The sequence below is a fragment of the Roseivivax sp. THAF197b genome (genome assembly GCF_009363255.1).
Classification (GTDB): domain Bacteria; phylum Pseudomonadota; class Alphaproteobacteria; order Rhodobacterales; family Rhodobacteraceae; genus Roseivivax.
The window spans coordinates 2495632-2610974 of record NZ_CP045318.1 but is presented as its reverse complement, the minus strand read 5'-3'; the positions used below and the strand labels follow the sequence as shown (position 1 = coordinate 2610974).

Below are 115343 nucleotides of genomic sequence, written 5' to 3'. Positions count from 1 at the left end.
TGAAGGACGCCGTCGATACGCTGAAGGCAGAAGGCCTCGAATGTGACATCGTCGGCGGTGGCGGCACCGGCTCCTACTACTTCGAGTCCAACTCGGGCGTCTATAACGAGCTGCAATGCGGCTCCTACGCCTTCATGGATGCCGATTACGGGCGCATCCTCGACAAGGACGGCAAGCGGATCGACCAGGGCGAATGGGAAAACGCGCTCTTCATCCTGACCTCGGTCATGAGCCATGCCAAGGCCGAGAAAGCCATCGTCGATGCGGGCCTCAAGGCGCAATCCGTGGATAGCGGTCTGCCCTTCATCTACGGGCGCGACGACGTGGAATACGTCAAATGCTCGGACGAGCATGGCGTCGTGTCGGACCCCAAAGGCAATCTCAAGGTCAACGAGAAGCTGAAACTCGTACCCGGCCATTGCGACCCGACCTGCAACGTCCACGATTGGTATGTGGGCATCCGGAACGGCAAGGTCGAAACGCTCTGGCCCGTGTCGGCCCGCGGCAAGGCGTACTGAGCTTTGATGCACTGATCTGCGCGCGTCCCCTCATCCGGGGCGCGCGTTTTTGCGAGACCCAAGAACAAAAGCAGCGGGACGAGAAGGACACAACATGAGCAACGCAAAAGACGGCAGCGTCGTCATCGTCACCGAGGAAATCTGCCAGAAGATCGTCGACCGCGCCTCGGCCTTCACGGCGGTCGAACAGGTCTTCGGCGCCATGGCCAAGGGTGATGCCTACAACTTCCCCGTCATCCGCGAAGCCATCGGCTATGCGGACGCGCTTTACGGGTTCAAGTCGGGCTTTGATAAGGTGGGCGGATCGCTAGGACTCAAATCGGGCGGCTACTGGCCCGGCAATGCCGAAAAGGGCCTGACGAACCACCAATCGACCGTGTTCCTCTTCGATCCCGATACCGGGCGGCTCGATGCACTTGTGGGCGGCAATTACCTGACCGCCGTGCGCACGGCGGCCTCGTCCTCGGTCTCCATCGCGCATCTGGCGCGCAAGGATGCCAAGGTGCTGGGCATGGTGGGGGCTGGCCATCAATCCGCGTTCCAGCTGCGCGCGGCCGCCGAACAGCGCGGCTTCGAGAAGGTCGTGGCCTGGAACCCGCATCCCGACATGCTGCCGAAACTGGGTGAGGTCGCGAAGGAGATCGGGCTCGATTTCGAGGCGGTCAGCCAGGAGGAGTTGGGGGCACAGGCGGATGTCATCATCACCATCACCTCGGCCTTTGAGCCCCTGCTGATGGCCGACTGGATCAAGCCCGGCACGCATATCGCCTGCATGGGTACTGACACGAAGGGCAAGCAGGAGGTCGACGCGGCGCTTCTGGCCCGCGCCACAGTCTTCACCGACGAGATCGCGCAATCGATCAGCATCGGCGAGGCGCAGCACGCCGTGGGGCAGGGCCTAATCAAGGAGGCTGATATCACCCCCATCGGCGCAGTCATCAATGGCGATCACAAAGGCCGGACCTCAGATGACGAGATCACGCTCTTCGACGGGACGGGCGTGGGCCTTCAGGACCTTGCAGTGGCGTCGGTCGCGGCGAAACTCGCGCGCGAGCAGGGAATGGCGCAGGTCGTGACGCTCTGATCAGGGTCTTTCTTGCACAGAATGAAGCCCGCACCGGACCGGTGCGGGCTTTTTCTATTCTGGTTGTTTGGGGTGGCGGGCTGACGCCCTCTGCGCGCCTCCCTCAGTGCCCCCAACGCAGGATGGAGAGCGGGTTGGCGTAATCGTCCGTCCAGAACGGACCCTTTCCGGCCTCGAGCGGCTCCCAGATCTCCGATGCGGTCAGTGCGCCGAAATCCTCGGCCTTGCGGGCGATGAACACGGCCTCGGTCGCCGTATCTCCGGGCGCGCCGCTGCTGCGGTGATCCATGATCGCGGCGGTGAGCCCAAGCCGCGCAGCACTTTCAACCAGCGGCAGGTCGATGTCGAAATACCGGTTGGAGATATGGAAGACGAGAACACCGTCCGGGCTCAGGTGGCTCATGTAGAGCTCCATCGCTTCGACCGTGGTCAGATGCACCGGCACCGCGTCGGAGGAATAGGCATCGATCACCAGCACGTCGAAGCCCATCTTGTCCTGATCGGTCAGCACGCGCCGTGCATCTCCGAGATAGGTCGGCGCCGACGGGGTGCAGCTCGACACGAAGGTGAAGAGATCGTGATTGCGGGCGACCTGATCGACCACGGGATCAATCTCGTAATAGTGCCAGTCCTGGCCCCCTTCGGCATAGCACGCCAGCGCGCCCACGCCGAGGCCGACGATGCCGATCCGGTCGGTGGCAGAGACCGGCCCGTCGAGGAAGATCGCGGCAAGCGGCCCGTTCTCGTGGTAATAAGCCAGCGGTCGGGGCTGTGCCGCGTCCAGATCGGCCACGAATTGCGTGCCGTGGATCGTCGTGCCGTTCACGTATTTCCGGGTTTCGCCCGCATCGGTCACCCGGTGCACGCCGAAGAAGCTGCGATCCTGGAACAGATGCTCGCCGGGCAGGAAGGTCTTGCCGGTGACCACGATCAGCAGGATCGCGATGGCAATCGCGGGGATCTTGCCGCGCAGGCAGATGAGCGAGCCTGCGGCAAGGCCCAGCATGACGACGGTCAGCGTGGACGTGTCGTCGATCCCGGCAAGGCGCGGCAGGCTCCACAGGACGAGCCCCGCGAAACCCGCATAGAGAACGCCTGCAATGGCCTGTTTCGGCGTCGGCAGGAAGCGCGCCGACAAGAGCAGGGCCGCTCCCACCAGGGTCGTGACGCCGCCTTCGACCAGGGTGTCGAACAGCGCCGGGGCGATGATCGAGTTGAACAATCCGCCGAAGGCGCCGCCGACGGACATGACCAAGTAGAATGCCGTCAGCTGGCTGCCGGCGGGGCGCGCCTCGTAGAGGCGGCGATGCGCGTAAAGCGCCAGCCCGAAGAACGCCAGAACGAGGCAAACCGCTTCCGGAAGGCTCAGATGAGACCCGGCAGAGCCCGAAAACACGAAACCCAGCCAGGCGACGGAGGCAAGGCCCACCCATTTCAGCCGTGCGGCATTGAGCGCCGAGTCCCGGAACGCCAGCACGAAGGTCAGCAGGAACAGCGCCAGCGGCACGACCCAAATCAACGGAAGCGAGCCCACATCGGTGCTGATCTTCGAGGTCACCGCCAGCATCATCGAGGACGGCACGAAGGCCAGAACCAGCCAGAAGGCAATCTGGCGCAATGTGATCGGCGTGGCCGCGTCGCTGTCCTTGCGCAAGGTCGCGGGCGTCCCGAGCCCCAGCGTGCCCGACAGCATCAGACCCGCGCCCAGCACGACAAAGCCAATCGCAAAGCCCTGACCGATGGCCTTCGCGCCGAACAGGGGCTCGGCCACCAGCGGGAAGGCCAGAAGGGCGATCAGCGAGCCGAGATTGGAGGCGCCGTAAAGAAAATAGGGATCTTCCGCCGAAGGTCCGCCCGAGCGGGCATACCAGGCCTGCAGCAGCGGGGCATTCGCCGACAGAACGGCAAACGGCACCCCGACACCCACGGCGAAGACGCCGAGCGTCTGAAGGGCCGTGTTCGCATCGGGATCGGGCCGCCAATCGGCAGGCAGGGCCAGCGGCAGGAAGAACAGCGCAATGGCCCACAGGCTCATATGCACGATCAGCTGGATGCGCGGCGGCACGTAGCGGATCATCAGATGCGCGTAGAGATAGCCCGCGATCAGAACGGTCTGGAAGAACAGCATGGCCGTGGTCCAGACAGCGGGCGCGCCGCCCAGAACCGGCAGGACCAGCTTGGCGTAAAGCGGCTGGACGAAAAACAACAGCGCCGCACTCAGGAAGATCGTCCCGGTGAACACGAGGACGGGCGAGGCGCGCAGTTTTCGCGCTGGGATGTTCGTGACTTCGGACATGATCGTTCCTGTTCTGCTCAGGTTTTGCGGTCTGCTCTGCCGATCATGTTGCGTGCGAATTGGGTGTAAGTGGGGCAGCACGGTGACCTTCGCTCGAAAATCGGCGCGCAGGATGGGCTGGTACGTGCAGGAGCGGGGCGCTGCGCGGTGCGGCCACAAATTTGCGCGCGGAGAAACCGAACAGTAACCGCGCTGCCACCATGGGGGCAGGCATTCGGGATCAGGCCAACAGCTCAGGCGTGGGATGCGCTGTCAGAGTGGATCGCGCTGGCGAAAGGGCGTTAATTGCTCGCCGCGCGGTACCAATCGACGATCTGGGCACGCGCCGCGTCATCCATCTGGAACGCGTTTGGCGGCGGCATGGCGTGGCTCACGCCTGCCTGCAGGAAGACCTGTTCAGCATGGCGCGCGACGTCGGCCTCGGTCTCCAGCAAGACGCCTTTCGGCGCGCGGTGGATGCCCTCCCAGCCCGGTGTCCGGCCGTGGCACATCGCGCAATTGCCGACGATTGTCAGATAGGCATCCTCGAACCCGTCCGCGGCGGCGAATTGCGCCTCCGCTTCGGTCATCTCGCGGGACGCGGCCTCTTCGTAATCGTCGTAGATCGGGGCGGTCGACAGCCAGGCGATTGCCACGAACAGCCCCGCCGTCACTGCCCATGTCCAGTAGGGCCGTCCCTGGCCTGCATGCATCGAGTTGAAGAAATGCCGGATCGTGACGCCCATCAGGAAGACGAGCGCCGCGATGATCCAGGCGGCCTCCGTCCCGAAGGCCAGCGGGTAATGGTTCGACAGCATCAGGAAGATGACGGGCAGCGTCAGGTAGTTGTTGTGGGTCGAGCGCAGCTTGGCGATCTTGCCGTATTTCGCATCCGGCGTCCGGCCCGCCTTGAGGTCGGCCACGACGATGCGCTGGTTCGGCATGATGATGAAGAACACATTTCCGGTCATGATCGTCGCGGTGAAGGCGCCCAGATGCAGGAGCGCCGCGCGGCCCGTGAAGACCTGGTTCAGCCCCCAGGACATCGCCACGATGATCGCGAAGAGCACCAGCATCATCGCAGTGGGCCGATCGCCCAGAGGCGACTTGCACAGCCCGTCATAAAGGATCCAGCCCACCCCGATCGTGGCTGCCGAGATCGCGATGCCCTGCCACAGCGCCAGATCGGCCTTGGTCGGGTCGAGAAGGTAGAGCTCCCCGCCGACCCAGTAGACGATCATCAGAAGCGCGGCCCCCGAGAGCCACGTCCAGTAGCTTTGCCATTTGTGCCAGGTCAGATGCTCGGGCAGGCGTTCGGGCGCCACGAGGTACTTGGTGGTGTGGTAAAAGCCACCGCCATGAACCTCCCATTCCTCGCCCGAGGCGCCGTCGGGCATGCCCGGCGCGCGGCGCAGGCCGAGATCGAGCGCGATGAAATAGAAACTCGCCCCGATCCACGCCATCGCGGTGATGACATGCAGCCAGCGGACCGCGAAACCGGCCCAGTCCCAGAGAATGGCAAAATCGTACATGTCGGGTCTTTCAGCGTGTCAGAACGGGTCAGGCGGGCTCAGCTGCCGCGATAGGTCGAATAGCCGTAAGGCGAAAGCAGCAGCGGGACGTGGTAATGCGCGTCGGGATCGTCCATCCCGAAGCGGATCGGTATCTGATCGAGAAACAGCGTCTCGCCCGAGGCAAGGCCCGCCGCGCGCAGATAGTCGCCCGCAAAGAAGATCAGCTCGTAGGTGCCCGTCTGGTAGGCATCCTGCGGCAAGATCGGGCTGTCGGTGCGGCCATCGTCATTGGTTACGGTCTCGGCGATCTTGCGATGGGAATTGCCCGAGACGCGGTAAAGCGCGATCTTCACGCCTGCCGCCGGACAGCCCCGCGCGGTATCGAGGATATGGGTCGTGAGGTAGCCTGCCATGATCGCGCTCCATGTGTCGTTTCCCCCTCTATACGCAGCCTCGCGATCCCACTGCAAAGCCTTCGGTGCCGCAGGACGGGCAGAAAGCGTTTGAGAATTGCCGCATTTGTGTGGATCAACGGGAAAACAAACACCGACAAGGACGCCCCGCATGCACCGTTATCCCCGCGACATGACCGGCTACGGCCCCAACGCGCCCGATCCCCAATGGCCGGGCGGCGCGAAGATCGCGGTGCAGATCGTGCTGAACTACGAAGAAGGTGGCGAGAACAACATCCTGCACGGTGATGCGGCCTCGGAGGCCTTCCTGTCCGAAATTGTCGGTGCCGCGGCCTGGCCGGGGCAGCGCCACTGGAACATGGAATCGATCTACGAATACGGCGCGCGGGCGGGATTCTGGCGCCTCTACCGGATGCTGAGCGATCTGCCGATCACGGTCTACGGCGTGGCCACCGCTCTTGCGCGCGCGCCCGAACAGGTCGCGGCGATGCAGGATGCGGGCTGGGAAATCGCAAGCCACGGTCTGAAATGGATCGAGCACAAGGACATGAGCGAGGCGGAGGAGCGCGCCCAGATCCGCGAGGCGATACGGCTTCATAGCGAAGTGACGGGCGCGCCCCCGCGTGGGTGGTATACCGGGCGGACGTCGATGAATACCGTGGCGCTCGCCGCTGAAGAGGGCGATTTTGCATATATTGCTGATAGTTACGCCGATGACTTGCCATACTGGATGAAGTGCGCAGGCAAGGATCAGCTGATCGTGCCCTACACGCTCGATTGCAATGACATGCGCTTTGCCACGCCGCAGGGCTTCAATGCGGGCGAGCAGTTCGAAAGCTACCTGCGCGACAGTTTCGACGTGCTCTATGCCGAGGGACAGGCGGGCGCGCCGAAGATGCTCTCCATCGGGCTGCATTGCCGCCTGATCGGACGTCCGGGACGGGCCGCCGCATTGAAGCGCGCGCTGGATTACATGCGCGGTCATGACGGCGTGTGGTTCGCGACCCGCGCAGAGATTGCCGATCACTGGGCGGCGACGCATCCGCCCCAATCGCGGACGCGGCCCTCAGAGATGGACAGTGCGGCCTTCGTCGCGGCCTTCGGCGGAATGTTCGAACACAGCCCCTGGATCGCGGAGCGCGCCTTCGATCTGGAGCTTGGCCCCACGCATGACACCGCGCGCGGCGTGCATTCAGCGCTCGCGCGCATCTTCCGCTCTGCCACCGAGGCGGAACGCTTGGGGGTTCTGCAGGCGCATCCCGATCTCGCCGGAAAGCTCGCCGCAGCCAAGCGGCTGACGGCCGCGTCGACGGCGGAGCAGGCCTCTGCCGGGCTCGATGCGCTGACCGACGGGGAGCGCGCGACCTTCACGCGCCTCAACGAGGCCTATACCGCGCGCTTCGGATTTCCGTTCATCATCGCCGTGCGCGACCATGACAAGGCGGGCATTCTCGCCGCGTTCAAGCGGCGCGTGGCGCAGGATCGGGAGGCCGAGTTTGCCGAGGCCTGCCGACAGGTCGAACGCATCGCCGAGCTGCGCCTGATCGAGGCGCTGGGATGAGTTCCACGATCCGGATCCAGCCGCTGGAGCGCGCGGCCTTTGCGCCCTTCGGCGACGTGCTCGATACGGACGGCGCGCCCGACAAGATCATCAATCAGGGGCTCTGCGGGCGCTATCACGACCGCGCGCGCCTCGATTTCGCGGAGGGTCGGGCAGGGATCAGCCTGTTTCAGGCGGAACCGCGCGCGCTGCCCCTGACACTCGACATGATGGAGCGGCATCCGGATGGCAGCCAGGCCTTCCTGCCGATGTCATGGGATCCGTTTCTGGTGATCGTGGCGCCCGATGCAGGAGGGGTGCCGGGCACGCCGCTGGCCTTTCGGACCGCGCCCGGACAGGGTGTGAACTACCACCGCGGGACGTGGCACGGGGTCCTGACCCCGCTTCACGCGCCGGGACTGTTTGCCGTCGTGGACCGGATCGGCGGGGGCGCGAACCTTGAAGAGCATTGGTTCGACACGCCCTTCCAGGTGATAAAGGGCTGAAATGCGGTCGTCGCGTAGATCCCCGATTTCCGTAGGGTGGGTGAAAACCCACCCCCCCCCGGACAGGCCCCGCGCAACGCGAGTCGAATGACCAAGCGACCCTGCGCTCGCCGTTCAGGGGCGCCGCCGCTAGCCCAGCCGCAACGGCATATGCCGGTTCACATCCTTGTAGAGCAGGTAGCGAAACGCCCCCGGCCCCCCGGCATAGCAGGCCTGCGGGCAGAAGGCGCGCAGCCACATGAAATCCCCTTCCTCGACCTCCACCCAATCGGTGTTGAGCCGGTAGACGGCCTTGCCCTCCAGCACGAACAGACCGTGCTCCATCACATGGGTCTCGGCGAAGGGGATCACGGCGCCGGGTTGAAAGGTGACGATGGTCACGGCCATGTCGTGGCGCATGTCGGCCGGATCGACAAAGCGCGTCGTCGCCCATTTGCCGTCCGTGCCGGGCATGGGCGTGGGGGCGACATCGTCATCGTGGGAGACCACCGGATCGGGCGCGGGCAGGCCTTCAACTGCCATGTAGGCCTTCCGGATCCAGTGAAAGACGCAAGGAACATCGCCGGTGGCGCGGAAGCTCCAGGCGAGGCCGGGCGGCAGGTAGACATAGCTGCCCGGGCGGAGATCATGGGGTGTGCCTGCAATGTCGATCCGCGCGGAACCCGCGGTCACGAACAGTACGGCCTCGGCCATCGCATCGTCTTCGGGCCGGTCGGAGCCACCACCGGGAGCGACTTCCATGATGTATTGCGAGAAGGTCTCCGCAAAGCCGGAGAGCGGCCGCGCGAGCACCCAGAGCCGCGTCGCCTCCCAGAAGGGCAGGGCGCTCGTGACGATGTCCCGCATCGTGCCCCGCGGGATCACCGCGTAGGCGTCGGTGAACATGGCCCGATCGGTGGTCAGCTGGTCCTGGGGCGGGTGGCCGCCCAGAGGCGAGAAATAGCGTCGGGTCACAGGCTGCATCTCCGGTGGTGATCGTCGAGGGCTCTGATCCGCGTCTTGGCAGCGGCGTCAGGCCCCCGCTTCCATGGCATACCTTCACGCCCGATGGGAGGGATCACGGCAATTCGAGGCGGATTTTGAAGCGACAGCCGCGTCACCGCTTGAAGCCGCGGACATGATCGGTACGATCCGCCCATTCGTTCGGGCACTCAAGCCCGACTTTCCATCAGGGAGATATCTCATGAAAACCACCGGCATCCTTGCCGCGGCACTTCTGGCCAGCACGTCGATCGGTGCATCCGCCGAAACCCTGCGCTGGGCACGCGCGGGCGACTCGCTCACGCTCGATCCGCATGCGCAGAACGAAGGCCCGACCCACACGCTCGCGCACCAGATCTACGAGCCGCTGATCATCCGCGACATGTCGGGTGAGTTCCAGGCCGCGCTGGCGACCGACTGGGCGCCCTCCGAAGAGGACCCCAATGTCTGGGTGTTCAACCTGCGCGAAGGCGTCACCTACCATGACGGCGCCGATTTCACCGCCGAGGATGTGGTCTTCTCGATCAACCGCGCGAAGTCCGAAAACTCCAACATGAAGGAGCTTCTCAACTCCATCGTCGAGGTCCGCGCGGTCGATGATTACACGGTCGAGTTCGTCACCGATGGCCCGAACCCGATCCTGCCGTCGAACCTCACCAACCTGTTCATGATGGACAAGGGCTGGACCGAGGAGAACGACTCCGTCGCCGTGCAGGATGTCGAGGGCGGAGAGTCGACCTTCGCCTCGCAGAACGCCAACGGCACCGGCGCCTTCACGCTCGTAAGCCGCGAGCCCGACGTGCGCACGGTTCTGGAGCAGAACGAGAATTACTGGGGCATGGACGAGTTCCCGATGGACGTGACCCGCATCGAGTACACGCCCATTCAGAACGCCGCGACCCGCGTCGCTGCTCTTCTGTCCGGTGAGGTCGACTTCATCCAGGACGTGCCCGTGCAGGATCTGGGCCGCGTGGGCGAGACCGAGGGCCTTGTCGTGAAGACCGCGCCGCAGAACCGCGTGATCTTCTTCGGCATGAACATGGGCGCCGAGGATCTGGCCAATGACGATGTCGAAGGAGCCAACCCGCTGGCCGATGTGCGCGTGCGCAAGGCCATGTCCATGGCGATCAACCGCGATGCGATCCAGCAGGTCGTGATGCGCGGCCAGTCCGAGCCCGCAGGCATGATCGCACCGCCCTTCGTGAACGGCTGGACCGAAGAGATGGACGCCTCGGCGCAGACCGATGTCGACGCAGCCAAGGCGCTGATGGAAGAGGCAGGCTATGCCGACGGCTTCTCCATCCAGCTCGATTGCCCGAACGATCGCTACATCAACGACGAAGCGATCTGCCAGGCTGCCGTGGGCATGCTCGCCCAGATCGGCGTGACGGTGAACCTCGACGCCAAGCCCAAGGCACAGCACTTTCCGCTCATCACCAATGGCGAGACGGATTTCTACATGCTGGGCTGGGGCGTTCCGACCTACGATTCGGAGTATGTCTTCAACTTCCTGACCCATACCCGCGGCGAAGAGCGCGGCTCGTGGAACAACACCGGCTACTCGAACGAGGAAATGGACGCGCAGATCGTCAGCCTCGCCTCCGAGACGGATCTCGAGGCGCGCAACGCGACCATCGCGGATATCTGGCAGACGGTGCAGGATGAGCAGCTCTACATCCCGATCCACCACCAGGTTCTGAACTGGGGCATGACCGACGCGATCGGCATCGAGGTCTCCCCCGAGGACGATCCCAAGTTCAAGTTCATGGAGATCAACTGATCCATCGCTCCCCCGGGGGAATTCCCCCGGGACCGTGCTACACTGATCCGGGCGCGACGCATCGCGCCCGGATTATCCCTTTCATAAGGACCGCTGCCATGAAGACCCTCTGGACCGCCGCGGCGCTCTGCGCGTTTGCCTTGCCTGCCACGGCCGAAACCTTCCGCTGGGCCGGGACGACCGATCCGAACACGATGGACCCGCATGCGGGCAATTCCGCGCCGGTTCTCGGGTTCCTGAACAACGTCTACGAGGGCCTTGTGCGGCGGGACCGCGACATGCAGATCGAGCCTGCGCTCGCCACGGCGTGGGAGCCTATCGGCGAGGGCGAAGGCTGGCGCTTTACCCTGCGCGAAGGCGTGACCTTCCACGATGGCGCCGAATTCACCGCCGAAGACGTGGTCTTTTCCTACGAACGGGCCTCGTCCCCGGAATCCGACACAGCAAGCTGGTTCTCCGGCGTGACCGAGGTCACAGCCCCCGACGATTATACCGTCGAGATCCGCACCTCCGCCCCGAACCCGATCTTCCCCGACAGCATCGCCAACTGGATGATCATGGACAAGGGCTGGGCCGAGGCGAACGACGTCACCCGGCCCAATATCGAGCGCGGCAACTTCGCCACGCTCAACACAAACGGCACCGGCGCCTACCGCATCACCGAACGCGATCCGGGCCTGAAGACCACGCTCGCGCCGTTTGAGAACTGGTGGGGCGAGGACCGTGGCAATGTCACAGAGGGCATCTTCACCCCGATCGACAATTCCGCCACCGCGGTTGCCGCACTTCTCTCGGGCGAGGTCGACATGATCAATCCGGTGCCGGTGCAGGATGCCGACCGGCTCGATCAGGCCGATGGCGTGGAGCTGAAGCGCGGCGTCGAGGCGCGGGTGATGATGTTCGGGTTCAGCCAGGACAAGGACACGCTTGTCGGCGGTGATGGCTCGGTCGAGGGCAATCCGTTCCAGGACCCGCTGGTGCGCCGGGCTGTCGCGCAGGCGATCAACGTGCCCGCCATCCTGCAGACCATCATGCGCGGCTCCGCCGAGCCTGCCGCGCAACTCGTGAGCCCGGCCATGTCGGGCTATTCCGAGGGGCTTTCCGAACGGCCCGAGCTCGATATCGAAGCGGCCAAGGCTCTGCTGGCCGAGGCAGGCTATCCCGACGGCTTCCGCTTCCTTCTGAAGTGTCCCAATGACCGCTATATCAACGACGAGTCGGTCTGCCAGGCCACCGTCGCGATGCTGGCGCAGATCGGGCTCGAGGCGCAGCTCGACGCGATCCCGGTGCGCAATTACTGGACTGAGCTCAGGGCGGACGAATACGACATGTACCTTCTGGGCTGGTCGCCCGGCACCTTCGATGCCGAGCATCCCTTCCGGTTCCTCGTGCACACGCCGCAGGAAAATATCGGCACCTGGAACTTCGGCGGCTATTCGAACACGCGCGTCGACGAACTTATACCAGCCGTGCAATCCGAGATCGATCCGGAGGCCCGTCAGGCCATGCTCGACGAGATCGCTGGCATCGTGCAGGACGACATGGTTTACGTGCCGCTTTACGTGCAGCCGCTGCTTTGGGGCGCGGCCGAGAATATCGACCTGACCCAGCGCGAGGACAACTTCTTCATCCTGCGCTGGACCAACGTGAACTGAGGGCCCATGCTCGCCTATATCATCCGCCGTGTCGGCCAATCGATCCTCGTGCTCCTGTTCACGGGGCTCGTGGCCTTTTCCATGTTCAGCTTCGTGGGCGATCCCATCGACAACATGCTGGGGCAGGAACGCACCCAGGCCGACGTGGAGCGCCTGCGCACCGAGCTGGGCCTCGATCAGCCCTTCGTGGTGCAATACTACAAGTTCCTCGAACAGGCTGTTCAGGGCAATTTCGGCCTGAGCTACAGGCAGGGGCGGCCCGTGGGCGAGATCCTTCTCGAACGCGCGCCCGCCACGCTGGAGCTTGCCTTCGTCTCGGGCCTCATGGCGCTGGCGGGCGGGATCGGCTTCGGCATCTTCACCGCGATCCGAAGGCGAGGCTTACCGGCCAACGCCATCATGACCGTGTCGCTGATCGGGGTGTCGCTGCCCACCTTCCTGATCGGGATCCTGCTGATCTACGTCTTCTCGGTTGAGCTGGGCTGGCTGCCTTCCTTCGGACGCGGGGAGGTGACGCAGATCGGCGGCTGGTCCACGGGATTTCTGACCGCAAGCGGGCTCAAGGCGCTCATTCTGCCCGCGATCACGCTCGGGCTTTACCAGATGACGCTGATCATGCGGCTCGTGCGCACCGAGATGCTGGAGGTGCTGCGCATGGATTACATCCGCTTCGCACGCGCCCGCGGCATCCGGGAACGCGCGATCAACTTCCGCCATGCGCTGAAGAATACGCTGGTGCCGGTCATCACCATCACTGGTCTGCAGCTGGGCTCCATCATCGCCTTCGCCATCATCACCGAGACGGTGTTCCAGTGGCCGGGGGTGGGGCTTCTCTTCATCAACGCGATCCAGTTCGTCGATATCCCCGTGATGGCCGCGTATCTCATGATGATCTCGGTGATGTTCGTGGGCATCAACCTGATCGTCGACATGCTTTACTTCGCGATCGACCCGCGCCTGCGCGCCGACCGCACAGCCGGAGGTCACTGATATGGCCGAAACCGATATCCAACCCGAACCCAAGGTAGATCGCGCGCCCTCGCGGCTGGCCCGTGCCTGGGACAGCGATCTCGCATGGTCCTTCCGTCACGCGCCCGTGGCGATGGTCTCTGCCTTCGTCGTGGTGCTTCTCGTGCTCGCGGCGCTTCTGGCGCCACTGATTGCGCCGCATAACCCGTTCGATCCCGCAACGCTGAACCTGATGAACGGCTTCACCCCGCCCGGAGAGGCGAACGCCTTTACCGGCGATGCCTTCCTGATGGGCACGGACGACCAGGGCCGCGATGTCTTCTCGACGATCCTGTACGGGATGCGCATTTCGCTCTTCGTGGGCTTCTCGGCGGTTCTGCTGGCGCTGGTGATCGGGGTCGTTCTGGGCCTCCTTGCGGGCTATCTCGGCGGCTGGACCGAGACGATCATCATGCGCGTCGCCGACGTGCAGCTGACCTTCCCGGCGATCCTTGTGGCCATGCTGATCTTCGGCATCGCCAAGGGCATCACGCCGCCCGAATACCGCGACCAGATGGCGATCTGGGTGCTGATCCTTGCCATTGGCCTCTCGGACTGGGTGCAGTTCGCGCGCGTCGTGCGCGGCGCCACGCTGGTCGAAAAAAGCCGCGAATACGTGCAGGCCGCGCGCCTCATCGGTCGCTCGCCGTTCTCCATCATGATCCGCCACATCCTGCCCAACGTGCTGAACCCGGTTCTGGTGATCGCGACCATTTCGCTGGCGCTCGCGATCATCGCCGAGGCGACGCTCTCGTTCCTCGGCGTGGGCGCACCGCCCACCAAACCGTCGCTCGGTACGCTCATCCGCATCGGGCAGGAATTCATGTTCTCCGGCGAATGGTGGATCCTGTTCTTCCCCGCCCTGACGCTCCTGGCGCTGGCCCTGTCGATCAACCTTCTGGGCGACTGGCTGCGCGATGCGCTCAACCCGAAACTGAGGTGATTGCGGTGGCGAAAAGGAAAGCCATTTCCGCGACCGTGAAGCGCCAAGTTATCACGGAAGCTGGAGACCGTTGTGCCATCCCAACGTGCAGGGCATTTCCCGTGGAGTTGGCGCATATCGTTCCTCATTCAGAAACACAGGACGATACAGCCGAGAACTTGATTGCGCTCTGTCCGAATTGCCATACGCGATATGATCGCGGCGACATTCCTCGTGACAGAATACGCGTCTACAAGGCAAACACGCAAAAGAATCTCCTGCGTTTCAATGGCTTTGAGATGGCCATCATCGAGGCTTTCACTCGTCAGCCGCAGCGGCCACTTCCGGTTGCTGAGAATATGTTGTTTCTGCTCGAACGTTTGGTCGAAGATGGCATGCTTCAGATTCAAAGATCGCAAGGTGGCGTGAGGATGATGGGCGTGGATGTCACCCCAGTCCACGTCTCTCTAACACCGCGCGGCACGCAATATGTAAATGATCTATCGCAAGGGGACCGCGTAATCCCATGACCACCCCCGTCCTGTCCGTCCGCGGTCTGACCGTGGAAATTCCCACGCGCCGCGGCGTGTTAAAACCCGTCGATAACGTCAGCTTCGACATTGCCGAGGGCGAAATCCTCGGCGTTGTCGGCGAATCCGGCGCCGGCAAGTCCATGACCGGAAATGCCGTGATCGGCCTTCTCGACCCGCCCGCGCGGATCGTGTCGGGTGAGGTGCTTCTGAAGGGCGAGGCCGTGCACACCGCCAAGGGCGAGGCGCTCCGCCGGTTGCGCGGCAAGCGCATGGGCATGATCTTTCAGGATCCGCTCACCTCGCTCAACCCGCTCTTGACCGTGGGCGAGCAACTGACCGAGACCATCCTCGAGCATCTTCCCGTCAGCCAGTCCGAGGCGGAAAAGCGCGCCATTGCCGCACTCGACGAGGTCGGCATTCCGGCCGCCGCCCAGCGGATCGGCAGCTACCCGCATGAGTTTTCGGGCGGTATGCGGCAACGCGTGGTGATCGCGTTGGCACTCTGCGCCGAGCCCGATCTGGTGATCGCGGACGAGCCCACCACAGCACTCGACGTATCTGTGCAGGCGCAGATCATCGCGCTTCTGAAGCGGCTTTGCCGGGACAAGGGCGTGGCGGTGATGTTGGTCACGCACGACATGGGCGTGATCGCCGAGGCCGCCGATCGCGTCGCGGTCATGTATGCCGGACGCATGGCCGAGCTGGGCCCTGTGCGCGAGGTGCTGACCCGCGCGCGTCACCCCTATACGGCGGGGCTCATGGGCTCCACACCGCTGGCCTCCCAGGGTCAGAAGCGCCTGCGCCAGATCCCCGGCTCCATGCCGCGGCTCGAACATCTGCCCGACGGCTGCGCCTTCCATCCCCGCTGCGACCGGGCCGAGGCCAAGTGCCGCCAGAACCCCGCACCGGACCTCACGGCCTGCGAAGGACGCGCCGCCTGCTGGTTCCCGCTGCCTGCCACATCCGAGAAAGAAGAGGTCTCAGCATGAGCGCGCTCATCGAGGTCGAGAACCTGACCCGCGTCTTCGACGTCTCCAAACCCTGGCTCAACCGCGTGATCGAACGGCTGCCGCGCGCGCTGCTGACGGCTGTTTCGGACGTTTCCTTCGGGATCGAGGAGAACTCCGTCTATGCGCTCGTGGGCGAGAGCGGATCGGGCAAGTCCACCATCGGCAAGATCGTCGTGGGCCTCGTGCCGCCGTCGTCAGGCAAGGTGGAGATTGATGGCGTGGACCTCGCGACCGAACCCGAGGGCGAGCGCCGCGCGAAGGTGCGCGAAAACGTGCAGATGATCTTCCAGGATCCTTATGCCTCCCTGAACCCGCGCTGGAAGGTGCGGGACATCATCGAAGAGCCGATGGCCGCGCGGGGCGGCGACACGGACGGGCTGGCCGAGCGCCTGCTCGAACAGGTGGGCCTGTCCGCGCAGGATGTGGGCAAGTACCCGCACGAGTTCTCCGGCGGTCAGCGCCAGCGGATCTGCATCGCCCGTGCGCTTGCCTCCAACCCGCGCATCATCGTCTGCGACGAGCCGACCTCGGCGCTGGACGTGTCCGTCCAAAGCCAGGTGCTGAACCTGATGTCGGATCTGCGCGAGGAGCTGGGCCTGACCTATCTCTTCATCTCCCACGATCTGACCGTGGTGCGGCATATGGCCGACAAGGTCGGCGTGCTCTATCTCGGCACGCTCGTGGAAGAGGCGCCGCGTGACACGCTCTATTCCGAACCGAAGCACCCTTATACGCAAATGCTCTTCGAGGCGGCGCCGCGCATGGATGCCTTCGGGCGCGACATCGACCCACCCAAGGGCGAGATCCCCGACGCGATCAATCCGCCCCCGGGCTGCGCCTTCCATCCGCGCTGTCCCATCGCGGTCGAGCGCTGCCGCAAGGAGCGTCCGGCCCTGCGCGACGTGCGCGGCACGCGCGTGGCGTGTCATCTCGCCGAATAGTGCAGATTTTCACCTGCGCAGATATTGCACCGCTGCGCGGGTCGCAGTAAACCGCCGCGCAGTGCCCCTATAGCTCAGCTGGTAGAGCAACTGATTTGTAATCAGTAGGTCCGCGGTTCGAGTCCGTGTGGGGGCACCATATGCATTGAAATTATTGGGTAATTTGGCTCGAGGGGCCAAAAGAGGGGCCAGTGCTGCCTCTGGTATGCCGCGCGAAAAACGCGGTTCTATGTTCTTCAGTCGACATTATGCGATATGGCTCAACTGATTTACGCGCTCTCCCGCGTGCACCATACCTTGACATGTTGTGTTATATCATGTATAGGTTGCCCCTATGCAGCTTGGGTGAGGACGGGGTCCTGCCACAGTGCTGTCGTCCCCCCATACAAAGCTTCAAATGAACGAGCAGGGCCAATTCCCCATGGAAAAGCTGTACATCAAACACGACCATTTTGCCGCCGCGCTGGGCTGGCAGCCGAATGAACTTCGCATTCTCCGCCGACTTCTGGAGTGCCCGCTTGCACAGCGCCGCGTCAGAGGAAGCAAGGCCCTCCACTTTGAGGTAACGCCTTTGATCGAATGGCTTGGTGAGGTCCTGCCGCGGTTCTGTCCGATCTGCGAGCAACGCATCCTTGAACTTGCGCGGCCAGAAGCCGCGATCACCCACTGATCGAAAGAACGAACAATCATGACCAAGAGCCTCACCCACGAGCAACGTCTGGCCGAAGCGCGTCAGCGTGTGCGCCTAGAACGTCACCTCGCCGATCAAGGCGTGCCCGAGGGCGCGCGCGATCACTTCCTAAACGAGATGACCGGGACCGAACTGATCCGTAGCTACCTGAACGGTGCGCCGGAGCCATCCATCGATGAGTTGGTGCAATCGGTCTACGCGACCGAGCGCGGCAAGCTGCTGCGCGAAATCCTCGACGAGGCCGAGCAACTGGACGCCGCCCCTAAAGCGACGGCGCGCGACGAACAGCTTCGCCGACTGGCTGATCTGCCCCCTGCCGCCAGAATGACCGAAGCGCGCCGTCTCGGAATTGCGTAAACAATGCCTCGCGCGTCTTCTAAGGCGAAAGCGCCGGAGACCTGGTCGCCCGATCAGCTCCACCCGGAGCCGGAGGTCGAGGAGTTCTGCCAAGACCTCGCAGCCGGAGTGGCGGCCAGCGAAGCATATCTAGCTTCCTTCGCTGGGGCGCTAGATGGCATCGATGCCGAGGCTTCATCGCCCCGAGCGAGGGCGCACAGGCTGTCGAAGCGTCCCGACGTGGAGGCCCGCATATTGCATATCAGGCGGGTCCGTAGATCGCCGGTGGAGCGGCTTTCTGAGGCCGACCTCCATCGGTTGATGGGAGAGGTCACGGATACTCTTGCTGACGCCCACAGGGCGGCTGAAGAGGCCGGAGCGCCATCCCAGCACCTCTCCGCACTCAGGAAGGAAATCACACGCCATGTGGGCCGTTCAGGACGCATGAGGCCACAGACTGAGACCCTCTATGACGGCTCGATCTCAGAGGCTGCCCTGCGCGCAGTGTTGGATATGGTGCGGCTCTGCCGGTGTCACGGCCGCGCGCCGGAGGATCGGAGCCCCGAGACGCCGGAGGCTGTCGCCCAGCGCACGAAGGAGGCCATGGACGAGCTGTCCGAATACCTGGGTCATGACGTGCTGGGGACTCCAGTAGCCCGCGAGAGGACGGAGGCGGCTGCGTGACCAATGCACATGAGTCCAATATCGCTGCGCTCGCGATGGTGATCCGGGCATCACTGGCGGAGCTGCGTCATTGCGGGACGGACATGGGCCGCAATGCCAAGGCGGCGCTGCCGCGCCTGATCGACGAAGCTTCGGTGCTTTCGGGCGCGCTGCAGAGACTGGATAAAGCCCTCGATGAGGCCCCCGCCTCAGCGCGATTGGTCGCCCAGCGCTGCGCAGACGAGGGGCGCAAGACCGAGGCCGAGATCGCTTCCGAACCCGATGTCGTCGCGGAATGGTTGCTCGCGATGGATCGTGCTCGCCGAATTGGCGCTGGGCGCTGCTGCCCGAAATGTGGAGGGGCAATCTAGCCCGGGAAGAACCCGACGCGTCTTACTTCTCTCGCCGTTGTCGAGGTCGACGCGCAAAGCGGCACTCCTCCCTGCCTGTCGACCAACAGGCGGGACGGCATTTGTTCTCCTTGGAGCCGTACTGCGAAGCGTCTTTTTTGAAGAATTCCGATTTCGGGCGTCCTTTAGGCGTCCGGATGGGCGGAGCGGCGGCGAGTCGATAGCGCTTGCACCGGGGGTGCCGCACAGCTCACTACCCCGCCCCCCGACACTTCTGAGGCAAGGCCTACCCCGATCTGTCTGATCCCGCCCTCCTCGCGAGACACAGAGCCAAGCCATCAATCACGAGGAACAACGTCACCATGGAAGACTGAAATATGAAGCATGCTGATCTCACGCCGCGTCAGCGGCGCATTATGGCCTCTGTCGCGGAAAAGCTCACGAAGGCCCCTGAACGAGCAACTTGCGCCGACAGCGCACGGCACTGCGCGTATATCGAGCGCCTCGCCTATCATGATCCTGCCGAGGTCGACCGCGTTACGGCAGAGCTGGTGGGCGAGGCTCGCCGCATCGAGTGCTGGTCCAACGCGGATGTGCTGTTCTTGCGCTTTGCGTCTCTCGCGGAAGCTTGCCGCGACCGGCATCTCGCTGAAATCGCCGCGCTAGGCGCAGGATTCTGGCCCCGCGAGGTCAGCAATAAGATGATCTGGGCCAACCGCGAAAGTCTCCTCGGTAGGCGCTACACGCTTTCCTTCGCGGGGCAGCGCTGGTGGGGCGAGGTGTTTGCTCCCGACGACACGCTGGACGACTGATCCGATTTATCAACCGAAAGTTCGCACTGCGAAAATTTTAGGTTGACAAATAATGTAATGTATGAAGCACCAACCCCTATCGGGGGAGTTGCGAATCATTTATGAAGGTGGGAGGTGCCGCGTACGGCCTATGAGCCGACGTGCCTCCATCTGATTAATCGTGGGAACAGCGCGGGGAAAAACAGCGGTTATCTGCAAGCTGCTGTCACCGGAACCCACACGAAACTAGGTGAAAGGTCACCATGAATAACGACAAAAATCTGAACGCGGCTGAGGCCGCGAACGAAGAAGCTATGCCTGCGGACAACGCCCATGCCATAGCGCGGAAATGGCCGGAACCACGCGCGACGACATGGAAAGACGCCGCACTCGGGGGTGTGCACTCCCCAGAATGGGACGCCTTGCTCCGCCGCACAATGACGCTCCTCCTTCCAAAGCTAAAGAACCGGGACGCTAAGCAGACGCAGTGGAAAAACGAAGCTGCAAGGTTCGGTGCATGGCTCTATGGCGAAGGTGGACTGACCTCCAGCCCATGCAAGAAGAAGAAGGGGTACTATCCTGTTGTGCCCGGTTCGGGAGCGGGCGGGAACAAATTTTCTGGGCGCACCAAGAACGGCATGGTGACGCTGGAGTTTCTGGCGCTCGACGTGGACTCGGGCGACTCCCTTAACGCCGTCGCTGACAAGATCGAGGAAATGGATGTCGCTGCGATAATTTATGCCTCCTATAACGATCAAACAACGGAGACGGTCATCCCGCGCGACCGTGTGCTTAGCTTTATCCAGGAAGAGCGACACCCGACGAATGAGGAGGTAAGGGATTTCCTGCGTATGCAGGGCAAGCACCGCGAACATCACATCGCCAATGTCACGATTGCGGAACAGAGCTTCCACACGCCCGAAGGCGTCATGATAAGGATCGAGCACGAGCCGCTGGAGAAGTTCCGCATTCTGTTCCCGCTTTCCGAGCCGTTGCGTATTACCGATCTCGCCCCAACGCAGCGGAAGGCACACGAGCGCTGGAAGCGCCTACTTCTTGGCTATGCCGACCATGTCGGAGTGATCCCCGATCGTTCCTGCGTAGACGTGAGCCGAGCCTACTACATGCCCTCCCATCGTCCGGGGGTCGAGCCGTGCATTGAGCTGATACGCGGGCGTCCGCTGACACTGGCCGAGATCGAAGAACACGAACTGCCAGATGACAAGCAAGAAGCCGAAGACGGCCCCGGCGCTTGGCTGAAAGGCTGGGCGAGGGGTCATGCCCGGCGCATCCGCATGGCAGACCTCATCAGAGACAATGCCTCGCAGATGGTCGTTCGCGACGTGGACAGCGAAAAGATCGAAGTTGTTTGCCCGTACAAGCACCTCCACTCCGACGAAACAGATGGCTCGGCTTGGATCACAAACGCTGACGGCTATGGGCGAGGGTTTAATTGGGGATGCCACCGAAATGGCTGCCAGTCGAACGGAATGGACCGGCTTGATTACCTTGCGAAAGCCCTCGAAGACGGCTGGATCGAAAAGCAGGATATCGAGAACGAAACGTATCTCTGGCCTGACGATGAGGAGGAAGATCAGGAGGTTATCGAGGACGATGCGGCTTCGAGTGAGGGCGATGGTAATCTCAACAAGCCGATACCTTGTGCGAAATGGATCGAAGACACGTTTGGGTTCCGAATGAAAGATGGGATCATCTGGACAAGTCCGAAGGAAGGCGAGGACCCTGTGCCAGTATGCCAGACCTTCGATGTCGTAGGCGACGCGATGGACGACACAAGGTCCAGCGGAGCGGCTCTTATGATCGAATTCAAGAACCGGACCGGCGAAAAGGTCGAGCAGTCGCTCCCCCGAGCAGAGATTGTCTCAGAGAGCGGCGGGGACATCATCAAGAACCTTGCGGATGCAGGATTCAACTTCTTGGGGCGCGGAACGGGAATGAAGAACCACTTTCTACGCCTTTTGAACAACATTTCCGTTAAACGACAAATCACTGTATCGCCCCGTCCGGGATGGCAACGCGACCGGCTGGACCGCGTGCTGGGGTTTCTGCTTCCGACAGATGAGTTCATCCGCGCCGTGTCTGTTCAGGCCGCAACAACCAAGCTATCACCGACAGGAGCGTTCGAGGACCGTCGGGCGCGTGGCAGTATGGAAGAGTGGAGAGATGCCGCTGACGCGGCAATGTGGTCTGCTGATCCGCACGACGAGCGCCATGCGAACAGCAACTTCCACTGGACCCTCGGCTTGTGCGCCTCCTTCGTCGGACCAGTCATCGGTTTGGCAGACCTCCCGCCGCGCGGTTTAAACCTGTCTGGGGACAGCTCAAAAGGGAAGAGCATTGCCTTACAACTCGGAGCAAGCGTGTGGGGCAACCCCGCTCCGCGCAGTTCTGCTTTCTTTCCAATGAACAACACCGCCAACGCGATGGAGGACCTCTGCACCATCGGCTCGGAGACGCTGCTGTGCCTCGACGAGATCGGCGCTCTGAACAACAAGCGGATGCTTAGCGACGCTCTGTTTAACGTCGCATTGGGCAGCGGGAAGGGACGCAAGAAGGGGCGGGATGCCGGTCTCGCCAAGGGGGCGCGATACCGTCCTTTCGTCTTGCTGAGCAACGAGCGCACACTTCGGGTCGAAATCGAATCCGCTGGCAAGCGAGGTGACTATCGGACCGGAACCAGTGTTAGGTTTCCCGACATCTCAGTTACGGGAGCAGTAACCGTCTCACGGGACGTTATCGCCCGTTTGAAAAAGGCGAATGAAAACTTCGGTCATGCCGGGCCCATGTTCATCAGGTATCTTGTCCAGGCGGGAATCGTCGATGATGTCGAAGCGCTCAAGGCGCGCGTTAGCGCGGCGGAAGTGGAGATCGCCAGAACGTCGGTGCCTGTTGGGGTTGAGATACCCTCAGGGACCATGCGGGCGTCGGAGGTTTTCGCATTGCTACTGGTTTCGGGCGAGCTGGCTTGTGACGCCGGACTGATCCCGGACCGCACCGCCGTTCGCGATGCCGTGCTCGAAGGCTTCCGGAAATTCATGTCGTCGGTCGAGGGGGAAGCCACCAAGGGTGAGGTCAGTATGCTCGATGGTTTCCGGTCGGCGTTGACGGCTGCGCAGGGGCGCGGCGCTCTCGTGCCTGCGCACGAGGCGGGAGATGTCGGCCACACCAAGCGCATTGGATGGTATGCCGATGACACTGTGATTCTTGATGCCGAGGCGATCAAAAACGTGACCGATCTCGGCCTTAGTGGAACGCTCGACGGATTGCTCAAAGCGCTAGACGACTGTGGCGCTCTGATCCGCCGGTCGGAGAAGGACCGGACACACGATCGCTTGCCAAGTGAGGTTATATTCCAGGACAAGGGCGCGAAACCGCGCCGGTTGCGGAACTACCGCATCCATCGGGGTAAACTCGAATGGTGATTGGTCTGATGAGCGGATGGGATGGGGCGGCGTTTGTCGCCCCTCTTGTGCGCGAAAGGCTGTGCGCGACCCCGCGCGAGCTGTGCGCGACCTTAAAGTGGCCTTAAACCCAATAAAATTGAGCTGTGCGCGAGTGCGCGACCGGCGCGAAAGAGAAGTAGGTTCTTTTTCTGAGGAAAGGCCTGTGAGCCATCGCTAGACTGCGCGCACTTTTCGGAAACGGTCGGTGACTGTTTCGTCGCGCCGGTCGCGCACCCGCGCACAGTCTTTAAAATAGGGGTTTTTACATGAACGGCAGGTCGCGCGAGGTCGCGCGCAGCCACGCCAAGCTAACATTTACCTCGAACAGCAGCCGCTCGTCGCCTTCTGGTAATTTTTACAATATGTTGCTCTTTTGGGGTTGACTGGTTGTCTCGCACGCAAAGTAGGCGACTCTCGACTGTGCAGCGCCGCCCCGATGTCGACCACTGCTCTGCTGATGCGGCTATAATGCAATCGGAGTTCGGCAGGTGGGGACCTGCCTTTTGAAGCGCTCCTTCCTATGGCCACTTTTCGAACAGCCGACCAAAAGATATTCTGTAGCCGACACAGGCGGGGCTTTTGATCATGCAGAAACAGCGAAATGCCTTGTTTGAAGACATTCAGCTAAATGTAGAGTTCACGGGGCAAGGGCTGGCCGTTGAGTACATAACAACCAGGGCAGGGATTTACGCGGAGGTCTACAAGCCAGAACGCGGTGTTCGTATCGGCGAGACTGGTCGAAGTATTTGTGGAAAGATCAAACACGACATCCGATGGTTCCGCTCCATGCGTGATGGAACGGCACCGGAAAGCCAACTTCGAAGGACACTTCCTATTGCCCAAGCAGCCAAGCGCACTGGAGACATCGGGTTCGCGTATTTTGTTGTTTGCAGCGACCCGCGTCTCGAAGACAAGGTTTGAGCACCTCCCCGAAAATCGGACAGTGACGCAAGCTACGATCTAACGTCTGCTGGTCTCCAAGAACGAGGAGATCAGAACATGTCGAAACGCAGGAACCATGATGCGGGCTTCAAGGCTCGCGTGGCGCTGGAAGCTTTAAAGGGCGAGCGCACCGTGTCGGAACTGGCCGCGGAATACGGCGTGCATCCGACCATGATCCACCAGTGGAAGAAGGCGCTGCTCGAGGGGGCATCGGATATCTTCGAGCGTGGCAGCAAGAAGAAGGCCGAGCTCGACGAGGAGACAGTGCGGTCGCTGCACGCCAAGATCGGAGAGCTGGCTGTCGCCAACGATTTTTTGTCCAGAAAGCTCAAACCCTGGACCGGCAAGTGAGGCGCGGGATGATCGAACGCTCTCACCCCACGCTGTCGATCGGGGCGCAATGCCGCCTGCTGTCGATCTCGCGGTCGTCGTTCTACTACGCTCCGCAGGGCGAGACCGCAGTGAACCTGGCGCTCATGCAACTGATCGACCGGCAGTTCCTGGAAACCCCATTCTACGGCGTCCGGCAGATGACTTGGCACCTGCAGAACGAGGGGCACGCAGTGAACGTGAAACGCATCCGCCGACTGATGCGGCTCATGCGTCTGATGCCGATCTACCAGAAGCCCAACACGAGCAAGCCCGCGAAGGGGCACAAGACTTCCCCCTACCTTCTGGGTGGCCTGCGGGTCGATCGGCCCAACCAGGTCTGGTGCGCCGACATCACCTACCTGCCGATGCGACGAGGCTTCCTCTACCTGGTCGCCATCATGGACTGGTTCACCCGCAAGGTGCTGGCCTGGCGCATCTCGAACACGCTGGAGGCGGACTTCTGCATCGAGGCGCTGAACGAGGCGGTCCACCGCTTCGGCCCACCCGAGATCATGAACACCGATCAGGGCTCGCAGTTCACGTCCTTCGCCTGGACCGACCGGCTGAAGCGGATCGGGGCCCGGATCTCCATGGATGGCAAAGGGCGGTGCCTCGACAACATCTTCATCGAACGCCTCTGGCGGTCCTTGAAGTATGAGTGCGTCTATCTGCACGCCTGGGAGACCGGCTCGCAGGCGAAGGCAGGGGTTGGTAGATGGATCACCTTCTACAACCACCAGCGGCCTCACGCCGCCCATGGCGGGCAGCCGCCCGCCGTGGTCTACTTCAACCAAATAGAAACCGACCAGCAGGGGCAGAGAGTAGCTTAGATCACCACGGAAACTGTCCAAGGATCGGGGAGTAGCTCAGTTCTTCGTCAATCGTGCGAGCGGTTTATGTTCGAATGGGTGCGCAAACATCCTTACTGGGTAGACTGGAATCGACAACGAAGCTGGCGGTGAGCGATAATTGGAGCCAACATTCGCGTCCACAGGATCATTGCGAAACAAGCCTTTAGGACGGGCTTGCTACCCTTTGGCGATCAGTCGGATCGCTCGCTCTGCAGCGCGGACATTTTCGGCCCATAGCCGCGGTCCGCCAACAGTCGCTCGTAGCGGTGCAATTGTTTTGGAGCGGTCATTCGCGCCAGCATGCGGCATCGGTCAGCCAATGATGGTCGGTCGCAAGACTTTTCTGATCGCGACTGATACTCGACTGGGATCAAACCATGAAAGAGTTTGCCCCGGTCTGATATCCGTGTCTACCATGAGTCATTCAATCCAAAGGGCCCCGGCTATGACTTTATCTGAAAAAGCTTTTTCCAAGATGCCAGCACCTTCATACCTCCCGAAAGCTGACGCAGACATCGACCGTATCCAGAAGAACGCGAACGATAGAAAGCGCGAAGTCTACTGGATCGGTTTTCTCGAAGGTGCCCTTTCATCCAACAGGATCGAGCCCGGTGAGGAGGCAGCAATACTCGCCGAGGCGGACAAGTTCGTAGAGTTTTTCCAAGATCCAGACGCGTCAGACTTGGCTGAGGACATCCGGGCGCGATGTTTCTCGGGTCAAAATGATCTAATGGCAGCGCTCGAAGACGTGACCGCGGACAAACGAAAAGAGATCCGAGCTGAGGCACCGTATAGCGAGCGAGACGAAGTGAACGAATTCCTCGGGTTTTGCGCTGGTATCGTCTGCGACGGGCTGATCCTCCCGCAGGAAGCGGACGCCATCCTCGAAAGGATCAGAGCCAGCGATATTCTGACGTCCTCCCCTGTGTATCGCGACCTCTGGCGCGCGACCGAGGCAGCTATGGTCGACAGGGTGCTGAGCGATGATGAGGCAGAGGAGATCAGGCAATGGATCGCCTTGCTGGTAGGCGACGGTTACGTGGACACCGGTGTTCCGAACATCGGCAACACCGCACAAGTGGACGAGCCAATTTCTGATCCGGCTTTCATCGAGTTTGAAGGGAGGTGTTTCGTGCTAACTGGGCCCATGAAGATGGGGACCCGGAGCTTCATCGTTAAGGAGATCGAGCGTTGCGGTGGGGAGGTAGGCAAAACCGTCACGCGCCGCACGGACTACATCGTCGTGTCCTCGGACGCTTCAAAGAACTGGCGCACTACGCATTTCGGAACGAAGATCGAGCGCGCAAAAGAGCTGATTGTTGAAGGATACAAGCTGCGGTTCGTAGCGGATCACGCACTGGAAAAGGCAATCAAGATGTGCGGGCAAGGGACCTGATTGCCGTTTTCGAGACGCGAGATACCGACATCCCAACACAATTGCCGAAAACTGCCATAGTCTGCCCTTTCGGCTGGAAGCTCGACCGGCCCAGAGCCGCCGTTAGAGCGCTGGAGCACGAATGGCAGAGTCTGATTTTGGCCAGGTGTGGGGCTCTGCCTGACTTCATCAGACGTTCCGGTCGTAGCGTCCCAAGAAGTTCGGTAATAACTGAGGGTCGGGCGCGATCATCGATACCAAATGGTGCGAAGTGAGCAGGGGCGTAATTTGATGGACGAAGAGCAGGTCAGCCTTTGTGCGGCATGTGCTAAACACCCCGAAGTAAAAGCACTGGTAACAAGCGATCTGAAAGCGGGCGTTTGCGGCGCATGTGGGACGTTGGGGGACGTATTCAATCCAAAACGCTTCGAACTTCTACGGAATCTCATCCGAGCGCTGATACGGCTGCATTTCAGCGAAGATGATTACAATCATCATTGGGGCGGCACTTCCTTAGACGAAGTCCTACTTAGCCAAGAGAATCCAATCCTCGAAGTCGCTACGTGCCAAGATTACCAGGACGAATTTATTAATCGGATCACTTGGGAAGGGGAGATTTACCCCGACTATGACAAGGGGATTTGCCTTTTTGCTGGTGACGACGGTGTAGGAGGACGGGGCATTCAGTTTTCGATTCCCGAGACACGCAACCGGGAGCTACGAAGCATTGAAAAGCGACTTGAACGTGAAAATTTTCATGCGGTTGAAGATGCGATGGAGAAAGTTGTCGATCAGATCAAGGACGATATTGAAGCATCAGTTACGGAAGGAACGATTTGGTATCGTGGGCGAATTGGTGTCCAGGAGAGGTCGGTCCACGTTGATTGGCGCAATGTTACCCATGTTGCTACGCCCTATAAAGATTCGGCCATTGGCGCACTGCCACCTCCGCTGGCATCTGCCGGTCGCACCAACCGACAAGGCGTTTCTGTTCTCTATGTTGCTTCTGAAATCGAAACGGCTCTTGCCGAGATTCGGCCGCATCCGAGTCATTTTGTCTCGGTTGGCGGGTTCCGCGCTCGTAAAGACCTTCGTGTGGCACGCTTCGACCTTGCTATTGGCCCTTTCTCTTCGTCGGATGCCCGGCTGGACCTTTTCGCGCTTATCTACCATATTGATACACTATTGAGCGCGCCGGTAATCCCGGAGGAGAGGCAACGATATTCCATCACACAACTATTGTCCGATATCCTGATACGAAATGGATTCGAGGGCGTCATCTACCGCAGTTCGGTGGGTAAAGGTATTAACCTCTGCGCCTTTGATCCGGCGGCCTTTGATTTTGATGAAAGAGCGTCCGCAGTTATGAAAGTGGATCGCGTGCATTACCGTTTTTCGAACGTTGATACCTCAATACCATCATAGCCTCGTATCTGCCCGAACGTGCATACGGATGATGACTGCGCTGAGATTGAGCTCTCGGGGGGGGGCGCCGCAGACTCACAACGCCGCCCATACTTAGAGTCGCCATTCCTGCAGGTAGCAGCGAAGGTCCGCAACCCACCCATAAAACGCTTCTCCAGCAAGTTTCCGGCCCCGTCCAAGCAGCGTAAGAGTGCTTTTCCAGCGTCCTTCCGTTTCTGACTAGTTTCTCAATAGGGTCATCTCCAGCGATCCGCGACAATCGCCGTGCATTGTTTCTCAGAAATGGCTTATGCCGGTCCTAGTGAGACTGTATCATTGGGTTTTGTATCTAATGAGAATCAGAGAGGCGCGCATATGGAGATGATCGGTTACGTCAGGGTCTCGACCAACAAGGTCGATCAGGGCGCGGGCTGGGAAGAGCAGCACCGTGTCCTCCGCGAGCTGGGCGTGCCCGCCGACAGCATCAACGTAGAGGAGGCATCGACCAAGGGGCCCCGTCCTGTGTTCGAGAAGCTTCTCGCTAAAGCCAACTGCGAGGCCACCCCCGACCGCCGCATCTGTATCGTCGCCTCAAAGCTCGACCGAGCCTTCCGCGACCTCGCCGCTGCTGACGCGGCCATCACCCACCCGACTAATCACAACGTGATCTGGCTCCTGCCTGACCTTTCGCCGCATCCGCTTGATCCGCGCGATCCAACACAGATGCTGCTGGTCCGAATGATGGGTGCAGTCGCGCAGTTTGAACGGGACCGGATGGCCGAGCGCCGCGCCTACGGGATCGCTAAAGCGAAGAAGGAGGGCAAATACAAGGGGCGCGCGCCGACTGCCCGGGCGAAGACAGACGAGGTCCTGCGTCTCCATGCACGCGAGCTGCGCCCCGACGAGATCGCCAAGATCGCGGGTATCGGACGGGCCAGTGTGTATCGTATCCTCCGTGACGCTAAAGGAGCAGAATCGGCTCGGACTGCTTGAAAGCGGCCCATCATGGCCCGTGGCGGGTCACTCAGTAGGCCCGCGCCGCGTCAGCGGCCATGCATTTAAGGCGTTGCATCCTGCTTCAGCCTAAACATGGTGACCGCCGATAGTGTTTTGGTACTTGGGAGGCGGGGACCCAAGGGGGGGTATCCGCCCTTTCTCAGAGCGATGACAGTGGCTGCAAGCACGCAGCGTTATCGCACGGGTTGCAGTTGCGGCGCGCTTCGGAAACTAGCCATCTACCGGAGCTTACGGGAGAGGTGGCCCGCGAGAACACTTTCGTCTCGAGCGAAATCGCTGAAGGGGTGATCCGCTGGCTTGTTATATCCCTGCACCGCTACTCCACCGGGCGCTGTAACCTTCCGAGTACGACGGTAGATATCCCACGTAGTCGTTTGTCGCTGACCTCGGCTGCGACAGCCGAAACCTGGTCACAGATCGAACCCGAGTTGCCCATCTTGAGTATTGTGACGCGCAGCGCTCGAACACGAGCGGCGAAGCGCCACTCATCGCTCCGCGGCTCGCCAATACCGCAATGCGGGACGACGTGGTCGTTCGCATCAGCATCGCCGGTGTCCGGTTTCGGTAGTAAAACAGTGCAAAATATGGTCGTCTTCACAAGGAAACTCCATGTCAGTTCCCACATTTTTTGAGAAAGGATAGATAGCATGCGACAACATTACTTTTTTGCAGTTGGTACGTTCTTCGTTGGCGCAGTAATCGGTGTATTAACTGTACTGAGTAGTTCACCGGTCGTCGCTGTGGTCATACCTCTGCTCTTCGGTCTTATTGCAGGGGCAAGCGGATTCTATTTGGCTCGCGAAGATATTTCTCAGAAAGGTGGGCGAGAGAGATTGGCCTTTGTGGGAGCCTGCGTGACCTCGCTCTGTCTTGGTTTGATTTTGATGGGAACAGCCACCTTCTGGACCCAATCTCATTTCCAACCGAAAACTCTCCAAGAATTGATCGGAGCAGCACAAGCGCCCAACTACGAGGAGCAAATGCTGGCTTTAGAAACTCGAGCCATAGCTGGGTTGCTAGGTGCCGATCCCAGGGAGCAATCAAAGATTGTTCAAGCTGCAGTCCTGGGGGAGCGCACCGATCTAAAGCCCTCGGTAGACAATGAAACCATTGAGGCGATTGAAAAGGAAATTATTGAAGCCATAGCTGAAATTGCAAACCTCGCACCGCTTAATGCTAATAATGAGGCGGAGGCAGATGATTATGTTTCCAGCTTCAATCTGACGCTGGGCTACTCTAGAGCGTTGCTGGTTTTGAATGAACAAGCCAACTTGGAGCAACAGCTATGGCAGCAGTACCTTGCCAGGATGTTTGATCTGGTAGAGAGAATTGTCGGTTCGGAAAATTCGTTCAACTACGCATACTTCCTTCGTATCTCAAACGAGGATCCGGGCGCGCTGTCTTTGATGATACGGCTACGTTCTATTGGGGCAAGATGGCATCTTTTAACTTCTGGCAGAGATGGCGAGAGCGTCCTGAAAACAGAAACACTCTCGCAGTCGCGAGTTGAGTTGATTAAGCTGCTGCAAGGGCAGAATGATGAAATTGCTTTTGATTCGCGGGGATACTTTCCACAGTTAGCCGAGAACAGAAGATCGCCTGCAGGTCTAAACTTTGATCAGCTTATGGGGCCCTCGTAGACAAGACTCTGGCTATAAGCTGGCGTGTAAAGAGAAATTCAACCGCGAGACATGCAGACGAAGCCGACCTTGGAATATGGCGCAGCATCGGTCAAATTGGGCTCTTCGCGGCCATCGAAGGCGGTGCAGAATCCCTGCATCACTCGGATGGAGCGGCGATCATGGACGGCCCGTTGCGGACATTCGTGAAACGGTTGGCAAACTGCTGTAGGTGGCTATAGCCAGTCAGCCACACGGACCTCCAACACCACACTAAAGCTATATTTTCGGACAATGCCCAACCAACCTCGCCGATTAATTGAAGAAGTAATCTTTGAAAACCTAGGCCCACTATCGGCCCGCGATTTGCTCGCCATGCCACGCGACGGATGGGAGAGCTTACGGGCAGGAATTACGGATCACCGCAACGGGAAAGACGGTCTGGTCGCGCACTGCGTCGCCTGCCACGGGCAAATATACATTACTACTTCACACGGGCGCCCGTTGTTCGCACATTACCAGGGTTCTGATCCGCGCTGCCCTTGGTATTCCGGGAATAACATGCACCCGAATGATGCGCGGGCGGCCCAGTATCGCGGCCAGCAAGAATCCAAAATGCACCGCAGCATGTGCGAACTCATTTCGGAACTCGCTGGCTTGGACGAGCGGTGCGAAGAAACGAAGGTAGATGAGTATCTGCCGCCCACAGACGGCAAGCACGGGCGCTATCCCGACGTTTTGGTTGACTGGCGAGACTTCGGGCGCTTCGCCGTCGAATACCAAATGTCCCACACCTTCCAGACGGAGGTGTCGCAGCGTTGCATTCACTACGACCGTGAAGGCATTCCGCTGCTTTGGGTGCTGTCGTCTTTCGATCCCGAACGCGTGCCGCAGGCGGTTTCGGATGTTGTGCATCGGCACAGGGGCAATGCCTTCGTCCTGGATCAGCAGGCGATCAACGCATCGCGCGATCAGCGCACGCTCGTCCTGACCTGCTATATGTCGGATGGCGCAGGATACGACGCTCCTGTCTTAGTCCGCTTCGATGCTCTGACATTCCCGGAGTCCTGCCTTCCCTTTCTTGAAGACCGACTTGTTGGGCCGCTGCTCGAACGGATCAAATCGAAACGCTTCCCCTATTTCCGTGCTCTGCGAGCGTGGGGCGATAGACTGAGCGACCTGCCGTTGGCAGACCTTGAGCCATTCGCGGAACGGAAGCGCGTTGACCGCTTAGTTGCCGCCGCGTTCTCCATCATCGCGGAAGCCGCTGGCAAGCCGGAGAACTTCGCAAGTGGGCACCCGAACATTCGCGCCATGCTGAACACCTTCCAGAACTCTGGATCACTCGCCCCTTATGCACGCTTGCTGACTGCCTTAATCGAGAACACGTCACAGCGCGGCTTGCTAAAGGGCAGCGTCGGGGAACACCTTCGGCGGGCGATCAAAGGCCACAGGCTCGGCCATATTGAACAGGTCAGCGAGGCGTCGCCTGAATGGCGGTTACTGCGCGAGTTGCTGCCCGAGGCGCTTGACCCATTTACGCGTCAACGCTTGGTTGAAGCGGGAGCCCTGCCAGCCTGGGCCAAGTGACCCAAAAAGAAAAAGAACAAAACGCGAAAAAAAATTTGGTGACGTCTTGTATACCGTCTTTGAGCACCCATGTGAGAGAGGCCCCGGGACGTTGGGCCCGGATGACCAGTGTTAAGGACCGCAAGCGCTATCCGCGCCAGCAGGTTCCGGGTCGGCTTGATCTCGGTCATGTCGCATCCTTCCAGACACATCGTGGTGATATTATACCACGCAAGGTTATCTCGTACCGGAGGGTGCAATCGTGCACCTGCTGATGGGAGCAAGGTTAAATAGCCCGGGCATTTGACGAACGGAGTCGCTATGCCCGGGTTTTACCTGCCTACCGAGAACGAATTTGATCCATCGACCGATGATTTTGTGTTGCCTGCCATTTCGAAGGAGCGGCGCTACAAGCATTTCGATCTGCCCTTGCCAGAAACCGAGCGTGAGCTGGCGATTGATTTCACGCAAGAGCTCGAGCCGCACCGTTTCTTGCCGATGCTCGGGTTTACGGATCTCGCCCGTCGATACATCCGCCAGAAAGGTGCCGATGGAAAATGGCTTCGGGGTGCAGACGGGAATTTCATCCGAAAGGTGAAAGATAAGCCTCGTCCGATCCGGTTCGCCGGACACGCCGACGCTGCATACTTGCAGGCATATGCGGAACATCTAAACCCGTCTTATGAACGAGCGCTGGCAGAAGACGGGACCGCTGGCGCTGTTCTGGCCTATCGCAAAGGCGGAGGAACAAACATCCACCACGCCAAATCGCTGTTTGACGAGATCGTGCTTCGCCAGGATTGTACCGTCGTAGCAATGGACATCTCCGGCTTTTTTGATTGCCTTGACCACACGCTGTTGCGAGATGAAGTCGCGGGCTTAATGGGCGAAACTCGGCTTTACGGCCACCACGGCACAGTGTGGAAGAATGTGACCCGCTACTCGTGGGTTGAGACGGAGGATCTAGACGCCGTACTGGGAAAGAAGCGAAACGGCCACGGTCGGGTCTGCTCTCCAGCCGATTTTGTCCAACACGTAAGGGGGCGCAAAGGCGGGCTGGTTCGGAAGCATGACCAGACGTTCGGCATCCCACAAGGGACGCCAATTTCTGGTCTCTACGCCAACATCTACCTGCGGACATTTGACCGAGAAATGATGGCGTGGGTTGGACGCTACGGCGGGTCTTATCGCCGCTATTCGGACGATATTGCCGTCGTTCTTCCCTTGGGAAAAAAAGTTGATCACGTCGTCTCGGTTGTAGAGAAGATGTTGGCCGATTTTGGACTTGCTATGTCGGTCGACAAAACCGACCACGCTCACTTCCAATGTGGTCGTCTCATTTCAGCGAAGGCGATCCAGTATCTTGGTTTCACGTTTGACGGCAACACGGTGCTGATCCGACCATCATCCCTCGACGCGTACCGGCATAAAATGCGACGCGGCATCCACGCAAAACTTGTCGCGGCAAAAGGCAATGAGATTCCGTCGTTCCAGGTTTTTAAGCGTGAGGTACTCAGCCGCTATACCCACCTAGGAAAGCGCCGGAATTTCTTAAAATACGCCTACAAGGCGGCAGACGTGATGGGCAGCAAAGAAATCAGGCAGCAGGTGAAGCCACATATGACTTGGTTCAATCGGGCTTGGGAGAAAGAAATCGCGAAGGTCTACGGAGGCTTCGTTGTCGCATCGTGACGCCGCGCTACGCGGATTGTCAAAAAGATATGCCTATCGTCTACAACCTGCGTTTAGCGGCCGTTTGTGCAACACGCAGCGAGCATCCGCTTCCCGCTCTTTACGGCGTCTCAGCCGACAGAGTTGCTCGGGGTACCCTTGATCTCGCAATATCTGGCCTACGAGAGGGCCAGTTCCGGTCGGCGCGGCACGCGCAAGATCAGGTCATCGAGCCACGCGTGAGGAGACGCGCTCAGAGAGCCTCAGAGACACGAAGAAGGGCGGAGACGATGTGTCCCCGCCCTTTCTCGTTGGAGCGCTCCACAGGGCCTCTGAGAGGCTCTCAGGAGGTCAGCCGCTATAACACGCCGCCGCCATGTCGTTGGCGAAATCCGCGATGGCTTCCTGCTGGTTCTCCGGCACGCTGTAACGCGGTTGGGTATATGCGGCCTTGATGAGGGCTTGTGCCAGCGGAGCATCGGGGACGGCCTGCATCAAACCGGGCATGGCCACACCGTTCTGGCGATGCCCCATGATGGCTTCTGCCAGAGTGTGGATGTTTGCGCAGGTATCCTCCGTTGCCACCTCGTCGGCGGACGCGATCCCGGCGATCATGAGGGGGAGGGCGAGGGCGGCGCGGGCAATGATCTTTTTCATGAATGGTCTCCTTTTCGATGGTGCTTTGGTGCGGGGTGATCCTGCCCGCATTGTGGCGCGGACGGGGCGTTGTCGTGTCGAGATGGGGTAGGGGGATAGAGCCGACAGGCGCTCTGTGAAAAGCGGCTTGATCATAGATTAAGGCCCATCAGACACGAATGATATGGCAGGATCGGGGTCCGCGAGAGAGGATATAAAAGCTGTCTATATGCGACCGCGCTCGCCATTTGAGGGGGACGGGGCAATCGGAGAGAAGCATTTTGGCTATGGGCCTAATTGGGCGAGACCATACCAACGCCGCAAAAAGTGCGTTTGGCTCGCCACCAAAGTGATCCGCGCCTTATTATTGAATGGCTCGGCGCTGGCTTCGCAAGGTTTGAATCAAGAGCCAAATGCGGTTGTGCGACTGGGAGCGCCGAAATGATCCGGGCTGATTCAGTAAGCTGATCGATGGACAAGCGCCCTTGCGCTCGAAGAAGGCGCGGGTTGATGCCGCTTCGCCTGTGTTTTCGGGCCGCCGTGTGGCGGCGGACTCAGAGTCTCTAGGCCTGACTACCCGCGTTAGCGGGTACCCAGACGTGACGCATATCTCGACCCCGCGCTGTGTCACGCGACCTTAAAAGCTCAATAAAATAGTGGTATTTTGGGGGCGTCCGAGTATCGAGTCTTCTCGACTGCACGGTGTTGGACGTGTTCCCGCCTTCACCGGAACCTCACTTCTTGGGAGGTACGTAGTCCGCAGCCCATTTCTCTATCTCCAAATGGTTTGGCATGTCCTCTTCATGCGCTCCGGTAGGCAGGTCCTTGTCGTCCTCGTTGTCACGGCGATACCACTCCTCAATCTCGGCTCCGGTACGCTGCTCACCGTTTCGTCCCGGCTTCTCGGGGTAGGACTCCAAGTAACTCTTCTGCTCTTCCTTGCGGCGATGGGCCTCTTGTGCGGCAAGTTCGCCACTGGTCACGAAGTCCGCCCACCGCTGCATGACTGCGCGGCGTTGAGGCAGGAGCCTCGACCTGAGATACGCCGCGTCAGCGGCATTCTCGACTTTGTGCTGAATACAGCGGACGGCCATGTCCTTCTCGCAAACCTGTTCGTCGCCGCACCATGTCGCGAAGGTAGCGCGGAACCCGTGGGCTACGGCATGACGGCCATCTGCGGCCTTCCAGTCATGGTCCTTCAACCACTTGCCCCATGTATTCTCGCTGATAACGCCTTTCTTGCGGGCGGTTGGTGATGGAAAGATATGATCGTTGCCTTCCATGACGAAATGACGCTTGGCGATGCGAAGCAGGTCCATTGATTGTCGCGCCAGCGGCGCGGCAAAAGGCTCCCCTGTCTTCGTTGTCTCCGGCGGAATGTCCCAGACACCCGCCTGCATGTCGATCTCGTCCCACCGAGCTTGTGTCACGTTCGATGTACGCGGCACGTTGAGCAGATAAAACTTCAACCCGATGTGCGCCACGCTGTCACCGAGCGCGAGCCAAAGTCCGGGCATGTCCCGCCAATCCAGCGCCGGGTGTCCTACGCTCTTCCGACTGGTCCGGGGAAGCTGGGCTTTCACGAGCCTCTTTACGTCGCTGAGGTGTGTCTGCTCGCGCCCTCTGGCATGATCCATGATGAGGTTTATGCGGTCCAGGGCTTTCCGCCCTACGTCCCGGCCATTGATTGGCCAGATTACTTCAACCAAATCGTCGAGAGAAAGCTCCGCGATCGGGCGATTTCCGATTTTCGGGAATACATGCGTTTTTAGAGGGCTTAGCCATCGGCCTGCCTCTCCGTCACCCTTCAATTTCCCCTTGTAAAGATCGAAGAATTCGTAGCTCACATCCTTGAAGGTCTTCGACCGGGCTGGTTTGGACCAGAGCTTCCGGGGGCCCCTGCCTTCGGCCACAGCCTTCCGGCACTCCTGCGCTTTCTCTCTGGCGCGCTTCAAGCTCACCGCAGGGTAGGCCCCTAGGCCCATCTTCGAACGCTTGGCCTTGCCATCGACCATCGCGGTCCAGCGGAACTTCCACGAACGCGAGCCTGTCTTCTTCACGTCGAGGAACAGGCCGCCGCCATCGTGTAGCTCTCCGGGACCGGCATTCCGGCACTCTGCGTCTGTCAGTTTTTCCATCACCATGATCGGCGCATACCACCGCTAAACAGGGCTTTCTAGAGGGGCCAATCGAGGGGCCAGCTCTGCCCTCTATATACACGCATAGGTGAAGTGGGAATTTTATAAGATATTGAAATTGCTGAATTTGACTCGAATCGACGCGACTGATAGGAGCAAGAGTCCGTGCCGCGTGGGGGCACCACCTGATCTTCCCGAGACCTGTCTATCCCGTCCGCGATGACTTTGCGCGTTGGTTCCGCGCGGCCGTCGGCAAGCCAGTCCGGAAGGCGCCGCAGCTTGGCACGGCGCCCTCCTTGCAACTCAATCGGTGATCGCTGCCCCGTCGGAGCGGGGATCGGATGCGGCTTCCAGAAGGCCCGAGGGATGGCGCATCACGGCGCCCGCATGGCCTGCGAGGTCGGAATAGGCGTCGATCATCTCGACCTCGTGGCCCGCCGCGCGCAGGGCCGCCACCAGGTCGGGGTCGAACCGGTCTTCGAGTTTCAGCGTGGTCGTGTTGTCCCCCCAGGTCTTGCCCAGAAGCCAGCGCGGTGCCGTGACCGCCGCTTGCAGATCCTGACCGAATTGCGCAGCACGGGTGAAGACCGCCGATTGCGTCTGCGGCTGGCCTTCGCCGCCCATCGTGCCGTAGGCCATCACGCGGCCATCGGGCAGCTCGGCCATGGCTGGGTTCAGCGTGTGGAAGGGCCGCTTGCCGGGGGCGAGCTGGTTCGGGCCGGGTGCGAGCGAGAAGCCCGCGCCGCGGTTCTGGAAGAAGACCCCCGTCTCGGGGCAGGTCAGGCCGGAGCCAAATTCCCAGAACACCGACTGGATGAAGCTGACCATGGTGCCGTCGCGGTCGCAGGCACCCATCCAGATCGTGTCGCCCGCCTTGGGCTCGTAGGGCCAGGGCAGGGCGCGCGCCCGGTCGATCCTGGCGGCCAGCGCGTCGAGATGGGTGCCTTCCAGCCAGTCCTGCGCGGGCGTCGCCATATGGGTGTGATCGCCCAGCTCGGCATTGCGCTGAATGAAGGCCTGCTTGGTGGCCTCGATGAGACCGTGGATATGGTCGAAGCCCTCGGCCTCGGTCACGCCCAGCCGGTCAAAGAGACCGAGGATCATCAGCGACGACACGCCCTGCGTCGGCGGGATCATGTTCCAGATCGTGCCTTGCGAGGTCGTCAGCTCGAGCGGCGTGACGCCTTCGGCGGCGTAGTCGTGGAAATCCTGCAGGCGCAGCGGGCTGCCATTGGCCTCCAGAAAGCGCGCATGCGCCTCGGCAATGGGGCCGGTATAGTAGGAGCGCAGGCCATGCTCGGCCAATTGCGCCAAGGTCTGCCCGAGTGCCGTCTGCGTCAGGCGCGCGCCTGGGGCCGGGACGTCTCCGTCCAGCAGGAAATGCTCCGCAAAGCCTGGCACGTCGCGCAAGCCATCGAGCTTGTCGCGGGTGGTGCGATGCTGATTGCCGGTCACCGCGATGCCGTCCTGCGCGTAGCCGATGGCGGGTGCCAGAAGGCGCGACAGGGGCAGGCGCGTCTCTGCAAGTCCGAGGGCAGCCTCCCAACCGCCGATCGTGCCGGGCACGGTCAGCGCGGCCAGCCCGCCGCGGGCTGGAATGGCGCCCTCATGGCCCTGATCCGCATACCAGTCCGGGGTCGCCAGCGCCGCCGCCTGGCCGCCCGCGAAAATGCCCTGGGGTGCCTCTCCGGGGCGCTTGACGATCCAGAACCCGTCGCCGCCGATCCCGTTCATGTGCGGATAGACCACGGCAATGGTGGCGGCCGCGGCGACCATCGCCTCGATCGCGGTGCCGCCGTCGCGAAGCACGTCGCGGCCTGCCAGTGCGGCGGCCCGGTGCGGCGCCGTGACCGCGCCCTCAAATCCCATAGCTGCGTGAAGCATGCTGTTTCATCCCTTTTGCTTTATTCTTGGCGGCGCGCGGTTTCGCGTGCTCCGCGCATCTCGTCAGTGTGTGCGTCCATACCGGGCCAGCACGGTTTGTGCCATCCGCAACACGCCCCGGTCATTGCCGGTGGCGCCCACGATCTGCACGCCGATGGGCATGCCATCCTGCGCTTTCAGGATCGGCACGGTGCAGCAGGGCAGGCCCAGAAGGGTCCAGATGCGGTTGAACGCGGGCGAGCCGGTGCCCGCCTCGAGTGCCGGGGCCGGGCCGGTTGCCGCGGGGGTCAGGAAGATCGCATCCTCCGGCAGGGCGGCATCGACCATGTGGCGTAACCTGCGCATTGCGACCCAATCGGCGTGGCGCTGCTCGACGCTGATCGCGCGGCCTTCCTCCAACTGATCGCGCAGGGCATCCGACAAAAGCTCTGGCGCCGTGGCGTATTCGAAGGCCAAGGCTTCCGAGGCTTGTGCGGCCATGATCCGGGCATGGAGCGCGGCTGCATTGGCCAGGTCGGCCTCGATCTCGGGCGGGAAGGGGGCTGCCTGCCGACTGACCTCCGTCTCGAACGCCTCCCACGCGGTCACGAGGTCAGGCTCCGCCTCCGCCCAGGCGGCGGAGCGGTAGGCCGTCAGCTCCGCCGATGTCTTCGGTGTATCGAGGGTCAGATCGCAGCCCGCAAGCGCGCTTGCACCGAGCGCCACATCCTCGACGCTGCGCGCGAAAAGCCCGATCGTGTCGAGACTGCGCGCAAGGGGTGCCACGCCGCCCGGCTCGATGAGGTCGAAGGACGGCTTGAACCCCACGATCCCGCAATAGGAGGCGGGCCGGATGATCGAGCCCGAGGTCTGCGTCCCGAACGCCAGGGGCACCATGCCCGCTGCCACCGCCGCCGCCGATCCCGACGAGGAGCCGCCGGGCGTGCGCGTGGGGTCATGCGGGTTGAGGGTCCGGGCCGGGGTGTAGCTGGCAAATTCCGTGGTTTCCGTCTTGCCCAGGATGACCGCACCCGCAGCCCGCGCAAGGGCGACGGAGCCCGCATCGAACCCCGCCACGCGGTCCTTCCAGATCGGGGAGCCGCAGCGCCAGGGCAGGTCTTTGGCCGCGAAAATATCCTTTACGGCCATGGGGATGCCGTGAAGCGGGCCTGTCCGCCCGCGCTGATCGAGGGCGCGGGCCGCGGCGCGTGCGCCCTCGCGGTCGATGGCGACCCAGGCGCCGATGGCGTCCTCCCGCGCGTCGATCCGGTCAAGGCAGGCCTCCAGTTCGCGCGAGGCATCCGTTTGCCCGGCTGCAATACCGCGCGCGATGTCCTGCGCGCCGGGGGCGTCCCGATCCGGTGATGTCATGGTCTGTCCTTTCGCTGCCCGGCGCCGCCGTCGAACGGCACTCCTTGTCTGCCAACCTTAGAAGGGCGCTACGCGCTGTCCACGGCGAAGCGTGCCGCGCGCCTCGGAGACCGGTCTTGGGCGGCCGCGGCGCACGCGCCGAGCAATGGCTGAAAATGCATAATATCTGACGCGATCTGCGTAATCTTTAAGCACAAAATACCCACAATAGCTGATTGCGCTTGGTTTTCAGACCTGCAAGCTTCACGCGGCGTAACGGCTGCGCTTGGTAAGGCGCGCGATGGAGGATTGTCGCGGCACCGGAGGCCCCCCAATTGGCCGACCCGCCATGTTGAAACTGGTCACCGGTCGACAGCCATCTACGTTGCACTCCAGCCCGACTGGGTGCGAACAACAAGGAGGACAATGAATAATGGAAAGACGTAAGTTTCTGAAAGTCGCCACGACCGGCGCCGCAGCATCCGCGCTGGCCGCTCCGGCTGTTGCGCAGGACCGCATCGACATGGTCATCGTCTCGACCTGGGGTCGTGACTTCCCCGGCCTCGGCACCTCGGCGCAGCGCGTTGCCGCGCGCATCGAAGAGGCCACCGAGGGCGAGATCGCCGTTCAGTACTTCGCCGCGGGCGAGCGCGTGGGCGCGTTCGACAGCTTCGACGAAGTCGCGTCCGGTAACGCACAGGCCTATATCGGCACCGACTATTACTGGAAGGGCAAGCACCCCGGCTGGGCGCCGTTCACCGCCGTGCCGTTCGGCCTGACTTATACCGAGATCGACGCCTGGATGAAGTTCGGCGGCGGTCAGGACCTGCTCGACAAGATCGGTGCAGAGTTCGGCATCAAGGGCATTCCCTGCGGCAATACCGGCCTGCAGATGGGCGGCTGGTTCAACAAGGAGATCAATTCGCCCGAGGATCTGCGCGGCCTCAAGATGCGTATTCCGGGCCTCGGCGGCGACGTCATGGCCAAGGTCGGCGCATCGCCCGTGTCGCTTCCGGGTGGTCAGATTTACGAAAACCTCGTCTCGGGCGCGATCGACGCGACCGAATGGGTGGGCCCGTGGAACGACTTCTTCCTCAAGCTCTATGAGGCGGCGCAGTACTATTACTGGCCGGGTATGCACGAGCCCGCATCGCAGGTCAGCCTCGGCATGAACGCCGATTTCTGGTCGCAGCTTTCGGACAACCACAAGCGGATCATCACCATCTGCTGTGCCGAAGAGAATGCGCGTCAGCCTGCCGAAACCAACTACCAGAACGGTATCTATCTGAACCGCCTGGTGAACGAGTACGGTGTCGAGCTGCGTGAATTCAACGACGACGTCTACGAAGTCTTCGGGGAAGCCGCCAACGAGGTGATCGAAGAGACCCGTGATCACTCCGCGCTGGCCGCCGAGATCATCGACAGCTTCCTAGAGGTCCGCAACAACGTGGGTGTTTGGTCGAACTATTCCGACGCGCCTTACGTCGCGAAGCGGAACCGCTTCCTGCGCATCTGACCTGAGCGCTGATGGATTGCCGACAGGGGAGTCGGCCATGGTCGAGCCGGATTGAACATCCGGCTCGGCCCACTTAAAGGGTCCAGCGGATAATCCAAGGGGGGTCTCGGATGACCGAAACGTACGCGTCTCCAGCGCCGGTCGTGCGCATTTTCGGATGGATCATGCTGTCCAGCATGACGGCTTTCATCCTCAACGCCATTCTGAAATTCTGGTTCGACATGCCGGGGGCCACCACGCTGTTCAGCGGCGAAGGCGGCGGTTTCGGCGCGGTCCTCCAGGCCTTGATCTATGTCGCGGCCATCGGTCTTGCGGTGATGAGCGTCCTGCGCTCCCCGGACACGACGCTGCGGGAAGATGCGGCGCGGGTGACCGCGATCAACACGTTCCTCATCCGCGCGGCCTTCTGGGTCGTCCTTCTCGTGGGGCTCGGCGATGCGATCGTGTCGTTCCTGCGGGTCAACGGACAGCTTGCGAGCCTTGTGGGAGATGACCTCGCGGGCAATCTGGGCAGGGCGCAGTTCCGCGGGCTCTATTTTCACACACCGCTCGTGGTTCTGGGTATCCTGCTGGCCACCGTGACGCGCACGCTGGGCTTCATCTGGCTGGCGCTTCTCGTCGTGGTGGCGGAGCTGCTGATCGTCTTCAGCCGCTTCGTCTTCTCCTATGAGCAGGCCTTCATGGCCGACCTTGTGCGCTTCTGGTACGGCGCGCTGTTCCTTTTCGCCTCGGCCTACACGCTGCTGGAAGACGGCCATGTCCGGGTCGATTTGTTCTATGCCAGCATGCGCCGCCAGTCGAAGGGCCGCGTCAATGCGGTGGGGGCGATCCTTCTGGGCATGGGGCTGTGCTGGACCATCCTGATCCTGGGCTTTCAATCGTCATCGAGCGTCATCGTCGGGCCGATCCTGGTCTTCGAGGTGACCCAATCGGGCTTCGGCATGTACGTGAAGTACTTCATGGCCGGGTTCCTTGGCGTCTTCGCTGTCACGATGATGGTGCAGTTCGTCGCCCAATTCTTCGAATCCGTCGCCGATACGCGCGATGAACCGGGCGCGCGCGAGACGCACGCCGAAATGATGTAAAGAAAAGGCCCGCATCTCATGGAGCTCTTTTTCCTTCTTCTTCTCGTCGTGATCATGGCTTACGCGCTGGGCTCGGGCTATCCCGTAGCCTTCGCCCTGCCGGGATCCGCCATCATCGCCATCCTGCTTGCCGCGGGTGCAGGGTACCTCTTCACCGGCGATACGGACGCCTATTTCGAGTCGGGCGGCCCGTCGCAATGGCTGAGTGCGGGGGTGACCAACCTCCGAGGGGTCTATTGGGAACCCGAACGAGACACGCTGATCGCCATTCCGCTGTTCATCTTCATGGGCATCATGCTGCAGCGCTCGAAGATCGCCGAGGACCTTCTGGTCACCATGGCGCAGCTCTTCGGGCCGGTGCCGGGCGGTCTTGGCATCTCGGTCGTCGTTGTGGGCGCGCTTTTGGCCGCGACCACCGGCATCGTGGGCGCGACCGTGGTCGCGATGGGTCTCATCTCGCTGCCCGCGATGATGCGCAACGGCTATGCCAATCCGCTATCGACGGGCATCATCGCCTCTTCGGGCACGCTGGGGCAGATCATCCCGCCCTCGATCGTGCTCATCATCCTCGCGGACCAGCTGTCTTCGGCGGTCGATCAGGCGGGGCAGGCGCGTCAGGATCTCTACAAGGAGGTCACGGGCGAGCTGGTGATGCCGTCCGAATACGCGGTCGTGTCGACCTCTGCGGGTGACATGTTCCTCGGCGCGATGGTGCCGGGCCTCGTCCTCGTGGGCCTCTATATCCTGTTCATCCTGACCGTGGCGCTGATCCGGCCCAAGCTTGCGCCGGCCGTGCCGTATGATGACGGCTACGATCTGGAATTCCTCGGCCGCGTGCTGCTGGCCATGGTGCCGCCGCTTGCGCTGATCGTAATGGTTCTGGGCTCCATCATCGGGGGCATTGCCACGGTGAACCAGGCGGGCGCCATCGGGGCCATCGGGGCGCTTGTCATGGCAGGCTACCGATTGCATCCCGGCGGACGGCTGCAATTCGTCCCGGCGATCCTGACGCTGGGCGGTCTTGCGGTCATTGCCTACGTTCTGGCCAATTACGACACCAACGTGCAGAACATCCAAAGCGACGAGGATGCCTTTGGCGTCAACCTCGCGATCTTCGGTTCTGCCGTCACCATCATCGGCATCCTGTGGAGCGGCTACCGCGCCTACGTGACCGAAGATGCCCTGACCGGCGTGATGGTCGAGACGGCGAAGACCACCTCGCTCGTCTTCATCATCCTTCTGGGTGCGGCCATGCTGACCGCGGCCTTCCGCGCTTTCGGCGGCGAAGAGCTCGTGAAGCACTTCCTCGAAGGTCTGCCGGGCGGGTTCTGGACGAAGTTCTTCATTGTCATGGTGGTGATCTTCGTTCTGGGCTTCTTCCTCGACTTCATCGAGATCGCGGTCGTCGTGGTGCCGATCGTGGCGCCGATCCTTCTGGCCGACCCCGAGGCGAACGTGACCGCCGTCTGGCTCGGCGTGATGATCGGTCTGAACATCCAGACCTCGTTCCTCACGCCACCGTTCGGCTTTGCGCTGTTCTATCTGCGCGGCGTGGCATCCTCTGCGGTGAAGACGATCCAGATCTATATCGGCGTGCTGCCCTTCATCGGTCTGCAACTCTTTTCGCTCCTGATCGTGGCGAGCTATCCGCCCTTGGTGAACTATCTGCCCATGCGCTCGTCGCTCACGGCAGAGACGGCACCGCCGCCGATCAACCCCGCCCTGCAATATTGCGTCGAGAACTACGTGGCCGAGACCTTCGAGACCGAGGGCGACCGGATCCGCGGGTCCATCGACCGCATGGAAAGCGTGGATATCTCCTATCTGCCGCGCGATCCCCGCGAGGACTTCAATGACGGTCTCGAAAACGCGCGCGAAGCCTTCACGCTCATGGCCGAGATCGAGCGCCTGAAGGTCGAACTGGCCGAGCAGGCGGTCGATTACCGTCCGGTGCACACCGTCGTGCGTCAGCTCGAGGCAGAGGCACGCCGGATCGAGGACACGCTGGAGGAGCTGCGCACGCAGGTCAGCCGCGGCTTCGGGGAGACCGAGCGGCTGCAGGCGCGCGTCGACGAGCTGGAGGCGGAGCGCGAGAACCTGCTCAGCCAAGTGCCCGAAAGCTGGGACGCGGCGGAGGCAGCCTACGGCGAGATCACGTCCGCCGACCGGCGCGCCCGGACGCAGTACCGTCGCACCGTGGACCAGGCCTACGAGCCGGTGATGGAGCTGCGCGAGATGATCTCGGACACGTCGGTCGAGGCGCTGGCCGCTCTCGAAGCGCCGGTCGAAGCGCTGGCGCAGGACGCACGGGGCATGGATGGCGAAACAGCCGATACGCGCTTCAAGGACGTGGAGCGGATGGTCGGCGATGTGGCCGGCGGCAACGATATCCGCGGCCTGCTGTCGGATGCTCGCCGGGAGATCGATGCCCGGACGCCGAATGCCGAACGCGCGTTGGAATACATCGCCGAGGCGCAGGAGATGATCGCGGCGGAGCTTGCCTGGCGCAGTCGCGCGCAGAACGAGCTTCTGCCGGAACTGGAGGCCTACGATCAGGCGATCCAGGGCACGATCGGTCTGCGTCAGCAGCCGCGCCTGCCGAAGGAACAGGCGCTATTCATTGCGTCCTGCAACGCGGAGCATCGCGATATCTCGCTGAACTTCTGATCTGAACGCAGATCCCAAAGACCTGAAGGCGGCCATCCCAACCATGGGGTGGCCGTTTTCACATGCGCCCCCGCCCTTGTTGAGGATCACGATTCCCGGAAAACCGGGGCCGTCCGAGTGGTAAACACGCAGTTGCCAGCCTGCGCCATTCCCGCAAAACAGGTTTTGCGCTGTCGCAAAACGCGCAATTTCGCGACGTTTCACTCTCTGTCTGCCGCTTTTTCGCGCAGTTTTCTGCATCGCAGAGAAACACCGCCCTTGGATGATTGGCGCCGCATGTCGGCTCGGCGCACGGTTTCGTTCGTCAACATCTGGGAGATATCTTCGTGAAACGCACTTTACTGCTGACCGCCGCGTGTTTGCTGCCGGCCCTTCCGGCCGCCGCACAGGACTGTCCCGTCAAGGTGGGCGTGCTGCATTCGCTGTCGGGCACCATGGCCATTTCCGAAACCACTCTGAAGGACACCGTCGAGATGCTGGTCGATCAGCAGAACGAGAAGGGCGGCCTTCTGGGCTGCGATCTCGAGGCGGTGGTGGTCGATCCGGCTTCCGACTGGCCGCTCTTTGCCGAGAAGGCGCGCGAGCTGCTGACCGTCGAGGAAGTGGATGTGATCTTCGGCTCCTGGACCTCCGTCAGCCGTAAATCCGCGCTGCCCGTGCTCGAAGAACTCAACGGCCTGATGTTCTACCCCGTTCAGTACGAGGGCGAGGAAAGCTCCAAGAACGTGTTCTACACCGGTGCGGCGCCCAACCAGCAGGCGATCCCGGCAGTGGATTACTTCCTCGAAGAGCTGGGCATCGAACGCTTCGCGCTTCTGGGCACCGACTACGTCTATCCGCGCACCACGAACAACATCCTCGAGGCATATCTCAAGTCGAACGGCGTCGCGGAGGAGGACATCTTCGTCAACTACACCCCATTCGGGCATTCCGACTGGGCCACCATCGTGGGTGATGTCGTCGACATGAGCGCCGATGGCCGCCCCGTCGGTGTGATCTCCACGATCAACGGCGATGCCAATATCGGCTTCTACAAGGAACTGGCCGCGGCCGAGATTTCCGCCGACGACATCCCCGTCGTGGCCTTCTCCGTCGGTGAGGAAGAGCTCTCCGGCCTCGACACCACCAACCTCGTCGGTCACTTGGCCGCGTGGAACTACTTCCAGTCCGCCGACACCGAGGCGAACCGCGAATTTGTCGCCACCTGGAAGGAACGGATGGGCGAGGATCGCGTCACCAACGACCCGATGGAGGCGCATTACATCGGCTTCAACATGTGGGTGAACGCGGTCACCGAAGCGGGCACCACCGATGTCGACGCGGTCCGCGACGCGATGTACGGGCAGGAATTCCCGAACCTCACGGGCGGCACGGCGGTCATGCTGCCGAACCACCACCTCGCGAAGCCCGTGCTCATCGGCGAGATCACCGAGGACGGCCAGTTCGACATCGTCAGCCAGACCGAGGAAGTGCCGGGCGACGCCTGGACCGACCATCTGCCGGATAGCGCCAAGCTGGTCTCCGACTGGCCCGAGCTTGGCTGCGGCATGTACGACACAGAGACGGAAAGCTGCGTCCAGATCCTGTCGAACTACTGAGCCCAATCGACCTGATGACCGATCCGGGCGCTCTTCGCCCGGGTCGGTTTTCGCATGAGGAAAGCCAATGCGCCGCCTATCGCTCATCCTGAGTTTCGTCCTGTCCGTGCTCTGCACTCCGGTTGCGGCACAAGGCGACGCCGATCAGTTGGGACCCGTCCAGAGCGCCCTGCAGTCCCACGCCGATCAGATCGCCAAGCCCTCGCGTCGGACGATCCAGCCGGTGCTCGATGATCTGGCGTCCAGCGGTGCGAGCGGCATGCCGTCCTTCCTGGAGGCCTGGGGCGACAGGCGCGCGTTGCAGCGCGACAGCGACGGGCTGTTCTTCACCGGCGAACGGGAGGGCGACAGCTACGTGCTGCAATCCGTCGAGGATGGGAGTGATGCGGGCACCGCGCCCCGCGACGACATCACCGAGCTGAAACCCAATGCGGGCGTGCGGCGCCTGATCGCCACGGCACTGGTGCAGTTCCAATTGAACGATCCCGATCCGGACCGCCGTCTTGCGGCGCTCGACGCGCTGACGCGCAATCCCACGCCGGACCTGCTGGCGCCGCTCCGCGCCTCCATCGAGGGCGAGGAAAACCGCGCGATCCGTGACCGCAAAGAGGCGCTCGACCGCCTCATCACCATCCGCTTCGGCGAGGATCCCGCACGCCGGATCGAGGCGATCGAATGGATGGCCGCGCGCATTTCCCTTGAGGCGCGCGCCGCGCTCAACACTATCCTGACCACGGACACCATCGTCGGGCCCGCGCCCGAGGACGCAAATGTCGCCCGCACGCTCGAGATCGGAACGGACATATCGGAGGCCGACGCGCTGGCGCTTCTGGCCGAGGCGGGGCGCGAGGTCGCGACGGTCAGCCGCGCGGCCAGAGATGCGGCTCTCATTGCCGCCATCGAGGGCGGGCGCATCGCGGACAGGCCCATCGCCACGCTCGATTCTGAGGCCGCCCGCTGGGACGCTTATGACGCGCTGGCCGCCTCAGGCGCGGCACCCGCGCGCCCCGCAGAGGACGCCATCGCCGAATTGCTGGCCGCGACGCCGATCCTTGAGGTCTATGACGAGCCCGATCCTGCCGTGACCGCCGCCGCCGAGACGGCCTTGGCCGAGGTCGAGGCCCGCGTCGCCCGCGCCGAGGCCGTGGATCTGGCGCTCGACGCGCTCTCGCTCGCCTCGATCTATTTCCTCGCCGCAATCGGTCTTGCCATCACCTTTGGTGTCATGGGCGTCATCAACATGGCCCATGGCGAGTTCATCATGATCGGCGCCTATACGGGCTATGTCGTGCAGACCATCGTGCCCGATTACACCCTGTCGCTCATCATCGCGCTGCCCTTGGCCTTCGTGGTCGCAGGCGCTGCGGGGGTTGCGCTGGAACGGCTGGTGATCCGGCACCTCGCGCATCGTCCGCTCGAGACGCTGCTTGCGACCTTCGGCATCTCGATCATGCTGCAGCAGATTTTCAAGAACATCTTCGGCACGCAGGCCGTGCCGCTGACCTCGCCCGACTGGCTGGCAGGCGCCTTGGTTCTGAACGATGTCGTGGGTATCAGCTATATCCGCATCGCGATTTTTGTGCTTGCGGCGATCTTCCTCGCGGTTCTGGTCTTCATCCTGCGCCGCACGCGTTTGGGCCTCGAAGTGCGCGCGGTCACGCAGAATCCCGGCATGGCGGCCTCATTGGGCGTCGATCCGGACCGCGTGGGCATGGCGACCTTTGCACTGGGCTCCGGCATCGCGGGCGTCGCGGGCGTGGCCATCGGGCTGTTCGCGCAGGTCACGTCGGAAATGGGTGCCGCCTATATCGTGCAAAGCTTCATGACGGTGGTCGTGGGCGGTGTCGGATCGGTCTTCGGCACGCTGGCGGGCGCGGGCATGATCGGCGGGCTGCAGAAGGGGATCGAATGGCTGAACCCGTCGAACACTCTGGCGGCGCAGACATACATGATCCTGTTCATCATCCTCTTCATCCAGGTCCGTCCGCGCGGCATTGTCCCCCAGAAGGGGAGGTTCGCCGCATGAGCATCGAAACCCTCGATATCGCGCCGCGCGGAAGGCGCCCGCTGATCGCGCGCAAGGATGTGGTCCTGATGATGCTGGGCCTTGCGACGCTCACGGTGCTCGTGACGATCATGGCGCAGGCAGGTCTCGTCTCGGTGTCCTTCGTCAAGCTTCTGGGCAAGACCCTTTGCCTGTGCCTCGCGGCCCTCGCGCTCGATCTCGTCTGGGGCTTCACCGGCATCCTGTCGCTGGGGCATTTCGCCTTCTTCGGGATCGGCGGTTACGCCATCGGCATGTGGCTGATGTGGGACCGCACGGAAGCCATCGTCGCGGCCTCGCTCGCGCAATCGACGCTGCCGCCGACGCCGCTGGAAATCCGAGAGGCGATCGGCACGCAGATCTTCGGCGTCGTTGGCACGTCCGAGATCCCGTGGCTCTGGGCCTTTGCCGGGTCGCTGCCCCTACAACTGGCCTTCGCGATCCTCGTACCGGGCGTGATCGCGGGCCTTTTCGGCTGGCTTGCCTTCCGCAGCCGGGTCGCGGGCGTGTACCTGTCGATCCTGACGCAGGCGGGCACGCTGGCGCTGTCGCTGTGGCTCTTTCAGAACGACAGCGGCTTGCGCGGCAATAACGGCCTGTCGGGCCTGCAGAACATTCCGGGCTTCGAGAATACGCCGCAATCGGTGATCTCGATCTGGTTTCTCTGGGCCTCCGCCATCGCATTGGCGCTCGCGTATCTGGGGGCCTCCTGGGTCGTGTCGGGTCGTTTCGGCAGCGTGCTGCGCGGCATCCGCGACAACGAGGCGCGGGTGCGGTTCCTGGGCTACGAGGTCGAGCATTACAAGCTCGCCATTTTCACCGGCACGGCGATGCTCTGCGGTCTCGCGGGCGCGCTTTATTACCCGCAGGCGGGCATCGTGAACCCCGCCGAGATCGCACCCATCGCGTCGATCTACCTGGTCGTCTGGGTGGCCATCGGCGGGCGCGGCAGGCTTTACGGGGCGGTGATCGGCGCTGCCGTGGTCAGCCTCGCCTCCAGCTGGTTCACCGGCGGCGGCGCGCCCGATATCGAGCTTGGTTTCTACACGATCAAATGGACTGATTGGTGGCTCGTGCTTCTGGGCCTGTCCTTCGTGCTGGTCACGCTCTTTGCGCCCAAGGGCCTTGGCGGTCTTGTCGATATCTACAGCGACCGGCGGGCGCGCCGCCGCGAAGACCTCGGCCCCGATCAGGGATCGCTCCGGGGGGAGGAGGAACAGCCATGAGCGCGCTTCTGGAAGTCTCGGGCGTCACCAAGTCCTTCGACGGGTTCAAGGCCATCGACAACCTGTCCATCTCGGTCAACGAGCCCGAGTTGCGCGCCATCATCGGCCCCAATGGCGCCGGCAAGACGACCTTCATGGATCTCGTCACCGGCAAGACCCGGCCCGATAGCGGGACCATCCGCTACGGCGAGCTGTCGCGCGATCTGACGAAACTGTCCGAGGCGCAGATCGCGCGGGCGGGCATTGGGCGGAAGTTTCAGAAACCCACGGTGTTCGAGGATCAGACTGTTCTTGAGAACCTCACCATGGCGCTTGCCGCACCGCGCAACCCGCTGAACGTGCTGATGCGGCGGCCGGACCGGACCGCGCGCGCCGCGGCCGTGGCTGAGGAGGTGGGGCTGGAGAAGGACCTCGCCAAACGCGCGGGCATCCTGAGCCACGGCCAGAAGCAATGGCTGGAGATCGGCATGCTGCTTGCGCAGGAGCCGCGCCTCCTGCTGGTCGATGAGCCCGCCGCGGGCATGACCACGGCGGAACGCGAACGCACCACGGCCATGCTGGTCGAGGCCGCGAAGACCCGCGCAGTGATCGTGATCGAGCATGACATGGAATTCGTCCGGCGCCTGAATTGCCGCGTGACGGTCCTGCATGAGGGGCGGTCGCTGGCGGAAGGCTCGCTCGATCATGTCTGCGCCGATCCGCGCGTGATCGACGTCTATCTGGGGCGGCCCGAGGAGGCAGCAGATGCTTGAGGCGCAGGGTATCACGCTCGAATATGGCGGCAGCCGCATCCTGCACGGGATCGACCTGACCGCGAAGGCGGGGCAGATCACCTGCATCATGGGGCTGAATGGCACCGGGAAGACCTCGCTTCTGAAGGCCATTTCCGGGCGGCATCCGGCGTCTGGCGCGATCACACTCGACGGTGCGGCGCTGCCCTCGGGCGCGCAGGGCAGGGCGCGGGCGGGTATCGCCTACGTGCCGCAGGGACGAGAGGTCTTCGCCCAGCTGACCGTGGCCGAGAACCTGGAAGTGGGCTTTGCCTGCCTGCCGCGTGAGGCGCGCCGCGTGCCGGATGATATCTTCGATCTCTTCCCGGTGCTGGCGGAGATGCGGGGCAGGCGGGGCGGCGATCTTTCGGGCGGGCAGCAGCAGCAACTGGCCATTGCGCGCGCACTGGTGACCAAGCCCAAGGTGCTTCTGCTCGATGAACCAACCGAAGGCATTCAGCCGAATATCATCGACCAGATCGGTCGCGTCATCGCGGGCTTGCGCGATGCGGGCGAGATGGCGGTGGTGCTGGTGGAACAACGCTTCGATTTCGCCTGGGGGCTCGCGGACCGGATCGTGGCGCTGCGCCAGGGCCGGGTCATCCGGAACGTGGCGCGGGACGAGGCCGACCGGCAGGCGGTGCTGGACGATGTGTCGGTCTGAGCGCCGCGCGACTGCCTGTTTATTGGGCAAAGCGCCGGGAATCGTTGACATCCCGCGTCCAAAACGCGCGCCATAAGGCCAAGACGCATCTGCGTGACGGAGAAGACCGATCCTGCAAAGAGTGACAGATCCTGCGACAGACGCGCCCCGCGTGCCGCGTGCGGACGGGCAGGGCTGGCTGTCGGTGAAGGCGCGCGACGGGCAGAGTGTGCTCGACCGGTTCCGCACGCGCGGCGCGCTCAAGATGCTGTTTCCCGTGCGCAAACCGCGGGCCGAGGCGATCCTGATCAACACCGCCGGTGGCCTGACCGGCGGCGACCGCATCCAGGTCTCGGCCGAGGTGCAGGCCGGTGCGCATCTGACGCTGACCACACAGGCCGCCGAACGGGTGTACCGCGCGGCTGAGGGCCGCGCGCAGGTCACTACCGACATCACGGTCGGAGCGGACGCGCATCTGTCCTGGCTGCCGCAGGAGCTCATTGTCTATGACGGCGGCGCGTTGGAACGGCGGCTCTCGATAGACCTCGATCCGACCGCGCGCCTTCTGATGGTAGAGCCGGTGATCTTCGGCCGTCGCGCCATGGCCGAGACGCTGAAAACGGGCCATCTGTCCGACCGTATCCGCGTGACCCGCGGAGGCCGCGCGCACTACCTCGACGGTACCGAGTTGCACGGCGACATCGCCGCCACGCTGGCCCGGCGCGCCTTGGGGCAGGGGGCGGGCGCGATGGCGAGCCTGCTTTACGTGGCGCCTGATGCCGAGGCGCATCTCGATGCCGTCCGCACCCATCTGCCCGCCACGGGCGGCGCGTCGCTTCTGGCGCCCGACACCCTTGCGCTGCGGCTTCTCGCCGAAGACGGCTTCGCCCTGCGCACGGCCCTTCTGCCCATTCTCGACCGGCTCAGCCGCGATACACTTCCTGCGTCCTGGAGGCTCTGACATGAACCTGTCACCCCGCGAAAAAGACAAGCTGCTGGTGGCCATGGCCGCCGAGGTGGCGCGCAAGCGGCTCGCCCGCGGCGTGAAGCTCAATCACCCCGAGGCCATCGCGCTCATCACCGATGCGGTGGTCGAAGGCGCGCGCGACGGGCGGTCGGTGTCCGAGATGATGCAGGCGGGCGCCGAGGTCATCACCCGCGATCAATGCATGGAGGGCATCCCTGAGATGATCCACGAAGTGCAGGTCGAGGCCACGTTTCCGGACGGCACGAAGCTCGTCACCGTTCACAACCCCATCCGCTAGGAGGCGCCGCCCATGATCCCCGGAGAGATGTTCCCGAAAGACGGCAGCCTGACGCTGAACGCGGATGCCCCTGTCACGACGCTGATGGTCGCCAATACCGGTGACCGGCCGGTGCAGGTGGGCTCGCATTACCATTTCGCCGAGACGAACCCGGCGCTCGAGTTCGACCGCGACGCCGCGCATGGCTTGCGGCTCGACATCGCGGCGGGCACGGCCGTGCGCTTCGAGCCGGGCCAGCGGCGGGAGGTGAACCTCATCCCCTTCTCCGGGGACCGCCGCATCTACGGGTTCAACAAGACGGTCATGGGGGCGTTATGAGACGCCTGATCTACGCAATCGCCTTGATGGTGCCTGCGACCGGAGGCTGGGCGCAAGGCCTCGAATGCAACCGGGGCACAACCCAGATGGCGCTGAATATCTGCGCTCAGGAAAGCTGGGAGAAAGCGGATGCCGAGCTCAATCGCCTGTGGAAAATCCTCAAACCCCGCGCCGACCGGCAGGGGTGGGGGCAACGCTTGCTCACCGAACAGCGCACCTGGCTGCGCGCCCGTGACGCCCGCTGCGAGGCGGAGCGCGATGACTTCGCCGGGGGCTCCATCGCGCCGATGATCTACTGGATGTGCATGGAAGAGATGACAACGCGCCGGAACGCCGATTTCCGCGCCATGATGTAAGGACGCGATTATGCCAGCCACCATCAAACGCGCCGATTACGCCGCCATGTTCGGCCCCACCGTGGGCGACCGGCTGCGGCTGGCCGATACCGACCTTATCATCGAGGTAGAGCGCGACCTGATCGCCGAAGGCGCGGGGGCCGCGGCCTCGGGCGGATCGGGCGCCAATGCGCTTCATTACGGTGAGGAAGTGAAATTCGGCGGCGGCAAGGTCATCCGCGACGGCATGGGCCAGTCTCAGGTGACGCGGGCCGAGGGCGCCGTCGATACGGTCATCACCAACGCGCTGATCGTCGACTGGACCGGTATCTACAAGGCGGATGTGGGCCTCAAGAACGGGCGCATCCACAAGATCGGCAAGGCGGGAAATCCCGACACGCAGCCCGGTGTCGATATCATCGTGGGCCCCGGCACGGAGGCCATCGCGGGCGAGGGGCGTATCCTGACCGCGGGCGGCTTCGACAGCCACATCCACTTCATCTGCCCGCAGCAGATCGAGGACGCGCTGCATTCGGGCCTGACGACGATGCTTGGCGGCGGCACAGGCCCCGCCCATGGCACGCTGGCCACCACCTGCACGCCCGGGCCCTGGCATATCGGGCGGATGCTGCAGGCTGCCGACGCGTTTCCGATGAACCTCGCCTTTGCGGGGAAGGGCAATGCCTCGCTGCCCGCAGCGCTGGAGGAACAGGTCAATGCGGGCGCCTGCGCGCTCAAGCTGCACGAGGATTGGGGCACGACGCCCGGCGCCATCGATTGCTGCCTCGGGGTTGCGGACGCGATGGATGTGCAGGTGATGATCCACACCGACACTCTGAACGAGAGCGGCTTCGTGGAGCACACCGTGAAGGCCATGAAGGGCCGGACCATCCACGCCTTCCATACCGAAGGTGCGGGCGGCGGGCATGCGCCGGATATCATCAAGATCTGCGGGCTCGATCACGTCCTGCCGTCATCGACGAACCCCACACGCCCCTTCACCGTGAACACGATCGAGGAACATCTCGACATGCTCATGGTCTGCCACCACCTCGACAAGTCGATCCCCGAGGATATCGCCTTCGCCGAAAGCCGCATCCGGCGCGAGACCATCGCGGCCGAGGACATCCTGCACGACATGGGCGCGTTTTCGATCATTGCATCCGACAGCCAAGCCATGGGGCGCGTGGGCGAGGTGCTGATCCGCACCTGGCAGACCGCCGACAAGATGAAGAAGCAGCGCGGACGACTGCCCGAGGAGACGGGCGACAACGACAATTTCCGCGTGCGCCGCTATATCGCGAAATACACGATCAACCCGGCGATCGCGCATGGGATCAGCCATGAAATCGGGTCCATCGAAGAGGGCAAGCGCGCCGATCTCTGCCTCTGGAACCCGGCCTTCTTCGGGGTGAAGCCCGAGATGGTGCTGATCGGCGGCTCCATCGCCTGCGCGCAGATGGGCGATCCCAATGCCTCGATCCCGACGCCGCAGCCGGTCTATTCCCGGCCCATGTTCGGGGCTTACGGGCGCAACGTGGAACGCTCCGCCGCGATTTTCGTGTCCGAGGCCGCGCAGGCCGCTGGCATCGGCAACACGCTTGGTTTGGCCAAGGATACCATCGCCGTGCGCCATACCCGCGAGATCGGCAAAGGGGACCTGAAACTCAACGATGCAACGCCCGAGGTCGAGGTGAACCCCGAGACCTACGAGGTGCGCGCGGATGGGGAATTGCTGACCTGCGAACCGGCGGAGAGCCTGCCCATGGCGCAGCGGTATTTTCTGTTCTGATGCGGGCCCTGGCAGAAACTGGCGCGCGCGGAATCAAGGCCATAGGCCGCCGCGCATCGCCGGGCCGCCCGTCGCACCGGAGGTGCGCCGATCTTGGGTGGCACGCCTCTGGCGTGACGGTCCGGCGATCTGGTAAAGCCTGGCGCCTCACTCGGAGTGAGCGCGGATTTGCCAACCATAAAGCGCTTTGCAACCAATCCCTGATCGCCGCACCGCGGCCCGACGATGCGCGTCTCGCGCACCCTTCGAAAGCCATTCCATGACCGACCTGCCCATCGCCCAAACCCTGCACCGCAAGGCCGCTCACGACGGCGACCCAGTCTGCCGGCTCGACTACGCGGCACGCTTCCTACGCCGCAAGCGTCTGACCACCGAGGATGGCCGCGCCTTCATCGTCGATCTCGCGCAGACCACCTCGCTCGATGATGGCGATGTGCTGGAACTTACCGATGGCAGCCGTGTCGCGATCCGCGCCGCCGAGGAAGCGGTGCTTGAAATCCGCGGCGAAAACCTGCCACGCCTCGCCTGGCATATCGGCAACCGGCACACGCCCTGTCAGATCGAGGCGGATCATCTGAAGATCCAGAACGACCCGGTGATTGCGCATATGCTCGAGCACCTGGATGCGGAGATCGCGGAGGCCACCGCCCCCTTCACGCCCGAAGGCGGGGCTTACGGGCATGGCCGGACCCACAGCCATGAACATGGCGCGACCGCGCATTCCCACAGCCAGAGCCACAGTCACAGTCACAGCCACAGCCACACCGAAACGCATGTCCATCCTCACGACCATGCAGACGCCGCGCATGAGCATTGAAGACGACCTCCTGATCCTCGCGCAATGGCTGTCGCCCGCCTATCCGCTGGGCGCCTTCGCCTGGTCGCAGGGGCTGGAGATGGCGATTGCCGACGGGCACGTGACCGATGCCGCCACGTTGCGGGACTGGATCACCGATACGCTGGAACACGGGGCCGGACGGTCGGATGCGATCCTGATCCGGCTGGGCCACGCAGTCGACGCGACCGACCTCGCGGACCTCAACGACACTGCGCTTGCCTTTGCGCCATCGGAGGAGCGCCGCGCCGAAATCACCCGGCAGGGCGCGGCTTTCTGCAAAACGACCGCCGCCACCTCCAAGATCGAGCTGCCGGAACTGGTCCTGCCGGTGGCATTGGGGCGGGCGGCGCGGCTGGCGCGTGTGAATATCGACCTGACCGCAGCGCTTTATCTGCAATCGCAGGTCTCCAACCTCGTCTCGGCCGCGCAGCGGCTGATGGCCTTGGGCCAGACCGAGGCACAGGGCGTGGTCGCCGATCTGCGCCCACTCTGCCGCGTTATTGCCGAGGCCACGCGCGGCACGACCGAAGATGATCTTTACAGCGCGGCCTTCATGGCTGACATCGCATCCATGCGGCACGAAACCCTGCAACCGAGGCTTTTCCAGTCATGACACAGATGAACGGACCCCTGCGCGTGGGCATCGGTGGCCCTGTCGGCGCGGGCAAGACCACGCTGACCGCGCGGCTCGCCGAACGGCTGAAGCACGACTTCTCCATCGGGGTGATCACCAACGACATCTACACGCAGGAAGATGCCGAGGCGCTGATGCGGATGCAGATCCTGCCCGCCGACCGCGTGATCGGGGTGGAGACGGGCGGCTGCCCGCACACCGCGATTCGCGAAGATGCCTCGATCAACCTCGCCGCTGTCGACGAGATGCAGAAACGCCACCCGGATGTGGAGATCGTGCTGATCGAGAGCGGCGGCGACAACCTGTCCGCGACCTTCAGCCCCGAGCTCGCCGATGTGACGATCTACGTGATCGACGTAGCGGCGGGCGAGGAGATTCCCCGCAAGGGTGGCCCCGCGATCACCCGCTCGGATATCCTCGTCATCAACAAGACCGACCTTGCGCCGCATGTGGGCGCCTCGCTCGAGGTGATGGAGCGGGACGCGACCCGCGTACGCCAGGGGCGCCCCTTCCTGTTCACCGCCTTGCGCCATGGTGAGGGCGTCGATGCGGTGATTGCGGCCCTGCAGGAGGCAGGGGGGCTGGTGCCGCAACCGGCCTGAGCGGGGCGCTCAGGGCACGTAATCGGTGGGTGGGGGCGACTGGATCGTCTCCAGATACTCAACGAGCGCGATCAGGTTGCGCGGCGCCTCGACGGTGACCCCGTTGCCGGTATCGAATGGCACGAGCGGCGGATCGAGAAAGCCCGAGAAGGCCGGCATGCCCGCGCGCGGATTGGTGCCCTTCGCATAGCCGTCGATGATCGACATCACTTCCAGCATCGGCCAGATGCCATCGCGGCGCGCGGCAATGCGGGTCAGGTCCGGAGGCGTGGTGCCGCGCCCCGCCGCCTCGCCACCGCCGGTGGCGTCCGCGCCGTGACAGCCGGAACAATTCTTCGAATAGAGCATGGCGCCCGACACCGGGGGCTCCGGCATGCAGGCCGTTACCAGCGCCAGCGCGGGCAAGGTCAGGAACAGGAAACGGGGCATCGGGCAGGGCTCCGGCAAGGACGCGTGATACGCCCGAGACTAGAGACCCTGCCGTTGCCGTCCTTGATGCGGATCAAGGCTAATGCGCGCGGGCCTCAGCCTTCGGAAAGTCCGCAATCCACCAGCGCCGCACCGATTGTGGTCGACGAGAAGGGCTTCTGAACGATGGCCGCTTTGGGAAAGCGGGACCTGAGATCGTCCATGTCGCCATAGCCCGTGGTCAGCACGATCGGCACGCCAAGCTTGGCCAGCCGCCGCGCGACCTCGATCGATTCCTCGCTGCCCAAATTGACGTCGAGCAGGGCGACCTCGAAGCTGTGCTGGTCGATCAGCTTCATCGCGTCGCGCACGGTGCCTGCCATCTCCGTCGCGCTGGCGCCGAAATCGCTCAGGATGTCGGTGGCATCCATCGCCACGATCATCGAATCCTCGACCACGAGCGCTGTGCCGGACAGCACAGGCTTGCCGCGCGCGGCGGCATTCGTGTTGGCGCTCATCTGCACGACCGCGCCCGCCTCGCTGAGATATCCGGGCGGAACCACGAAGCGGGCCTCGACTCCGGTGGGGGGGTAGGACACTTCGGACGTGCCGCCCAATTCGAAGGAAATGGAGCTTTCGATGATGCTCGATCCGAAGCCGCGCCGCGTGGGCGGGCTGACTTCCGGGCCGCCCTTGTCCTGCCAGTCGATCTGCAGCGCGCCGGTCTCGGTCCGGCTGAGGCCGATAGCGACGCGGCCCTCGGGCACGCTGAGCGCGCCGTACTTGACCGAGTTCGTGACCATTTCGTGCAGGATCAGCGCGAGCGCCGTGTAGACATCCGAGGTGACCAGCACGTCAGAGCCCGTCAGCGTCATGCGCGGCGTCTCGGACTGCGCGGTGAAGGCCGCGAATTCCAGCTCGATCAAGTCCGTGACCGAAAGCGGTGCCCAATCCTGCCGGGTCAGCTGGTCATTGGCGAGCGCGAGGGCATGGATCCGTCCGTCCAGCGTCTTGGCGAATGAATCGAGGCTCATGCCGTCATAGGCCGATTGCGATATCAGCCCGCGCATCAGGCCCAGGATATTGCGGACGCGGTGGTTCAGCTCGGCAATCAGGATTTCCTGACGCGCGCCGCTACGCTGGCCCGTCTCAACCTCGTCGTTGCTGATACGCAGCAGCATTTCCAGCAGCAGGGTTCTGAGGTTCCAGGCCGCCTGAATCTCCAGCGTGGTCCAGGGTTCAGACTGGCCGGTCACGTCTTCCTTCCACGCCTCGAAGCTTTTGCGCGGGGAGAGGCGGATGCCATTCGGGCCGACATCTTCGTGCTTTTGTGGCTGTCCTGCCCAATGCACCGATTGTGCCACTTCGCTGCGGCACAGGATCAGGTAGTCGCGCGGATTGCGCGAGAAGGGGATGGCCAGCACGCCCGCACAGGTCGGAAGAAACGATGTATTCTCGGGGGCATCGGCGCCAAGCGTGTGGGTCGCGAAGACCTCGCTCGCCTCGGTGGTGTTCAGAAACCGCAAGAGCTCCGGCAGCTCGGCCGCATCGGGGGTGGACCCCCAGGCATGGAACTCCCCGTTCGTGGACAGGATGGCGCCATCATGGGGGATGGTCTTCTGCAAGTCGCCCGACAGGGCCTGAAGCGCGTCCGGCAGGCTGGTTCCATCCGTGACATGCATCAGGAACTTGCGCTGCAAGGCCGCCGTCCGGCGATGCGCCTCGGCGGTCTGGCGCTCCTCCAGGGTCAACAGCTCGTAGGAGAACAGATGCGCGAAAAGCTCGATCGCGGTGCGCTGTTCGAACGGAATGTAATGCGGGCTGCGGTGGTGGCAGGCGAAAAGGCCCCAAAGGTCGTCATCCTTGAGGATCGACACCGACATGGAGCTTCTGACCCCCATGTTGCGCAGATATTCCAGATGTACCGGAGAGACCGCACGCGTCACCGCAAGCGAAAGGTCGATGGGCTCTCCCTCGGGCGAGCGTTCGGGCAGGATGGCCGCGCCGCTGTCCGACACATCCGCGATGAGGCGCAAGAGCGCCCGCTTGTAGAGCTCGCGCGCCTGTTTGGGGATATCGCCCGCCGGAAACCGCAATCCCAGATAGGACGGGCTGTCTTCCCCTTTGACCTCGGCGATCACCGTGCCGGAATTATCCGCGGCGAAGCGATAGACCATCACCGTGTCGAAACCCGACAGGATCTGCATGGCCCGCGCGCCTTCGTGGCACTTCTCCTCGAAGGTCCGGGCCTGGCGCACGCGCTGGATCAGCGGGTAGGTCTGGCTGAGCGCATTGCGGTCGTGACGCTGCCCATGCGCTTCGAATTCGAAGATCAGGTGGCGCCCGCTTTGGTGAATGGACAAATCGTAGCTGTGCTTGCCCAGCGGGAAATCGAAGATGCGCGTGGCATGATCCACGCCATCGATCATGCGCATCTGACGCCGGATACGATCCAGCGCGGTGATGCCAAGCAGGCTCTCGAGGCTGACTCCGATCGCATCCCGGGCCGATATGTTCAGCACCGCGCCCAGGTTTTCGGAGGCGTGCTGCACGATCCAGTCGGAGGACACGGCAAGCAATGCCCCGTAGGACTGGACCCGGCCGAGGAGGTGAATGGGTTCGCGGTCGCAATTCGTCAGGTCGACCTCGGTCGACTTGGTGCGAGCGCGTTGTGGTTCAGGTGCGCTCATGATGTCCTTTCTGGCCGGTCAAAGCCGTGTAAGTAGGCGGCGGCGCGGAAGAGGCTGAAGCCCCGGCACGCGTCCTGGATCACCGTATCGAGGGCGGCAGGTTCGCCTTCCAGCGCGTTGATCCGGGCGCGAAACGCCTGCCAGGCGAGGCTGGGCGGTCCGGCACCGAACGCGCTTGGCACGCGAATGCCGGTATGGACGAGGTGGCGTCGGATCACCTCCGTCCCGAGGCGCGACCCAAGCGTCAGGTAGCTCACGGCCTCGGGATCGAGGGCGCGACCCACCGGCAGAACCGGGATCACCTTTCCCCGCAGATCATTGGACAGATCCTGGATCAGATCATCCAGGATTTCCCCATCCTCTTCGATCGCGGGCCGGGCGCAATGGGCGCGCAACGCGGTGAGCGCGGTCAGCTGCGCCGCCAGAAACGGGGTCAGATAAGGTCCGGGCGCGGCCATGAAGTCCGCGAACACATGTTCAACAGAAAGATGCGCGGCGGCTGTTGCCTCGCGCAGTTGCGATATCGGAGAAGGGCGGCTCGCCGCGCCGTGAAGCGCAGCGACGCGCTGATAGAGCATTTTCATGTCCATTAATTTACCGCAGGGACACTTTGTGCGTCAGCCTGCTTTGTCTACATTAAATGTAAACAAAAATAGACAATCAATGCAATCCTTAGGCCTGCAAGGCCGGTTTTCGGTTAACCGATCTCCTTCAGGCGCGACAGGGCGGCTTGCAGGGCTGATATGTCCTCTTCCCGGGCGGCGAGGTTGTCCCGCGTTTCCTCGACCACATCCTCCGGCGCGCTTTCGGCGAACTTGGGATTGGACAGCCGACCGCGCAGGCCCTTGGCCTCCTTCTCGATCTTGCCGAGGCTCTTTTCGAGGCGTGCGATTTCCTCACCCACATCGATAAGCCCTTCCAATGGAAGGCCAAAACTGGCCGCTCCCACGGGAATTGTCACCGTGCCCTTCGGGAAGGTCTCGACGGATTCGAGGCTCTCGATCCGGGCCAGCCGCTTGATCAGCGCGGCGTTGCGATCCCAGGCGGCCTGGCCCTCGGCATCGAGCCCGGTGACCAGCATCGGGGCGTAGAGACCGACCGGCACACGCATCTGCGCGCGGGCCGAACGGGTGCCCTCGATCAGCGAAATCGCCCAGCGCATTTCCGCTTCTGCGGCCGAATCAACCAGTGCATCGGCGGTGTAGTCGGGCCAATCGGCGTGGACACAGAGCCCGTCACGCTGGGCGGACAGGGCCCACAGCTCCTCGGTGACGAAGGGCATGAAGGGGTGCAGCAGGATCATGCATTGATCGAGCACCCAGCCCATCGTTTGCCGCGTCTCGGCAATGATGGCGTCGTCCTCGGAGGCATAAAGCGGCTTCGAAAACTCGACATACCAGTCGCAGACCACGCCCCAGACATAAGAGTAAAGCGCGTTCGCCGCGTCGTTGAAGCGGAACTGCGCGAGCGCTTCGTCCACGGTTTCGCGCACGCGGGCGGTCTCCCCCACGATCCAGCGATTGGCGGTCTGGGTCGGCTGCGGCGGGGTGGCGGACGCCACGCGGTTCTCGAACACGCCGTTCATCTCGGCGAAGCGGCAGGCATTCCAGAGCTTGGTGCCGAAATTGCGATAGCCCGCGATGCGGTCCTTCGACAACTTCAGGTCACGTCCCATCGCGGCCATGGCGGCCAGCGTGAAGCGCACCGCATCCGCGCCGTACTCGTCGATGAGGTCGAGCGGGTCGAGCACGTTCCCGAGCGACTTCGACATCTTCTTGCCCTTCTCGTCGCGCACGAGCGCGTGGACATAGACGGTGTCGAAAGGCCGGTCGCCGACCACGGCGTATTGCATCATCATCATCCGGGCGACCCAGAAGAAGATGATGTCGAAGCCGGTGATCAGCGTCGAAGTCGGGAAGTACTTTTGCAGCTCCGGCGTCTGTTCGGGCCAGCCCAGCGTGCCGATGGGCCAGAGCCCCGAGGAGAACCAGGTATCGAGCACGTCCGCGTCGCGCCAGACCGGGTAGACCAGCTGCGTCGGGTCTTGGCTGACCTCGTACTGTGCAAGGCTTTCGGCCAGCGCGTGCATCGCCGCATCCCGGTCGGCGACCTCGATCACCTGGGCGGCGTGCAGGGGCGCGGGCAGGGCGCGCAGATCGGCGTGGAACTTCTCGGCCACCGCATCGAGATCGGCGGCGCAATGGAAGGTCGGCTCCGCATGGTTGAACGCGCCATCAAGGAGGAGGCGGCCCATCTCGACCATGTCGAGATCGCCATCGCCTTCATCGTCGCGGAACCCGGTATCCCAGACATCGAGCCCGTACCACACGGGGATCTGATGCCCCCACCAAAGCTGGCGCGAGATGCACCAGGGCTCGATATTCTCGAGCCAGTGGAAATAGACCTTCTTGTCGCGCTCGGGCAGGATCTGGGTCGTGCCGTCGCGCACGGCGTTGAGCGCGGGGCCCACGATCTTTTCGGCATCGACGAACCATTGGTCGGTCAGCATCGGCTCGATCACGACCTTGGAGCGGTCGCCGAAGGGCTGCATGATCAGCTTTTCCTCGACGAGGGGGACGCGCACCTCCTCAGGCGGTTGCCCGCCTTCCTCGGCCGCATCCCGGCGCACCGCCTTCTTGCCCAAACGGGGATCGTGGGCGGGGACCATCACAGCGAGCCCCTCCGAGGTGATCTGTTCGACCACGGCCTTGCGCGCCTCGAACCGGTCGAGCCCACGCAGATCGTCCGGCACGAGGTTCACGGCGTCGACCTCGGCCTCGGTGAGGCTTTCCTCGCCCTTGGCCACGGCCATCGCGGTGGCGGACGCGCGGGCATATACCTCGCCATCAGCACGCATTGCGCCTTTGGTGTCCATCAGCCGGTAGCAGGGGATATTCCCGCGCTTGGCCACCGCGTAGTCGTTGAAATCATGCGCGCCGGTGATCTTCACCGCGCCCGAGCCGAAATCGGGATCGGGGTATTCGTCGGTGATGATCGGGATCAGGCGGCGATGCTCCTTGGGACCGACCGGGATCTCGCAGAGCTGGCCGACGATGGGCGCATAGCGGGTGTCGGAGGGATGCACGGCAACGGCCCCGTCGCCCAGCATGGTCTCGGGCCGCGTGGTGGCGATGGAGATGTAATCGCGCTCTTCCTCGAAGAGCACGTTCCCGTCCTCGTCCTTTTCCACGTAGGTATAGGTGGCCCCGCCCGCGAGCGGGTATTTGAAGTGCCACATATGGCCATTCACTTCGGTATTCTCGACCTCGAGATCCGAAATCGCCGTCTCGAAATGCGGGTCCCAGTTCACCAGCCGCTTGCCGCGATAGATCAGGCCCTTTTCGTACATGTCGACGAAGACGCGGATCACGGCGTCGTGGAAGTTGCCCTCTTCGCCCTCGGGCGCATTGGGGGCGCCCGACATGGTGAAGGCTTCGCGCGACCAGTCGCAGGAGGCGCCGAGGCGCTTCAGCTGGCCGATGATCGTGCCGCGGGATTTGATCTTCTGCTGCCAGACGCGCTCCAGGAAGGCCTCGCGGCCCATCTCGGTGCGCGTGGGCTCGCCATTGGCGGCCATCTCGCGCTCGGTCACCATCTGTGTGGCAATGCCCGCATGGTCGGTGCCCGGCTGCCAGAGCGTGTCATGGCCCTGCATCCGGTGCCAGCGCACGAGGATGTCCTGCAGAGTGTTGTTGAAGGCGTGGCCCATATGCAGGCTGCCCGTCACGTTGGGCGGCGGGATCATGATCGAGAAGGTCTCGGCCCCGGGCTTGGCATTGGCGCCCGCGGCAAAGGCATTCGCCTCTTCCCAAGCGGCCGAGATGCGGCCCTCTGCCGATTTTGAGTCGAAAGTTTTGTCCATCGCCATGGCGCGCGGGCCTCCTTGATCTCTCGCCCCGTCTCCTAGCGAAGCCGGGGGCCAAGGGAAAGCGTCGCGCGGTACGGAACGGGCGCGAAAGCCGCAAAAAATCGTCGATGGTGGGGGGGAGTGTGCGGCGACCCTTCAAGGGAGGAGGAGAAAAGGGCCGCCGCGGGTCCCGAAAGTTCCCAAGGGAGGAGGAGAGAACTTCCGACTCTGGTGGACGCATCGCAAAAGGCGTTCTGCATCCGAAAACGATGGTGGCGACGACCCTCCAAGGGAGGAGGAGAAGAGGGTCGCCGCCGGTATCGAAGACCCCAAGGGAGGAGGAGAGGCCTTCGTCTCGTGGGCCCGGCGGCCGAAGCCGAAGGGCGAATTTTGTGGCGACGACCCTCCAAGGGAGGAGGAGAAGAGGGCCGTCGCCGGTATCGAAGACCCCAAGGGAGGAGGAGAGGCCTTCGTCTCGTGTGCCCGGCGGTTGTAGCCGAAGGGCGAATTTTGTGGCGACGACCCTCCAAGGGAGGAGGAGAAGAGGGCCGTCGCCGGTATCGAAGACCCCAAGGGAGGAGGAGAGGCCTTCGTCTCGTGTGCCCGGCAGCCGCAGCCGAAGGGCGAATGGGATCGCGGCGACCCCCAAGGGAGGAGGAAAAGAGAGCCGCCGCGTGGTCCAAAGGCCCAAAGGGAGGAGGAAGGCCTTCAGCTCGGTCGAAGAGGTAGCCATCTGGCCCGGTCTTCGGAATTTGGTGCGGCGACACCAGGGAGGAGGAAGATGCCGCCGCTGTGGATTGAAGACCTCAAGGGAGGAGGGAAGGCCTTCAAAGATCGAACGGGAAACGCGTGTGACCCGTCATTGTTTCTCGATTATGGGCGCTGCGGCGAAATGTTGCGGTTGCGACACATCTTGCGCTCGTTGCGCCCATGATCTCAGTTATCGTAGGCCGCCTGCCATGCGATGCCGCGCAGCGAGGAGCGGGCAAGGCCGAGATCGCGCAGTTCGCGATCCGACAGGGCGGAGAGTTCGTTCAGCGTGGTGCGGTACACTTTGCGGCGGGCCAGCTTCTCGGAGATGCTGGATTTCAGGCGCGCGAAGGTGCCTGTTGCGGCGGTACCGGAATATGTTTGTGCGTAGGACATTTTACCGATCCTCGAATGGATATGCTCGTTTGCGTTGGTCCAAAGATGGGGCGAATGCTGCGGTTGCACAATGGTTCAATCGGCAAAGCAGGCATGCGTGTCGTGCATATATATAAGTCAGCAATTTCAGTAGGTTGCAGATTGACCTTAATCGGTTCCCGGCACTTACGCGACGTCATAAAGCGCGAATTGGCGCGATATTGGGCGATTTTTTTAGTCGCTAACGCCGCGTTGCAGCATCGCACTTATTGCAACTCTTCCCACGGGCAGACTCAGCGGCGCGCGAAGCTCAGCGGAAGATCGAACGCATAGCTTGCCGCAGACAACACCGAAGGCGCCCGGGGCAAGCGCGCGCGCTGCGTCGCCTGCAAGGCGGCCCGGTCCAACGCGCCATTGCCCGAAGATGCGACGACCCCGCTTGAGATCAGGCGCCCCGACGGGGTGACGTTCAGCCTGACCGTCACCCGTCCCGTCGCGCGGGTCCCGCGCGGATAGCGTTGCGCGCGGGCGATGGCGGTCCGGATGCTGGCACCCCATTGTGCGCGGGCCGTGCGGATTGCGTCCGGTGACGGGCCGGAGGCCGCCGGGGCAGGGGCGGCCCGGGCGGGTGCCGCGGCGCCACCGCTGCCTTGCGCTTTCCGACCTGCTTGGGGCTTGGCGCGGGCGGCTGGAGCGGGGGCCGGGGCAGGCGAGGCCACCGGACGCGGTCGCTCAGGCGCAAGGCCCGGCGGGCGCGGGGCGGGACGGGCCGAGGCCAACGGCGCCGCTTCCGACGGGTTGACGCGCGGCGTGGGTTTCGCGGCGGGCGCGGTCTGCGCTTGCGGGGGCGTCTCGGCATTCGTACCGGGCACGGCCAACGCTGCGGGCCTTTGCGGTCGCGTTGGCGCGGTCTCGGCGGGGCGCGCGGGCCGTTCGAGCGCTGGCGTTGAAGGCAGCGCAAGGGCCGTCAGCATTTCCGGCGCCAAAGAGGGGCGCGGCTTCGGCGGCGCCGGAGATGCAGGCGCTTGCGGCGACGGCGCGTCGTCCGGTGCAGCTTCAGCCGGGTCGGCATCTGCAGGCCGGGCAATCCGCGATGGTGGCGCGTCGGGCATCGCGGTCACCGGCGCAGGCGGGGCAAATGCTTCCGGCATCGGTAGTGCGGCCATTGCGGTGCTGGTCTCGGGCGGCGCGGTCCAGCGCTCGACCAGCGCTGCGATCTCGCCTGATTGTGGCAGGACGGTCACATCAGCAGCGCCACCCGCGCCGCCGCCTGCGCTGCCTCCGTCCTCGACTGCTCCGATCCAGGCGAAGACGCCGACATGCATGGCAAGGGCAAAACCGCCGAACAGGGCTGCGTCGCGCAGGCTCATGGGGAGGGCGCTCGGGTTGCGATGGTGATGACCTCCTCCGCACCGGCCTCCGTGAGCCGTGCCAGAAGTTTGGCCAAGGCTTGGGCGGGCAGACGCGTATCGGCCTCAAGGCGCACGGGGCCTGCCGCAACCGCCGCCGCCAGCGCCGCATCACCGCGCAGATCGCCGTGGGACAGACGGCCATCCGTCGCGACAAACAGGGGCAGGGGCGCTGTCTGCGCCGTCTCTTCGGCCTCCGCCTCGGGCAGCGTCACCTCGAAGGGGGCGACGGGCGCGATCTGCGCCGTCAGAAGGAAGAAGACCAGGAGCAGGAAGACCACGTTGATCATCGGCACCACGGCTTCGCGAGAGCGGCGTCTCGGGCGGATGGCAAGGCGCGGGCGGGTCATTCGACCACCGCCAAGCGCTGATATCCGGCGCGGTTCAAAAGCGCGATGATGGCGACCAGATCGCCCGTCTCTGCCCCGTCCCGCCCGCGCAGAACCACGATGTCATCGGGACCATCGGTGAGGTCCGCAAGCGCCGTGAGCAGGGCGTCGGGTCCGGGCTGGGCTGTGTCATTCAGCCAGAGCGCCTCGTCCGCGCCGACCTCGATCAGGCGGGGCGGGCCGGAATAGGCGGCCTCGGCATCGCCGCCGCCGGGCGCCAGCGCCAGCGCGGAGCTGGTCCCGAAGCGCGCGGCCAGCATGAAGAAAACGAGCAGCAGAAAGACCACGTCGATCATCGGCGTCAGCGACGGCTTGCGCCTGCGCGCGGCGCGGGATCGCAGCCCGAGGCTCATGCGCGGTTCAGCACCCGGCTGGCCAAATCGTCGAGGTCATGGGCCACGCGTTCATTCACCGAATCGAACCAGGACAGCGCGATCGAGGCTGGGATCGCCACCGCCATGCCCGCCGCCGTGGTCAGAAGCGCCTCCCAGATCCCGCCTGCAAGCGTTGCGGGATCGGCCCGTGCACCGGTTTCCTGCAGCGCCTGGAAGGCGTCGATCATGCCGAGCACGGTTCCCAGAAGCCCGACAAGCGGCGCAATGGTCGCGATGAGGTCGAGCGCGCGAAGCCCGCGCCCGGCCTCCATCAATGTGGCACGCGCAACGCGCATCGTTTCCTCGCGGGCGGCTTCGGGCGGGCGGGTACGCGCGGCCTGCATGGTGGCGCGCAGAACCCGCGCGCGCAGGCCGGACCGGCCACTCAGCGCGGCTTCGGCATCCTCGGGTGCTGCGGCCTCCCAGAGGGCCACCGCTCGCTCCGCCGGGGCGCGCCGCCAAGCGCCCATGCGCGCCAGCGACCATGTCTTCCACAGGATCACCGCGAGGGTGATCACCGACAGCGCGGCAATCACCCAAAGCGCGGGGCCACCGCGGTCGAGAAAGGCCAAGACATTATCCATGGGTCACTCCGGGTCTGTGGATCGGAAAGGCTCTGCTAGGGCGTTTCATGGCAGCACGCCCCGCGGGTCGATGACAAGGCCGCCTTCGGTCTCGATGAGGCGCGCATCGAGGCGGAAAACCTGCGCGAGATGAGCCTTGGTCAGCACGTCGCGCGGGGGGCCATCGGCGACCTTTCGCCCGCGGTCCAGAAGCACGAGCCGGGTGCAATAGCGCGCCGCGAGGTTCAGGTCGTGAAGCGAGGTCAGCACTGCGCGACCGTCCTTTGCGAGCTGTGAGAACAGCTCCAGCGTGGCGATTTGTGCGGCAGGGTCGAGCCCGGCAATAGGCTCATCCGCCATCAGAAGCGGGGCGTCCTGCGCAAGCGCCCGCGCGATGAGGACCCGGGCTTGTTCTCCCCCCGAAAGTTCCGTCGCGCGGCGATCGGCGAAATCGGCAAGCCCCATGGCCGAGAGCGCGCCGTCGATGGCCGCACGATCCGCCGCTGTGCCGCCGCGTCCATGGGGCAGGCGGCCCAGGGCTGTCAGATCGCCAACGCTCAGCCCCCAGGCGATTTCGCGCTGTTGCGGCAGCCAGGCCGCGGTGCGGGCGCGGGCACGCGGCGGCAGGGCGGCCAGTGACGAGGACCCCTCTGCGGCGATCAGGCCAAGGGCGCCGCGCATCAGCGTGGTCTTGCCCGCGCCATTGGGGCCAAGAAGGCCCACGACCTCGCCCGGGGCGACGGACAGATCGACCGCGTCCACCACGGGGCAGGCGCCGCGCCGGACGGTCAGGCCTTTCAGCGTGAGCGCGGTCACATCAGGTCCTTTCGCGTGCGATAGATCAGATGCAGGAAAAGTGGCGCGCCGATGAGCGCCATCACGACGCCAAGCTTCAGATCGCGGTCGGGCAGGATCAGCCGCACGGCAAGATCCGCCGCCAGCACGATCGCGGCCCCGCCAAGGGCGCTTGCGGCCAGAAGGGCGCCGGGGCGCGCGCGCATCAGGGGGCGCAGGAGATGCGGCACGACAAGCCCGACGAACCCGATGGCGCCTGCAACCGCCGTGGCCGCGCCGACCGATGCCGCGGTGCCCACGAGGACCATCAGGCGCAACCGCGCCATCGAGACCCCCAGCGCCTCGGCGGCATCCTCGCCCAGGGTCAGCGAATCGAGGCCGCGCGAAGTGAGCGCCAAGACCGCAAGGCCCGCGAAGATCAGCGGCGCGGCCAGCGCCACATGCTCCATCGAGCGGTCCGCGACCGAGCCCAGCAGCCAGAACACGATCTCGGCGGCGGCATAGGGATTGGGCGAGAGGTTCAGCACAAGCGAGGTCAGCGCGCCGGCAAGCGAGGAGACCGCGATGCCTGCGAGGATCAGCGTCAGCGACCCGCCCCGCGATCCGGCCAGCGCCATAAGAAGCGCCACGGCCCCGGCGGCGAACAGAAGGGCTGTCACCGGCAGGGCCAGCGCGAAGGCCCCGGCAATCCCGGTTTGCAAGGCGATCACGGCCCCGAGGGCGGCGCTGCCCGACACGCCGATCAGGCCCGGCTCCGCCAGCGGATTGCGCAAAAGGCCCTGCATCGCAGCACCCGACATGCCCAAGGCCGCACCGACGAGAGCCGCCAGAAGCGCGCGCGGCAGTCGGATATCCTGCATCACGATCACGGTCAGCGGATCACCCTGTCCGAAAAGGGCAGCGAGCGCGGGCCCGGGGCCCAGCGGCGCATAGCCCACGAGCAGCGAGGCCGCGAACATCACCAGTCCAAGCGCGAGAAGGGCCGCAAGGGTGAGGGCGCGCATCATTCCAGCTCCTCTGCCAGGGCGCGCAGATCGGCGATGGCGTCCAGAAGCGCAGGCGTCTCGCAACTCCAGGCGGCACCGGCCTCGATGCGGTGGACGGGGGCGACCTGCCGCAGGGCGGGATGACCGGGCAGGTCCGTCGCGCGCGTGGGGCGGGCATAGGGCGCGGGCGTCAGGATCAGGTCGGGCGCGGAAAGCACCGCCTCCTCGAGGTGGAGCGTGCCGAAGCGCAATCCCATCTCGGCGGCGATATTCGTCAGGCCAGCGGCTTGCAGCAGTGCGTCGGCCATGGTGCCGCGTCCCGACGTGCTGCCCATGGGATAGTAAAGAAGCGTGCGGGGACCATCAGAGAGCGGCGGGAGCGCGCGTAATGCCCTTTCGAACTCGGCAATGAGCTGTTCCGCCTGCGCCTCGCGGCCCAGAAGCGTGCCCATGCGGGCCATGTTGTCCGTGACATCCTCAAGCGAGGTGACGGGTCCGAAAAGGGCGACCTCATGGCCCAGCCCTTCGAGCATCTGCACCGTGGCGAGGGTGGTGAAGGTGCCTGCGAGGATGAGGTCCGGCTCCAGCAGGACGACTTCCTCCGCGCCGCCGCCATTGGCGGGGATACCCTGCAGCGCCTCCGCATAGGCGGAAGATCTGGGATCATGCGCCAGCGACGAGACCGAGACGAGCTGACCGGGCGCGGCCAGAAGATGGGCCAGTTGATCGGTACAGACATTGAGCGAGACGACCCGCTCCGGCGCGGCCGCCGCATCCGTGCCAAGGGCCGCGCCGATCAATGTCAGCGCGGCCCCGAGCACTCGGAGATCAGAACGACGCACGGACCCCGAAGTAGGCCGAACGTCCCGGCGCATCATAGTCCGGGATGGTCTCGTAATCGCTGTCGAACAGGTTCTCGACACGCAGATAGGCCTCGATGTCGTCCGTCACTGCGAAGGACGCGCGGGCATTTACGACGGTGTAGTCATCGACGCTGTCCACGCGGGAGAAGTCGGCGTTGAACGTATCGGGGAAGTCCGCGACATGGCGCAGGGTCAAGCCGCCCGAGACGCGATCCGTGATCTCCGCATCGATGCCGAGCGACAGATCGTAGCGCGGCACGTTCAGCTCCGGATCGTCGTCCGCATCGCGCGCGTCGGTGTAGGTGAACGCGCCCGTGAGCCCGATCCGGTCACCGATCGGCAGGAAGGCCGCGATCTCTACGCCTTCGGAGGTCGAGGTGCCGCTCGATTGCGCGTAGCCGCCGAAGGGCGCGATCGTCCCGTCGAAGACGATCAGATCGTCGATCTCTGTCTTGAACAGGGTGGCCGAGACCGAGGCGCCATTGGCATAGACCTTCTCGATGCCGAGATCGAAGCTCACGCTTTCTTCGGGATCAAGGGAGGCGTCACCATATGTCGGGTCGTAGAGTTCATAGAGCGAGGGTGCGCGATATCCGTTGGCAACGCTCGCGCGCACGGTGATGTCGGGCGTGGCCCGCCAGGTGACCGCGCCCCGCGCGGCGGTGAAATCGCCGAATTCGGAATGGTGGTCGTTGCGCAGGGACAGCGCGAAATCCAGATCCGGCGTCGCGGCGTAGACCAGTTCCGCGAAGAGGCCATCGGTCTCCACGTCATCGGGGGCGCTTTCCGCCTCCTCGATGGTGCGGTCGGCCCCGAAGGACAGGATCGTGCCGCCGCCGATATCCCACTCGCCGAGATAGCCGATCTTGCGGCGCTCCCCTTCGAAGGTCGACGTGCCGAAGGCATTGGTCGAATCCCGCCCGATGCGGAATTGCGAGAGCTCCAGGCTGTGGGTGAAAGCGCCTGTCTGCAGCTCGGCATAGCCGCGATAACCGCGCTGGTAGGTTTCGTAATCGCCGTCTTCCAGATCGGACGGAACAATGCCGAAGGTCGGGTCGAAATCGCCCTTGGAGGCATTGTAGATCCCGGTCAGGCCGAGGCGCAGCGTGTCGGTCACGTCGACATAGGCGTCTAAGCTGGCCTGCTTGGCCTCGAACCCGTCATCTTCGTCATACCCCGGAAGATCGACGGCGTTGTAGCCTTCGGATTGCGTGCCGCCGAAGCTGAAGGCGAAGCCCGCCCGCTCGGTCGCAAGTCCATAGGACAGGGTCGCGCTTTGCGTGTCATAGGCACCGGCCTCGATCGAGACGGAGCCTTCGCGGCTCGGCGCATCGGGGGCGCGGGCCGCGGTCAGGGCGATGACGCCGCCCACGGCCTCGGAGCCGTAAAGTGCTGATTGCGAGCCCTTGATGATCTCGGCGCCGGTGACGCCGCTGGCAAGGATGTTGGACCAGTCGAACTGGCTTTGCACGCCCGACGGGTCGGTCACGTCGATGCCGTTCACGAGCACCGGTGCATAGCGCTGGGGCAGGCCGCGCAGGCGCACGAAGGCGGGCTGACCTGGGCCGCCGGCCTGGGTGTAGCTGACGCCGGGCTGGGACGCGACGGTTTCGGCCAGGGTCTGCGAGGGCGCGTCTTCGAGCGCCTCCTCGTCGATGATCTCGACCGTCGCACCGGTGCGCGACAGCGGCAGGTCGGTGACGTTGCCATAGATCGTGATCGGAGCCAGCTCGAGCACGTCTTGCGCGTGCACGGACAGGGGAAGCGACAGCGCGAGAACGCTGACGCCGGAGAACAGGCGGGACATACGTGTCCTTTCCCTCGTTTTTGCCGTGGCGCGCCTTGGGCAGGCCGCGGCGATTTTGATGATGTTCTTGGAAAGGACGAAGTCCCTCCCGGTGAACGGCGTGAGATGTCACCACTCCGGAAGGACCGTTTCCCGGGACGCGCCCCGCGCCCGAAAAGGGTGATCGCCGCGGCAGGTCTCCTGGCTTTGCGGGTCATCACGCTACGCGGGCCTTCCCGGACCTGAGCCCAGTGGCATGTGCCGCGCGCGCTCGCCGCTGACAGTTGCGGGGGCAGCCGTGGATTCGCACCACGTTCCCTTTTCACCGGGCATTGCCCGGACCGAGGCCCGTTCGGGGTAGAAGCCCGGGCGCGCGAAATCAAGTGCAGATCGCAATGGGCCTGGAGGTGCGTCGCGGCATCTGCGGTCCGGAAGGGGGCCGCGCTGGGATCGGGTGGGAAATCGGCGCGGCTTCGGGCGGCCCTTTGGGAGTAAGGGGGTCCTTCGAGGCGGTCAGCATGGTCTGAACTGGGATGCTGGGAATATTTGGGACGCGGTTTGGGAAATGATGGGTTCCGGTTGGTCTCTCGCCCTGGGTCAGGGGTGTTGCCCGGCGGAATCATCGGAATCGTCTTGGGACGGGGCGGTGTACGGCCCGATTCAGGGGTGTAAATTGGGCCGAGACGGGTGCGGACGTGGCGCGCTCAGGCAAAAATGCAGCATTGTCTTGGAATTCATGGGCTAGGATGGATCGCCGGGGATTCTACTAGATATAGATTGATTTTGTGGCGGAATGCCAAAATAGGCCAATAGAGGGATCGAAAATTCGCACAACATGTTGTTTTCAGGGCGTACTCAAAACAACATTTCGCAAAAAATGCGTAGAAATTTGTTGCGTACCATCAATTCCCATGCCATCCATTGTTCATCGACGAGGGCAGGGAAGACAGCGGACACAAAAACCAGCCGCGACACTTCTCCCGAACACAAAAATAAAAGAGCGGGTTTCATACAGGCACCTCGCTCTCGTCGACAAAAACGGAATTCCAGCGCGTGGGCGAGCAGACATCCCCCCAGGTGGCACGCGCAGCTGGGATCCTCCCGCCCAAGCGGGACCAGGCGGCGGGTTGATCGATGGCAGCGGATCAACCCGCCGTTTTTACGTTTACCGGGGGCGGACAGTGAAAGGGCCGGGCAGTGGGCCGCAGGCTGAGGTTCAGAGGTGAAGGTCGGCAGAAGGTCGACAAGAAGGGGCGGGTCTCAATCCCAGCCTCTTTTCGCCGTGTCCTCGAAGCGGGCGATCCGGGCTGGGATACCGGCAAGCTGCCCGAATTCGTCATCGTCTACGGCGATCACCGCCGCAATTTCCTCGAATGCTACACCATCGCCGCGATCGAGCAGGTCGAAGAGCAGATCGAGGAACTGCCGCGCGGCTCCAAACAGCGCAAATTGCTGGAGCGGACCTTTTCGGGCCTGTCGACCGATGCGGTGGTCGACGATACGGGCCGCTTCGTCCTGACCCAGAAGCTGCGCGAAAAAATCGGCGTCGAGCTTGATTCCGAAGCGTTTTTCATCGCATCCGGCGACACGTTCCAGATCTGGAACCCCGAGACCTATGACCGCGAGCAGCTTCAGACCGAGGCGCTTCTCGATGATCTGCCGGAAGATGTCGACGTGCTGGAATTGCTGCCCCGAAAGAAGATCCAGGGAGACTAGGCCATGACCGAGGGCGCCGCGCCCAAGCCCGATGCGCCGCATGTGCCTGTCTTGCTGCGGCCGCTTCTGGCGGCGGTGGCACCGGTCACGGGCGTGTGGATCGACGGCACGTTCGGCGCGGGCGGCTATGCGCGCGGTCTGATCGAGGCAGGCGCCGAAAAGGTCATCGGCATCGACCGTGACCCGCTGGCGCATGAGATGGCCGCCAGGTGGCTGCCCGAATATGCTGGGCGTATCGACCTCGTTCAGGCCAACTTCGCCGAGATGGACAGTGTGGCGTCGGATGTGGACGGGGTCGTGCTAGATCTTGGTGTGTCGTCCATGCAGCTTGACCAGGCCGAGCGCGGGTTTTCCTTCATGCGGGACGGTCCGCTCGACATGCGGATGGGACAGGATGGTTCGTCGGCGGCCGATATCGTCAACGAGGCGGATGCGGAGACGCTTGCCGATATCCTCTTCACCTACGGCGAAGAACGCGCTTCACGCCGCATCGCCCGCGCAATCCTCCGCGAGCGCGAGGTCGAGCCGATCACCACCACCCTGCGCCTTGCAGGGATCATCGAAGGCTGCCTGCCGCGCCCGAAACCCAATCAATCCCATCCCGCGACGCGCAGCTTCCAGGCGCTCCGGATCGCGGTGAACGACGAATATCGCGCGCTGTATGAGGGGCTGATGGCGGCGGAACGGGCGCTGAAGCCTGGTGGTGCGCTCGCCGTGGTGACCTTCCACTCGGTCGAGGATCGCATGGTCAAGCGCTTCCTGCAGGCCCGCGCAGGCCAGACCGGGCGCGCGAACCGTTTCCAGCCGCTCGTGGAAGAGCCCGATCCCCAGTTCGAGCTGATCTCGAAGAAGGCCATCGGTCCCGATGCCGAGGAGCTCGCTGAAAACCCACGGGCCCGCTCGGCCAAGCTGCGCGTGGCCCGCCGCACCGACGCTCCCTCGGGCGAGATCGACGCCAAATCCCTCAACATGCCGGAACTCAGGCCGGAACGCACAAAGGGCGGACGCTGATGCGCACGTTTCTCTATATCCTCACGGTTCTTTCGGTGATCGGCCTCGCTTTCTGGGCCTATCATGAAAACTACAAGACGCAGGAAGCGCTGGCCGAAGTGCAGGATCTGCGCCGCGATATCGGTGCGAATCGCGAACGATTGGCCGTGTTGCGCGCGGAATGGGCCTTTCTCAACCGGCCCGAACGCCTGCGCGATCTGGCGGAGCTGAACTTCCCGCGTCTGGGCCTGATGCCGTTCTTGCCCGAGCAATTCGGCCGCGTCGACCAGATCTCCTATCCCGCGCCGCCCGTGATCGAGTTCACGAATCCCGTTGATCTGTCCAGTGAAGGGGGACAACGCCCATGATCCGTACGCCGCTGCGCCCGCTGGCCCGTATCCTCGAAGCCCGCCAGAAGGGCGAGAATCCCGACGCGATCGAACGCGAGAACCTGCGTATCCGGCACGAACAAATGCGCGACACGGCGCGCGTGCGCGCCGAGGGGCGGCTATTGGTGCTGGGTGTGGCCTTCTTCTGCCTTTTCGCGGTCACGGGCGCGCGCATGGCCACGCTCGCCGCGTCAGAGCCCGCCGAGCCGCGGGCGCATACGCAGGGCGCCTCCATCATTTCGCAGCGTGCGGATATCGTGGATCGCAAGGGCCGCATCCTTGCGACCAACATGGACACCTATTCGCTCTACGCGCATCCCCAGCAGATGATCGAGCCCGAGCGCGCGGCCAAGGCGCTTGCGGGGATTTTCCCCGATCTCGACGAGGCGCGTCTGCTCAAGGATTTCACCGGCAAGCGCAAGTTCGTCTGGGTCCGAAAGAAGCTCAGCCCCGAACAGAAGCAGGCCGTGCATGACATCGGCGAGCCCGGATTGCTGTTCGGCCCGCGCGAGATGCGGCTTTACCCGAACGGCACGCTGGCCGCGCATCTGATGGGCGGCACCCGCTTCGGTCAGGAGGGGGTGCATTCCGCGGAAGTCGTGGGCAGCGCCGGGATCGAGCGGTATTTCGACGATCTTCTGCGCGATCCGGCGCGGGAAGGCGCGCCGCTGACCTTGTCGCTCGATCTGACGGTGCAGGCCGCCGTCGAACGGGTGCTCGCAGGCGGCATGATGCTGATGAACGCCAAGGGTGCGGCTGCGGTCGTGATGAATGTGCATACCGGCGAGGTTGTCTCCATCGCCTCCCTGCCGACCTTCGATCCCAATGACCGGCCCATGCCGCCGGTGTCGGGCTCGCCTGCGGACAGCCCGCTTTTCAATCGCGCGGTGCAGGGCGTCTACGAGTTGGGCTCCACCTTCAAGATCTTCACCGCCGCGCAGGCGATGGATCTGGGTCTGGTCGCCCCGCGCACGTTGATCGACACCAAGCCGCCGATGCGCGTGGGCGGGTTCAATATCGGTGAATTCCGCAACAAGAATTACGGCACGCTGACCATCGAGGAGATCATCATCAAGAGCTCCAACCGGGGCACGGCGAAGATGGCGCTTCAGATCGGCACGCCCCGGCAGCAGGACTTCCTGAAAAAGCTGGGCTTTTTCGAGCCGACACCGCTTGAGATCACGGAGGCCAAGGGCGGCAAGCCGCTTCTGCCCAAGGATTGGACAGATTTGTCGAGCGTGACGATTTCCTACGGTCACGGCCTGTCTTCGTCGCCGCTTCACCTGGCGGCGGGCTATTCGGCGATTGCCAATGGGGGCTTTGCGGTCAAACCCACGCTCCTGCGCCAGTCGGGGCCGCAATACGGCCCGCGCGTCATGTCCGAACGGTCCGCCGAGCTTTCGCGCGTGATGCTGCGCAAGGTGGTGACGGAGGGCACGGCGAGCTTCGGGGATGTGAAAGGCTACCAGGTGGGCGGCAAGACCGGCACGGCGGACAAGCCCAAGGAGCGGGGCGGCGGCTATTACGATGACAAGGTCATCGCGACCTTCGCCACCATGTTCCCGGCGCATGATCCCGAATACGTGGTCGTCGTCACCCTGGACGAGCCCGTGGATACGATGGGCGAACGCCCCCGCCGGACCGCAGGCTGGACGGCGGTCCCAGTCGCCGCCGAGATGATCGGACGGATTGCACCGCTTCTGGGCCTGCGTCCCGATTACGGCGTGCCCGATCCGATCCACCTCGCCTCCGACTGAGGGGTCTTGGCCCTTGAACCCGGCCCCGGAAACAGGGCAACACGGGATGCAAGCGGCGCGGCGGGCGTCGGCATGACCATCGGGACGCGGGAACGGGACGATGAATGTTGAAAGCGGCGTGAAATCCTTGGGCGAGCTGGGCCTCACGGCCCGCGGGGGGCGCGATGTAGCGGTTACGGGCCTCGCCGTTGATTCCCGCGAGGTGCGCGACGGATACCTTTTCGCGGCCTTGCCCGGCACGCGGGTCCATGGCGGCGAGTTCATCCAATACGCCTTGCGGCAGGGCGCGGCGGCGATCCTCACCGATGCCGAAGGCGCGGAGATCGCCCGCGCCGAGATCGAGGCCTCCGATGCCGCCCTGATCATCGCCGCCGATCCGCGTCAGGCGCTGGCCTACACGGCGGCCCTTTGGTTCGGCCGTCAGCCCGAAACGATGGTCGCCGTGACCGGCACCAACGGCAAGACAAGCGTGGCCAGCTTCACCCGCATGATCTGGCAGGAGCTGGGTCTGCGCGCGGTCAATCTCGGCACCACGGGCGTCGAGGGTGACTGGTTCGCGCCGCTGAAACACACCACGCCCGAGCCCATTACCCTGCACCGCGCGCTGGCGCAGGCCACCGAGGCAGGTGTCGATCATGCCGCGATGGAGGCCTCGTCGCACGGGCTGGAACAGCGCCGCCTCGACGGGGTGCAGCTGCGCGCGGCGGGCTTTACGAATTTCACGCAGGACCACCTCGATTATCACGCGAGCTTCGAGGATTACTTCGCCGCCAAGGCGGGGCTCTTCGCCCGCGTGCTGCCCGAGGAGGCAACTGCGGTCATCAACATGGACGATGCGCGCGGCGTCGATATGGCCGCGATTGCCAAGGCGCGCGGGCAGGATCTGATCACCGTGGGCCGGGATGAAGGCGTCGATCTGTGCCTGATGGCGCAGCGTTTTGACGCGACAGGCCAGGAAGTGCGGCTGCGCTATCGCGGGGCGGTGCGGCAGGTGCGCATGAACCTGATCGGCGGCTTTCAGGCGGAAAACGTGCTGATCGCGGCAGGGCTCGTGATGGCCTGCGGCGAGGATGCGGAGGCGATCTTCGAGGTGCTGCCACGGCTAAATACCGTGCGCGGTCGCATGCAGCTGGCCGCGACGCGCGACAATGGCGCGACCGTCTTTGTCGATTACGCCCATACGCCCGATGCCGTTGCCACCGCGATCCAGGCCCTGCGTCCGCATGTGATGGGGCGCCTGATCGCCATCGTCGGCGCGGGCGGGGATCGCGATGCGGGCAAGCGGCCCCTTATGGGACAGGCCGCGCATGACCACGCCGACATGGTGATCGTCAGCGACGACAATCCACGCTCCGAAGATCCCGCCGCGATCCGTGCGGCGGTTCTGGGCGGGGCGCCCGGTGCGCTGGAAGTGGGGGACCGCGCCGAGGCGATCCTGCGCGGCGTCGATGCGCTGGGCCCCGGCGATGCCCTGCTGATCTGCGGCAAGGGCCACGAGACGGGACAGATCGTGGGCGATACGGTTTATCCCTTCGATGACGCGGAACAGGCCTCCGTCGCGGTGGCCGCACTGGATGGCGGGGTGCCATGAGGATCGAAGGGGGCAGATCATGAGCCTTTGGACCAGCGTCGAGGCCGCGGAAGCCACGGGCGGGCGCGCCACGGCGGATTGGAATGCGAGTGGCGTGTCGATCGACACCCGGACCCTCGCGCCGGGGGATCTATTCGTGGCGCTGAAAGCGGCGCGGGACGGGCATGATTTCGTCGCGCAAGCGCTGGAGAAGGGCGCCGCTGCGGCCCTTGTCGATCATGTCCCCGAGGGCGTGCCCGCCGACGCGCCTCTTCTGGTGGTCGAGGATGTGCAGACCGCGCTCGAAGCTCTGGGGCAGGCGGCGCGGGCGCGGACAGAGGCGCGCGTGGTCGCGGTCACGGGCTCCGTCGGCAAGACCTCTACCAAGGAGATGCTGCGCAAAGTGCTGGGCGGGCAGGGGAAAACCCATGCAGCCGAAGCCTCCTACAACAATCATTGGGGTGTGCCGCTGACGCTCGCGCGGATGCCGCGCGACACCGAATTCGCGGTGATCGAGATCGGCATGAACCATCCCGGCGAGATTGCGCCTCTGGCCCGAATGGCCCGGCCGCATGTGGCCATGGTGACCATCGTCGCGCCTGCGCATCTGGAAGCCTTCGAGAATATCGCGGGCATTGCAAGCGAGAAGGCCGCGATCTTCGAGGGGCTCGAGCCCGGGGGCACGGCGATCTACAACGGCGATGTGGCGACGGCAGAGATTTTGCGCGAGGCGGCGGAGACCCGGGCGGCCCATGCCGTCAGCTTCGGTGAAGGGACCGATTGTCTGTATCGCGGCACCGAGATCCGCGTGGGCGACAGCGCCACGGTGGGGCAGCTTCGCCTGGGCGAGGAGATGGTGCTTTACAAGGTCGCGGTGCCGGGGCGGCATTTCGCGGTCAATGCGCTGGCGGTTCTGGCGACAGTGGATGCACTCGGTCTCGATCAGGCGCGGGCGCTCTTGGACCTCGGGGCCTGGACACCCGGTGCGGGGCGGGGCCACCGCGAGCGCATCAGCCTCGACATGGCGGATCGGGACGCCTGGCTTGAACTGATCGACGACAGCTACAACGCCAACCCCGCCTCTGTTGCCGCCTCGCTGGAGGTGCTGGCGGGCGCCGTGCCGCGCCATGATGTGGGCCGCGTCGGCAAGGGCCGCCGCATTGCCTATCTCGGCGACATGAAGGAGCTGGGACCGGAGGCGAAGGCCTTGCATGCGGGGCTCGCGGATCATCCCGCGATGGAGAAGATCGACCGCGTGCATTGCGTGGGCCCCTTGATGCATGCGCTCTGGCAGGCGCTGCCCACCGACAAGCGCGGCCATTGGGCCGAAGACGTGGACGGGATGCGGGCGCGGCTGGCGCGCGATCTCGATGCGGGCGATGTCGTTCTGGTCAAGGCCTCCCTGTCCATGGGATTGGGGCGGCTGGTTGACGCTATCCGGAAAATGCGCCAAGGCGCGGAGCCGTCCTGAACGGGCGGATTATCTGAGAAAGGACCCTTTCGCATGCTCTATTGGCTGGCCGAGCTGTCGGACGGGGGCGGTGCCTTCAACCTGTTCCGCTACATCACCTTCCGCGCGGGCGGCGCCTTTCTGACGGCGCTGATCTTCGGCTTCCTGTTCGGACAGCCGCTGATCAACGTGTTGCGCCGGACGCAAGGCAAGGGGCAGCCCATCCGCGGCGACGGTCCCGAGGGGCATATCGCGAAGGCGGGCACGCCCACCATGGGCGGGCTTCTGATCGTGGGGGCGCTTCTGACCTCGACGCTGCTCTGGGCGCGGCTCGACAATGCGTTCGTCTGGCTCGTGCTTTTCGTGACCATGTCCTATGCCGCGATCGGGTTTGCCGATGATTACGCCAAGGTCAGCAAGCAGACTTCCGCGGGCGTGTCGGGCAAGGTGCGGCTGTTGCTGGGGTTCCTGATCGCGGCGGTCGCGGGGTTCTGGGCGAGCCTCTATCATCCCGAGGCCCTGACCGGGCAGCTGGCCTTTCCCTTCTTCAAGAACTTCCTGCTGGATATGGGTCTGTTCTTCGTGCCGTTCTCGATCATCGTGATCGTGGGCTCGGCCAATGCGGTGAACCTCACGGACGGGCTCGACGGGCTGGCAATCATGCCGGTGATGATCGCGGCCGGCACGCTCGGGATCATCGCCTATGCGGTGGGCCGGGTCGACGTGACCGAGTATCTCGACGTGCATTACGTGCCCGGCACCGGCGAATTGCTGATCTTCACCGCCGGCATCTTTGGCGGGGGCTTGGGCTTTCTGTGGTACAACGCGCCGCCTGCCGCGGTCTTCATGGGCGATACCGGATCGCTCGCACTGGGTGGCGCGCTGGGCGCCATCGCGGTCGCCACGAAGCACGAGATCGTTCTGGCCATCGTGGGCGGACTTTTCGTCGTCGAGGCGCTCTCGGTCATCATTCAGGTTCTGTATTTCAAGCGCACCGGCAAGCGCGTCTTCCTGATGGCGCCGATCCATCATCACTACGAGAAAAAGGGCTGGGCCGAGCCGCAGATCGTGATCCGGTTCTGGATCATCTCGCTCATCCTTGCGCTGATTGGACTGGCGACGCTGAAGGTGCGGTGAGGGTTTGGTGGGTTTTCACCCACCCTACGGGATCATGTGATTTAAACGCGTCTGATCTGGCGTTTCGAAGGCTGCGTGGCTGAAAGAGAGGGGGCTGTCTGCTCCACCGTCATTTCGCTTGAGAAATGGCGCACCAAAAAAGAGCGAGGGGGCTGTCTGCCCCCTCGCACTCCCCCGAGAGGTATTTTTGGTCCGGTCGTGACATTGGGGCGGCACGACGGGCCTTGGGTGGGACGCGCGGGCGGATATGGTCTTGGGTGTTTCGTGAGGCGGCGCTGTCAGCTAAGGTTGACAGTGTTCCCAGTCAAGGACGACCCATGCCCCGCGACACGACAGGTCTGACAATCCCCGAAATGGGCGGCGCCGCGCGGCCCGGCCTCTGCACCGATTGCGGGGTCAGCCGGATGGGCGACGGGCGCGCCTGCGGGCGGGCCTGCCAGTTCATTCAGCCCGATTATCCGGCGCTTGAGGCGCGTGTGCATGGCCGCGCCGCCGAGGTGGACGGCGATGAGGGCTTCTTCGGCGTGACACGGGCGATGTATCGCGCGCGGCTGACACCGCCCGCCGAGGGCGCGCAATGGACCGGGATCACCACCGCGCTGGGTGCGGCCCTGCTCGAACAGGGCGCGGTCGATGCGGTGATTTGCATGGGCCCGGATGCGGAGGATCGCTGGCGCCCGGTGCCGATGATCGTGACCGATCCGGCCGACATGACCCATGCGCGGGGCATGCGGATGGGCTATGCACCGCTTCTGGCCGCGCTGGAGCCCGCGCGGGCCGCAGGGCACCGGCGGATCGGGGTGATCGGCATCCCGTGTCAGGTATATGCGCTCCGGGCGCTCGAGGCGGAGCTGGGCTTTGACGAAATCACCGTGATCGGCACGCCCTGTTCGGACAACACGACGACCGAGAATTTCCACGCTTTCCTCGCGAGGCTCGATCCCAAGCCGGAGACCATCTCGTATCTGGAGTTTCGCGCCGATTACCGCGTGGAGCTGCGCTTCGATGACGGCCGCAAACCGCGCGAGGTGCCGTTTCTGAACCTGCCCTTGTCGGACCTGCCACCGGATTTCTTTCCGATGACCTGCCGGACTTGCGTCGATTATACCAACCGGCTGGCCGATATCACCGTGGGCTACATGGCGGGCGAAGGGGACCAGTGGCTGATCGTGCGCAATGCGCGGGGGGCGGCTTTGCTGGACCGATTGGGCGAGAGGCTGGTGCGCCAGGCGCCCGGATCGCGCGGCAAACGGCAAAGCGCGGTGCAAGGCTTCAAGACGAACACCGAACTGGCCGCGGGCGGGCTTCCGCTGCGCCGCATGCCGCGGGCGCTGCGGCCCGTCGTGTCGTTCCTGCAGCCGCGGATCGGGCCGCGCGGGCTCGAATTTGCCCGCGCCCGGCTGGAGATGAAAGCCATCGAGACGATCCTGCATCTGCGCCGCGCCCATCCCGCGAAGATCAAGAACATGGTGCCGGACCATGTCTGGCGGCTGGCCGCACGCTACGGCTTGCTGCCCGGCCCGGATGAGCGGCGCTGAGCCCTTCCAAACCGGCCCCGGATATCCTAGCGCTTGGGCTGGATGAAAGACGGGGGGCGGACATGATTCCGGTGCATGGGTTCGAAGGCGAAAAGGTGGGAATTCTGGGCCTCGGGCGCAGTGGTCTTTCGGCGGCGGCCGCATTGCGCGAGGGCGGTGCGCATCCCATCCTTTGGGACGACAACCCCGAAGCGCGCGCCCGCGCCGAGGCTTCGGGGTTCGAGACCCGGGCCCTCGGCAAGCCCGGCGCGCTCGATGATCTTACGCTGCTGGTGACAAGTCCGGGCATCCCGCATCTCTACCCCGCGCCGAACCCCGTGATCGCGGCGGCCTATGAGGCGGGCGTGCCCGTCGATAATGACATCGGGCTCTTTTTCCGCGCGCTTTCCTCGGGCGCATGGGACGATCTGGAAACGCCGCCGAAGGTCGTGGCCGTGACGGGATCGAACGGGAAATCCACCACCTCGGCGCTGATCCATCATATCCTCGAAGAGGCGGGGCGTGACGTCCAGCTTGCGGGCAATATCGGGCGCGGTGTGCTGGATATCGACCCGCCGGGGGAGGCGGGCGTCGTGGTGCTTGAGCTCTCCTCCTACCAGACCGAGCTTGCGCGCGCGCTCACACCCGACATCGCGGTCTTCACCAATCTCAGCGCCGATCACCTGGACCGACATGCGGGCCATGGGGGCTATTTCGCGGCCAAGCGGCGGCTCTTCGCGGAAGGGGGGCCGGACCGCGCCGTCATCGGTGTCGATGAGCCCGAGGGGCGGTATCTCGCCAACCAGCTGGCCACAGCGCGCTCGGATGACCGGGTGATCCGGGTCTCGGTCGGGCAGAAGCTTTCGGGGCCGGGCTGGATCGTGCAGGCGCGCAAGGGCTTCCTGACCGAATGGCGCAAGGGCAAGCAGGTCGGCTCCATCGATCTGCGCGATATTCCGGGCCTGCCCGGTGCGCATAACCATCAGAACGCCTGCGCGGCCTATGCGGCGGCACGCACGCTGGGTCTCGGTCCGCGCCAGATCGAGGCGGCTTTGCGCACCTTCCAGGGTTTGCCGCATCGCAGCCAGATCGTGGCGGAGCGCGATGGCGTTCGCTTCGTCAATGACAGCAAGGCCACCAATGTGGATGCGGCGCTGAAGGCGCTCTTGGCGTTCGATCGAATCCGGTGGGTCTGCGGCGGCCTGATGAAGGAAGGCGGGCTCGCGGCGCTGGCGCCCGGCCTGCCGCATGTAGCGAAAGCCTACGTGATCGGCCGGGAGGCGGCGCAATTTGCGCTGGGTCTCGACGCGACCGAGGCGGAGGTCTGCACCGACATGGCCACAGCCGTCGCCCGCGCGGCAGCAGAGGCAGAGCCCGGAGAGGTCGTGCTATTGGCGCCCGCAGCCGCAAGCTTCGATCAATACGACAATTTCGAACGCCGGGGCGAGGATTTCGTGGCTCAGGTCCGGGCCGTGCTGGGCGGCTGACGCAGCGCGTCGAGATACCCGGCCTTGAGTGCGGCGGGGTGGACCGCGCCCAGCTGGGCGGGAATGCGCGGCAATTGCAGAAGGCGCGCCACCGCGAAGCGATGCATCGCGCCGCCCGACCGGATCAGGCGCCCGTCCCGGCCCACATGGACCAGAATGCCACCATGTTCGCGGCGGTAATAATCCGGCGTATCCCGGCGCGGCCGCAGCCCTTCGCGGCGGGCATATTCCCACAGGCGGTCCAGCCGTTCGTAGCGCGCGTCAAGTTCCTCGATGGAGGAGAGCGCATCGGGGCGTTTGCCGGCCTCGATTAGACCCTTCAGCTTCTGGTAGATCGGTGTCTCCCGCCAGGGCAGGCCCTCGACGAAGTGCAGGCGGCAGGAGATTTCCTTCGTATTCGCCACCAGTGGCCGGACATTCAGGTCCCAATCTCCGGGCAGGACCTGCCCGGAATTCGAGCGGCGCAAGGGCACGTCGCCCGTGCCGATATAGGAATGCTTGACCGCAAGCGGGTCGACCCAGATGCATTCGTCGCTTTGGGGGGCTTCGGTGCCGTAGCGCACCCGGTTCCACAGATCACGCGCGACCTTGCGCGGCACCTGCGCGGCAATCGCGCGCTGCATGTCACGGGTGACGGAACTGGGGGAGCCGGGCTTGAACATCCTCCCGATTTGTATCGGTTGCGTGACGATTTCAAGACGGCGCCGTGCTCATTGGCCCCGAGTGTCACGGAAGTGTTGCAAACCGCGCGCTCAGCGCGGCCCGCGCTCCACGATGGCCTGGCCTGCCGCCCAGCCCGATGACCAGGCCCATTGAAAGTTGTAGCCTCCGAGCCAGCCGGTCACATCGACGGCCTCGCCGATCATGTAGAGACCGGGCAGATGCGCCGACATCATGGTCTTCGAGGAGATGTCGTCGGTGGCGATGCCGCCCAGAGTCACCTCCGCGGTGCGGTAGCCTTCCGTGCCGCCGGGCCGGACCTGCCAATCCGACAGCGCACCCGCGATTTCGGCGATGCGGGCGTCGGAGAGATCGCCTAGACGACCCGACAGGTCCATCTCGCCTGCGAGGTATTCCACCAGCCGTTGCGGCAGATGGCGGACAAGCTCGGTCGCGATCTGCTTCTTGCCATCGCTGCGGCGTTTCTCGGAGAGGGTCGCGGTGAGGTCGACCTCGGGCAAGAGATCCAGTGACACCGCGTCGCCTTCGCGCCAATAGCTGGAGATCTGCAGAATCGACGGGCCCGAAAGGCCCCGATGGGTGAACAGCAGCGCCTCGTCGAAGGTGGTGCCGTTGCAACCCGCGCGGGCGGGGCAGGCGACGCCCGACAAGGGTTTGAACTTGCCATCGGGGAAAGTCAGCGGGACGAGGGCGGGGCGGGTTTCGGTGATGGAGTGTCCGAAGCGGCGCGCGATGTCATAGGACATACCCGTGGCGCCCATCTTGGGGATGGATTTGCCGCCGGTGGCGAGGACGAGGTTCCGTGCCTTCACGGTACGCCGCGTGCCTTCGCGCTCAAGGATTGCAGTGAATATGCCGTCTGCATGGCTCAGATCGACCAGCGATGTGCGCAGCCACAGATCGGCGCCTGCAGCCTCCATGTCATGTCGCAGGAGTGAGATGATGTCCTTGGCGCTTGTGTCACAGAACAATTGGCCGAGCGTCTTTTCGTGCCACGGAATGCCCGCCTCGGACACTCGCGCGATGAAATCCCACTGCGTGTAGCGCGACATGGCGGATTTGTGGAAATGCGGGTTCTGGCCGAGATAGCGGTCGAACTGGATATCGAGATTGGTGAAATTGCACCGCCCGCCGCCCGAGATGCGAATCTTCTCGCCCGGCGCCTTGGCGTGGTCGATGACCAGCGTGCCGGGCCCGGCATGGGCCGCGCACATCATGCCCGCCGCACCGGCCCCGAGAATGAGCGTATTCACCTGCATGCGGCGCGGAAAGCACGGGTGCCGCGTTTTCGCAAGAGGGACCACGCCTCGGGGGCAGATTCGCCGCAGGCGTTTTGCTAGCATCCTCGCAAAGGCACCGGCGAACAGGTGCAACAGAGCAGGAAGATCCCGACCGTGAACGTGTCCATGCGTGCCGCATCGCAGACCGAGGCCCTGGTGTTGATTCCGGGGTTGGGCGGCAATGCCGAATTGTTCTCACATGCCATGGCGCGTCTGTCGCGCGCGCGTCCCGTCACCCTGGCCCTGCCGGTCGGTGGCGAGCGGATAGAGGAGATCGCAGGCGCCATGCTGCCCCATCTGCCGCAACGCGTGGCCCTTGTCGGACACGGGCTGGGCTCCGTCGTGGCGCTGGAGATTCTGCGCAGGGCGCCCAAGCGGGTGGCGCGGCTGGCTCTGATATCGCCCATGCCGTTTCCCGACACCCCGGCCGAGGCCGCGGAGCGCGACGCGCGCATGATCGCTCTGCGGGCAGGCCGGATCGCGGATTGGGTCGAGGCCGAATTCGCCAGGGCCGTGCCCGGCGATGCCATTGCGCGGGGCGCACGGCTTGCACGCATCGCCGGCATGGTAGAGGCGCTCGGGCCCGAGATCGTGTTGCGACAGGCGCGCGCCTTGCAGCGCCGGGGGGATTACCAGGGCGCGTTCCGTCGGTGCACACAGCCCATCCATCTGATCAGCGGCGCGGATGATCCGCTTTGCCCGCCGCGCAGGCAGGACGTTCTGTCGGGCCTTGCGCCCGATGCGCGGCTGACCCGGATCGAGGGCGCGGGGCATTTCCCGATGCTCGATGCGCCCGACGCGGTGACTGACGCGCTTGAGGCGTTCGTCGATGCCCCGTTCGTTCTGCGCTGAGCGCAGGCAACCTGCCGTCTGCGCGATTGACCGCGAAACGCCCCGCGCGTAAGGCACCCCATGCGCGGAGGGCCGGACGGCCGCTTTGTCCCATACCCAAGGGCCGGGGCAGAGAGGAAAGTCCGGACTCCCTGAGGCAACGGTGCCGGGTAACGCCCGGGCAGGGCAACCTGACGGAGAGCGCCACAGAAAACAGACCACCGCCGGGAAACCGGCGGCCAGGGTGAAACGGTGGGGTAAGAGCCCACCGGGGGACGGGCAACCGGACCCGCATGGCAAGCCCCACCGGGAGCAATGCCAAATAGGGACCCCGCGCGGGCTGATCCTTTCGGGGATATCGCCGCAGGGCCGCCTCAGCCCGAGGGGTCCGGGTTGGCAGCTTGAGCCGTTCCGCGAGGGGCGGCCCAGAGGAATGGTCGTCTGGGACGGGTTCGCCCGTCCGACACAGAATCCGGCTTACAGGCCCTCCGCGCATGATTTCCCGCTCCGCCCGGTTGACAGTGGACGTGCCATGCGTAAAAGGCGGGTCTGACCGATTTCACGGGCCCTGCGTCGGCCTGTTGCAGGAGTAATGAACCATGGCGAAGCCGACCACCATCAAGATCCGCCTGAACTCGACCGCGGGCACCGGCCATTTCTACGTGACCAAGAAGAACGCGCGCACGATGACGGAAAAGATGACGATCCGGAAATACGATCCGGTCGCGCGCAAGCATGTCGAGTACAAGGAAGGCAAAATCAAGTAAGAGCGCCTCTTATTTGACATCCTGTCGCGCCGTCCGGTTTCGGGCGGCGTTTTTTCTGGGTTGGTCACACAGCGCCGCTATCCTCGGGGTCCATTCACCCGGAGATGGAGGCTCCGATGAATTCCTTTGATCGATTTTCGATACGGACTGCCCAGGCCGACGATTTCGTGGCGGTCGACAAGCTGTTTTCCCAAAGCTATCCGGTTCTTCTTCGGGAGGCCTATCCCGAAGAGATCTGCCGCAAGGCGTTGCCGCTCATTTCGCGGGCGCAGCCCGATCTGGTGCGGTCGGGCAAGTTCTTTCTCGTGCATCGCGGCTCGAAGCTCGTGGGGGCAGGAGGCTGGACCCGCAGCGCACCGGGCACGGGCCTTGTGACGCCGGGCATCGGCCATGTGCGCCACGTGGTCAGCGATCACCGCTTCCAGAGGCAGGGCATCGGGCGGCGGCTTCTCGATTACGTCATGATCAACGCCCAAGGCGACGGGCTGGGAGCGTTGCGCTGCCTGTCGACCCTGAATGCCGTGCCCTTCTACCGCGGCATGGGCTTTGTCGAGGACGGCACGGTCGACGTGCAGTTGAAGGATGGTGTGACCTTTCCCGCGGTGAGGATGCACGCCACGTTGTGACAGGTGCACGGTCGCACTTTGGGGAACCGATCGACGCCCTGCTGGTTTAGTATCTCGTACGCGGGGTCCTGTGCCCCGCTTTTTGTCTTTGAAGGAGCGATATGGGTAAGGATAGCAACCGCCGGGTCAAGGATAGCGAAGCCGATACCGCTATCTATTCGCCAGAGGAAGCAAGCCAGATCGCCAAGCACCGCGCCCTGGCGCCGCGCGCGGTCTACGAGGTCATCAACCTTGAAGGACGCGAGGAGCTGAAGCGTCCGCTCTGGTCGCTCTGGTGGTCGGGCATCGCGGCGGGCATCTGCATTTCGGCCTCCGTGCTGGCAGAAGGGATCCTGCACGTCATCTTCGCGGATCATCCCTACCAGGGGCCCATCGAGAATCTGGGCTATACGGTCGGTTTCATCCTCGTGATCCTGGCCCGTATCCAGCTTTTCACCGAGAATACGATCACCGTCGTCCTGCCGGTCCTGAAGGACAAGTCACTGACCATGCTGACCTGCGCCGCGCGCCTTTGGGCGGTGGTTTTCGCGGCCAACATGGTGGGCACCTTCTTCGTTTCGTTCCTGAGCATACATGGCGGCACGGTCATCCCCGAATATGTCGAGGGGATGAAATCGATCTCGCATCATTTCGCGGAATATACGCCCTTGGAGGCGTTCAAATACGGTATCCCGGCAGGCTTCTTCATCGCGGCCATCGTGTGGATGCTGCCCTCCTCCGAAGGGTTCGAGATCTTCGTGATCTTTCTCTTCACCTACCTGATCGCGATGGGGGAATTCACCCACGTCGTCGCGGGCTCCAAGGAAGCGTTCCTGCTGATGCTCTCGGGTGATATTTCGGTCGCGACGGCGATGTTCGGGCTGATCCTGCCGGCTTTCCTCGGGAATGTGCTGGGTGGGACAGGGCTGTTTGCGCTTCTGGCCTACGGCCAGGTGGCCTTCGAGATCGATCCGGAAACCCGCAATCGGGAATGATCCGGGGATGCACCGCGACGGCCGTGGTGCTGCCAAGGTCGTCGTGGCCGCTGGCTGGTTATAGAGCGCCTTGATGCGCCGGACGAAAAACGCCCCGGACGTGGTCCGGGGCGTTTCCACTACATTCAGCTCCCAAGGTTCACACTCAGGGGGAGCAAAAACTCAGGTCAGTCTTCGAGCGAGTCTTCACGCTTCTTGTCGACCAGCGTCATCTCTTCGGCCTTGCGGTCGCGGAACCGCTTGCCATAGCCCTCGATCTCGTCCTCGGGGATGACTTCCTTGGCACGGCCGAAGACCTCTTTCTCTTCTTCGTCCATGTGGTGTTCGTAATCGTGGCGCAGAGTGTTGAACTTGTTCAGCCAGCCGGAGCTCGACATGTCCATCTCGTTCAGCTCTTCCATCAGGTCGTCAAGCTCGCCATGCTCCTCGACGGAATGGCGGGCGCTGTCCTGGCCCCATGTCTTCGACATGAGCTTCGAATAGAAGGTCTCTTCCTCGGCGGCGGCGTGGCTTTTGACGTCGTAGAAGAACTCGTTCCAGGCGGATTTGCGGTCTTCGCTGGCGCCTTCGGTATCGGCGATGCGGGCCATCAGTTTGCGGTGGTTTTCGTGGTCGGCAACAATTGCGTCATAAATGGACATGGGATGCGCTTCCTCCATGGGCCGCATCTGTCATGCGCCCGCAGCGTTAAAGAACGACCGGCCTGCAGGACGAAACGGTACCTGGGGATAGAGGCGGCGTCGCGCGCGACGCAAGCCGGTCACGAGGGGAACGTGTAGTGGCCGGTCAGGTTCCCTGATATTACGGCAAAATTGCCAGCCAGACCCAGACCGTGCCCACGGACAGCGCCGTGGCCAGGAGCACCGAGGAGGCCGCGACCCGTCTCGCGCGTCCGTACATGTTGGCGAAGACATAGGCATTGATGCCCGGTGCCATGGCCGCTGTGATGATGGCGGAGCGAAACTCGGCCACATCGAGGGAGAACGCCTTGCCCAGCGTCCAAGTGATCGAGGGGTGCAGCACCAGCGAGACCGCGCAGACAAACGCGATGATGCGGAAATCGCCCTCGGGCCGGTAGCGGTAGAGCACGCCGCCCATCCCGAACAGCGCCGCGGGCAGGGCCGTGCGCACCATCATGTCGAGCGCGTCCTCGACAGGGCGCGGCAGGCCGAGGCTGAAGAAGTTGAAGAGCGCGCCCAAGAGGATCGCGATCACCAGCGCATTGCGGAACATGGCCTTGAGCACGGTGCCGGGGATGGACCTGGCGGGCGCGCCGCTGCTCCTGGCGCGCACGATCTCCATCGTGGTGATGCCGAGCCCGTAGCAGAAGGGCGAATGCATGGCGATAATGGCGAAGTTCGCCTCGAGCGCGCTTTCGCCGTAGGCGCGCTCGGTTATGGCCAGGCCGATCAGGACGGAGTTCGCGAAGAGGCAGCAGAAGCCGATGGCCACCGCATCTTCCCAGTCCCGCTTGAAGAGGTAGCGCCCCGCAAAGAGGCCCGCAAAAAAGCCCGTGGCCGATCCGGTATAGAAAGAGATCAGAAGCGCCGGGTGGAAAGAATCGCCCAGATCGAGCGTCCAGAGCGCCCGGAACAGGAGGCAGGGGATCGCGAAGTTCTGGGTGAAGGCCATCAGGCCATCGACGGAGGCGTTCGTGAACAGCCCCCGCCAGACCGCGACATAGCCCGCGCCGATCACCACGAAGACCGGAATGATGACGTCGAGCAGCGCCTGCATCTGCGTCAGGCCTGCCTAGATGTCATAGCGGATGACCATGCCGTCATAGGCGGGGGTGATGTGCTCGGGCGTCTCGGCGGCGACCGTCTCGTAATCGAGATCGATATGCATGTTAGTCAGGACCGCCCGGCGCGGGCCTGCACGCTTGATCCAGTCGAGCGTCATGTCGAGATGCGCATGGGTGGGGTGCGGCGTGCGGCGCAGCGCGTCGACCACCCAGCAATCGAGCCCGTCGAGCTTGGCCCAGCTCTCCTCGGGGATTTTCACCACGTCCGGGAGATAGGCGAAATCGCCGACGCGGAAGCCAAGCGCGTCGATGGAGCCGTGGTTCACCTCGAACGGGGTGAGCGTCACAGGTCCGCCCGCGCCGTCAATGGTGAAGGGCCCGTCATGGATCGTGTGCATGTCGAGGATCGGTGGATAGGGGCTGTCCTCGGGCTGGGTGAAGGCATAGCCGAAGCGCGAATAAAGCGCGTCCTGCGTGGCGCCATCGGCCCAGACCGGCAGACGGGCGCGCATGTTGAAGACGATCATGCGCAGGTCGTCGATCCCGTGCACATGATCTGCATGGGAATGGGTGTAGACCACCGCGTCGAGCTCGCCCACGCCCGCGCCCAGAAGCTGCGCGCGCAGGTCGGGCGATGTGTCGATCAGGATGCGGGTGATGCCGTCTGCGCCTTCCTGCTCGATCAGCAGGGAACAGCGGCGGCGCGTGTTCTTCGGGTTCTCGGGGTCACAATCGCCCCAATGCCCGCCAAGGCGAGGCACGCCGCCCGAAGACCCGCAGCCGAGGATGGTGAAGCGCAATTCGCCCATCATGCAGCCTTCGCGTATTGCGCGGCCTTCCAGAACAGCCGGTCGAAATTGGCCTCCGTCTGGGCTGCAAACTCGGCGTAATCCATGCCGAAGACCTCGGCGCCAACCTTCGCCGTGTGCACGGTATAGCCCGGCTCGTTGCGCTTGCCGCGATAGGGGGGCGGGGCGAGATAGGGGCTGTCGGTTTCCACAAGGATTCGTTCGGGCCGGGCAGTGGCGAAGATATCGCGCAGCTCCTGGCTTTTCTTGAAGGCGGCGATGCCCGACATGGACAGGTAGAAATCCATCGCCAATGCGCGCCGGGCCAGTTCCGCACCTGACGAGAAGCAATGCATGACGCAGGTGAAGGGCGTCTTGGCATAGCCCGCCTCAAGGATCTCGGCCATTTCGTCATCGGCATCGCGCGCATGGATGATGAGCGGCAGGCCCGTCTCCTGCGCGGCCTCGATATGGATCCTGAGCGAGGTTTTCTGCACCTCCGCACTGTCGGCGGTGTAGTGATAGTCGAGCCCGGTCTCGCCCAGCCCCACGAATTTCGGGTGCTTGCTGAGGGTGACGAGTTCCTCGACCGAGGTCAGCGGCTCGTCCGCGGCACTCATCGGATGGGTGCCCGCAGCATAGAAAACGGACGGGTATTCTTCTGCGATGGCGCGAACCTGCGGCTCCTGCCTGAGGCGCGTGCAGATGGTGACCATGCGGTGCACGCCCGCCGCCTCGGCGCGCGCGATCACCTCGGCGCGTTCTTCGTCGAAATCCGGGAAATCGAGATGGCAATGGCTGTCGGTGATGCGTGGCTCGCTCATGCGCGCTCCTCGGGCCTTGGGTTGTGCGTCGGTATCTAGGATGGGGCCTGAGGGGTCAAGGTGGCCCGCCCTTGGCGCAGGGGCTGCGGGACGTGCAAGCGGATTTGCAAAGCGGCAATGCTGCAGGACGCGGCAGATGACCCGCCAGGGCAGCCCTTCGGATCAGCGGCGCAGGGCGGAGGCGGTCTCGCGCATCTTCATCACCGTGTCGAAGACGAGCGATGCGGGATCGACATTGACCGCCCGTCCATGGCGCGACCGGTCGCCTGCCATCTGCGCCACGTCTGCCCAAGCACGGCCCGCGGCCGCATGCGGGGCGAGCCGCGAGAAGAGTGCGGCTTCCTCGGGGGCTGCGGGACGCGCGGGCGGCGCGCCGGTCACACCGGTGCGCGCAAGCCGGGCAAAGGCCAGATCGACAAGCGTGAAAAAGAGATCCCGCCGTTCTTCCTGCCCGCGCTGGGCCAGCCCGTCGGCAAGCTTGAGTGCGCGCGGCGTGTCGAGGTCGGGCAGGGTGCCCATCACTTCAAGAAGCGCGCGATAAAGCGCCAGCCCGTCCAGACCGACGATCCGCATCGCCGCGCCGACGGAGCCTGCCGACAATTCTGCAAGCGCCGCGGCCTCCTGCGGCGAGAGCGCGGCCCCTGCCTGATCGAGGGCTGCGGCCATGTCCTCGGGGCCGAGCGGGGTCAGGCGCAATTCGCGGCAGCGCGACCGGATCGTGGGCAGAAGCCGCGCGGGCTGGTGCACCACAAGCAAAAGGACGGTGCGGGCGGGCGGTTCTTCCAGCAGTTTCAGAAGCGCATTGGCGGCGTTCACGTTCATCTCGTCAGCGGCATCGACGATCACCACGCGCCGCCCGCCATCGGTGGCCGAGAGCGAGAAGAAGGATTTCAGCTTGCGCACCTGGTCGACACGGATCTCAGCGGCCAGACGGTCGCCCTTGTCATTGGGCCCGCGCGTGAGTGCAAAGAGCCCCGGCTCGGAGCCTGCGCGACTGCGGCGCATCACCGGATGATCGGCGCCGATATCCAGCGTCTCGGGCAGGGGGGGCGCACCGAACAGCCCGGCATCGCCTTCAGGATCGGGATCGGGCGTGGCCAGCAGGAAGCGGGCGATGCGCCACGCGAGCGTCGCCTTGCCGACACCCTTGGGGCCCACGAGCATCCAGGCATGGTGGAGCCGCCCGGTATTGAACGCATCGAGAAAGGCCGCCTCTGCCGGGGCCTGGCCGATCAGGCGCTCCGTCTCGCGCGGATGCGGCGCGCCATCGACCTGTGTGGGATCGGGAAGCGTCTGTTCCTTCATGGCCGCCGCTCAAGATGGGCGCGCACCACGCGGGCGATATCGGCATGGACCGCGTCCGCCGTGCGATCCCCGTCAATGACCCGGATGCGCGCGGGATGCGATTTCGCGAGATCGAGAAAGAAATCCCGCACCTCCGATTGCAGCGACAGGCCGAACTCCTCAAAGCGCAGCTCCGCCCCGCCGCGTTCCTCGGCACGGGCGAGGGCGGCTGCGGGCTCCATGTCCACGAGGATGGTCAGGTCCGGCTCCATGCCGATCATCAGCGCGTGCAGATCGTCGACCATGCCGCCCAGCCCGCCGCGTGTGCGGCCCTGATAGGCGCGGGTGCTGTCGGCAAAGCGGTCACAAATCACGATCGCGCCTTGTGCCAGCGCCGGTCGGATCGTGCGTTCCAGGTGATCGCGGCGCGCTGCGGTGAAGAGCAGAAGCTCCGTCTCGGCGGACCAGCGGTCCGGGTCGCCCTCGAGCACCAGCTTGCGGATTTCCTCCGCCCCCGGGGAGCCGCCGGGTTCACGTGTCAGCACGACCGCGTGGCCCTGATCCTCAAGCGCGCGTGCCAGACGCCGCGCCTGTGTGGATTTGCCCGACCCGTCTATGCCCTCGAAGCTGACGAAGGTGCCCCGGCTCACGAAGCCTCGGCAGCCGGTTCTTCGGCGCCGTCACCGGCGGTGGCCGCATCGCCCGAGGCGAGGGCCCGGCCGATCAGAACGCCCGCGACATTCATCACACGATCGACAAAGCCTGCCCCCGGCACGTCCGTTGCGGCCACCAGCGGCACGCGGTGATCGGGCAGGCCTTCGGGACGGATGATCAGCTCGGCCAGTTTCTGACCGGCCTGGATCGGCGCCTGCAAGGGGCCGGTATAGACCACTTCGGCAGCCAGCGGCGCGCCCGTGAGTGTCGGGATCAGCAGGGTCACGTCCTCCTCGGCGACGAGGCCCACGCTGTCTTCGGCGCCCATCCAGATATCGGCGGAGGCCACGACATTGCCGCCCGTAACAACTTCCTTCTCGGCGAATTGGCGGAAGGCCCAGTTGACGATGGCTTCGCTTTCCTCGGCGCGGGCGCGGGTGCTGTCGAGCCCGGTGATCGCGAAGATCACGCGGCGGTCGCCCTGCTTGGCCGATCCCACGAGCCCGTAGCCTGCTTCCTGGGTGTGCCCGGTCTTGAGACCGTCCGCGCCGATGCCGAGACCCAGCAGCGGGTTGCGGTTGGAGACGTTCTGCGGCGCGCGACCGTCGAATTCGAAGCGCTGCTCGTCGAACATGTCGTAGAATTCGGGGTAGTCGGCGATGATCCGATTGGCCAGAAGCACGAGGTCGCGCATCGACATCACGTGGCCCTCGGCAGGCCAGCCCGAGGCGTTCTTGAACACCGAATTGGTCATGCCCATCTGCTGTGCGCGCCGGGTCATCAGATCGGCGAAGCCGCGCTCGGTCCCGTTGGGCGACAGCGCCTCCGCGATCACCGCGCAGGCATCATTGCCCGAAAGCACGATGATGCCCCGCAGCAGGTCTTCGACGCTCACACGGTCGGTCGTGTCGAGAAACATGGTCGAGCCGCCATAGGACATGGCATTGCTGGAGACGGGCAGCCGCTCGTCAAGGGAGAGCCGACCGTCGCGCACGGCCTCGAACGCCATGTAGAGCGTCATCAGTTTCGACATGGAGGCAGGCGGCAACGCATCATCGGCGTTCTTGGCCAAGAGCACCGTGCCGGTCTTCTGGTCGAGCACGAAGGCCGCGCGCGCCGAGGTGTCGAAGGCGAAGGCGGCGCTGGCCGTCAGCAGGGCCGCGCTCCACGCGGCGATGAGGGTCTTGAACAATGCGGTCATGGGGCAGCTCCAGAACCTTGAAAAGGGCAGGTGCCCGGGCACGTCCGGCGCCCGGGTGTGATCATTCTATCAGTTCGACACCGCGTAGGCATCGGTGAAGCCTTCCGCGCGGATCTTCTCGAGCAGGGCGTCGATTTCGGATTTCGACTGGGCCGGGCCCACGATCACGCGCCAGAAGGTCTTGCCGGACGAGCTTTGCTGCTTGACCGTGGGGACCATGCCCGCCTGCCGCATGGCGGTGGCGGTGTTGCGGGCGTTCTGCTCGACCGAGAAGATCCCGATCTGCACGAAGGGCCGTGCCAGCGACGAAGTCGGACGCGCGGGCGCTGCGGCGGCGGTTTCCACCGGCGCGGGGGCGGGCGCTGCGGCCGGAGCGGGCGTCGGCGACGGAGCCGCATCGAGGGCAGCCGCCGCGCCTGCCGCGACCGGATCCAGCGCGGAGGCCTCGATTTCGCCTGCATCGGCCATGGCCTCGCCGCCCGTATCGGCAACGCCATCGCTCGCGACGGCGCTCGCAGCAGCAGGGGCCGCCACTTCCTCGCGGCGCAGGGCGACCACGTGCAGGTTGGTGGGCGATCCTGCAAGCATCCCGATCGCCGCCGCGGCATCAGAGGAGACCTGAAGCCGCGGCCCGGGGGTTTCGCGTTCGCGCTTGAACAGGGCCCCGATCACGAATTGCCCGTTGGAGAGGTTGCGGATGATGACGCGCTCGGGCTCTGTGACGTCGGGATGCGCGACCCAGACGCCGCCCAGGGAGGGCCGACCGTCCCAGAGCCCGGCTTCCCGGACCTCGAAGACCTCGGGCGCTTCGACATCGCGTTCGCTGGTGGCGCCGCGCGTCACTCTTTGCTCAGCGCCGCCATCGCCCGAGGACGGATTGGCCTGCAGGAAGCCCGGCATGCTGACGCTGTCGCAGGCGCCAAGCGCCAGCAATGCTGCGCAAAGGACCGCGGCCTTGTTGCCCCGCCCGTAAAGAATGTTCATGGTACCGCTCCGCCTTGCCTGTGCCCCCGTGCGGACGAATGTGCCGGATCTTCTGTCCCGCTCTCGTCCATGCCGCGCGCTGCCTCGGATGCGCGCTTGTCCTCGCGACGATACAGAGGCCGCGCACGCATGAAAAGCCCGTGCGCGACAATCGGCAAATTTCCACGCGGCTGCGGCTTTCAGAATCGCGTGAACGGCGCTAACGCTCGCGCGGTCGGAGGAGTGGCAGAGTGGTCGATTGCACCGGTCTTGAAAACCGGCGTGCGTGAAAGCGTACCGTGGGTTCGAATCCCACCTCCTCCGCCAAGGTGTTTTTAATTTAATTACAGTGACTTGAGGCGATAAGGAGCCGTCTTAATGACCACGTTATTGACCACGGGAGTGCGCGCTCATTCTTCGTCGTCTTCTTGTTCCCCTTCCGTCCCTAAGGCAAGGCGAGAGACCGATCCGCCGATGCCAGCGGGCAGGTGGGCGTCAGTACGGCGGTATAGTTCGCGCTCCATCGTCTCCTTCCATCGGGTGGGAGCGCACAGACACGCAGGTTCATCGAGACATACAACCTTGCACGGCGCAGTTTTCCAGGGAGTTGACACAAGCACTACCCTCTCGCCACTGTAAGATTTAGCGTGGCTTCCGGGATTTGTCGTGGATAGTGTGGCAAAATGGCAGATGACGAAATACTTCGCGCAAAAGAAACAATGACGCGCGATATGTTTGGGATGCTAATGCAGTTGACCACTCAGCAGCCGTGGCTCACCCGTAGATCGGAAGAACTTTACGACACGCTTGCAGTTTGTGACGATGAGGGGCAAAAAAACCTTATTGTTGACCTGATATCTCGATTTCACTTCCGCTCGGCTCAGCAGTACTTGGAGGACCGTCGGAGTATTGCATCCAAAATCTCCAGGGATTGGAAGTGTCTGCCAACAAACACCATGTTGATTGCATTGCAGGACAATGGTTGCGCCGACAGCAGTTCGGCGGCTGTTCAGCAATTCAAGGGCCCACTTGCAGAATACGCAGATTGGAAAACTCATAACTTCATAAGCAGTTTGCGCGAGGTCGTTGACCGAACCAAAGACGGGAGCAATATCATTATTGTTGACGATTTCTGCGGCAGTGGTGAAACGATCTCGAAAAAAGTGCTTTGGCTTCGCGAGAAATTGCAGCAAGCAGGTAAATCGGCATCGCTATTTGTCGCTGTCGGTTCCTCAATGGAGCAAAGCAAGGAGGTCATCTGTCCTTTAGTAAAGGATTTCTATTCCGTGCATTGGCTTAAAAAAGGGATTTGCGATTTTTACTCGGGCCAAGATTCGGTGAATGCTGTCAAGCTTATGGAGTCCATTGAGGAAAAATTAGCTGATCGCTACGGGAACAAGAAGATCAAAGACTACGCATTTGGTTGGAGGCGGTCAGAAGCTCTTTGTTACTTGGAGGGAGAGAATCCACCTAATAATAACTTTCCAATCTTCTGGTGGCGCAAGGTCAAGCCAAATTTGGACCGTACAGCATTGCTTCCAAGGGTTTAAGATGAGTACGAGTAATGAGCGCGAGGTAATCTTAGCTCTATTCCAATCGGGCGATTGGTTGGATTTGTATGAGCTACATGAGGATTTCCTTCTCTCGCCCGCGCAAGTGGTTTCCGTGGTAAATTTTCTTGAGGGTGAAGGCTTGTGTCAAGTTGACGGAATAAATGCCAGGCTCACTGAAAAAGGTATCCGATGGGTTCTAGGTAATCGTAGGAAGATTTTTATGAGCAGCAAACGGCACTGGAGCGATCCTCATGGTGAAGACGTGGCTCGCTTAAGAGTCGGTCAGCCATACATGCCCAAACTAGGCTCAGTCGATAGAAACTTTTTTCATAAGTTGAGTTGATGGAGAAGATTATTGTGATATCCTCCCGATGAAGAGGAGCCAAGCAATAGCACTTCGAGGCGCATTCGCATCGGTGATTGAGGCCTGCGTTAACGATAGCTCCCGCTTTCAGCAGGAGCTGACGTTCTTGCAGAACATCAGCTAGTTCATAAAGAACTAGCTATGACTGTCTGTTTCTTTTTGGCAAGATCCAGACAATCATATATAGGTATTGAGGCTCCTCGTCGCATGCAAATATGACGGACACATATACAGTTCAGGACTGGCAAGCCTTTTTTTATGCGCGCGTCAAAGGAAGACGCGATCTAGTAAAGGGATACCTCCGGTATATCGAAAAGCTCGAAGAGTTTGGTCTTCCACCCATCTTCGAGCTGCGGCATCTGTCAGAGATGTTGGGCGTGCAGGAAAGTACGCTTGTGCGCATCGTCCTGTCCACACCTTCGTACTATCGAACGTTCTCAATTCCAAAGCGCCTCGGTGGCGAAAGAGAAATTGCTACACCTTCGCCGGTGCTCCTAGAGGTGCAAAGGTGGGTGCTGTCAGAAATATTGTCCAAGCTAGAAGTCAACAAATGTTGTAATGGGTTTGTCACGGGTAGATCAATTGTAGACAACGCACGACTACATCTGAAAAAGAAAGTGGTTTTAAAGATTGACTTCAGGAATTTTTTCCATCGGTCTCACAAAATCAAGTAATGAGAATCTTTCTAGGCGTAGGTTATCCGGTTTCCGTGTCCTATTTTCTTACCCGCATCTGCTGTTTGAATCGCAGGCTGCCTCAAGGTGCCGCGACCAGTCCTGCCCTAAGTAACTTGGTTGCGAGTAGGCTCGATTTAGGCCTTTGTAGTTATGCCGATGGCAAGGGAATAACATATACTCGTTATGCAGATGACCTCACCTTTTCTGGTGATGATATCGGTAGTACGGAAATAAATCAGATTAAATATATCATTGAAAAACAAGGCTTCATAGTAAACGAAAAGAAAACACGTCTTTTGAAAGGTAAGAAACAGAAAATCATCACTGGTATTTCAGTGTCAAATGGTAAGCTTGCTTTGCCTAGGAGTTCAATCCGAGAAATTAAACTTGAGGCGTATCACGTACTGAAGCGGGACTACTTCGAACATAGTAAAACCATCGGAATACGGGACCCGCTTCTGTTAGAGCGGCTTTTAGGTCGCATAGGTTTTTGGTTGCAAATTGATCCGGAAAACGCCACAGCTAACCGCCTGCAATCCGAAATCAAGAATTACATTAGACGGTTTGACGCTAGCCTTTAGGCCTACCCAGAACTGCATGTTGGCTTACGCGGTTTCGCAAAATCCTGTATGCAGACAGGCGAATCCATACTTTTCGCCCAACCTTGTCGAGAGCATTGTAAAGCCTTGAAGAAATATTCTAAGCTTTTCCCGCTTCATCATAGCTGAGATGTATTGAATTTAGGAAGGCAGAAACGTCTTTGCAGCGTTAGCCATATTGTATTTAGTGGTATGAGCGATGGGTTGGCGAGGTTTTAGGGTCGTTTGCAGATACAGTTCGAACCTCAACTAGTAGAATACGTGGGAATGGAGAAACAGCACTACTCGATGACTGTTCGAGATAGGCTGATTTTACCACAGGCGCGCGCGATCAAGAAGGAACTGGGCAAAACCGGATCACGGGTAATGGTTGTTAGTCGGGTTTGGATGTGAACTAATTGAAGCCCAGATTTTTGCTCACGAAAACCGGGATCGCGATCCGAAGGGGTGGGGGGCTCTCGCCTGTGGGACCCTCTGAGGCAAAAGCCTGCATCGGGTGATAGATTTGAGTGAAGTGGCGAAATGCGAACGTTGAGGTCTGGTGAGCTACTCCCCATCTCTTGGACAGGATCTGGCGTAAATTAAGCTACTCGGTGCACCTGCTGATCGGGTTGGTTGATATCATTTCTTTGCCAAAAGACCAGCGCCGGTGGCTTGCCGCCAAGGGCTGAGTGAGGGCGCCGGTAGTTGTAGAAGGTCATCCATTTCTGGATCGCCGCCTTCGTCTCCGATCCTGTCTCCCAGGCATGCAGGTAGACACACTCGTATTTTAGGGTGCGCCACAACCTTTCGATGAAGATGTTGTCGAGGAAGCGGCCTTTCCCATCCATCCATTGCCCGGCAGGCGATTTGCACGGCAAATCTGCCGAGAGGGGAGATCCGCACGCCTGATCGGCGGAGCCGGTCCGTCCAGGCGAAAGAGGTGAACTGGGATCCCTGATCCGTATTCATGATCTCGGGCGGGCCGAACTTGTGGATGGCCTCGTTCAGCGCTTCGGCGCAGAAGTCGGCCTCCAGCGTGTTCGAGATCCGCCAGGATAGGATCTTGCGGGTGTGCCAGTCCATGATCGCCACGAGGTAGAGGAATCCGCGCCGCATGGGCAGGTAGGTGATATCCGAGCACCAGACTTGGTTTGGACGTTCCACCCGCAATCCTCTCAGCAGATATGGATAGGTCTTGTGGTCCCTTGCTGGCCTGCTGGTGTTGGGTTTCTGGTAAATCGGCATGAGCCCCATCAGGCGCATCAGCCGCCGTATCCGCTTCTCGTTCACCAGGTGTCCGTCGTTACGCAGATGCCAGGTCATTTGCCGGACGCCGAAGAACGGGGTCTCGAGGAACTGCTCGTCGATCCGCCGCATCAGGCCGAGGTTCTGTTTGGTCTCGCCCTTGGGGGTGTAGTAGAAAGACGAGCGCGCGATCGACAGCAGCTTGCACTGCTGGCCGATCGACAGGTCCGGGTGATCAGGCTCTATCATGCCGCGCCTCACTTCCCGCCCCAGGGCTTCAGCTTTCGTTCCAAAAAAGAGTTGGCCACCGCCAGCTCCCCGATCTTGGCGTGGAGCTCCTTCACCTGCTCCTCGTCAATCTCCGGCTTCTTGCGGCTCCCGCGCTCGAACACGCCGGACGCGCCTTCGAGCAGGGCTCGCTTCCATTGATGGATCATTGTCGGATGCACCCCGAACCGGCTTGCCAGCTCAGCGGCCGTCTCCTCGCCTTTCAGGGCTTCCAGCGCGACCTTCGCCTTGAACTCAGGCGCGTGCTGCTTGCGTTTCGATATCTCTGATCTCCTTCTCGTCGAAGATCAGCAGACTGCAAATCGTAGCTTATGTCAGTGTCCGAATTTCGGGGGGTAGCTCAAACCTTCACCTGTCTCGCTGCTAGGCTTCTCCCAGAAGCGTTATGCTCCACCACGATCCAAAGCGAGGATCGTAACGCCGATTAAGGCAAGCACGGATGCCGCCAAAAGCCGCGGCCCCGGGCGCGGTTCGGAGCGAAGCACGAAGCCAGCAAGCCAGGCGGCAAAGAACATCTCGATCGAGGCAATTATTGCAACCGCCGTCACGGAAGTGAATTTGAGCGCGGTGAACTGGGCGATCTGACCGAACGAGATTGCCCCCGCGGCAAGGACCTGCCAGCGCGTGGGCCTGCGCAGCACAGCGCGTATCTGGGCGCGGAAATGCTCGTTCAAAGGCGCCAATGCGCAAAAAACGACAAGGCCCGCAATCGCGCCAATGAAAGTGCCCGCCAATGGATCCGGAAGCCAGACCATGCCGAACTTCCGCGTCACATAGGCACCACCGTAGCTGGCTGCTGACCCAACACCAAGCAGGCGACCGGTCATGCGATCCTTGCGCTCTGCCGTGTTGACCTTTGCCGCCTGCGGGTTTTCCGGCACCGACAGGATCACGATTCCCACACCCGCGAAGACCAGCACGATAGCTACAGCGGTGGACAGCGTGACGCGTTCTCCGAGGAAGATCACGGCCATCACAACTGCGAAAATTGGGATCAGCCGACGAAATAGTGAACTTTCAACAGCGCCCGTCAGCTCAATCGCACGGAAGAAGAAAACGCGCCCTATGACGGTCGCCAGAAGGCCCGCCACGCAGAAATACGCGATACCGGCCCAAAGGCCTTCCGACGGGGTCGGCAACGGAAGCCCGATGAACAGCCACAGCAGCCCTGAAATAGCGGTTGTCAGCAGGATGGACAGGACAACCGCCGTGCCTCGGCCGCCATTTTCGCGTGCATCCTGCGTGACGGCGACGGAGCCGAACGCATAAAGCAGGGCCGCCGCGACCGCGAAGGCTTCTCCGATCATCGGACGATGTCCTTGCAGGTGTGCGGGGCGTCGAAGGCGGGGTGGGAAGGTGTATCGGTCATGGTCTTCGATGCGGGGCCGGCAGGCCCGCCAAGGGGGCACAGTCCGCGCCGTCTTGAGGCGCGCGCGCGCGACTGGCAAGCTGGGTTGACCGGGCACCACCTTTGCAGGAATGGCACGTCGGTTCAGAGGCTTGAGGGCATGTCCGGTTACGCATCACCTGGCATGAAGCCAGGCGTATAGCCTGCGTGTCAGCCAGGGCATGATGAAGGCGGTGGTCAGGCCTGTCAGGATGATCGCGATGATCAGAAGGCGCAGCGCCTCGGGCATCTCCGCGGTCAGTGGCGAGAGAAGCGTGACCAGCACGATCAGTGCCGGATAGACGGCCACGAAACTCATGACCCACCGCTTCCAGAGCCGCGGCGGTTTCGGCGGGCTCGGCATGGAGACGATGGGATCGAACCAGATGCTGGAGCCGGCCATCTGCTGGCGCGAGATATCCGCGATGGCCATAGCGTTGATCTCAGCAAGGCGCTGCGCGCGCTCGGGCGAGACGCGCCACGCCTCGAGGTCCGCCATGCTGCGAAACCGAGCAATGATGAAGAAATCCGTGCCGAGCCCGCCATCACGGCGGATCACGTCGAGATGCAGGAAGCCCTCGGCCTGCTCAAGCTGATCGTTCAGCCCGGCGAGCTTCGCGGCGCAGGCCTCCGCATCCGAATGCGCGACACGCAGGGCCACGAACAAGGCGCTGCTGGCGTCGCTGAGCATGTTCGCGTCTAGCATGGGGCAGTGTCCTGTCTGTCTTTGGTCATTGCGCGGCGTGGGGTCGGGCGCTGACATGAAAGCGTCCGCCCCCGGAAAACCGGGAGCGGACGACACCGGGCCGGAGGATGAAGCCCAGGCGAGCGTTACTCCGCCGCCTGCGAGGCCGGGTTGCCGGGCGCGACCAGGGTGCGCCAATCGACATCCTTGGAATAGACGCCCTCATGCGAGGCAATCTGCGCTTGCGGGATATCGGAATCGGTGCCGATCGCCCGTCCGCCATCTTTCACCTTCTGCGCGGCATCGGCCATCAGGCGCCGGAACTCCACGATGGCGAGGTCGGACGCGCCAAGCGTGTCGGTGTGGCGCTGAACGCGGCTGCCCATCGACACCCACATGATGATGTCCTCGTTGGGAATGCCCGGAACGCCAGTGAAATGGCCTTCCTTCATCCACTCGCGGTCTTGCATGAAATCGTTCTCCAGCGTGCGCTTGGTGCGCCACTTGTGATCGAGATCCTTGCCCGGCACCGCGTGATTGAAGGCGCGCCATTCATCGGTCGAGGGGACGTTCGGGCCGCCCCAGGCGACGAAGTGGAACGCGGTCTCGTCGTCGTTGATCGGCACGATTACGCTGGCCACCTTGTAATTGTTGTTCGGCGGAATCAGCGAGTAATAGGGCGCGACGAATTCGGTCACCCGCAGGTAATGGTGCGTCTTGGCCTTCTTGATGGGCTTGCGGATCGCCGCGTAATGGAAGCCGTAGCTGGTGGTCTCGGTCTGCATGCGGGGCGATTTGTCGGTCGACGGGCGGTACCAGGACTTGTCGTCCGAGGCGGCGCTTTCGACCTTCGCGGGCTTCATGGTCGAGGAATGCAGCGAAGAGCTGTGCGCGCTGTCAATCTGGCCCTCGTGGATCTGCGCCCAGTTCGCGGGCACGCGGATTTTCAGGATGGAGACCGGCGTGTCCTCTTCGGGCGCGAAGGCGGGCGGCTGAAACTCCGGCATGTCTTCCTTCTCGCCGAGCCACGCCCAGACGAAACCGCCCCATTCGCGCACCGGGTAGGAGCGGGCCTTGACCTTGTCCATCAGCGGGCTGCCCTCGGGCTCGGAGGACATGGCCACGACATTGCCGTCCACGTCCATCTTCCAGCCGTGATACAGGCAGCGCAGTCCGCAATCCTCATTACGGCCGTAGACAAGCGAGGCCTTGCGGTGCGGGCACAGCTCGTCGAGCATGCCTAGACGGCCTTTCGTGTCGCGGAATGCCACATAGCTTTCGCCCAGCACCTCGACGCGCAGCGGCTTCCCATCATTCTCGGCCACTTCTTCCATCAGGCAGACAGGCGTCCAGTGCTGGCGCATCAGCTGCGCCATGGGGGCATCTCCGGTGACGCGGGTCAGAAGCTCGTTTTCTTCGTATGTCAGCATATCGTCCTCCTCCGGGTAGGTGAGTTAGAGCTTTGGAATAGTCTTAGCAATCTAAGATTATGAGTCAAGCCGTTCAACGCGGACTTGACGGGTGATGCGGACCGGGACTGTCGCGCCCGGATATCTCGCGGATGGTCGATCAATTGTGCAGCCAGGAGGCCAGTTTCCGGTTCAGATAGGGCAGGAAGAGTCCGGTCGAGAGCCCGGTGAGGCAAAGCGCGATCAGAAACAGCGTGACCAGCGTCGGCAGTCTCGGCGCGAGACTTTGGGCGAGGTAGACCAGCACCACGAGCGGGGGATAGATCGCGATCATCGTGAGGGTCCATCGTTTCCAGAAAGGCGGCGCGACAGGACGCGCTGTGTCTGCGATCCGCGCTGCGCGATCAGGCTGGCTGCTGTCGGGCAAGATAGACTCCCTCGGGCTTCGGGTTCGGGCTCCGCTTGGCGCGGAAGTTCGGAGGGCGCCCGTTCGGCGCCCTCCGATGTATCAGTGTCACGCGGTCTCGTTCACGGCAGTGCCGTCGGCACGCATCATCATGAAGTAGCGCACCATCATGCCGAGAAGCACCACAATGCCGATCAGCGACACGAGCACCCAGGGGGTGACCGCCGCAACCGCTGCGACGACCAGCAACAGCCGCTCCACCGTTTTCAGCTTTGTTCCGATCGCCCCTTCGATCGACATGCCGATCCCGGCTGTCGCGAGGATGCCACCGAGCACCGCGATTGCGTTTGTCAGCGGATCGGCCTGCAGGATCAGCCCGGGATTGGCCACGAAGGCAAAGGGCAGAAGGAAGCCGATGGCCGCCAGCCGCACCGCGGAAAAGGCGATCTTGAAAGGATCTTCCTCGGCGATGGCCGCCGCGGCCAGTGCCGCCACCGCAATCGGCGGTGTGAGCGCCGACAGGATCGCGAAGTAGAGAAGGAACATGTGGCTCTGCAGGATCGGATAGCCAAGCTCGGCCAGGGCCGGACCCACCAGAACAGCGGCGAGAATATACGCGCTGGGTGTCGGCATGCCGAGCCCCAGGATGATCGTCACCAGGGCGGCGATGATCAGCGTCACCACGGGCTGCTCGTTGCTGATCGTCAGGATCACGTTCGCGGCCTTCATGCCGAGACCCGTCATGGACAGGCCGCCGATCACCAGACCTGCGGCCGCACAGGCCCCGGCCACGGGCAGGATCCGCAGCGTGGTCTCGCCCAGCCCCTCGACGATCTGCCAGGCCGTGAGACGCGTCGCCTTGAGCAGCATGGACGCGCCGACGGCCCCGATCACGCCGATCCCCGCAACGAAGGTCGGGGAATAGCCGACCATCAGCGCCACGATGATGCCGATGATGGGGATCAGGAAAACCCAGCCGGTCTTGAAGGTCTGTGCAGCGGTTGGGATCTCGTCGTCGGAGGGCCGCAGATTGTGGTTTACCGCCCGGAAATGCACCTGTGTGAATACGCCCAGATAGTAGAGAAGCGCGGGCACCAGAGCCGCCAGGACCACCTGCTGATAGGCAGTGCCGGTATATTCCGCCAGGATGAAGGCGGCAGACCCCATGATCGGCGGCATCGCGCTGCCGCCGGTGGAGGCGGCGACCTCGACGGCGGCGGCGAAGCGTGCCTTGTAGCCCAGCCGCTTCATGACGGGAATGGTGATCGACCCGGTGGCCACCACGTCCGAGGTGGGGCTGCCCGACATCGTGCCGTAGAGGCCTGAGGACAGAACCGCGATCTTCGCAGGACCGCCACGCGTCCGGCCGGTCAGCAGCGCTGCGAGGTTGAAGAAGAACTCGCCGCCGCCCGCCTTGGCGAGGAAGGTGCCGAACATGACGAACAGAAAGACATAACTCGCGACGACTTGGATCGGCACGCCGAAGACGCCGTCGGTGGTAAAGACAAGGATATCGAGCAGATAGCTGAAATCGCTCACGCCGTGGCCGAAGGGCGGCGGCAGGAGATATCCGAACAGATTATAGGCCAGGAAGGCCACGACGATGCCGGTCAGGCCCATGCCGGTCGTCCGGCGTGTGGCCTCGAGCGTCAGAAGCAACAGGGACGTCCCGAAGAACAGCTGCGCCGGGGTGAACGGGTGCAGCAAGCTGATCCGGTCCGAAATGGCACCTGCATTGACGAAGAAGAACACGCCACAGGCCAGGCTCAGCGCCGACAGTGCCCAATCGTAGAAAGGCACCTTGTCCGGGGCGTAAGCGGTCGCTCCGATGGCGACGAACATGATCGTGTAGATACCGCAGACGAACAGGATGCCCAGGATCAGCGGGTCCGAGATCGTGAAGAGGTTCGCGTAGATCACCCACGCTGCGAACAGGGCGGCGACAACGACGAGGCCGCGCTGCATCCCGGCCGCAAGCTTACGCCTGCGACCGGTAGCGACGAGAGAGCCAATCAATTGAGAAGCCCCGCCTCTTGATAAGCGCGTGCGGCGCCGGGATGGAACTTAAGCACGCTCGCGGTGGCCAGAAGCTCCGGGTTCAGCGCCTTCATCGAAGAGTGCACCGCGCGCACCTCGTCGATATTGTTCACGAGCGAGGAGGTCAGCGAATAGGCCGTCTCTTCGTCCATCGCCTCGTTTGTCACCAGAAGCGCGCCAAGCGTCACGGTGGAGACATCGGCACTCTGGTTCGAGTAGCTGTCTGCAGGGATTGTCATCGTGCCGGTTCCGAATTCCTCGTTGGTCGCGGTGACGACCGCTTCGGGAACGGACAGCAGCACGACATCGCTGTTTTCATCCACCGCGCGGAAGGACGAGTGGTTGATGAAGATGCCGTTGGTGATCATGTCGAGCCGGCCGTCCTGGATCAGGTCCGCCTGTTCGTTGGCGCCGGCACGGACGAACTGGCCGCCCATCTCGGACAGTGCGTCTTCAGTCACGCCGACCTGCGCCAGCATCGAAAGCGCCACGTTGGAGGTGATGTTGCCCGAGCGGTTGATGCCGATGCGGATCGGCGCACCGCTGTCCGCGATATCGGCAAGGCTTTCGATGCCGTATTCCTCGGCCATGCCGCGGTCGAGGAAGAAGTGCATCGGAGCCCAGTTATACATGTAGCCGATGGCGCGCATGTTCTCGATGGGCGCGGTGAACGGCTCGCCGCCCTGGAGCGCAATCTGCGCCTCGGCGTCGTGCAGCAGGCCCAAATCGGTTCGGTTAGCACCCAGAAGCCCGATATTTGCAAAGCCGCCCCCGGTGGCCTGATAGGTCACCACGGAGCCTTCGTCATCGACCTTGGTGGCCCGGTCGATACCAGCACCGAGCAGGGACCAAAGGCCGCCGGGATTGCCGCCCGAGAGCGTCAGGTTGACGGGCTCGGCATGCGCCGCGGGTGCTGCGACGGCAATGCCGAGTGCCGCGACGATCGTAGATATTTTCATGATGTCCTCCCTTGGGTTCGACACGGCCCGCGTCGGCGGACCAGTTTCATATCCTCCGATGTCGGACCGACTCCCAATCCAACATCTTAGACATCTATGTTTTTAATGCCGCGTTTGATCCAGGTCAAACATTAGATATCTTAGTTGTGGTAGAGGTGACGGCTTTCGGGCCGGGGCGACGGCGCGACAAGATCGCCGCGTCCTTGCAGGGGTGGACCTGTAAAGACCTGAAAAGAAGTTAAAAATCTGGTTCGGATTAAATGTTGGACAAGGAGCGCGTGGGCGGGATCTTCAGGCCCCGCGCGCCTGCCTCTTTCTCGTCGCGTTCGAGATTCTGGATGACCGTGCTCAGCGCCTGGCGCAGAATCATGACTTCCTCGGGCTTGAGTCCTTCGAGCGCGATATCATTCGTCTCGACCGCAAGCGGCTCGAGCCGGTCGCGCAGGGCCCAGCCTTTTTCCGTCAGGAAAGCATGCTGCCTGCGCTTGTTGTTGCCCACGTTCCGGCGCGTGATGAAGCCAAGCTCCTCCATCCGCAGAAGGGCCGTATGCGCGGTGGGTTCCGTCAGATGCGCGCGCTCGCTCAGTTCGCGTTGGGACAGGCCGTCGCTTTTCCAAAGGATGCGCAGGAAGATCCACTGGCCGAAGGTCACGCCCTCGGGGGTCAGACGCATCTGGAGCGAGCGATTGAACGACCGCGCCGCAAGACGCACCAGACGCGCGATCCGCTCTTCTTCGTAGATTTCGCCTGCCTGCTCGGAAGTCGCGCCCGCGCTTTCGTTCATCCGAAACCGATCCCGTCAAAAACCAACCTCTACGGGGGCAGTGTGTCGTGGATGGCAGGGAAGGGCAATGCGACGGAATGCTATGGCGCGTCAGGTGTGGCCTGTGGCGCGGGATGTAAGGGCGAAGCCCTGGTCATTCCTGTGTCATGCCTTCTGCCATCGCGTCGCTGTAGCCGCGGCCGATGCGCATGTCGATCACGACCGTTTCGCCCGTGCGCGTGGCGGCGATGGCCTGGGCCAGGACCTCGGCCGCCGTTTCGGCATCCGTGACCGGGCCGAACGCCGTGGCACCCTGCGCCCGCGCCATCGCGGCGATGTCGATATCGGGCGCGTCGATGGCCTGTCCCACATGCTTGTTCTCGACGGGTCGTCCGCGCACGCGCGCGACGCGCTCCTGGTGGACCTCGTCGTTGAAGTAGGAGCGGTTGTTCGCCACCACGATCAGCAGGGGCACCTTGTGATGCGTCGCCGTCCAGAGCGCGGTCGCCCCCATCAGGAAATCGCCGTCGCCCAGCACCGCAAGCGGCAGCCGGTCGCTGCCCGCATCCCGAAGCGCCAGCGCGGAGCCGACGGCCATGCCCGGCCCGGAGCCGATGCCCGCGCCGCCATCATATCCCAGATAGTCGAGCGGACCGCGGAAGTCGCAATTGGAACCGTCCCAGCTGAGGGTCAGACGCAGCAGGCTGACGGTCTCCTCTGCGGTGGCCCGGGCCAGGACATCTGCCAGCACGTCGATGCTCATGGGGCCGGTGGGCGCGGGCCCGGTCCGGGCGGGCGCCTCCGGCGCGGCGGCGGGTGCTCCGATGCCCGCGCGGTCGCAGAGTTTCTCGATCAGCGCATCGGGGGTGGTCAGAAGCGTCAGGTCGGAGGCCGCCATCGCTTGATGATCGAGCGCCCATCCGTTCTGCATCAGCGGCTCCGGCGTGACATGGATGATCCGCGCCGCACCGGGCGCCAGCCCGGCCTGCGACAGCGTGCCGGCCGGATCGACGAAGTCGAACGAGACCACCAGATCGGCCTCGGCGATGGCTGCGCCTGCCGCTTCGGACAGGAAATATCCCGGCGCGCCCACATGCAGCGCATGCCGGGTCGGGAAGGCCGCGGCGGTTTTGATGTCGGTCACGACGCGAGCCTTGTACCGTTCGGCCAGCGCGACGCGGCGGTCCCAGGCCTCGGGGTCGCGGCTGACGCGTCCCATCAGGAAAACTGGCGCTTTTGCCGCGTCGAGACAGCGCTGAACCTCGGCGATGTCGGCGTCGGACAATCCCGGCAGCCGGGGTGCAGGGTAATGGTCCGGATGGGGCAGGGCAGGCATCTCGGCCAGCTTTTCTTCCTGCACGGTGACGTCGAAGCAGACATAGGTTGGTGCCATGGGCGGGGTCGCGGTGATCCGCGCTGCCCGCATCATCGCCGACAGCGAGGCTTGCAGCGATGCGGGCTGATCGTCCCATTTCACATAGGGTCGTACGATGGCCGCCTGATCGCGCGAGGTGTGCAGCCAGTCGATCCAGGGCCGCCGTTTGGCCGCATCGACGGGACCCGTTGCCCCATAGACCATCATCGGCACCCGATCGCACCAGGCATTGTAGAGGGCCATGGCCGCATGCATCAGCCCGACATTGGCGTGCAGGATCACCGACAGTGGTGTTTCGGTCACCTTGGCCCAGCCATGGGCGATGGCGACCGCGTGTTCCTCGTGCAGGCAAAGCAGCATCTGGGGATCGCGGTTGCCCAGGTGATTGACCAGGCTGTCATGCAGGCCGCGAAAGCTCGAGCCCGGGTTCAGCGCCACATAGGGCGTGTCGAGGCTGCGCATCATCTCGGCGATGGCGTCGCTGCCGAAGAAGTCCGTGACCTCGTGAGCCAGGGGGCGGTCGATCTCGTCTCGCATGGGCGGTCCCTTGTCGTGACCCGGTCGGATTACTGCCCGGCCAGATGGATGTGGATGTTCTTCTCGTGGGTGAAGGACAGCAACTCGCCGATGCCTTCCTCGCGGCCTATGCCGGATTGCTTGACGCCCCCGAACGGTGCGCCGAGGAAATGCCGCCCGACCTCGTTGATCCAGACAAAGCCTGCATCGACACGGTGGGCGGCGCGGTGCGCGGTGGCCAGATCGCGGCTCCAGATCGCGGCGGTGAGGCCCACGTCGAGCGCGTTGACCTCCGCGAGCATCTCCGCCTCGTCAGACCAGCGCCGGACGGCCAGGACGGGGCCGAAAATCTCTTCGCGCGCGATTGTCATGTTGGGGCGCACATCAGCGAAGATCGTGGGCGCGATGAAGCAGCCCTCGGCAAGCGGGCCCTCGGTCACCGCATGTCCGCCGGTGACGACGCGCGCGCCTTCGGATTTGCCGCTATCGATATAGGCCATGACCCGGTCGAAATGGTCGCGCGAGACCAGCGCGCCCATGGTCGTCTTGGGATCGTTAGGCACGCCCGGCTTGAACCGCGCAACCGCATCGGCCAGCCGGTCCACGACCGCGTCGTGTAGGTCGTCATGCAGGAAGGCCCGGCTGGTCGAGCCGCAGGATTGACCGCACCAGCCGAAATTCATGCCCGCGACGATGGCCCCCGCGACCTTGTCGGGATCGCTGTCGGGATAGGCGATGAGGGCGTTCTTTCCGCCAAGCTCCAGCAGGACGGGCTTTACTGTCTCGGAGGCGCTGCGCATCACCGCGCGCCCCGCCGCAACCGATCCGATCAGCGTTACCTTGGCGACGTCGCGATGCTCTGCCAGGGCGGCCCCGGCCTCGGTACCGCCGGGCAGGACATTGAAGACGCCCGCGGGCAGCAGGCCGTCCACCAGCTCTGCCAGACGCAGGGCCGAGAGCGGCGCCTGAACGGGCGGCTTGATGATCACGGCATTGCCTGCTGCCAGCGGCGCGGCCATCTTTCCGCCGCAGAACATGAACGGATGGTTGAAGGCCAGGATGCGGGCCACCACGCCCATGGGCTCGCGCACCGACATGTTGACGCGCTCCGGACCCATCGGGATCGTGTCGCCCTTCATCTCCGTGACGAGGCCCGCGAAGAACTCCATCTGCGCCGCGGCGACAATCGCGTCGCCCCGCATCTCCGTATAGGGATTGCCGCAATTGGCCGCGTCGATCAGGGCCAGCTCGTCGCCATGTTTGCGCAGAAGCGCCGCGATCTCCTTCAGGATGCGTGCGCGTTCGAGCGGGACCACGTCGCGCCATTCCAGAAAGCCCTTGCGGGCGGCGGCGACGGCTGCATCGACATCGCCTTGGCCTGCGGTGGCGACGCGGCCCAAAGTGCCGCCCGCGCCGGGGTTCATCGTCTCGTCGTACTGGCCCGAGATCGGCGTGTGCCAGCCGCCCGCGAAATAGAGATCGCGCTGACGCGGAAGGGCTGCGTCGATATCAGGTGTCCTGGCGCCGTCCATGATGTTCTCCTCCTCCTGCTGCACGACACAGCGCGGCGCGGCGCACTGCGCGGCGGTCAGGCTGCTTGTGTTTCGAGACGTTCGATGAAGCGCGCGCCGGTCATGACCTCGCGCATGGGCAGGGATTCCTGCTGTGCATCGAGCTCGACATCGTAGCTCAGCCCGCGGCCATCCCAGAACCACCAGTAGACGATCTCGCCTTTCTTGTCGCGGATCGGCATGCGGAAGGTCGGGAAGGCCTTCTGCGCGTCCGGCACCTCGATATTGGCGACGACCGCGCAGCTGCGGCCCACGCGCTCCATCGCGCTGCCGAGGGGGATCATCGCCACGAACAGGCTGTCGCCTGCGACAAGCGCCGCAAGATCCGAAGGCCGCGTGTCGAACAGACCGCCAAGCGCGCGGACGACCGACGGATAGCTGCCGTGGTTATGGGTGATCTGGGCATAGGCCAGGCCTTTGCCCGTATGGATTTCGACGACGTCTCCTGGCGTGAAATCGGTCATGTCTTCCCCTCAGAGGCTGTAGGCTTCTTGTGTGGACGGATGGAACAATTCCTCGACCTGCACCCGTCGCGGGGACAGGCCCTGAGAGTGGTGGTAATCAAGGAAGGTATCGAGGACATGGGTGTTGCCCGCGACGCCATAGGTCCAGGGATCCTGCCCCATGAGCGCCTGCGCTCGGTTCAGGTTGTCTTCGACGAACGGCATGGTGACCTTGGTTGCCGACGTGTCCTGCAGGGCTGCCTGCGCAAGCGTCTTCGCCTCCGAGAACGCCTTCAGAAGCGCGCCAGGCAGCCAGGGATGATCCTCCGCGATGCTGCGCCGGATGCCCAGCACATGCATGATCGGGAAGATCTTGGTGCGGCCGAAATATTCCTCGGCGGCGGCGACGCTGTCGCGGAACAGACGGCCCACATGGGGATGGCCCTCGGCGAAGCAGCGCGGCCAGCGTGGACCGATGAAGCCGTCGATCTCACCGTCGGCCAGCATCTGATTGAGCGTGGCGCCCTCGGGGGCGTTCTCCACATTGATGTCCGAGGGCAGGTCGACCTTGATCTTCTCCGGGCGGCCCGGCGTGTCCATGCCGCCGCGCACCCAGGTGATGTCAGAGGGCTTTACGCCGAAATCGTCCTCGAGAATGCCGCGCACCCAGACATTCGCTGACAGCTGATACTCGGCGATGCCGATGCGCCGCCCCTTGAGATCCTGTGGTGTGTCGATGCCGCGATCGGTGCGGATATAGACCGAGGTGTGCCGGAAGGCGCGGCTGAGGAAGACGGGAACGGCCACATAATGCGGCTCTCCGCGGGCGACCGAGATGGAATAGGATGACAGCGACAATTCCGAAATGTCGAAGGCCTGATGACGGAAGGCGCGGAAGAACATCTCTTCGGGCGACAGCAGCATCGGCACGGGATCGACCCCGTCGATCTTCACGCGACCGTCGACGATCGCGCGCGTCCGGTCGTAATTTCCCATGGCAATCGAAAGCGTGAGATCGCTCATGCTCGCTCCTCCTCATTGTTCAGGCCGCATTGGCGGGTCAGATCCACGGCGTTGCCGGTCTCGGCCGACCGCAGGATCGCGTGGCAAACTTCCAGGCTCGCACGACCCCAGCGGCCGGTCTGGGCCGGGGCCCTGTCGTCGCGGACGGCCGCCACGAGCGCGTCAATCACCGTCTTTCGCGGTGCGTCGGTCATCGGTGCGGCGATGAAACGCCGTTCGAAATCGCCGCACAGCTCGACCCCGTCGGGGGTCAGCCGCAAATCGCCCCGATCGCAGGACACGATGATGGGGCCGAAATGTTCATGGTGGGCGGCCGGTGCGGGCGCGTCGGTCGCGCCATAGGTGCGCGTCGTCTTCAACCGCGCTTCCGCCGCGGGATCTAGGCCCTGAAGGGCGCGGCGCGCCTTTCCGTAGCCTGAGGGATCCTTGTCCGCGCCAAGCTCGGCCACGTCGTCCATCCAGATGTCGCTGTCGAAATGCGCGTAGCCGGAATAGGTCAGGCTGGCGAAGGCCCCGTTGCGAAACGACATCAGCGCGGAATACGCGCCTTCGGTCGGGCGGGCCGGGTCCCAAGCGCCGGTCATCGCCGTGATCCGCTCGGCCTCGCCGCCGCACAGAAGCCGAACGATGTCGATCTGGTGTACGCCCTGGCTGAACAGGACACCGCCGCCGTCCTCGGTGCGCAATTCCTCGGGGCGGCGCGGGCGATACAGAAAATCGGTGTAGTTGAAGGCGTGCACCATGCGCACCGCGCCAAGCTCGCCGCTGTCGATGATCGACCGGGCCAGGGCCACAGGCGCGTCGAAGCTGTGGCTCGGCCCCACGATCAGGTGCACGCCCGCCACTTCAGCGGCGGCAACTATCGCGTCCGCATCCGAAAGCGAGACCGCGAGCGGCTTGTCGACAAGGATGTGCTTGCCGTGCCGCGCGGCGGCGGTGACGTGATCCGCATGCATCTGGTGCGGCGTGGCGATATAGATCGCCTCCACCTCCGGATCGGCGGCCAGTGCGTCCACGTCCGTATGGCCGCGACCACCGAATTCCTGCTCGAACGCGTCCCGGCTTTCGGCGCGCGGGGCCG

The 115343-nt window shown here is 63.4% G+C and carries 100 protein-coding genes, 2 tRNA genes, 1 other RNA gene, 1 pseudogene and 1 riboswitch (2 of these 105 only partly in view); of the genes and pseudogenes, 60 read left to right on the top strand and 44 right to left on the bottom strand.

Going from position 1 to position 115343, the window contains the following annotated elements; genetic code table 11:
• Both bhcC and bhcD read left to right on the top strand, forming a co-directional pair.
• Positions 1-518, top strand: the final stretch of a protein-coding gene (gene bhcC / locus FIV09_RS12590) for a 3-hydroxy-D-aspartate aldolase BhcC (RefSeq protein ID WP_152450279.1). 646 nt of this gene lie to the left of the window's left edge; the window shows 518 of its 1164 coding nt (coding positions 647-1164); its start codon lies off the left edge, out of view; it ends in the stop codon at positions 516-518.
• Positions 519-612: 94 nt separating this feature from the next.
• Positions 613-1602, top strand: a complete 990-nt coding sequence (gene bhcD / locus FIV09_RS12585) for an iminosuccinate reductase BhcD (RefSeq protein ID WP_152450277.1) — start codon at positions 613-615, stop codon at positions 1600-1602.
• Positions 1603-1705: 103 nt separating this feature from the next.
• Here bhcD and FIV09_RS12580 read toward each other — a convergent pair whose 3' ends face one another.
• The 3 genes from FIV09_RS12580 to uraH all read right to left on the bottom strand — a co-directional run bounded on the left by FIV09_RS12580 (position 1706) and on the right by uraH (position 5804).
• Complete coding sequence (locus FIV09_RS12580; protein ID WP_152450274.1) at positions 1706-3898, bottom strand: fused MFS/spermidine synthase; 2193 nt, start codon at positions 3896-3898, stop codon at positions 1706-1708.
• Between the two features lie 281 nt (positions 3899-4179).
• The gene (locus FIV09_RS12575) at positions 4180-5409 is read right to left on the bottom strand and encodes a urate hydroxylase PuuD (protein WP_152450272.1); all 1230 of its coding nucleotides are present in this window, start codon (positions 5407-5409) and stop codon (positions 4180-4182) included.
• Between the two features lie 38 nt (positions 5410-5447).
• Positions 5448-5804, bottom strand: coding sequence for a hydroxyisourate hydrolase (gene uraH / locus FIV09_RS12570; protein WP_152450270.1), 357 nt, complete (start codon positions 5802-5804; stop codon positions 5448-5450).
• Between the two features lie 151 nt (positions 5805-5955).
• Here uraH and puuE point away from each other — a divergent pair, with 151 nt between their 5' ends.
• Both puuE and FIV09_RS12560 read left to right on the top strand, forming a co-directional pair.
• On the top strand, positions 5956-7365 hold the full coding sequence (puuE, locus tag FIV09_RS12565) for an allantoinase PuuE (protein ID WP_152450268.1): 1410 nt from the start codon (positions 5956-5958) through the stop codon (positions 7363-7365).
• Positions 7362-7850, top strand: a complete 489-nt coding sequence (locus tag FIV09_RS12560) for an ureidoglycolate lyase (RefSeq protein WP_152450266.1) — start codon at positions 7362-7364, stop codon at positions 7848-7850. The genes puuE and FIV09_RS12560 overlap by 4 nt, the downstream gene beginning before the upstream one ends.
• A 129-nt stretch (positions 7851-7979) precedes the next feature.
• On the opposite strand, the gene FIV09_RS12555 is transcribed toward FIV09_RS12560, so the two are convergent.
• On the bottom strand, positions 7980-8804 hold the full coding sequence (locus FIV09_RS12555) for a bifunctional allantoicase/(S)-ureidoglycine aminohydrolase (protein WP_216646431.1): 825 nt from the start codon (positions 8802-8804) through the stop codon (positions 7980-7982).
• A 229-nt stretch (positions 8805-9033) separates the two neighbouring features.
• Here FIV09_RS12555 and FIV09_RS12550 point away from each other — a divergent pair, with 229 nt between their 5' ends.
• From FIV09_RS12550 to drt2, 22 genes are all read left to right on the top strand, one after another.
• The gene (locus FIV09_RS12550; RefSeq protein WP_152450262.1) at positions 9034-10611 is read left to right on the top strand and encodes an ABC transporter substrate-binding protein; all 1578 of its coding nucleotides are present in this window, start codon (positions 9034-9036) and stop codon (positions 10609-10611) included.
• Between the two features lie 98 nt (positions 10612-10709).
• Positions 10710-12266 carry an ABC transporter substrate-binding protein gene (locus FIV09_RS12545; RefSeq protein ID WP_152450261.1) on the top strand — a complete coding sequence of 519 codons (1557 nt, stop codon included), beginning with the start codon at positions 10710-10712 and terminating at the stop codon, positions 12264-12266.
• Positions 12267-12272: 6 nt separating this feature from the next.
• Positions 12273-13256, top strand: coding sequence for an ABC transporter permease (locus FIV09_RS12540; protein ID WP_152450260.1), 984 nt, complete (start codon positions 12273-12275; stop codon positions 13254-13256).
• 1 nt (position 13257) lies between these two features.
• Positions 13258-14217, top strand: coding sequence for an ABC transporter permease (locus tag FIV09_RS12535; RefSeq protein WP_152450259.1), 960 nt, complete (start codon positions 13258-13260; stop codon positions 14215-14217).
• A 5-nt stretch (positions 14218-14222) separates the two neighbouring features.
• A complete protein-coding gene (locus FIV09_RS12530) occupies positions 14223-14726 on the top strand; it encodes an HNH endonuclease signature motif containing protein (protein ID WP_216646959.1) in 504 nt (167 codons plus the stop codon).
• Positions 14723-15718 carry an ABC transporter ATP-binding protein gene (locus FIV09_RS12525; RefSeq protein WP_152450257.1) on the top strand — a complete coding sequence of 332 codons (996 nt, stop codon included), beginning with the start codon at positions 14723-14725 and terminating at the stop codon, positions 15716-15718. The genes FIV09_RS12530 and FIV09_RS12525 overlap by 4 nt, the downstream gene beginning before the upstream one ends.
• The gene (locus FIV09_RS12520; protein ID WP_152450256.1) at positions 15715-16680 is read left to right on the top strand and encodes an ABC transporter ATP-binding protein; all 966 of its coding nucleotides are present in this window, start codon (positions 15715-15717) and stop codon (positions 16678-16680) included. The genes FIV09_RS12525 and FIV09_RS12520 overlap by 4 nt, the downstream gene beginning before the upstream one ends.
• Before the next feature lie 63 nt (positions 16681-16743).
• Positions 16744-16819 (top strand) — tRNA-Thr (locus tag FIV09_RS12515).
• A 258-nt stretch (positions 16820-17077) separates the two neighbouring features.
• Complete coding sequence (locus FIV09_RS12510; protein ID WP_172975713.1) at positions 17078-17350, top strand: hypothetical protein; 273 nt, start codon at positions 17078-17080, stop codon at positions 17348-17350.
• An 18-nt stretch (positions 17351-17368) separates the two neighbouring features.
• Positions 17369-17728: a hypothetical protein gene (locus FIV09_RS12505; protein WP_152450254.1), complete on the top strand. Its 360-nt coding sequence runs from the start codon at positions 17369-17371 to the stop codon at positions 17726-17728.
• A gap of 423 nt (positions 17729-18151) precedes the next feature.
• Positions 18152-18391: a hypothetical protein gene (locus FIV09_RS12500; protein WP_152450253.1), complete on the top strand. Its 240-nt coding sequence runs from the start codon at positions 18152-18154 to the stop codon at positions 18389-18391.
• A complete protein-coding gene (locus tag FIV09_RS12495; protein ID WP_152450252.1) occupies positions 18388-18741 on the top strand; it encodes a hypothetical protein in 354 nt (117 codons plus the stop codon). The genes FIV09_RS12500 and FIV09_RS12495 overlap by 4 nt, the downstream gene beginning before the upstream one ends.
• 356 nt (positions 18742-19097) lie before the next feature.
• Positions 19098-19532, top strand: coding sequence for a hypothetical protein (locus tag FIV09_RS12490; protein WP_152450251.1), 435 nt, complete (start codon positions 19098-19100; stop codon positions 19530-19532).
• Positions 19533-19774: 242 nt separating this feature from the next.
• Complete coding sequence (locus FIV09_RS12485) at positions 19775-22954, top strand: DUF927 domain-containing protein (protein WP_152450250.1); 3180 nt, start codon at positions 19775-19777, stop codon at positions 22952-22954.
• Positions 22955-23560: 606 nt separating this feature from the next.
• A complete protein-coding gene (locus tag FIV09_RS12480; protein ID WP_152450249.1) occupies positions 23561-23896 on the top strand; it encodes a hypothetical protein in 336 nt (111 codons plus the stop codon).
• 78 nt (positions 23897-23974) lie between these two features.
• Positions 23975-25119, top strand: a protein-coding gene (locus FIV09_RS12475) for an IS3 family transposase (protein WP_371417701.1) whose coding sequence is annotated in 2 segments (ribosomal slippage) — positions 23975-24236 and positions 24236-25119 — 1146 coding nt in all. Because the reading frame shifts where the segments join, the coding sequence is not laid out codon by codon here.
• Between the two features lie 466 nt (positions 25120-25585).
• Positions 25586-26536, top strand: coding sequence for a BRCT domain-containing protein (locus FIV09_RS12470; RefSeq protein ID WP_172975712.1), 951 nt, complete (start codon positions 25586-25588; stop codon positions 26534-26536).
• Positions 26537-26806: 270 nt separating this feature from the next.
• A complete protein-coding gene (locus FIV09_RS12465; protein ID WP_172975711.1) occupies positions 26807-27940 on the top strand; it encodes an RES family NAD+ phosphorylase in 1134 nt (377 codons plus the stop codon).
• A gap of 354 nt (positions 27941-28294) precedes the next feature.
• Entirely contained in the window at positions 28295-28912 is a 618-nt protein-coding gene (locus tag FIV09_RS12460) for a recombinase family protein (protein ID WP_172975710.1), read from the top strand.
• 671 nt (positions 28913-29583) lie between these two features.
• Positions 29584-30576, top strand: coding sequence for a hypothetical protein (locus FIV09_RS12455; protein ID WP_152450245.1), 993 nt, complete (start codon positions 29584-29586; stop codon positions 30574-30576).
• A 540-nt stretch (positions 30577-31116) separates the two neighbouring features.
• Positions 31117-32145, top strand: coding sequence for a competence protein CoiA family protein (locus FIV09_RS12450; protein ID WP_216646430.1), 1029 nt, complete (start codon positions 31117-31119; stop codon positions 32143-32145).
• A 300-nt stretch (positions 32146-32445) separates the two neighbouring features.
• Positions 32446-33816 (top strand): antiviral reverse transcriptase Drt2, encoded by a 1371-nt coding sequence (drt2, locus tag FIV09_RS12445; protein ID WP_152450243.1) that lies wholly within the window; start codon positions 32446-32448, stop codon positions 33814-33816.
• 330 nt (positions 33817-34146) lie between these two features.
• Here drt2 and FIV09_RS12440 read toward each other — a convergent pair whose 3' ends face one another.
• The 4 genes from FIV09_RS12440 to FIV09_RS12425 form a co-directional block, all read right to left on the bottom strand.
• Positions 34147-34452 carry a hypothetical protein gene (locus FIV09_RS12440; protein WP_152450242.1) on the bottom strand — a complete coding sequence of 102 codons (306 nt, stop codon included), beginning with the start codon at positions 34450-34452 and terminating at the stop codon, positions 34147-34149.
• 713 nt (positions 34453-35165) lie between these two features.
• On the bottom strand, positions 35166-36569 hold the full coding sequence (locus FIV09_RS12435; protein WP_216646958.1) for an integrase arm-type DNA-binding domain-containing protein: 1404 nt from the start codon (positions 36567-36569) through the stop codon (positions 35166-35168).
• A 303-nt stretch (positions 36570-36872) separates the two neighbouring features.
• Positions 36873-38453 (bottom strand): gamma-glutamyltransferase family protein, encoded by a 1581-nt coding sequence (locus tag FIV09_RS12430; protein WP_152450240.1) that lies wholly within the window; start codon positions 38451-38453, stop codon positions 36873-36875.
• Between the two features lie 63 nt (positions 38454-38516).
• A complete protein-coding gene (locus FIV09_RS12425; RefSeq protein ID WP_152450239.1) occupies positions 38517-39803 on the bottom strand; it encodes an amidase in 1287 nt (428 codons plus the stop codon).
• A gap of 412 nt (positions 39804-40215) precedes the next feature.
• On the opposite strand from FIV09_RS12425, the gene FIV09_RS12420 reads away from it, so the two are divergent.
• The 16 genes from FIV09_RS12420 (at position 40216) to ureG (ending at position 57115) form a co-directional block, all read left to right on the top strand.
• Positions 40216-41298, top strand: a complete 1083-nt coding sequence (locus FIV09_RS12420) for a TRAP transporter substrate-binding protein (protein ID WP_152450238.1) — start codon at positions 40216-40218, stop codon at positions 41296-41298.
• 110 nt (positions 41299-41408) lie between these two features.
• Positions 41409-42383, top strand: coding sequence for a TRAP transporter small permease subunit (locus FIV09_RS12415; protein WP_152450237.1), 975 nt, complete (start codon positions 41409-41411; stop codon positions 42381-42383).
• 18 nt (positions 42384-42401) lie between these two features.
• Entirely contained in the window at positions 42402-45050 is a 2649-nt protein-coding gene (locus tag FIV09_RS12410; protein WP_152450236.1) for a TRAP transporter large permease subunit, read from the top strand.
• A gap of 326 nt (positions 45051-45376) precedes the next feature.
• Positions 45377-46648, top strand: a complete 1272-nt coding sequence (urtA, locus tag FIV09_RS12405) for an urea ABC transporter substrate-binding protein (protein ID WP_371417699.1) — start codon at positions 45377-45379, stop codon at positions 46646-46648.
• A 67-nt stretch (positions 46649-46715) separates the two neighbouring features.
• Positions 46716-48674, top strand: a complete 1959-nt coding sequence (urtB, locus tag FIV09_RS12400; protein ID WP_152450235.1) for an urea ABC transporter permease subunit UrtB — start codon at positions 46716-46718, stop codon at positions 48672-48674.
• Positions 48671-49918 (top strand): urea ABC transporter permease subunit UrtC, encoded by a 1248-nt coding sequence (gene urtC / locus FIV09_RS12395; protein ID WP_172975709.1) that lies wholly within the window; start codon positions 48671-48673, stop codon positions 49916-49918. The genes urtB and urtC overlap by 4 nt, the downstream gene beginning before the upstream one ends.
• Positions 49915-50670: an urea ABC transporter ATP-binding protein UrtD gene (gene urtD / locus FIV09_RS12390; protein WP_152450234.1), complete on the top strand. Its 756-nt coding sequence runs from the start codon at positions 49915-49917 to the stop codon at positions 50668-50670. The genes urtC and urtD overlap by 4 nt, the downstream gene beginning before the upstream one ends.
• A complete protein-coding gene (urtE, locus tag FIV09_RS12385) occupies positions 50663-51352 on the top strand; it encodes an urea ABC transporter ATP-binding subunit UrtE (protein WP_152450233.1) in 690 nt (229 codons plus the stop codon). Before urtD ends, urtE begins: the two co-directional genes overlap by 8 nt.
• A gap of 121 nt (positions 51353-51473) precedes the next feature.
• A complete protein-coding gene (locus tag FIV09_RS12380; protein WP_254702224.1) occupies positions 51474-52292 on the top strand; it encodes an urease accessory protein UreD in 819 nt (272 codons plus the stop codon).
• Between the two features lies 1 nt (position 52293).
• Positions 52294-52596 carry an urease subunit gamma gene (locus FIV09_RS12375; protein WP_152450232.1) on the top strand — a complete coding sequence of 101 codons (303 nt, stop codon included), beginning with the start codon at positions 52294-52296 and terminating at the stop codon, positions 52594-52596.
• Between the two features lie 12 nt (positions 52597-52608).
• Positions 52609-52914 carry an urease subunit beta gene (locus tag FIV09_RS12370; RefSeq protein WP_152450231.1) on the top strand — a complete coding sequence of 102 codons (306 nt, stop codon included), beginning with the start codon at positions 52609-52611 and terminating at the stop codon, positions 52912-52914.
• Positions 52911-53270, top strand: a complete 360-nt coding sequence (locus FIV09_RS12365) for a lysozyme inhibitor LprI family protein (protein ID WP_152450230.1) — start codon at positions 52911-52913, stop codon at positions 53268-53270. The genes FIV09_RS12370 and FIV09_RS12365 overlap by 4 nt, the downstream gene beginning before the upstream one ends.
• Positions 53271-53280: 10 nt before the next feature.
• Positions 53281-55041 (top strand): urease subunit alpha, encoded by a 1761-nt coding sequence (gene ureC, locus FIV09_RS12360; RefSeq protein ID WP_152450229.1) that lies wholly within the window; start codon positions 53281-53283, stop codon positions 55039-55041.
• Between the two features lie 259 nt (positions 55042-55300).
• Positions 55301-55858 carry an urease accessory protein UreE gene (locus tag FIV09_RS12355; RefSeq protein ID WP_152450228.1) on the top strand — a complete coding sequence of 186 codons (558 nt, stop codon included), beginning with the start codon at positions 55301-55303 and terminating at the stop codon, positions 55856-55858.
• Positions 55848-56492: an urease accessory protein UreF gene (locus FIV09_RS12350; protein WP_152450227.1), complete on the top strand. Its 645-nt coding sequence runs from the start codon at positions 55848-55850 to the stop codon at positions 56490-56492. The genes FIV09_RS12355 and FIV09_RS12350 overlap by 11 nt, the downstream gene beginning before the upstream one ends.
• Complete coding sequence (ureG, locus tag FIV09_RS12345; RefSeq protein ID WP_152450226.1) at positions 56489-57115, top strand: urease accessory protein UreG; 627 nt, start codon at positions 56489-56491, stop codon at positions 57113-57115. Before FIV09_RS12350 ends, ureG begins: the two co-directional genes overlap by 4 nt.
• Positions 57116-57124: 9 nt before the next feature.
• Here ureG and FIV09_RS12340 read toward each other — a convergent pair whose 3' ends face one another.
• From FIV09_RS12340 to FIV09_RS12280, 13 genes are all read right to left on the bottom strand, one after another.
• Positions 57125-57544, bottom strand: coding sequence for a c-type cytochrome (locus FIV09_RS12340; protein ID WP_152450225.1), 420 nt, complete (start codon positions 57542-57544; stop codon positions 57125-57127).
• A 95-nt stretch (positions 57545-57639) separates the two neighbouring features.
• Positions 57640-60213: an HWE histidine kinase domain-containing protein gene (locus tag FIV09_RS12335; RefSeq protein WP_152450224.1), complete on the bottom strand. Its 2574-nt coding sequence runs from the start codon at positions 60211-60213 to the stop codon at positions 57640-57642.
• Positions 60210-60791: a hypothetical protein gene (locus FIV09_RS12330; protein WP_152455632.1), complete on the bottom strand. Its 582-nt coding sequence runs from the start codon at positions 60789-60791 to the stop codon at positions 60210-60212. The genes FIV09_RS12335 and FIV09_RS12330 overlap by 4 nt, the downstream gene beginning before the upstream one ends.
• Before the next feature lie 119 nt (positions 60792-60910).
• Positions 60911-64081 (bottom strand): valine--tRNA ligase, encoded by a 3171-nt coding sequence (locus FIV09_RS12325; RefSeq protein WP_152450222.1) that lies wholly within the window; start codon positions 64079-64081, stop codon positions 60911-60913.
• Between the two features lie 915 nt (positions 64082-64996).
• A complete protein-coding gene (locus FIV09_RS12320; protein ID WP_152450221.1) occupies positions 64997-65206 on the bottom strand; it encodes a DUF1127 domain-containing protein in 210 nt (69 codons plus the stop codon).
• Between the two features lie 272 nt (positions 65207-65478).
• Positions 65479-66555, bottom strand: a complete 1077-nt coding sequence (locus tag FIV09_RS12315) for an energy transducer TonB (RefSeq protein WP_152450220.1) — start codon at positions 66553-66555, stop codon at positions 65479-65481.
• The gene (locus FIV09_RS12310) at positions 66552-66944 is read right to left on the bottom strand and encodes a biopolymer transporter ExbD (protein ID WP_152450219.1); all 393 of its coding nucleotides are present in this window, start codon (positions 66942-66944) and stop codon (positions 66552-66554) included. The genes FIV09_RS12315 and FIV09_RS12310 overlap by 4 nt, the downstream gene beginning before the upstream one ends.
• Positions 66941-67336 (bottom strand): biopolymer transporter ExbD, encoded by a 396-nt coding sequence (locus tag FIV09_RS12305; RefSeq protein WP_152450218.1) that lies wholly within the window; start codon positions 67334-67336, stop codon positions 66941-66943. Before FIV09_RS12305 ends, FIV09_RS12310 begins: the two co-directional genes overlap by 4 nt.
• Entirely contained in the window at positions 67333-67941 is a 609-nt protein-coding gene (locus tag FIV09_RS12300; protein ID WP_152450217.1) for a MotA/TolQ/ExbB proton channel family protein, read from the bottom strand. The genes FIV09_RS12305 and FIV09_RS12300 overlap by 4 nt, the downstream gene beginning before the upstream one ends.
• A gap of 45 nt (positions 67942-67986) precedes the next feature.
• A complete protein-coding gene (locus FIV09_RS12295) occupies positions 67987-68736 on the bottom strand; it encodes an ABC transporter ATP-binding protein (RefSeq protein ID WP_152450216.1) in 750 nt (249 codons plus the stop codon).
• A complete protein-coding gene (locus FIV09_RS12290) occupies positions 68733-69722 on the bottom strand; it encodes an iron ABC transporter permease (protein ID WP_152450215.1) in 990 nt (329 codons plus the stop codon). Before FIV09_RS12290 ends, FIV09_RS12295 begins: the two co-directional genes overlap by 4 nt.
• A complete protein-coding gene (locus FIV09_RS12285; protein ID WP_254702430.1) occupies positions 69719-70522 on the bottom strand; it encodes an ABC transporter substrate-binding protein in 804 nt (267 codons plus the stop codon). The genes FIV09_RS12290 and FIV09_RS12285 overlap by 4 nt, the downstream gene beginning before the upstream one ends.
• A 7-nt stretch (positions 70523-70529) precedes the next feature.
• Positions 70530-72371: a TonB-dependent siderophore receptor gene (locus FIV09_RS12280; protein ID WP_152450214.1), complete on the bottom strand. Its 1842-nt coding sequence runs from the start codon at positions 72369-72371 to the stop codon at positions 70530-70532.
• A 152-nt stretch (positions 72372-72523) separates the two neighbouring features.
• Positions 72524-72711, bottom strand: a riboswitch (cobalamin riboswitch).
• A gap of 836 nt (positions 72712-73547) precedes the next feature.
• On the opposite strand from FIV09_RS12280, the gene mraZ reads away from it, so the two are divergent.
• The 9 genes from mraZ to murD all read left to right on the top strand — a co-directional run bounded on the left by mraZ (position 73548) and on the right by murD (position 84363).
• Positions 73548-74066, top strand: coding sequence for a division/cell wall cluster transcriptional repressor MraZ (mraZ, locus tag FIV09_RS12275; RefSeq protein WP_152450213.1), 519 nt, complete (start codon positions 73548-73550; stop codon positions 74064-74066).
• A gap of 3 nt (positions 74067-74069) precedes the next feature.
• A complete protein-coding gene (gene rsmH, locus FIV09_RS12270; protein WP_152450212.1) occupies positions 74070-75077 on the top strand; it encodes a 16S rRNA (cytosine(1402)-N(4))-methyltransferase RsmH in 1008 nt (335 codons plus the stop codon).
• Positions 75077-75424, top strand: a complete 348-nt coding sequence (locus FIV09_RS12265) for a cell division protein FtsL (protein ID WP_152450211.1) — start codon at positions 75077-75079, stop codon at positions 75422-75424. Before rsmH ends, FIV09_RS12265 begins: the two co-directional genes overlap by 1 nt.
• Positions 75421-77202, top strand: a complete 1782-nt coding sequence (locus FIV09_RS12260; protein ID WP_152450210.1) for a penicillin-binding protein 2 — start codon at positions 75421-75423, stop codon at positions 77200-77202. Before FIV09_RS12265 ends, FIV09_RS12260 begins: the two co-directional genes overlap by 4 nt.
• A 100-nt stretch (positions 77203-77302) precedes the next feature.
• Positions 77303-78793 carry a UDP-N-acetylmuramoyl-L-alanyl-D-glutamate--2,6-diaminopimelate ligase gene (locus FIV09_RS12255; RefSeq protein WP_152450209.1) on the top strand — a complete coding sequence of 497 codons (1491 nt, stop codon included), beginning with the start codon at positions 77303-77305 and terminating at the stop codon, positions 78791-78793.
• Positions 78794-78812: 19 nt separating this feature from the next.
• The gene (murF, locus tag FIV09_RS12250) at positions 78813-80243 is read left to right on the top strand and encodes a UDP-N-acetylmuramoyl-tripeptide--D-alanyl-D-alanine ligase (protein WP_152450208.1); all 1431 of its coding nucleotides are present in this window, start codon (positions 78813-78815) and stop codon (positions 80241-80243) included.
• A 33-nt stretch (positions 80244-80276) separates the two neighbouring features.
• Positions 80277-81359 carry a phospho-N-acetylmuramoyl-pentapeptide-transferase gene (gene mraY / locus FIV09_RS12245; protein ID WP_152450207.1) on the top strand — a complete coding sequence of 361 codons (1083 nt, stop codon included), beginning with the start codon at positions 80277-80279 and terminating at the stop codon, positions 81357-81359.
• Between the two features lie 317 nt (positions 81360-81676).
• Complete coding sequence (locus FIV09_RS12240; RefSeq protein ID WP_152450206.1) at positions 81677-82897, top strand: Coenzyme F420 hydrogenase/dehydrogenase, beta subunit C-terminal domain; 1221 nt, start codon at positions 81677-81679, stop codon at positions 82895-82897.
• A 62-nt stretch (positions 82898-82959) separates the two neighbouring features.
• Complete coding sequence (murD, locus tag FIV09_RS12235; RefSeq protein ID WP_152450205.1) at positions 82960-84363, top strand: UDP-N-acetylmuramoyl-L-alanine--D-glutamate ligase; 1404 nt, start codon at positions 82960-82962, stop codon at positions 84361-84363.
• On the opposite strand, the gene FIV09_RS12230 is transcribed toward murD, so the two are convergent.
• Positions 84336-85025 (bottom strand): hypothetical protein, encoded by a 690-nt coding sequence (locus FIV09_RS12230; RefSeq protein ID WP_152450204.1) that lies wholly within the window; start codon positions 85023-85025, stop codon positions 84336-84338. The genes murD and FIV09_RS12230 overlap by 28 nt on opposite strands.
• A gap of 90 nt (positions 85026-85115) precedes the next feature.
• A complete protein-coding gene (locus FIV09_RS12225) occupies positions 85116-86303 on the bottom strand; it encodes an NAD(P)/FAD-dependent oxidoreductase (protein WP_152450203.1) in 1188 nt (395 codons plus the stop codon).
• Positions 86304-86411: 108 nt separating this feature from the next.
• On the opposite strand from FIV09_RS12225, the gene FIV09_RS12220 reads away from it, so the two are divergent.
• From FIV09_RS12220 to FIV09_RS12200, 5 genes are all read left to right on the top strand, one after another.
• On the top strand, positions 86412-87176 hold the full coding sequence (locus tag FIV09_RS12220; RefSeq protein ID WP_152450202.1) for an alpha/beta fold hydrolase: 765 nt from the start codon (positions 86412-86414) through the stop codon (positions 87174-87176).
• A gap of 64 nt (positions 87177-87240) precedes the next feature.
• An RNA gene (rnpB, locus tag FIV09_RS12215) (RNase P RNA component class A) lies at positions 87241-87651 on the top strand.
• Between the two features lie 103 nt (positions 87652-87754).
• Positions 87755-87922 (top strand): 50S ribosomal protein L33, encoded by a 168-nt coding sequence (gene rpmG, locus FIV09_RS12210; protein WP_010441901.1) that lies wholly within the window; start codon positions 87755-87757, stop codon positions 87920-87922.
• Between the two features lie 116 nt (positions 87923-88038).
• The gene (locus tag FIV09_RS12205; RefSeq protein ID WP_172975708.1) at positions 88039-88548 is read left to right on the top strand and encodes a GNAT family N-acetyltransferase; all 510 of its coding nucleotides are present in this window, start codon (positions 88039-88041) and stop codon (positions 88546-88548) included.
• Between the two features lie 101 nt (positions 88549-88649).
• Positions 88650-89522: a formate/nitrite transporter family protein gene (locus tag FIV09_RS12200; RefSeq protein ID WP_152450200.1), complete on the top strand. Its 873-nt coding sequence runs from the start codon at positions 88650-88652 to the stop codon at positions 89520-89522.
• 167 nt (positions 89523-89689) lie between these two features.
• On the opposite strand, the gene FIV09_RS12195 is transcribed toward FIV09_RS12200, so the two are convergent.
• The 8 genes from FIV09_RS12195 to FIV09_RS12160 form a co-directional block, all read right to left on the bottom strand.
• Entirely contained in the window at positions 89690-90163 is a 474-nt protein-coding gene (locus FIV09_RS12195; protein ID WP_152450199.1) for a hemerythrin domain-containing protein, read from the bottom strand.
• 160 nt (positions 90164-90323) lie between these two features.
• Positions 90324-91259, bottom strand: a complete 936-nt coding sequence (locus FIV09_RS12190; protein WP_152450198.1) for an AEC family transporter — start codon at positions 91257-91259, stop codon at positions 90324-90326.
• Positions 91260-91274: 15 nt separating this feature from the next.
• Positions 91275-92075 (bottom strand): MBL fold metallo-hydrolase, encoded by an 801-nt coding sequence (locus FIV09_RS12185; RefSeq protein ID WP_152452573.1) that lies wholly within the window; start codon positions 92073-92075, stop codon positions 91275-91277.
• On the bottom strand, positions 92075-92878 hold the full coding sequence (locus FIV09_RS12180; protein ID WP_152450197.1) for a TatD family hydrolase: 804 nt from the start codon (positions 92876-92878) through the stop codon (positions 92075-92077). Before FIV09_RS12180 ends, FIV09_RS12185 begins: the two co-directional genes overlap by 1 nt.
• A 162-nt stretch (positions 92879-93040) precedes the next feature.
• Positions 93041-94183, bottom strand: a complete 1143-nt coding sequence (locus tag FIV09_RS12175) for a DNA polymerase III subunit delta' (protein ID WP_152450196.1) — start codon at positions 94181-94183, stop codon at positions 93041-93043.
• Positions 94180-94812 (bottom strand): dTMP kinase, encoded by a 633-nt coding sequence (tmk, locus tag FIV09_RS12170; protein WP_152450195.1) that lies wholly within the window; start codon positions 94810-94812, stop codon positions 94180-94182. Before tmk ends, FIV09_RS12175 begins: the two co-directional genes overlap by 4 nt.
• Positions 94809-96017: a D-alanyl-D-alanine carboxypeptidase family protein gene (locus FIV09_RS12165; protein WP_152450194.1), complete on the bottom strand. Its 1209-nt coding sequence runs from the start codon at positions 96015-96017 to the stop codon at positions 94809-94811. The genes tmk and FIV09_RS12165 overlap by 4 nt, the downstream gene beginning before the upstream one ends.
• Positions 96018-96086: 69 nt before the next feature.
• Entirely contained in the window at positions 96087-97001 is a 915-nt protein-coding gene (locus tag FIV09_RS12160; protein WP_152450193.1) for an SPOR domain-containing protein, read from the bottom strand.
• Positions 97002-97217: 216 nt separating this feature from the next.
• Between FIV09_RS12160 and FIV09_RS12155 the strand changes: the two genes are divergently transcribed.
• The 4 genes from FIV09_RS12155 (at position 97218) to FIV09_RS12140 (ending at position 100155) form a co-directional block, all read left to right on the top strand.
• Positions 97218-97307: transfer RNA gene (locus FIV09_RS12155), tRNA-Ser, on the top strand.
• A 356-nt stretch (positions 97308-97663) separates the two neighbouring features.
• Positions 97664-98530 (top strand): phosphoribosyltransferase, encoded by an 867-nt coding sequence (locus FIV09_RS12150; protein ID WP_152450192.1) that lies wholly within the window; start codon positions 97664-97666, stop codon positions 98528-98530.
• 582 nt (positions 98531-99112) lie between these two features.
• Entirely contained in the window at positions 99113-99571 is a 459-nt protein-coding gene (locus FIV09_RS12145) for a hypothetical protein (protein ID WP_152450191.1), read from the top strand.
• The gene (locus FIV09_RS12140; protein ID WP_152450190.1) at positions 99571-100155 is read left to right on the top strand and encodes a reverse transcriptase family protein; all 585 of its coding nucleotides are present in this window, start codon (positions 99571-99573) and stop codon (positions 100153-100155) included. Before FIV09_RS12145 ends, FIV09_RS12140 begins: the two co-directional genes overlap by 1 nt.
• Before the next feature lie 599 nt (positions 100156-100754).
• Here FIV09_RS12140 and FIV09_RS12135 read toward each other — a convergent pair.
• The 13 genes and pseudogenes from FIV09_RS12135 to FIV09_RS12080 form a co-directional block, all read right to left on the bottom strand.
• A pseudogene (locus FIV09_RS12135) lies at positions 100755-101951 on the bottom strand (IS3 family transposase).
• 120 nt (positions 101952-102071) lie between these two features.
• Positions 102072-102995 (bottom strand): DMT family transporter, encoded by a 924-nt coding sequence (locus tag FIV09_RS12130; protein ID WP_152450189.1) that lies wholly within the window; start codon positions 102993-102995, stop codon positions 102072-102074.
• A gap of 216 nt (positions 102996-103211) precedes the next feature.
• On the bottom strand, positions 103212-103781 hold the full coding sequence (locus FIV09_RS12125) for an antibiotic biosynthesis monooxygenase (protein WP_172975706.1): 570 nt from the start codon (positions 103779-103781) through the stop codon (positions 103212-103214).
• A gap of 125 nt (positions 103782-103906) precedes the next feature.
• On the bottom strand, positions 103907-105190 hold the full coding sequence (locus FIV09_RS12120; protein WP_152450187.1) for a Rieske 2Fe-2S domain-containing protein: 1284 nt from the start codon (positions 105188-105190) through the stop codon (positions 103907-103909).
• A 139-nt stretch (positions 105191-105329) separates the two neighbouring features.
• Positions 105330-105503, bottom strand: a complete 174-nt coding sequence (locus FIV09_RS20430) for a hypothetical protein (RefSeq protein WP_172975705.1) — start codon at positions 105501-105503, stop codon at positions 105330-105332.
• A gap of 180 nt (positions 105504-105683) precedes the next feature.
• On the bottom strand, positions 105684-107540 hold the full coding sequence (locus FIV09_RS12115; RefSeq protein ID WP_152450186.1) for a TRAP transporter fused permease subunit: 1857 nt from the start codon (positions 107538-107540) through the stop codon (positions 105684-105686).
• 47 nt (positions 107541-107587) lie between these two features.
• On the bottom strand, positions 107588-108571 hold the full coding sequence (locus FIV09_RS12110) for a TAXI family TRAP transporter solute-binding subunit (protein ID WP_152450185.1): 984 nt from the start codon (positions 108569-108571) through the stop codon (positions 107588-107590).
• Between the two features lie 256 nt (positions 108572-108827).
• The gene (locus tag FIV09_RS12105) at positions 108828-109355 is read right to left on the bottom strand and encodes a MarR family winged helix-turn-helix transcriptional regulator (RefSeq protein WP_254702216.1); all 528 of its coding nucleotides are present in this window, start codon (positions 109353-109355) and stop codon (positions 108828-108830) included.
• A gap of 133 nt (positions 109356-109488) precedes the next feature.
• On the bottom strand, positions 109489-111246 hold the full coding sequence (locus FIV09_RS12100) for a thiamine pyrophosphate-binding protein (protein ID WP_152450184.1): 1758 nt from the start codon (positions 111244-111246) through the stop codon (positions 109489-109491).
• A gap of 29 nt (positions 111247-111275) precedes the next feature.
• Entirely contained in the window at positions 111276-112757 is a 1482-nt protein-coding gene (locus FIV09_RS12095) for an aldehyde dehydrogenase family protein (RefSeq protein ID WP_152450183.1), read from the bottom strand.
• Between the two features lie 56 nt (positions 112758-112813).
• Positions 112814-113260: a hypothetical protein gene (locus tag FIV09_RS12090; RefSeq protein ID WP_152450182.1), complete on the bottom strand. Its 447-nt coding sequence runs from the start codon at positions 113258-113260 to the stop codon at positions 112814-112816.
• Between the two features lie 9 nt (positions 113261-113269).
• Positions 113270-114262: an ABC transporter substrate-binding protein gene (locus FIV09_RS12085; RefSeq protein ID WP_172975704.1), complete on the bottom strand. Its 993-nt coding sequence runs from the start codon at positions 114260-114262 to the stop codon at positions 113270-113272.
• Positions 114259-115343: the 3' portion of a Gfo/Idh/MocA family protein gene (locus tag FIV09_RS12080; RefSeq protein WP_152450181.1), read on the bottom strand. It continues 106 nt past the right edge of the window; only the last 1085 of its 1191 coding nucleotides appear in the window; its start codon lies off the right edge, out of view; its stop codon occupies positions 114259-114261. Before FIV09_RS12080 ends, FIV09_RS12085 begins: the two co-directional genes overlap by 4 nt.

Bases quoted from the DNA above. Each gene is read 5' to 3' on its own strand.
- bhcD (WP_152450277.1), top strand. From the start codon at position 613: ATGAGCAACGCAAAAGACGGCAGCGTCGTCATCGTCACCGAGGAAATC.
- FIV09_RS12580 (WP_152450274.1), bottom strand. From the start codon at position 3,898: ATGTCCGAAGTCACGAACATCCCAGCGCGAAAACTGCGCGCCTCGCCC.
- FIV09_RS12575 (WP_152450272.1), bottom strand. From the start codon at position 5,409: ATGTACGATTTTGCCATTCTCTGGGACTGGGCCGGTTTCGCGGTCCGC.
- uraH (WP_152450270.1), bottom strand. From the start codon at position 5,804: ATGGCAGGCTACCTCACGACCCATATCCTCGATACCGCGCGGGGCTGT.
- puuE (WP_152450268.1), top strand. From the start codon at position 5,956: ATGCACCGTTATCCCCGCGACATGACCGGCTACGGCCCCAACGCGCCC.
- FIV09_RS12560 (WP_152450266.1), top strand. From the start codon at position 7,362: ATGAGTTCCACGATCCGGATCCAGCCGCTGGAGCGCGCGGCCTTTGCG.
- FIV09_RS12550 (WP_152450262.1), top strand. From the start codon at position 9,034: ATGAAAACCACCGGCATCCTTGCCGCGGCACTTCTGGCCAGCACGTCG.
- FIV09_RS12545 (WP_152450261.1), top strand. From the start codon at position 10,710: ATGAAGACCCTCTGGACCGCCGCGGCGCTCTGCGCGTTTGCCTTGCCT.
- FIV09_RS12540 (WP_152450260.1), top strand. From the start codon at position 12,273: ATGCTCGCCTATATCATCCGCCGTGTCGGCCAATCGATCCTCGTGCTC.
- FIV09_RS12535 (WP_152450259.1), top strand. From the start codon at position 13,258: ATGGCCGAAACCGATATCCAACCCGAACCCAAGGTAGATCGCGCGCCC.
- FIV09_RS12525 (WP_152450257.1), top strand. From the start codon at position 14,723: ATGACCACCCCCGTCCTGTCCGTCCGCGGTCTGACCGTGGAAATTCCC.
- FIV09_RS12520 (WP_152450256.1), top strand. From the start codon at position 15,715: ATGAGCGCGCTCATCGAGGTCGAGAACCTGACCCGCGTCTTCGACGTC.
- FIV09_RS12510 (WP_172975713.1), top strand. From the start codon at position 17,078: ATGAACGAGCAGGGCCAATTCCCCATGGAAAAGCTGTACATCAAACAC.
- FIV09_RS12505 (WP_152450254.1), top strand. From the start codon at position 17,369: ATGACCAAGAGCCTCACCCACGAGCAACGTCTGGCCGAAGCGCGTCAG.
- FIV09_RS12500 (WP_152450253.1), top strand. From the start codon at position 18,152: ATGAGGCCACAGACTGAGACCCTCTATGACGGCTCGATCTCAGAGGCT.
- FIV09_RS12490 (WP_152450251.1), top strand. From the start codon at position 19,098: ATGAAGCATGCTGATCTCACGCCGCGTCAGCGGCGCATTATGGCCTCT.
- FIV09_RS12485 (WP_152450250.1), top strand. From the start codon at position 19,775: ATGAATAACGACAAAAATCTGAACGCGGCTGAGGCCGCGAACGAAGAA.
- FIV09_RS12480 (WP_152450249.1), top strand. From the start codon at position 23,561: ATGCAGAAACAGCGAAATGCCTTGTTTGAAGACATTCAGCTAAATGTA.
- FIV09_RS12470 (WP_172975712.1), top strand. From the start codon at position 25,586: ATGACTTTATCTGAAAAAGCTTTTTCCAAGATGCCAGCACCTTCATAC.
- FIV09_RS12465 (WP_172975711.1), top strand. From the start codon at position 26,807: ATGGACGAAGAGCAGGTCAGCCTTTGTGCGGCATGTGCTAAACACCCC.
- FIV09_RS12460 (WP_172975710.1), top strand. From the start codon at position 28,295: ATGGAGATGATCGGTTACGTCAGGGTCTCGACCAACAAGGTCGATCAG.
- FIV09_RS12455 (WP_152450245.1), top strand. From the start codon at position 29,584: ATGCGACAACATTACTTTTTTGCAGTTGGTACGTTCTTCGTTGGCGCA.
- FIV09_RS12450 (WP_216646430.1), top strand. From the start codon at position 31,117: ATGCACCCGAATGATGCGCGGGCGGCCCAGTATCGCGGCCAGCAAGAA.
- drt2 (WP_152450243.1), top strand. From the start codon at position 32,446: ATGCCCGGGTTTTACCTGCCTACCGAGAACGAATTTGATCCATCGACC.
- FIV09_RS12440 (WP_152450242.1), bottom strand. From the start codon at position 34,452: ATGAAAAAGATCATTGCCCGCGCCGCCCTCGCCCTCCCCCTCATGATC.
- FIV09_RS12435 (WP_216646958.1), bottom strand. From the start codon at position 36,569: ATGGAAAAACTGACAGACGCAGAGTGCCGGAATGCCGGTCCCGGAGAG.
- FIV09_RS12430 (WP_152450240.1), bottom strand. From the start codon at position 38,453: ATGCTTCACGCAGCTATGGGATTTGAGGGCGCGGTCACGGCGCCGCAC.
- FIV09_RS12425 (WP_152450239.1), bottom strand. From the start codon at position 39,803: ATGACATCACCGGATCGGGACGCCCCCGGCGCGCAGGACATCGCGCGC.
- FIV09_RS12420 (WP_152450238.1), top strand. From the start codon at position 40,216: ATGGAAAGACGTAAGTTTCTGAAAGTCGCCACGACCGGCGCCGCAGCA.
- FIV09_RS12415 (WP_152450237.1), top strand. From the start codon at position 41,409: ATGACCGAAACGTACGCGTCTCCAGCGCCGGTCGTGCGCATTTTCGGA.
- FIV09_RS12410 (WP_152450236.1), top strand. From the start codon at position 42,402: ATGGAGCTCTTTTTCCTTCTTCTTCTCGTCGTGATCATGGCTTACGCG.
- urtB (WP_152450235.1), top strand. From the start codon at position 46,716: ATGCGCCGCCTATCGCTCATCCTGAGTTTCGTCCTGTCCGTGCTCTGC.
- urtC (WP_172975709.1), top strand. From the start codon at position 48,671: ATGAGCATCGAAACCCTCGATATCGCGCCGCGCGGAAGGCGCCCGCTG.
- urtD (WP_152450234.1), top strand. From the start codon at position 49,915: ATGAGCGCGCTTCTGGAAGTCTCGGGCGTCACCAAGTCCTTCGACGGG.
- urtE (WP_152450233.1), top strand. From the start codon at position 50,663: ATGCTTGAGGCGCAGGGTATCACGCTCGAATATGGCGGCAGCCGCATC.
- FIV09_RS12375 (WP_152450232.1), top strand. From the start codon at position 52,294: ATGAACCTGTCACCCCGCGAAAAAGACAAGCTGCTGGTGGCCATGGCC.
- FIV09_RS12370 (WP_152450231.1), top strand. From the start codon at position 52,609: ATGATCCCCGGAGAGATGTTCCCGAAAGACGGCAGCCTGACGCTGAAC.
- FIV09_RS12365 (WP_152450230.1), top strand. From the start codon at position 52,911: ATGAGACGCCTGATCTACGCAATCGCCTTGATGGTGCCTGCGACCGGA.
- ureC (WP_152450229.1), top strand. From the start codon at position 53,281: ATGCCAGCCACCATCAAACGCGCCGATTACGCCGCCATGTTCGGCCCC.
- FIV09_RS12355 (WP_152450228.1), top strand. From the start codon at position 55,301: ATGACCGACCTGCCCATCGCCCAAACCCTGCACCGCAAGGCCGCTCAC.
- FIV09_RS12350 (WP_152450227.1), top strand. From the start codon at position 55,848: ATGAGCATTGAAGACGACCTCCTGATCCTCGCGCAATGGCTGTCGCCC.
- ureG (WP_152450226.1), top strand. From the start codon at position 56,489: ATGACACAGATGAACGGACCCCTGCGCGTGGGCATCGGTGGCCCTGTC.
- FIV09_RS12340 (WP_152450225.1), bottom strand. From the start codon at position 57,544: ATGCCCCGTTTCCTGTTCCTGACCTTGCCCGCGCTGGCGCTGGTAACG.
- FIV09_RS12335 (WP_152450224.1), bottom strand. From the start codon at position 60,213: ATGAGCGCACCTGAACCACAACGCGCTCGCACCAAGTCGACCGAGGTC.
- FIV09_RS12330 (WP_152455632.1), bottom strand. From the start codon at position 60,791: ATGCTCTATCAGCGCGTCGCTGCGCTTCACGGCGCGGCGAGCCGCCCT.
- FIV09_RS12325 (WP_152450222.1), bottom strand. From the start codon at position 64,081: ATGGCGATGGACAAAACTTTCGACTCAAAATCGGCAGAGGGCCGCATC.
- FIV09_RS12320 (WP_152450221.1), bottom strand. From the start codon at position 65,206: ATGTCCTACGCACAAACATATTCCGGTACCGCCGCAACAGGCACCTTC.
- FIV09_RS12315 (WP_152450220.1), bottom strand. From the start codon at position 66,555: ATGAGCCTGCGCGACGCAGCCCTGTTCGGCGGTTTTGCCCTTGCCATG.
- FIV09_RS12310 (WP_152450219.1), bottom strand. From the start codon at position 66,944: ATGACCCGCCCGCGCCTTGCCATCCGCCCGAGACGCCGCTCTCGCGAA.
- FIV09_RS12305 (WP_152450218.1), bottom strand. From the start codon at position 67,336: ATGAGCCTCGGGCTGCGATCCCGCGCCGCGCGCAGGCGCAAGCCGTCG.
- FIV09_RS12300 (WP_152450217.1), bottom strand. From the start codon at position 67,941: ATGGATAATGTCTTGGCCTTTCTCGACCGCGGTGGCCCCGCGCTTTGG.
- FIV09_RS12290 (WP_152450215.1), bottom strand. From the start codon at position 69,722: ATGATGCGCGCCCTCACCCTTGCGGCCCTTCTCGCGCTTGGACTGGTG.
- FIV09_RS12280 (WP_152450214.1), bottom strand. From the start codon at position 72,371: ATGTCCCGCCTGTTCTCCGGCGTCAGCGTTCTCGCGCTGTCGCTTCCC.
- rsmH (WP_152450212.1), top strand. From the start codon at position 74,070: ATGACCGAGGGCGCCGCGCCCAAGCCCGATGCGCCGCATGTGCCTGTC.
- FIV09_RS12265 (WP_152450211.1), top strand. From the start codon at position 75,077: ATGCGCACGTTTCTCTATATCCTCACGGTTCTTTCGGTGATCGGCCTC.
- FIV09_RS12260 (WP_152450210.1), top strand. From the start codon at position 75,421: ATGATCCGTACGCCGCTGCGCCCGCTGGCCCGTATCCTCGAAGCCCGC.
- FIV09_RS12255 (WP_152450209.1), top strand. From the start codon at position 77,303: ATGAATGTTGAAAGCGGCGTGAAATCCTTGGGCGAGCTGGGCCTCACG.
- murF (WP_152450208.1), top strand. From the start codon at position 78,813: ATGAGCCTTTGGACCAGCGTCGAGGCCGCGGAAGCCACGGGCGGGCGC.
- mraY (WP_152450207.1), top strand. From the start codon at position 80,277: ATGCTCTATTGGCTGGCCGAGCTGTCGGACGGGGGCGGTGCCTTCAAC.
- FIV09_RS12240 (WP_152450206.1), top strand. From the start codon at position 81,677: ATGCCCCGCGACACGACAGGTCTGACAATCCCCGAAATGGGCGGCGCC.
- murD (WP_152450205.1), top strand. From the start codon at position 82,960: ATGATTCCGGTGCATGGGTTCGAAGGCGAAAAGGTGGGAATTCTGGGC.
- FIV09_RS12230 (WP_152450204.1), bottom strand. From the start codon at position 85,025: ATGTTCAAGCCCGGCTCCCCCAGTTCCGTCACCCGTGACATGCAGCGC.
- FIV09_RS12225 (WP_152450203.1), bottom strand. From the start codon at position 86,303: ATGCAGGTGAATACGCTCATTCTCGGGGCCGGTGCGGCGGGCATGATG.
- rpmG (WP_010441901.1), top strand. From the start codon at position 87,755: ATGGCGAAGCCGACCACCATCAAGATCCGCCTGAACTCGACCGCGGGC.
- FIV09_RS12205 (WP_172975708.1), top strand. From the start codon at position 88,039: ATGAATTCCTTTGATCGATTTTCGATACGGACTGCCCAGGCCGACGAT.
- FIV09_RS12200 (WP_152450200.1), top strand. From the start codon at position 88,650: ATGGGTAAGGATAGCAACCGCCGGGTCAAGGATAGCGAAGCCGATACC.
- FIV09_RS12195 (WP_152450199.1), bottom strand. From the start codon at position 90,163: ATGTCCATTTATGACGCAATTGTTGCCGACCACGAAAACCACCGCAAA.
- FIV09_RS12190 (WP_152450198.1), bottom strand. From the start codon at position 91,259: ATGCAGGCGCTGCTCGACGTCATCATTCCGGTCTTCGTGGTGATCGGC.
- FIV09_RS12185 (WP_152452573.1), bottom strand. From the start codon at position 92,075: ATGGGCGAATTGCGCTTCACCATCCTCGGCTGCGGGTCTTCGGGCGGC.
- FIV09_RS12180 (WP_152450197.1), bottom strand. From the start codon at position 92,878: ATGAGCGAGCCACGCATCACCGACAGCCATTGCCATCTCGATTTCCCG.
- FIV09_RS12175 (WP_152450196.1), bottom strand. From the start codon at position 94,183: ATGAAGGAACAGACGCTTCCCGATCCCACACAGGTCGATGGCGCGCCG.
- FIV09_RS12165 (WP_152450194.1), bottom strand. From the start codon at position 96,017: ATGACCGCATTGTTCAAGACCCTCATCGCCGCGTGGAGCGCGGCCCTG.
- FIV09_RS12160 (WP_152450193.1), bottom strand. From the start codon at position 97,001: ATGAACATTCTTTACGGGCGGGGCAACAAGGCCGCGGTCCTTTGCGCA.
- FIV09_RS12150 (WP_152450192.1), top strand. From the start codon at position 97,664: ATGGCAGATGACGAAATACTTCGCGCAAAAGAAACAATGACGCGCGAT.
- FIV09_RS12145 (WP_152450191.1), top strand. From the start codon at position 99,113: ATGACGGACACATATACAGTTCAGGACTGGCAAGCCTTTTTTTATGCG.
- FIV09_RS12140 (WP_152450190.1), top strand. From the start codon at position 99,571: ATGAGAATCTTTCTAGGCGTAGGTTATCCGGTTTCCGTGTCCTATTTT.
- FIV09_RS12130 (WP_152450189.1), bottom strand. From the start codon at position 102,995: ATGATCGGAGAAGCCTTCGCGGTCGCGGCGGCCCTGCTTTATGCGTTC.
- FIV09_RS12125 (WP_172975706.1), bottom strand. From the start codon at position 103,781: ATGCTAGACGCGAACATGCTCAGCGACGCCAGCAGCGCCTTGTTCGTG.
- FIV09_RS12120 (WP_152450187.1), bottom strand. From the start codon at position 105,190: ATGCTGACATACGAAGAAAACGAGCTTCTGACCCGCGTCACCGGAGAT.
- FIV09_RS20430 (WP_172975705.1), bottom strand. From the start codon at position 105,503: ATGATCGCGATCTATCCCCCGCTCGTGGTGCTGGTCTACCTCGCCCAA.
- FIV09_RS12115 (WP_152450186.1), bottom strand. From the start codon at position 107,540: ATGCAGCGCGGCCTCGTCGTTGTCGCCGCCCTGTTCGCAGCGTGGGTG.
- FIV09_RS12110 (WP_152450185.1), bottom strand. From the start codon at position 108,571: ATGAAAATATCTACGATCGTCGCGGCACTCGGCATTGCCGTCGCAGCA.
- FIV09_RS12105 (WP_254702216.1), bottom strand. From the start codon at position 109,355: ATGAACGAAAGCGCGGGCGCGACTTCCGAGCAGGCAGGCGAAATCTAC.
- FIV09_RS12100 (WP_152450184.1), bottom strand. From the start codon at position 111,246: ATGCGAGACGAGATCGACCGCCCCCTGGCTCACGAGGTCACGGACTTC.
- FIV09_RS12095 (WP_152450183.1), bottom strand. From the start codon at position 112,757: ATGGACGGCGCCAGGACACCTGATATCGACGCAGCCCTTCCGCGTCAG.
- FIV09_RS12090 (WP_152450182.1), bottom strand. From the start codon at position 113,260: ATGACCGATTTCACGCCAGGAGACGTCGTCGAAATCCATACGGGCAAA.
- FIV09_RS12085 (WP_172975704.1), bottom strand. From the start codon at position 114,262: ATGAGCGATCTCACGCTTTCGATTGCCATGGGAAATTACGACCGGACG.